Genomic DNA, 96326 nt, shown 5'->3' with positions numbered 1-96326 from the left:
CACCAGGCATTACCATTTCTACGCCTTCAGGTAGTTCGATAGTACCTGTTACGTCAGTTGTACGGAAGTAGAACTGTGGACGGTAACCTTTGAAGAAAGGAGTGTGACGACCGCCTTCATCTTTAGAAAGAACATAGATTTCTGAAGTGAAAGTAGTGTGTGGAGTGATTGAACCTGGCTTAGCAAGAACTTGGCCACGCTCAACTTCGTCACGCTTAGTACCACGTAGAAGAACACCAACGTTCTCACCAGCACGGCCTTCGTCAAGAAGCTTACGGAACATCTCAACACCAGTACAAGTAGTWGTRGTAGTKTCTTTGATACCGATGATTTCTACTTCGTCACCAACGTTGATGATACCTTGCTCAACACGACCAGTTACAACAGTACCACGRCCTTGGATTGAGAATACATCTTCGATTGGAAGRATGAACGGTAGATCGATTGCACGCTCTGGCTCTGGGATGTAGTTATCTAGAGCTTCAGCTAGTTCAACAATCTTGTCTTCCCACTSTTGYTCGCCGTTTAGMGCGCCWAGAGCAGAACCCATGATTACTGGGCAGTCATCACCTGGGAARTCGTACTCAGAAAGAAGTTCACGAACTTCCATCTCTACTAGTTCTAGTAGCTCTTCATCATCAACCATGTCACATTTGTTCATGAATACGATGATGTAAGGGATACCAACCTGACGACCAAGAAGGATGTGCTCACGCGTCTGTGGCATAGGACCATCAGTTGCAGCAACAACTAGGATACCACCATCCATTTGAGCAGCACCAGTGATCATGTTTTTAACATAATCGGCGTGTCCAGGACAGTCAACGTGTGCGTAGTGACGAGATGGAGTATCGTACTCTACGTGAGAAGTAGAGATTGTGATACCACGCTCGCGCTCTTCTGGAGCGTTATCGATAGATGCGAAGTCTTTAGCGTCACCGCCGTATACTTTAGCAAGAGTAGTACAGATAGCTGCAGTTAGAGTTGTTTTACCGTGATCGACGTGGCCGATAGTACCAACGTTAACGTGCGGTTTTACGCGTTCAAATTTTTCTTTAGACACAATCGTGTTCCTTCCTAGTTAAGATACGCCCCCTACTAGGTTAGGGGACGCGTCCGAAGTTGCTATTTTATGCGTCAACCGAAATTGACGCAATATAGATATAAAGATTAACCGCGTTCAGCAATAATCGAATCTGCAATATTCTTTGGGATTTCAGCGTATTCACTGAACTCCATTGAATATGAAGCACGACCTTGAGTTGCTGATCGTAGGTCAGTTGCGTAACCAAACATCACAGATAGTGGTACTTGAGCACGAATGATTTTCAGACCCGCAGGGCCGTCATCCATACCTTCGATCATGCCTCGGCGACGGTTAAGGTCACCAACAACATCACCCATCCAATCTTCTGGAGTCGTTACTTCAACTTTCATCATTGGCTCTAGGATAACAGGGTTAGCATCAAGTGCGCCTTTCCTGAAAGCCATAGAACCGGCAATCTTAAATGCCATTTCGTTGGAGTCAACGTCATGGTACGAACCATCGAACAATGTTGCTTTGACATCCAATACAGGATAGCCAGCAAGCACACCATTGTTCATCTGTTCTTCGATACCTTTAGAAACAGCACTAATGTACTCTTTCGGTACCGAACCACCGACGATTTCATCCACAAACACGAAGCCTTCATTTTGTTCTGAAGGTTCGATTTTCAGCCATACGTGACCATATTGTCCGCGGCCACCAGATTGGCGTATAAATTTACCTTCCACTTCCGTTTTGCCACGGATAGTTTCACGGTAAGCCACCTGAGGTTTACCCACGTTGCATTCCACGCTAAATTCGCGCTTCATACGGTCAACGATGATATCTAGGTGAAGTTCACCCATGCCTGAAATCAGAGTCTGTCCAGATTCCTGGTCGGTTTCGACGCGGAATGATGGATCTTCTGCCGCTAGTTTACCTAGTGCAATACCCATTTTTTCTTGGTCAGCTAGAGAACGAGGCTCAACAGCGATTTGAATTACGGGCTCAGGGAACTCCATACGCTCAAGGATAACGCGGTTATCTTGATCACAAAGAGTATCGCCTGTCGTTACGTGCTTCAAACCGATTGCAGCTGCGATATCACCTGCACGGATTTCTTTAACTTCTTCACGTTTGTTTGAATGCATCTGAACGATACGTCCAAAACGTTCGCGTTTTTCCTTAACAGAGTTGTAAACAGAATCACCTGTATTAACAACCCCAGAATAAACACGCATGAAGGTTAAGCTACCAACGAATGGGTCGGTCGCGATTTTGAACGCTAGCGCTGAGAATGGTTCATCATCGCTTGCATGGCGCTCAACTTCGTTACCGTTTTCGTCTTCACCACGAATCGCTTTCACTTCCGTTGGCGAAGGCAGGAATTCAATGACTGCATCAAGTACAGCTTGAACACCTTTGTTCTTAAATGCTGAACCACAAGTTGCAACAACGATTTCGTTAGCTAGAGTACGCTGACGAAGACCGCTCTTGATCTCTGCTTCGGATAGTTCGCCTTCTTCAAGGTACTTATCCATTAGCTCTTCAGAAGCTTCAGCCGCAGATTCAACCATGTTCTGGCGCCATTCCTCTGCCAAGTCTTGCATATCAGCTGGAATATCTTCATAGGTAAATGACATACCCTGATCACTTTCATTCCAGTTGATTGCCTTCATCTTGATCAGATCGACAACACCATTAAAATCTTCTTCAGCACCAATATTCAATTGAATAGGTACTGGAGTCGCCCCAAGACGGCTTTTGATTTGGTCGACTACGCGTAGGAAGTCGGCACCAGCTCGGTCCATCTTGTTGACGAAAACCATACGTGGAACTTCATATTTATCAGCCTGACGCCATACAGTCTCAGACTGAGGCTCAACGCCTGAAGAACCACAGAACACAACAACGGCACCATCAAGTACACGTAGAGAACGTTCTACTTCGATAGTGAAGTCAACGTGTCCCGGTGTATCAATAATGTTTACGCGGTGCTCTGGAAACTGTGCTTCCATACCACGCCAGAATGTTGTAGTAGCAGCAGATGTGATAGTAATACCACGCTCTTGCTCCTGCTCCATCCAGTCCATGGTCGCTGCGCCGTCGTGAACTTCACCGATCTTGTGAGACAAGCCTGTATAAAACAGGATACGCTCGGAAGTCGTTGTCTTACCGGCGTCAACGTGAGCAACAATACCAATATTTCGGTAGCGCTCGATAGGCGTTTTACGTGCCACAGCGGTATCCTCTTACTAAGGAAATCCTTAGAGTATGGTTTTGGCGCAGCAAGCCAAAAGCTTGCTGCGCCGATTTTTTTATTACCTGGAGGTAAGTGATTACCAGCGGTAATGTGCGAACGCTTTGTTCGCGTCTGCCATACGGTGAACGTCTTCACGTTTCTTAACAGCAGAACCTTTGTTGTCAGCCGCATCAAGCATTTCGCCTGCTAGACGCTGAGCCATAGATTTTTCACCACGCTTACGCGCAGCTTCAACTAACCAACGCATAGCTAGTGCATTACGACGTACTGGACGTACTTCTACAGGCACCTGGTAAGTTGAACCACCCACACGGCGAGATTTAACTTCTACCGCTGGACGTACATTTTCAAGAGCTTTTTCGAATACAGACAAGTGTTCTTCACCAGAACGCTCAGCCATAGTTTCTAGCGCAGAGTAAACAATTTTTTCTGCAGTAGATTTTTTACCGTCAACCATTAGGATGTTGACGAATTTTGCCAGCAGCTCAGATTTGAACTTAGGATCTGGAAGGATCTTACGCTGACCAATTACGCGACGACGTGGCATGGAAATCTCCGTTGTGTCTTCAGGTTATCCAAAACTTTACAGTTTCTTCAAAATTAAATAATTTTAGTGTTTGGCCTTACTTAACGGAATCCATTAAGACTTAGGACGCTTCACACCGTACTTAGAACGACCTTTCTTACGGTCGTTAACGCCAGCACAGTCAAGTGCACCACGAACGGTGTGGTAACGCACACCTGGTAAATCTTTAACACGACCACCACGGATAAGAACAACTGAGTGCTCCTGAAGGTTGTGACCTTCACCGCCGATGTATGATGTTACTTCGAAACCGTTTGTTAGACGAACACGACATACTTTACGTAATGCTGAGTTAGGTTTCTTAGGAGTAGTAGTATATACACGAGTACATACACCACGTTTCTGTGGGCACGCTTCTAGTGCAGGCACGTTGCTTTTTACAACTTGCTTTGCACGTGGCTTACGTACCAACTGGTTAATAGTTGCCATTAAATAGCTCCTGAAATATTACTTTCGTAAAGATGAAAAATCTGCCTCCCAACAACAGGAGGACGCGAAATTTTATGCATCGCACCCAAGGGTGTCAAGATGTAAGCAACGATCAATCAAATGATTATTTCTTAGACACCCTAAATTTAGCTCAATTTCTTAATGTTGAAGTGGGTATTTAGCCCCATTTCATCTGTGTTTCATGCTCAACCGTCAACGATACAAAACCTTTGTAATCAATGAGTTCTACATCTAAGCTTGTTCTTCCACCTAAACCTCTGGCAGATAAATCAGACACTAGTAAATAAATTTTTACGCCTGATTTTTTTATTCCATCCAGACTCGAATTTTCTCCGACTGCAGCGACTACAGCGTCCTGGATCAGTAAAATTGCATCATTTTGAGCAATTAGTGGTAAGCATTGTTGGAAAATTTGGCTTTGAAAAGGAGAGCTGGAAATGATGTGCAACATAATCACCTCAATAAGTCAGAACGCGTTGGCAACCATGAAGGTGCTGTGAAAATGTGTGGGGATCGCAAACCATCACCTCGATCAACAATTCTGACGCTGTTATCCCTCGCTCTTCTAACGATTGCGAACAGACATAGACATTCTCAATATCGTATAGCTCAAACATTTTAAATGTCTGACTATAATCACGGGATAACACCTTGGCTGGCTGTTGTGTTTTTAACAATTGGAAAACGCCATCTCCAATAAAAAACACGTGAATATCTTCACTATAGGCAGAGGTTGCTAATACAGCATCTAATCCTTCACGCCCAGCGGAGGTGCCGTGAGGCATAGAACGAAAAATAAAGCCAAGAGATTTCATAGTACTTGCCCTAAAACTGGATGACACGATCGGCGGTTAACATAGCTTCAGCCAAACCACCGAGTCCTGCTTGCTCAAAACCAGTGGCAAGATTATGGCCTGATAATTGATTTTGTTCTGCTTCTTGCTCACTGACAACACCCCGACGCAATGCTGCCGCAACACACGTTTGTAGTTCAATATCATGTTGCTTGGCTAATGCTTGCCATGCCGCGACCAAATCGAATTCATCCGAGGCTGGAGCGGTCAACGATGAGCCATTGTAAACACCGTCTTGATAAAAGAAGATACGTGACAGGCGATGCCCTTCTTCGAGTAACGCCTCGGCAAATAAATAAGCGGTACGTGCTGATTGATCACCGTATGCCGGCCCTTCAATGACCAGCACGTAGTTTAAGCTCATTTTTCGCCGTCCTCGGTTTTACGCTGGCGAATATAGAGATATACCGTATGTTTTGAGATATTCAGGCGGTCAGCAACACGATTTATCGCATCTTTAATATCAAAAATGCCTTTGTCATATAGCTCCATGACAATCTGACGATTCTTGGCATTATTCGATACGTTTTTATCAGCGTTGATCTCTTCAATTGTTCGTTCGACTGTCTGGTCGACTAGTTCATCAACGTCACTTGCAAAGTTCACGGTTGATGCCGCTTGTTTCGCTTCATCTGTTGGCATGAATGATTGCAGTATTTGTGAGAAAGGCGCATCAAGGTTTACGTTGATACACAACAACCCAATAATGTCATCGTCACCGTTACGAATGGCAATGGTGATCGACTTCATTAAATCGCCACCTTTCGCACGCGTAAAATACGCCCTTGAAAAGTTACGCTCAGACCCTTCAATATCACGTAACATACGCAATGCAAGGTCTGTAATTGGCGACCCAACTTTACGTCCCGTATTTTCCCCATTCGCGATTTTAATCGCAGATGTATTGAGGTCGGCTAAAGAGTGCAACACGATTTCACAAAAAGGGCCAATCAATGCCGCCAGTCCGTCTACGACAGCTTCATAAGAACGTAAGATAATGTAGTCATGCTCACTAAAAGCACGCGGCTCAGTCAGATCGTTCTCTATCATGACGTCAGAGCCAAAGTTTTCTGTAGATACCACTAGTCTTTCTTCCTTGCTCATTCCCATTGTATTTAGCTTCAGCCACCAAGAGGGAATATTGAAAATAAATAGAATGGGCTATCGCTCGTTACTCAGCAGGGCCAATATAAAGCGCGTTATAAAAATTAAAATCTTGATAGCAAGTTTATCAGATTAATGACAACAGCTAGAACATTTCTCGTTGCATATCCAGCGCAAAAAATAAAAAAACCCAGCAAAAGCTGGGTTTTTCATGCGATTGACGAATACTGAACAACTCAATTTTTTTTGAGTTCTACTCGTCAAATTCTAAAAAATACAATTTTTATTGTACTGCAGCGTCTTGCTCTGCTGACTCTTCTGCTTTAACAATTTCTAGTAATTCAACCTCGAAAACCAATGTCGAGTTTGCTGGAATACTTGGGTTCGCTTGTGAGCCATATGCTAGCTCAGGTGGGATAACAAACGTGAATTTCGAACCTACAGGCATTAGCTGTACGCCTTCCGTCCAACCAGGAATTACCTGATTCAATGGGAAAGTTGCTGGCTGATTACGCTTGTAAGAGCTATCAAACTCAGTGCCGTCAGTTAACATACCTTTGTAATGAACTTGCACCGTGTCTGTTGCTGCTGGCTTATCACCTTCACCTTGTGTTTCAACTTGGTACAGTAGGCCTGAGTCAGTTTTAACAACACCTTCTTGTTTTTCAAACTCAGCACGGTAATCATCACCCGCCTTGATGTTTACTTCGGCATCGGCTTGGGCTTTTTGCTGAACAATTTCAGATACACGCGTATCAAGATCTTGTAATGCTTGCTGAGTTTCTTCTGGTGTTAAACGGCTCTTGTCCGCAAATACATCGCTGACACCAGCCAATACTTGTTCACGATTAAGTTCTAAGCCCAGCTCTTTTTGCTGATCAAGGTTTGCAGCTAAGTATTGTGCTAAAGATGCACCAATTGCATACGCTGCTTTATCATCTTCAGAAGCAAATGCCACTGGCGCAGCCTCTGCTGCGACCTGCTCTACTTTTGCAGGTTCTGCTGGCTGTGTTTCTGCCGCTTTTTCATCTTGGCAACCGACAGCAAGCAAGATTGTTGCAGCCAAAACAGACATCTTTAGAACAGGTTTCATGTATTTCTCCATCATATGCTGAGGAATGCCTCATTTTTTATTTGGCTTTCCATCTGTGTTATGAAAAGCGCTTAAATTCAATATACTAATACAGACTTCATTAATTAACGTTAGCAGGCTAATTAATAAAGTCATACCGACAATTTTAGCAAAACCAAGCGGAACTAAAACTTAATGCAAACCAAAAGATACGTACCTTGTTGCATTGTGGCACTTCTCCTTCTTACCGGCTGCTTTTTTTCTGGTTCAGAACAGCAGCGCTGGGTATTAGCCCCTGAGGGGGCAACTAGCCTCAGCTTAAGCCGAGATGGCCGTTTTGCACTCTATCATTCGGCCCTACAAGGTATCGTGCTCTGGGATTTACAGCAAAACAAAAAGTTAGCTGACTTCGGTTCTCAAGATCCACATCACAATACGGTCTTAAATGGCAAGATTTCGGACAATAGTCGCTATGCGATTACGGCTACAGCACAAAATTTTGCCATTTGGGATTTAGCCTGGGGCCAATCCGATGGTTTATGGTCAATCTCTGACGGTATTATCCGGGATGTTGCCTTGGCGAATAATGGTCAACATGTATTACTCGCCCTTTCTAACGGCAAGGCTCTGTACATCGACTTGGGCAGCGGAAGGCGCTTAGAGTTCCTTGCACACCGAGAAAAAGTTAATTCTGTCGCTATTTCACCCAATGGGCGCTATGCCTTATCGGGAGGGAATGATTATTTTGCTTACCTTTGGGATACGCGCAGTGGCCAAATACTCCATGCTTTTGAACGTGAAAGCCGGATCAGTAGAGTCAGCTTACAGCGAGATGGTAAACTTGCCATGATTGCAGATGGTGGCAATGACATTACTATCTGGGATCTAACAACAGGCAAGCAACAATCTTCACTGGCGATTCGGCTACGTCAGCAAAATCTATCCAGCGCTCGATTCTCTGATGATGGTGCACAGCTAGTGACGGGGACTCCCTCAAGGCGCGTCGAGCTATGGGATAGCATGACAGGTGATAACATTGGCCGCTGGGAAGCTGCGTCACAACAAGATACTCGACCACCCGCTGCGGTGGTGTATGATGTGACCATTACACCTGAGGGGCTTGTTACCTCCGGAACTTCAGCTGGTATCGTCCAACAGTGGACAACGGAATAAGACAATGACAGACATCGAACAACTACAGGCCCGTATTGACGAGCTAGAAATGAAGCAAGCATTCCAAGAACAAACGATCGAAGATTTAAACCAAGCGTTAACCAAGCAGCAATTTGTTCTGGATAACGTTCATACTCAAATGAAATTCATGGTTGGAAAAGTAAAAGGCATCGAGCCCTCGAACCTTGCTAGCGAGGCTGACGAAACGCCACCGCCACACTATTAATTATCCACGATGATAAGTAATAGTGATAAACGGAATTTCAGACATAAAAAAACGGGAAGCTTAGCTTCCCGTTTTTTTGACTAATCAATGATTAGTGTGAGCAACCGCAGCCGCCTTCACCACAACCACCTTCTTCTTTATGGTCATGACCGTGCTCGTCGTCACAGCTACCACCGCCACAACAACCACCTTCTTGGTGAATGTGACCATGAGCAACTTCTTCTTCCGTTGCTGCACGCACGGCAACAACTTCAGCGATAAATGTTAGTGTTTGGCCAGCCAGCATGTGGTTGCCATCAACAACAACGTGGTCGCCATCGACTTCTGTTACTTCTACAGGGATTGGACCTTGGTCAGTATCCGCTAGGAAGCGCATGCCAACAGTAATTTCGTCAACACCTTGGAATACGTCTGCAGGAACACGCTGAACCATTACGTCCATGTGCTCGCCGTATGCGTCTTCAGGAGCAACAGTCACTTCAAGTTTTTCGCCAGCTTCACGGCCTTCAAGTGCATTTTCCAGACCTACGATCAAATTGTTGTGACCGTGTAGGTAGTCAAGAGGTGCTTCAATCGTTGATTGGTCAACAACTACGCCATCTTCTGTTTTAACTTGGTAAGCAAGGCTTACTACGATGTCTTTAGCGACTTTCATGTTTGCTCCAATATTGAACTGGGTATCAAAGGATTTCGCCCGCATGATACCGGATAAAGGCACTACGATGCCAATATTCTGTCGCGATCTTATTCGTCAGGCTTGAAGATCCCGATAACCTGTTGTTTCGTTTGTGGCGAAAGTTGCTCTGCCTGCTCAACCGATTGAGGTGCACGTATATCAGTATGATCACATGCTACGCACTCAACACGCTCCACATCATTTTCTTGCCACCAGCGCAATGTGTCCTGTTTTTTACAAGAGGGACAAATTGCACCAGCAATAAACCGTTTCTTCGCCATTTTCGCTCCTTGCCATTTCCTGATATCACACTTATGGCTAATCCCAGCCATTGTGCCGCTCTCTCTCTCCACGCATTTCACGGTCAAAGATATCTTCCAACTCTTTGCGTGCTTCCTTCGCCCGCGAGGCTAAATGTACATCTTCAGAGTGCTGCGGTAATAAATCTCGCAGTGCTGTGGTATCAAGCTTTCGAAAATGCGCTTCAGCCCGTTTAGCCTTGTACGGGTGCATGCCTAGAGATATAAGGGCTTGTCGCCCCAAATCAAGGGCACCTGCAAAAGTTTCACGCGAGAAACTATCAACACCATGACTAAGCAGCTGATGTGCCTCAACGCGGCTTCGGGCACGAGCTAAGACTTTAAGCTTAGGGAAATACTGTTGGCACAGAGCAACGACTTCCATCACTTCATCTGGCTCATCAGTACAAATAATGATTGCTTCTGCTTTATCTGCTCCCGCCGCCCGTAATAGGTCTAACTGCGTGGCATCACCATAATAAACTTTATAGCCGAACTTACGTAAAAACTGAATTTGGCTCGGGTCTCGTTCAAGTATCGTGACGCGGATTTTGTTCGCAAACATCAAGCGCCCCACCACCTGACCAAATCGGCCAAAGCCCGTAATGATCACCCGAGGTTCACGGTTAATCACATCACTTTCCAAAGCGTCTTCGGCTTCTGCTCTGAATGTATGTAAAAACCACTTATCCTGTAACAATAGAATTAGCGGTGTCGTCATCATTGACAAGCTCACTACAACCAACAAGAAAGACGATAACTCTTTACCCAATAGACCCTCGCCTAACGCGGCAGTGAACAAGACAAATGCAAATTCACCACCTTGGCTCAAGATCGCCGCCATCTGACTGCGTGACTTAGCACCAATGCCAAATGCGCGGGCAAGGCCGTACAACAACAGCCCTTTAACCGTAATTAAACCAAGTACTGCGGCTAGGATTTGCAGCGGGTAGGCCAATAACAAACCAAGATTAACCGCCATTCCCACGGAGATAAAAAACAACCCCAGTAGCAAACCTTTAAAAGGTTCAATGGCAATTTCTAATTCATGGCGGTATTCACTTTCGGCCAACAACACCCCAGCTAAAAATGTGCCAAGTGCCATGGATAAACCCAGTGACTGCATGCCTAACGCAATCCCAATCACCAATAATAGTGCGGCAACATTAAACAGCTCTCGGACTTCGCTCAACACCACCCAGCGGAACAGCGGGCGTAATAAGAAGTGTCCGCCAACCAGTAACACAGCAATGCCGCCAATCATCCAAGCAAAATCAAACCAGCTACCGCCCCCCCCCCCCGCCAAGACAGGCAAAATAGCCAACATCGGGATCACGGCAATGTCTTGGAAAAGTAAAACCGCAAACCCCGACTGCCCAGTCTCACTGCCATCAAGGCTCTGCTCTTCAATGACCCGCAATGCTATCGCAGTTGAAGACAAGGCAAGCCCCATTCCAACCACCAGCGCATCGCGCCATGTAATGACAGGGAACCAAGTGCTGAATGCCAACACCACAGCTGAAATCACCAAAGTGGTGATCACAACTTGGCCACCACCTAATCCAAGGATCGGCTTTCGCATTTGCCACAGCTTTTTCGGATTAAGCTCTAAACCTATCAAGAATAAAAGCAGCACCACCCCAAACTCCGAAAAGTGCAGGATGGCGTCCACATCAGAAATTAAACGCAATCCCCATGGGCCTATAGCAATGCCAGCCAACAGGTAACCTAACACCGAGCCAAGCCCTAGCCGCTGAGCAATAGGAACAGCGACAACTGCGGCAGCCAAAAAGACCACGCTCACCGACAACACATCATTCGCCATGAGTCACCTCCTGAGATGGCAACGGCATTTCCAACCACTGCCGGTAATCTTTCGCATGCTGCAGCCGCTCTTGTTTAGGCACCCTACGCGCCCAATGGAGTACCAAAGGCTTCATCCACTCCATACGACACAAGGCTGCCGATAATTCAAAGGGCTTTAAAATTTCATCGATAGAGCAGCGGTTATAACCGTCAGGGGTATAGGCCTCTGCCGCCCCACCAGTGGTGATCACCGAACGCCAGTACTTTCCTTGCGTCTGGCGGCCTTCACCATGGGCAAAACCTTTACTGAGTACCATATCTATCCATTCCTTTAACAAGGAGGGACACGAGTACATATATAGCGGGTGCTGAAACACGATGACATCATGCTGGCTCACCAGCTGGCGCTCTGCGGCAACATCGATAAAAAAGTCGGGGTAGACGGCATAGAGATCATGCACGGTAACATGAGGGAGATCGGCAATTTCCACCAGCATTTCACGATTAGCCACTGATTCAAGGGGATCAGGATGAGCATAAATCACCAAAACACGTGGGCATCCTTTTGTTGTCATAGCATTCCTTTTCAGCCTATAGGTATCGCTAATAGGCTGATATTATTCATCACATTATTACGCTGGTATATGCACATAATACATAACTGGCTGTAAATAGGATCGTTTATTCATCATGAGTTCATTACCAATTAGCGGTATTAGCAGTCAACGTCGCTTTGGGTTAGACTGCCGCACAGTTTCTGGCATTTTGTATTTGCGGAGCGGGGCTTCCCCGACATAGTCGATGATCACGTTTTCTGATATCCAACTTCTTCGAGGCGGTAAAGTCCTACTCGACCAAGCAACAGCAACCATTCATCCCGGTGATAAGGTCGGCCTAGTCGGTAAAAATGGCTGTGGTAAATCGACCTTATTTGCCTTGTTGAAAAACGAGCTCAGTGTCGATGCTGGTAACTGCCAATTCCCCGCAAACTGGGAACTGGCTTGGGTGGCACAGGAAACCCCTGCGCTCGCACGCGCAGCATTAGACTATGTAATTGATGGCGACCGTGAATACCGCCAGTTAGAAGCCGATTTACTCGCCGCAGAGCAAGCTGACAACGGTAATCGCGTTGCTGAACTCCATGGCAAGTTGGAAGCGATTGGCGGTTATAGCATCCAAGCGCGAGCCGCAGAATTATTGGATGGTTTAGGCTTTTCACAAGAGCAAATGCAATGGCACCTCCACCAATTCTCAGGTGGTTGGCGTATGCGCCTCAACTTGGCTCAGGCGCTTCTGTGCCGTTCTGACTTGTTGTTACTCGATGAACCAACTAACCACCTCGATCTTGATGCCGTCATGTGGCTTGAAAAATGGCTGCAAAACTACCCTGGCACATTGGTGTTGATTTCGCATGACCGTGATTTCCTCGATCCGGTGATTAACCGTATTTTGCATATTGAAAACCAAACCATGAATAGCTACACCGGTAACTATTCATCGTTTGAAACTCAACGTGCCGAAAAGTTAGTGCTGCAACAGGCGATGTTCCAAAAGCAACAGAAACAAGTCGCGCACATGCAGTCTTATATTGACCGCTTCCGCTATAAAGCCAGTAAAGCCCGTCAAGCACAAAGCCGGATCAAAGCACTCGAGAAAATGGAAAAGGTACTGCCAGCTCAGTTCGACAACCCATTTACCTTTGAATTTCGAGAACCAAGTGCACTACCGAACCCAATCTTGATGATGGATCAGGTGGCGGCAGGTTATGACGACAATTTGATCCTTGATAAGATTCGCTTAAACCTTGTTCCGGGAAGCCGTATTGGCCTACTGGGGCGAAACGGTGCCGGTAAATCCACACTGATCAAATTGCTTTCGGGAGAGCTTTCCGCGAAGGCGGGAGAATTGGCATACTCTCAAGGCGTTAAGATTGGTTACTTTGCTCAACACCAATTAGAAACCCTATATTTAGATGATACTCCAGTACAACACATGGCGCGCATTGCCCCACAAGCGACAGAGCAGCAGCTACGTGATTACTTAGGCAGCTTCGGTTTCCTTGGTGATAAAGCGCTTGAAAAAGTCGGCCCATTCTCTGGCGGCGAAAAAGCCCGTTTGGTACTGGCTTTGATCGTATGGCAGCGACCTAACCTGTTGCTACTTGATGAACCAACCAACCACCTTGATCTCGATATGCGCCAAGCACTGACATTTGCCCTGCAGTCCTATGAAGGGGCAATGGTTATCGTGAGTCACGACCGTTACTTACTGCGTGCGACCACGGATGACTTGTACCTCGTACATGACCGCCAAGTTGTGCCATTTAACGGTGATCTCAATGACTACCACAAATGGCTAACCGAGCAACAGCGTAACGAGCGCCGTGAGCAGCAAGCTGCAAAGCCTGAAACCAACAAAGAAAACAGCGCAGCATCGCGTAAAGAACAAAAGCGCCTTGAGGCTGAATTCCGAAAAAAAACCGCGCCATTACGCAAGCAAGTCGACAAGCTCGATAAGCAAATGGAAAAGTTAAGCGCCACCCTTACTGATGCAGAATCACAACTTGCCGAAGCCAGCATCTACGAAGCTGACAATAAAAAGCAGCTCAACGAGCAACTGCAACGTCAGGCGAAGGCCAAGTCTGAGTTAGAAGATATCGAGATGGAATGGATGGACTTACAAGAGCAGATTGAGGCTATGGAAGCCGAGCATAATATCTAGTTTCGTCATTTCATCGTATTAAGCACATTGATAGGGACGTCAATTAATGCCACAACACATTGATAGTGAAAGCTTCTGGCAATTTTGTCTGTACCACTATTCACAGGCTGGTGTTCAACCAGCCTGCTTAGCCTTTCAAGATCATTACCAAGGCAATGTTAACCTTGCCCTATTGCTGCATTGGCTTGACCAACATCAGCTAGCCCTCGCTCCCCCCCATGGGTACAAGGCATTACTCGCCGCACTCACTGAAACTGATACGTTACTTACCCCCTACAGAGTGCTACGTAAACAACTCAAACCCAATATCACTCACGAGCAATATCAGCAAATGCTCTCCTTTGAGCTTTTGCTTGAACGAAGGCAGCAACATCATTTATTAACCTGCCTAAACCAATATCCGCTTTCCGCTCATGCATGCCCCAATAACCTCGTTACTTATGGCCGTCACCTTGACGCTCCCCTATCGCTTATTCGCCAATTACAAGCAATCACATAGCCGAATTGACCTCCGACGACGTCGTCACCTTGTCTGTGCTAGGATCTAAACCTCATGACCTTTCGTAACTAGTGGGATAGTCCCTATACGTGCCATGAGGAATTTCGATGACTCCATTTAAGCCTGCAAGCGGTTTAAGCAATGCCCATGTTCAAACCTTATTACCGCGCTTCTTGCGTCGTAAGCCACTATTCACTCCAATAACACAACGCATAGAAACGCCTGACGGCGATTTTTTAGATTTAGCATGGACTGCCGCACCAGAAAATAGTCATAAGAAACAGCCCGTCATGATTCTATTTCACGGTTTAGAAGGCAGCTTTCACAGCCCTTATGCACATGGATTACTTAACGCTGCCCAGCAGCAAGGTTGGCTCGGGGTCATGATGCATTTTCGTGGCTGCAGTGGTGAAATAAATCGTCAGCCTCGGGGTTACCATTCTGGCGAAACCAATGATGCCCATTTTTTTATTCAGTGGCTGAGGCAACAACTGCCCACTCAACCTTTCCTTGCTGTCGGGGTATCGCTTGGGGGCAATATGCTGGTTAATTACCTCGCAGAAAAAGGGCACCAGTCTGAATTGGCTGCGGCACAAGTGATTTCTCCCCCACTAGACTTGGCTGCATGCTCAAGTCGGATCCAGCAAGGGTTCTCAAAGATCTATCAGCGGTACCTATTGGCATCGATGAAGCGTAACCTCGGTAAAAAAATTAGCGCACAGCCTGAAGCAATGCCACTCAAACAAGAACAAGCCGCAAGCATTCGTTCCCTTTGGCAATTTGATGAGGAAGTCACAGCCCCCCTACACGGCTTTGACGATGCTAACGATTATTACCAACGGTGTAGTGGCTTAACCAAATTGGCTACCGTAACCATCCCGCTTCGGGTCATTCACGCCAAAGACGACCCTTTCATGACTGCAGATGTTATTCCTTCCCACCCCTTACCTGCACACATCGAATATGACTTGTGTCACCATGGCGGTCACGTGGGTTTTGTCTCTGGCTCTTGGCATAAGCCTGATTTCTGGCTTGAACACACCGTGCCAGAATGGTTTGGTCAATTCATACCGCTCTACAAATAACAATAATAACAATATAATTGGCTTTTCATCCTTTGAGTAAAGAGCAGCCCATTATGATCATTCCTTGGCGTGATATTGACCCCGACACCCTAGTCAACTTAATCGAACATTTTGTGTTACGAGAGGGAACAGACTACGGTGAACAAGAGCTCAGTATGGAGCAGAAAGTACAGCGGGTCCGCCAGCAACTTGATAAGGGTGAAGCCGTTATCGTCTTTTCTGAGTTGCATGAATCTGTCGATATCAAATTACGCCGCCATATGGGGGAATAAGCCCCCTACTGCGCTAATTTATACAATTTTGGCGACTGCACTCACGTATCATTTTTGGCCTCCCGACTTGACCTTACCTCACTACCCTGTTAATAACTCTTTCCGTTAATGTTAACGACAGGGTTTGTCATGTCTGCAAAACATCCAATAATTGCAGTAACAGGGTCTTCAGGGGCAGGTACATCCACCACCTCAGAAGCATTTCGTAAAATGTTCAATATGATGGGCATTAATGCTGCCTGGCTGGAAGGTGATAGCTTTCACCGTTTTACTCGCCCAGAAATGGATGTCGAAATTCGAAAAGCCAAAGATCAAGGTCGACATATTAGTTACTTCGGCCCTCAGGCTAACGATTTTCCCCAGCTAGAAACCTTTTTTCGCCAATATGGTGATGATGGAAGCGGCCAATTTCGGCGCTACCTGCATACCTTTGATGAAGCCGTACCTTATAACCAAATGCCCGGTTCATTCACACCATGGCAGGAGTTACCAGAAAACACCGACGTATTGTTCTATGAAGGACTTCATGGCGGTGCTGTTGATGGTGAAACCAATGTCGCTCAGCACGTTGATTTATTGATCGGCATGGTACCAATCGTCAACTTAGAGTGGATTCAAAAGATTGTACGGGATACCCGTGATCGCGGTCATTCACGCGAAGCCGTGATGGAATCAATTGTGCGATCGATGGATGACTATCTCAATTATATTACGCCTCAGTTTTCTCGTACCCATATTAACTTTCAGCGCGTACCAACCGTTGATACTTCAAACCCATTCAGCGCCAAAGCCATTCCAAGCCTAGATGAGAGTTTTGTTGTGATCCGTTTTCGTGGGATCAAAAATGTCGACTTCCCTTATTTGTTATCAATGATCCAAGGATCATTCATGTCACGCCACAATACATTGGTGGTTCCGGGTGGCAAAATGAGCTTTGCCATGGAGCTAATCATGCGCCCGTTGATCCAAAAACTGATCGAAACAGGAAAGATTGGTTAAATAATACAATTCAAGCCCCTTTCAGGGGCTTGGGTCTCTCGCGGCCGTGTCGAATTAAGCGCAGTTCACTTCATAAGAGTGCGTCATTTCAACACCTTCACCAAGCATCAAGCACACCGAGCAATACTTCTCTAGCGAATCAGCAACAATTTTCGCCACTAGCGCTTCATCGAGTTCATGACCTGTAACCACGAAATGTAGGTTTGCTGAGGTAAAAATACGGGGGGCTTGCTCACGGCGCTCAGATGAAATTTGCGCTTCACAACCCGTAATCTTCTGCCCTGCTGATTTCAATCCATCAACCACATCAACCGAGCTACATCCCCCAGCCGCCATCAATACCATTTCCATTGGGCTTGGCGCTTTTTCTCCGCCATTGCCATCCATAACCACACTATGGCCAGAATTTGACTGACCTAAGAAGGTCATATTCTCGACCCATTTCACTCGTGATTGCATTTGTTTTTCCTTACTACTTATAGGGTAATTAGTGACAATATAGCAACTGTGTGATCATGTGCACACTTATGACTACTAAATGACCATTCTCGATAGATCAATATCAAGAAATGCATGCTGAAAAAAGATAAACTTTGAACTAATTATTCACGTGAGCTTGCAGCCCAGCTGTTGACTGAATATCCTAAGCGACGAACACCAAGTATAGGCCCAGCCCTTTTTTGATGGACGTCGTTGTTGGGCAACAAACACAGAGGAAGTTAGTAATATGGTTCCAGGTAAACCTCAAACAGATCCAACTCTAGAGTGGTTTCTTTCGCATTGCCACATTCATAAATACCCGTCAAAGAGTACTTTGATTCATGCGGGTGAAAAAGCTGAAACGCTCTACTACATTGTTAAAGGTTCTGTGGCTGTCCTAATCAAGGATGAAGAAGGCAAGGAAATGATCTTGTCTTACCTAAACCAGGGTGACTTCATCGGTGAGTTAGGCTTGTTCGAAGAAGGCCAAGAGCGTACCGCTTGGGTTCGAGCAAAAACCCCTTGTGAAGTAGCAGAGATTTCTTTCAAGAAATTCCGCCAGCTTATTCAAGTTAACCCTGATATTCTGATGCGTCTGTCTGCTCAAATGGCAAACCGTCTTCAGGTTACAAGCCAGAAAGTAGGTGATCTTGCTTTCCTAGATGTGACTGGCCGTATCGCTCAGACACTTCTAAACCTTGCGAAACAGCCAGATGCGATGACGCACCCTGACGGTATGCAAATCAAGATCACTCGCCAAGAAATTGGCCAGATCGTGGGTTGTTCTCGTGAAACTGTTGGTCGTATTTTGAAAATGCTGGAAGAGCAGAACCTAATCTCTGCTCACGGTAAAACTATCGTGGTATACGGTACACGTTAATTTCGCGTGCCATCATTGATAATAAAAAGCCGCCTCAGGCGGCTTTTTTGATCCGGGAATTCATACCAAAATGGTATTTTTGCCGTATTGCTCACTTTTTCTTTCTTGTATCCTCACCATCAAGTGCTACATTGTGCATATCTGGCGTAAGTGATAATACGTCATTCACATGGATAAAATTGATATGGATCTCGAACGTTTTTCAGCAAATGGCTTTCCTGCAAGCAATACGAGCGTTATTGCCCCCCTTCCCCCAACAGTTGAAATGACAGGCTTTAGCGGGCGTCGGCACTATTTTGAACAACAAACGACTTCGCCATACCATAAAGGGCAACTTGCTAAGCATGAATTTGGGATCACACCACTTGATAGCCAGTGCCATTAGTCTACCCCAAACACGTTTGACTCTTATCGCACACGATAAACCCACCGTATTTCATAACAGTGGGCTATGGGGTTAATCTCTTTTCACGCCAGAGAATTTAGCCTTTCTTCGCGTGGGTGCTTTCAAAAATTTTATCCGCTGACGCTTCAACAAAGCCACGATATAACTCACCGTCTGGTGTAGCATAGCGCTTAGCAAATTCGTAAAATCCCCCCGCGATACTAAACACACCATCGGTAAAGCCAACATCAACAGTATCGGCAATCGTCGCTGATTGCTCTAGCATTACCTCTGGGCTACCTTTCACATCGCCCCCAGATTCATTAATCGAAAAGCCGTTATGGCGCAGTAAATGATTAACCTCTTCGACCTCGGTAAATTGCTCGAGCTGATTAATATTGACCGTAAAATGGTTGGCACCAAAACCGTGCGCGGCTAACCACCCTGCGTATTCACTTTCTGCTACCAGCAACTCATAAGTGGCATAGTCGAGGTCCCAACGCCGCCCACCATACAAGAAGGCTGGATCACGCATCGCCGCTTCAGGTACTTGATCGACAAGCTCTCGAACGGTTTGCTGTAGCAACGAGCTAAACTGCCCTACTAGCAATTCACTGATAAAGACTTTCGGTGCATCTGGATTTGGATGTTCAAAGTGCTCAGCATAAAGCTTCTTCGCTTCAAAGTGATACTTACCACAAGGTTTATAACCCAATGCAATAAACGGCGCCGCTAGCCTATCTAGGCCCACTTTAGGTAAATTGAACGTCCGTAACGCAATGTGGTCATTCAGCAACGGCTCATCTTCAGTGAGTAAATCATGCACCTGTGCAGCAGAGGGGCATAAACGCTGAGTATAGTCTTGCCATAAGCCATCAAATAATTGCACAACCCTTTCCATGAATATCACATCCTCTTAGCTGGTCGATAAAACGGAATACCTGAAACATGCTCTACATACGGATCCCTGGTGACAACTGTGCTGGCAATTCAGGTTGATCACCTTCCATTGATGCCATTGGGTACGCACAGTAGTCAGCGGCATAATAAGCACTTGGCCGCAAGTTGCCAGAAGCACCCGGCCCACCAAAAGGGGCATCCCCACTGGCACCCGTCAATTGACGGTTGCGATTCACAATGCCTGCCCGAATATGATCGATAAAATACTGCCATTCATCGTCATCGGTTGAGATCAGCCCTGCAGATAAGCCATAACGGGTATTATTTGCCTTCTCAACGGCTTGTGTTAAACCGTCATAACGCACAACCTGCAACAAGGGGCCAAAATATTCCTCATCCGGTAATTCTGCGATAGTACTCACCTCAATGATCCCAGGAGTAACGATTGCTCCTTGCCCGCGGGTAGCGACCAATAATGCTTCACCGCCAAGACCAATAAGCTGAGACTGGGCTTGGAGAATGTTATCTGCAGCGGCATTAGAGACTTGCGATCCCATAAAAGGGGCTGGCTCATCAAACTGACCACCCACGCGAATAGCCGATGCAAGCTCAACTAAGCGAGTAAGTACACGATCCCCTTTCTCGCCTTTGGGTAAATACAGGCGACGAGCACAAGTACAACGCTGACCCGCGCTAATAAACGCTGACTGAATAATAGTGTAGACAGTGGCATCAAGCTCGCCATAATGCTGAGAAATAACCATCGGATTATTGCCCCCCATTTCAAGTGCGAGCATCTTCTCTGGCTGACCAGCAAACTGGCGGTGCAGGATCTGCCCGGTATTCGCGCTACCCGTAAAGAGTAGGCCATCGATACCGCTGTCACCCGCTAATGCCTCACCCGTTTCACGCGCACCTTGGACCAAATTTATCACCCCATCAGGCAACCCAGCCTGTTGCCAAAGCTTCATGGTTTCTTCTGCAACTTTCGGCGTAAGGTCTGATGGTTTAAACACGATAGTATTACCGGCCAATAACGCAGGCACGATATGCCCATTTGGAAGGTGGCCCGGGAAGTTATACGGCCCAAATACCGCCATGACACCTAAGGGACGGTGACGTAAAATTGCCTGGCTGCCCGCCACGTCTTTTTGTCTTTCGCCAGTACGTTCATGATAAGCCCGCAGTGATATGGCAATTTTTCCCACCATCGCGCCTGCTTCGGTACGCGTTTCCCATAATGGCTTACCGGTTTCTTCGGCAATAACCTTGGCAATCATCTCACTGTTATCTTTTACCAATTCAGCAAAGCGCTCCACAATAGCTTGTCGCTTGGCAAAATCACAATGACGCCATTTTGCCAACGCAGCACGAGCACTACTCACCGCCGACGCGACTTGTCCGCCTGTTGCCGCCTTTCCCTGCCAAATGACCTCTTCGGTAAAAGGATTGAACGATTGCATAACCGCCCCCTCTCCAGCCAGCCATTCACCTGCGATCCATTGAGTCATTGTCGAATTCCTTATTGGGTGATCAGGCGAACTTGATCGCCATGTTGTACTTGAAGGGCTTGTGCCATTTCAGCAGAGATAACGGCGGTGTCGCCCTTAATACCAACTTTACCGGTCACTGCACGAAACTGACTGAAAGATGTATTACTCACAATACAATCCTGACTTTTCGCAGGCAGGCCCACTTCCACGTAACACGATTTTGAATGACGAACCGATTCAATGTTTCTGATGTCACACTCAACTGTCGGTCCCGCATCAAAAATGTCGACATAACCACGACAGGTAAACCCTTCTTTCTCAAGTAAGCGTAACGCCGGACGTGTTTTTTCGTGTACTTCACCGATAACAGCCTGGGCTTCTGGGCTCAGTAAGTTAACGTAGATAGGAAGCTTAGGCATTAAATCCGCAATAAAGCCTTTTTTACCGATACCCGTTAAGTAATCCGCAAGGGTAAAGTCGATAGAAAAGAAGTGTTCTTTTAACCATTCCCAAAACGGTGAGTTGCCATCGTCATCGGAGACGCCACGCATTTCGGCAATCACAGTATTATCAAACCGCTGAGGGTGCTCTGCCATCATCAGGAAACGACATTTAGACAATAGGCGGCCATTGGCTCCCTCTCGCCATTCAGGCCGCAGAAAGAGCGTACAGAGCTCACTCACTCCAGTGTAGTCATTACCAAATGTCAGTACTTTTACCGCATTATGAACGTTCAAACGTCGAGAAGAATGCACCACCGTGCTGAGATGGTAAGTATAGAAAGGGTTATCAAGGCCAATTGCCGCCTCTATCGCCGTCGTCCCTGCAATTTCTCCAGTCTTGGTATCTTCTGCAACCATCAGATACCCCTCAGAGCCAGCTCGGCTCACTGCCTTGGCAAAGCTTTCTTCCGAATGCTTGATCCGATTCGTTAATATCTCTTCATTAACCGGCAAAGAAGTAAAGCCATGCCCGGACTCTTCGGCACACTGCATAAGCGCCGGTAGGTCGGCAGCCTTAATAGGACGTATAACCAGCATCGAATTCCCTCCTGATGCAGGTTGCAGCAAAGCACTGCAACCCTAAATGTCTGATTCTGACCTCGGTCAGAAGCAGCAGTCAGGCTCCTGCCAACTGCTGCATGATTTGAGTGGATACTTAGTGGTAAATTTTGGCAATCGCGCGTTCAAGACGTGCCATACCTTCATCGATATCCGCCTTACTGATCACGAGCGATGGCGTGAAACGAACCACATTGGTACCCGCGACCAACACCATCACCCCTTCTTCACCAGCGGCAACCAGAATGTCACGGGCGCGCCCCTGCCATTCATCATTCAAGGCTGCGCCTAACAGCAGCCCCTTACCACGAACTTCGTCAAAAATAGGGTATTTACTGTTAATGGCGGCTAATGCCTCACGGAACCATTGTTCACGCTGCTTAACACCCGATAAAACCTCAGGTTTAGTCACTTCATTCACAACTGCTTCAGCGACAGCACACGCGAGTGGGTTACCGCCATAGGTCGAGCCATGGGTGCCAACTTTCAAATGCTTTGCCAATTCAGAGGTTGTCAACATGGCAGCAATTGGGAAACCACCCCCTAATGACTTTGCGGTACTCAGAATATCTGGTGTAACACCTAGCCCTTGGTAAGCGTAGAAGTCACCCGTTCGGCCATTGCCCGTTTGTACTTCATCAAAAATCAACAGCGCGTTGTGCTTATCACACAACTCACGGACACCTTGGATAAACTCACTGGTTGGTGAAATGATGCCACCTTCTCCTTGAAGAGGCTCCATCATGACGGCACAAGTACGTTCTGACATGTGCTCGGCCAGGGTCGATAAATCATTGTATTCCAGGTGGGTCACATCACCCGGTTTGGGACCAAAACCATCGGAATATGCGGCTTGTCCACCAACCGTGACGGTAAAGAAAGTCCGGCCGTGGAAGCCTTGTTGAAACGCAATGATCTCTGACTTTTCTGGACCAAATTGGTCAACAGCATAGCGACGAGCCAATTTCAGCGCAGCTTCATTCGCTTCTGCACCAGAGTTAGCAAAGAAAACTTTATCGGCAAAACAATGCTCGGTCAGTAATTTAGCAAGCCGTAATGCAGGTTCATTGGTCAGTACATTACTGACATGCCATAACTTCTCAGCTTGCTCTTTGAGGGCATCAACCATCACAGGATGACAGTGGCCTAAGCAACTCACCGCAATCCCACCGGCAAAGTCGACATACTCTCGCCCTTCTTGGTCCCATACTCGGGCACCATCTCCCTTAACAGGGATAACTTGCATCGGTGAATAACAAGGCACCATGACCTCATCAAAAAGCTGGCGTTCTACGGTGTTTTCCTTTGCCATTGTCGTTTCCTTCTAGGTTTATTGCCTTAAGCATAGTATTTACATTTTATTAACCAATTCCAATAGCATAATATTTTTTATTGCTTATTCGCATTAGGTTAACCATCGGTTTAAAACATATTTATGCGTGTCATTGGCAATTTTATTAACCCCCAAATACAGGAAAGTGTTTTTCCTACTAGGAAATAAAAGCCAGCATGGTAAAAAAGCTGCATAATATTTCCTTAATTGCAAAAACAAGAAAAGATACAAAAATGTTAAAAAAGGTGACTAGGATCGCGGAGGAATATACAGAAAAGGCGGTAAAAAGATCCAGAAGCAGTAAACAGCTAGCGCTATCAGCCAACCAAGATCAGATGATTAAGACAAAAAGCAGCATAAAATGCTGCTAGACAGTTGAACCTATTGGCTACGGCGAAGAAAGTTAGCCAATAGCTGGTGACCTTGCTCAGTCAGAATACTTTCAGGGTGGAATTGTACACCTTCAATCGACAATGTTTTATGGCGAATACCCATAATTTCATCACGCTCACCATCTATTTCCGTCCACGCTGTCACTTCAAAGCATGAAGGCAGGGTCTCGGCCTTAACAACCAAAGAATGGTAACGGGTGACGGTCAATGGGTTATTTAGCCCAGTAAAGACACCGTTATCAGTATGCACGATGGGTGAGGTCTTCCCATGCATGACCTGACGGGCACGTATAACATCCCCACCAAACACCTGAGCAATAGACTGATGCCCGAGGCAAACCCCTAAAATCGGCAATTTACCTGCAAAGTGGCGAATAGCCTCTAGCGAGATCCCCGCTTCATTCGGGGTACATGGACCAGGAGAGATCACGAGGTGAGATGGGGCTAATGCTTCAATGCCAGCGATATCGATTTCATCATTGCGGACGACCTTCACCTCGATACCCAATTCACTAAAGTACTGGTAAAGGTTATAGGTAAACGAGTCGTAATTATCGATCATCAACAGCATGGGTACATCAGCTCCCTGAAAATTCAGCGTCCTATTTTGCTACAGGACGGGAGAAAGGCAAGTTATAGCGAAAAAAAACCGGCTAATAGCCGGCTTCTTTTCGTTACACGACGTGTTGCGCTTATGGGCGAGCTACAAACCCAACCGCTTCAAACGCTTTTTTCAACGTTACTGCAGCACGCTCTGATGCTTTCTCGGCACCGGCTTTCATAACGGCATCCATGTAGGCACGATCTTCACGAATTCGTTTGTACTCTGATTGGATAGGCTCAAGCATCGTAACAATCGACTCACCGACATCTTTCTTGAATGGCCCGTACATTTCAACACCTTGGTATTGCGCTTCAATTTCTTCAAACGTCTTACCTGATGCAGCCGAGTACAAACCCATCAAATTCGAGATACCCGCTTTATTTTCAATATCGTGCACAATGCGTGGTGGTGTCTCGGCATCGGTTTGCGCCTTATTGATCTTCTTAAGGATAGACTTAGGATCTTCCAGCAATGTGATCACATTCTTACGGTTATCATCCGATTTCGACATTTTCTTCGTCGCATCCTGCAAGCTCATAACGCGCGCATTGACGGTCGGGATATAAGGTTCTGGAACCGTGAAGATTGGGCTTTCAGGGCTGTAAATATTATTAAAGCGAGTGGCAATATCACGCGCTAATTCTAAGTGTTGCTTCTGATCGCTACCCACAGGTACTTGATGCGCACCGTACAACAGGATATCGGCAGCCATTAGTACTGGGTAACCAAACAAGCCAACATTCACATCATTTGCATGGCGTTGAGATTTGTCTTTAAACTGGGTCATGCGGCTTAGCTCACCCATCTGGGTGTAGCAATTAAGCAACCAGCCTAGCTGTGCGTGCTCAGGTACATGAGACTGCACAAACAGCGTACTTTTCTTCGGGTCTACGCCCACGGCCAAACAAATCGCCAATGCATCAAGCGTTGCTTCATGCAGGGCTTTGGCATCTTGGCGTACGGTGATCGCGTGAAGGTCGACTACACAGTACTGACAATCATAGTCATCCTGCATCTGTTCCCACTGACGCAGCGCACCCAAATAGTTACCAATACTTAATTCGCCAGAAGGCTGGACGCCGCTCAATACAATGGGTTTAGTCATGATGAGAATTTCCTATGTCACTCAAAGAAACAGCGGCAATTAAGCCGCTGATTGAAATTAAATTGATTGTTAACGCAAAGCTAACCGTACTAGCTTCCTAGTTTAACGGTTTCTGCCAGCAGGCTAAAGTGATCCAACACAATATCGGGTTCACTTGCGCTAATTGGCTGGCCATAGTTGTAACCATACGTTAGTCCAACAACATAACATGTTGCCGCTTTTGCCGCCAAGATATCATTACGCGAGTCACCCACCATCAGCATCTCGCTGGCTGCAAGCTGGTGCTTTTCCATCAGCCAATGCAATGCATAAGGATCAGGTTTTTTTAGTGGAAAAGTATCGCCACCAATAACATCCACAAAGTAGTCTGCGATTTCATGCTGCTCAAGCAAGTGCGGCACAAACTGCGCGGGCTTATTGGTTACAATAGCCATTGGGATCCCAGCTTGATGGAATGCTGCTAATGTCTCTTTTACCCCATCATAAAGGGCACTTTTTTGGTGGCCGCCTTCTTCATAAAAACGATCAAAAAGCTGACGAGCCTGCTGATGGAGTGTTGGGTCAAGCTCTGGGTCAACCTCGATACTCTGGCTAAGGGCACGGCCAATTAGAATATCGGCGCCATTGCCAATCCAGGTCGTTACCTGCTCGACCGTTACGCGAGGACGTCCCAACGCCTGCATTGTTTTGTCTGCTGCTTCCGCCAAATCAGGCACACTGTCGAGCAGCGTGCCATCAAGATCAAAAACAATAAAATTAATGCCTTTGAACGCTTTCATTAACGTTCAACCTTTGCCAGTTCAGCACGCATTTCATCAATGACGGCTTTATAATCTGGTTGGCTGAAAATCGCAGAGCCTGCAACAAACATATCAGCACCCGCTTCGGCAATTTCACGGATATTATCAACTTTAACGCCACCGTCGATTTCCAGACGGATATCGTAACCAGATTCATCAATACGCTTACGCACTTCACGCAGCTTATCCAAGGTGTTCGGAATGAATGACTGACCACCAAAACCTGGGTTCACCGACATCAACAAAATCATGTCGATTTTGTCCATTACGTAGTCTAAGTGGTGCAACGGCGTCGCTGGGTTGAAAACTACCCCCGCCTGACAGCCACACTCCTTAATAAGTTGTAGCGTACGGTCCAAATGTTCTGTCGCTTCAGCATGGAACGTAATCATGGTCGCGCCCGCTTTCGCGAAATCAGGAATAATGCGATCAACTGGCTTAACCATTAAGTGAACATCAATCGGTGCTGTAATACCGTAGTCACGCAATGCCTGACAGATTGGTGCGCCAAAGGTAAGGTTCGGTACGTAGTGATTATCCATCACGTCAAAGTGCACAACATCGGCACCTGCTGCTAATACTTTCTCAACATCCTCGCCAAGACGAGCAAAATCTGCAGATAGGATAGATGGAGCGATCAAAAAGTCCTTCATGTTCAGCCTCTATACGGTACAAAACGGTACAAACGAAAACGTTATCGTAAATCGGCGCAATTCTACCCGATCCAATTCGTGATGTCTTAGCTAAACTAAAAAACGGATGTGACGGCAACAGGGAGAGCTAGATGCAAGATCAAAGTAACGCGACAAAACGTACAGAAAAAACGAAGAAAAGGAATGTATTGCTGAGTGTGGGGGCCGCATTTTTGGGTGTGCAATCGGATCAGAACCGCCATCGAGACTTTAGCCAAGTAACGCCTTGGCCTTATATCATTGGCGGCATTTTATTCATTGTTCTTTTTGTTGTTCTGCTGATTATGATCAGTCAATGGGTGACAAGCTAAATTGTTGATTCGCCGTCAGCCTGAAATAGCGCTAATAGCTCATCGACTTTATTACGTCCGCTGCCATTACGGCTAATCGTACGCTTCACTTTAACAACCGAGAGATCGGCGCCGTGATATAAACGACGGGTCAGCGTGGTGTCATGATTTGAAATCAAAACAGGAATATCGCGTTCACGGGCAGCTTTCTCTGCCATATCTGCCAGTGCTGCTTGATCATCTAAGCTAAAGCCATTACCTGCATATGACGTAAAATTAGCAGTCGTCGATAATGGCGCATAAGGCGGATCACAATAAACGACACAGCCCTTACGAGCACGTGAGAATGTTTGCTGATAGCCTTCGCAAACGAATGTGGCTCGCTTGGCTTTTTCAGAAAAGTAGTTGATTTCGGCTTCAGGAAAATAGGGCTTTTTATAAGAACCAAATGGAACATTGAAGCCACCTTTCTTGTTATAACGACACAGGCCATTAAAGCCATGTCGATTCATGTACAAGAAATACAGCGAACGCAGGTAAGGGTCATTAGTGCGATTAAAGGTCTCGCGGATCTCTAAGTACGCTTCTTTACGATTATACTCTGGCGTGAACAGTGCTTTACTGTCTTTAATATATTGGTCAGGTTGGTTTTTGATAATGTTGTACAAGTTGATCAGATCAGGATTGATATCTGCTAACAAGTACTGTTCAAAATCAGTGTTCAGAAAAACCGAGCCAGCACCAACAAACGGCTCAACCAATTTCCGCGCAGGTGGTAGGCGACGTTCAATTTCCTCAACTAGGGAATATTTACCCCCAGCCCACTTCAGGAATGCACGATGCTTTTTCATTCAGCTGACCACCAATACCGACTTTGTAACGAAAGGTGGCGGATTGTACACCATTTTATACCGCTACTGATACCGTTAACCCGGAAATATCTCTATCAATAGCGTTATTTAACCCGCTCAATTTCAGTGTGGATCTGACGATAAGATTTCACCCACGGTTGAAGCGCTTGTAGCTGCTTAGGCAAACCTGTTTCAGCCTTGCGTGCAGCAACAACATTTGGGTAATCACCCGTAATAATAATAAACCATGGTACACCGTTACGGCGGGTTTCATAAATATTAGAAAGTGAGGCAATATCATGTTCAGCCACAAACTTTTTGGCAGCAGTCAAAGACTTCATCGCAGCTAACTGCAGCGCGTAATGACTTTGATCAACCCGCTTTAGTTCGGTGCCTAATCGATCAGAATCCGATTCAGCATCGGTATTAAGAGGTTGGTCATTCTCAGGTAGTACGGAGGCTGAGTTGACTTGCGCTGATCCATCTTCTTCAGCCACATTCATGCTATTCGTTTGTACTGCTGGCGATTGCGCTTCAACGGCTTGCTCACCCGAGCCACCGATATCTTGGTCTGATATCATGGCATCAACGACTTCTGAAGGTACAACAACGCGTTGAGACGTTTCATTACGCCCAACAGTTAACCCTTCAATTGATACTTCTGGTGGTAGGTTTTTGGAATCATCAAGACTCTCATCAGATTCGTCTAAGACTATCGAGTCAGCACTTTGAGAGCCATCCTCAGTGATAGCCTCAGTCTCTAGCTTGAGCGTTTCTTCCTGCGCGTCAGCCAACGCCCGTTCAAGCTGTGCTTGATCGATTCCGTCAGTGGCTAATAACTCACTTTCAGGTTTAGAAAGAGAGAACCAACCGACAGTCATCGCAATGAGGACTACCGATAATATCGTTAGCACCACCCAAGGGGATGGCTTCTTTGAGGCTTTACTCGACATATCCATATGCTCTACCTGCTCTAATTTCACTAACTCGCCCGGTCGCGGTGCAACCTGAGCCGCTTTTTCTCGAAGTAGCCGACGTCGCTGCGTATCTAATGCCTCATCGGCAAACATCTGCTCAACAAACGTCTGAACTTCTTGCTCCGTGAACGGTGGTATTTCAACTTCTAGCGGTAATTGCCCTTTCCCGTGGGCAACCGATGCGAGGTATTTATCCAACCGGCCAGTATGACTGAACAATAATACATTCACCTGCCAATCAGGAGCGGCCTGAGCATGCTGTATCAACGCCCACAACTCAGCAATAACCACCGAACTAAGTAGATGAGCATCATCAATAACAAGCGAAAGGTTAACAGGGTACTGATTCAAGATCCGTTCGATACTTTGTAGTAAAGGATCATGTTCATTAAACACCGCATTTGGTGCTAACTGCTGGAGAATAATTGCCCGATGCTGTGCATCTGCTTGGCTGGGGTGGCATAACACTAAAACCTGTTGTTCAGCATTCGCCCATGCTTCAAGGTAACGTTGTGCAAGCCAAGTTTTTCCCGCGCCTTCATCACCTGTGACAGGGATAAGGTTGGAGCTAAAGCGGGTAAGAAATTGAATTCTAGAAAGGAGTTGGACTTGAGAATCCAAGTCCAATGACGCTACATGCATGCCACTGCTCATCATGGCCTACATTATTGTTCAGTGATCACTCGTTGCAAGACCGTTTCGGGTACACCTGCAACGACTTCAGCCTGACCGACACCCGTCGGTAATACAAGACGAAGTTGACCTGACAATACCTTTTTATCACGCATCATATGCTTCATGTAGCACTCGAATGTCATTCCTTCGGGGCCTTTTACAGGTAAATTAGCCCGTTTTAATAACTGAGTAATACGTTCAACATCTTGCAGTGACATCAAACCTTGATAGTGAGCGGTCAAGGCCGCCTGTACAGTACCAGCAGCAACGGCTTCACCGTGTAACCAGTTACCATACCCCATCTCAGCTTCAATCGCATGACCAAAGGTATGGCCAAGGTTTAGCAATGCCCTTACTCCCGTCTCTTTTTCGTCGGCAGCAACAACATCTGCTTTGATCTGGCAGCAGCGGGCAATAGCGTAGCTCAGTGCATCATTATCCAATGCTTGTAACTTCTCAAGATTATTTTCAAGCCAACTAAAAAAGTCAGCGTCGGCAATAATCCCGTATTTGATCACTTCCGCCATACCGGCAGCAAACTCACGTTCTGGTAAAGTGTTGAGGCAGTGGTTATCAATGATCACTGCTTTAGGCTGGTAAAAAGCACCAACCATATTTTTCCCCAAGGGGTGGTTCACCGCTGTTTTACCGCCGACAGATGAATCCACCTGAGACAGCAAAGTAGTCGGTACTTGGATAAAATCAACACCTCGCTGATAGCAAGAAGCAGCAAAGCCCACCACGTCACCAATGACACCACCGCCTAAAGCAACAATAACCACATCGCGGCCATAGTTCCCTTCAAGGAGGAAAGTCATAATTTGATTGAACGTATCTAGGGTTTTGTACTGTTCGCCATCTGGCAAAGAAAGGAGTGCGACGTCGCATGGTAATGAACGGATAGTCCCGATAACCTGTTCGGCATAGAGCGGGGCTACCGTTTCATTGCTGACCACAACAACACGTCGATCTGCTGGTATTGCAGAGGAAAATAACGCCGGGTTATTAAATAACTCGGCGCCGATGGATATTGGGTAACTTCTGTCACCGAGATTGACGTTGATCCGTTCCATGGCCAGCTCTCTGTTCTAAATTAACGCTCTTCAAGCATCTTGATGATTTGGTTTGCGACAACTTTCGCACTCTGATCATCAGTACGCACCACGTAATCAGAAACTTCTTCATACAGTGGATTGCGATCATCTGCTAGTGATACCAACACTTCACGTGGGGTATCCGTTTGCAGTAGAGGACGCTTTTTATCGCGCTGTGTACGAGCGAGTTGCTTCTCGATAGTCGTCTCTAGGTATACAACGATACCGCGAGCAGATAGACGGTTGCGGTTATCTTTGCTCTTCACAGAGCCGCCACCCGTCGCCAATACGATACCTTGGTGTTGAGTCAGATCGTCAATTACCTGTTCTTCACGAACACGGAAACCTTCTTCACCTTCAACATCAAATACCCAGCTAATATCTGCACCAGTACGGTCTTCGATTACTGAATCAGAATCAAAGAACTCCATATGCAGTTGCTGTGCAAGGTGTCTACCAATAGTACTTTTGCCGGCACCCATTGGGCCGACCAGGAAAATATTTCGTTTTTCAGCCATTTTTAGCAATTTTACGCGCGGTTAATAAAACGACACCGCCCGCAGGCTTTCATTAGATAAGCCCGAGGCGCCAACTTCCTCACATTTAATTCGTGATAAGACCGAAAATTATCTCAGGTCTTGACGGCCTTTGGCAATAGCTATAACCGTTATTTATTCCATTCATGCTATATTGACGCCAGCCTGAAATGGTACTTATTCACAACTTAGTCGCCATCGTCTGCAAAAAAGCACGATTTACCCTATTGGTGAACAATCTTCGGCGTGACAAAAATCAACAATTCACGCTTAGCTAATTCTTCAAGTTTATGGCTAAAAAGTGTTCCTAAGACCGGTAAATCCCCTAATAAGGGTACTTTACGCACTGAATTATTGATGGTGTGCTGGTAAATTCCCCCTAACACAACCGTTTCACCATTCTCGACCAGTACTTGAGTACCAATCCGCTGAGTATCGATAGCAATAGCTTCACCGGTCCCTGTATTAACCACCGAGCCGGGTTTATCTTGTGTTACGACCAAGTCCAAAACCAATTTACCATCTGGCGTAATTTGTGGCGTTACCATTAAGCTCAACACCGCTTTTTTAAACCCAACAGATACCGCTCCACTCGATGAGGCTTCGAGGTAAGGGATCTCTGTACCCTGTTCAATATAGGCCATCTTTTTGTTTGTTGTGACTAATCTTGGGCTAGAAATAATTTCAGCTTTCTTCTCGGACTGCAGAGCAGACAATTCAAGGTCAAGTAATACATCGCCTATTTTCGCTACCTGGAAGGCAATACTGGATGCTCCACCTTTTGTTGCGGCTAAATTTACATTAAGAAAATCATTAACGGTTGCTTCATCTTCCAACAAACCAACAGAGTTTAGGTTGCTCTCGATTGAGCCGCCAACAGTATTGTTACCATTACTCGATAATATTCCCCAGCGCACCCCCAGCTCGTCAATGTCACCTTCATTAACTGTCACGATCCGGGCTTCGATCTGCACTTGCTTGACCGGCACATCCAATGCCGACACGATGTCGCGAATATTATCCAATGTATCAGGAATGTCATTAATAATTAAAGAGTTGGTTCTTGCATCCACGTGCAACGAGCCACGTGCCGATAGCATACTCACACCATCATCTCTCCCTCGCAGTAACTCACCAAGTTCGGTCGCTTTTGCATAGTTCACCTGAATAATTTCAGAACGCAATGAAGCCAACTCTTCTTCTTGCCGTTTGGCTTCCAAGCGATGCCGCTCACCTTGCGCTAGCTCTTCTTTGGGCGCGATCAAAACCACAGAACCTTGCTCGCGTTTATCGAGCCCTTTTGCTTTCAAAATGATATCGAGCACCTGTTGCCAAGGCACGTCGTCAAGACGTAGCGTTAAATTACCTTGGACAGAATCGGAGACCACTAAGTTAAAGTCATTATATTCCGCGATAAGTTGTAGCACGTTACGTACAGGTACATCTTGAAAGTTAATCGAGATTGGCTTGCCGTCATAAGAGATCTGCGATGGTTCGGTATGCACCTTGGCCGCATTCACTGCCTGAATAACGACTTCAACGGTGTTACCTTCGCTATCATAGTCATAACTAAAGGCACCATTCATTTTTAGCACTAAGCGGACACCTCGCTCAGTTTTGAATATCTCGACGGTGTTTACCCGAGTCGCAAAGTCAGCAACATCTAACACATACACCATGTCATCGCTAATCCCTGTGTCATGAATATCAATATAAAGCTGCTGCCCTGACTGTCGCATATCAACTAGCGAACGGGCTTGTGCCAATTCAATCAATAGCAGACCATGACTCTCTTTGGTGCGTTTAAAATCGATTTGTGTCACTTGATTGTCTGCTGCCTGTACAGACCATGCCATGCATAAGGTCAACAGTCCTAGCCACCTCATCATATTGATAACGGGAACCATAACCGCCTGCCACTTTGTTCGACTCGCTGCAATCCTTGCCATAGTTTTTGTCTCTTCTTATACTGCGGAACCATGCTTAACAAGGGCGAGCGTGGTTACTCTTTTTAACCAGCACCCCTCGCCATCAGGCAAAATTTCTTCAATTTCTACTGTTTTTTGATCAACCATTTTTACTTTTCCATGATTGAGTCCTAAATAGTGCCCCTCCCCAACCTTAACGAGCTTGCCTTCAGGGGTATAAATAAGGGCCCAAAGCTGTTCGTTATCCCCCATCACACCACGCATGCTCAGTTGTGTTAGTGGGTAACGCTCAAGCGGTGATCTTTGCGCTCGTTGCTGTGGCTGCCAGCATGCTTGCTTCACGCCCTCTCTCGCCTCACCAAGTTCAGGGTGAGGCCGCAAAAATGGAGCTCTGGTACTTGTCATCACAAACGATTCAGCAACAAAGACGGGCTGCTCTTCTAATGGTTCTACATTTGCCTTGGCCTGTTGGTGGGTATAGGTAATAAATTGCGCGACAGAATCATCATTTGCCCGACACCCCACCAACCCGAGTAGCCCCAGCACCAACACGCCTAACTGCCAGTTCATGCAGGCCCCTTAACCGAAGCTTTGAATCGGTATGTTGTTGCAGAAACTTTGAGTGACAATAGCGCTTGCTGACCTTTACGATCCGATCTTTCCAAGCCAATGTTTTTTAAGGTAACAATGCGTGAGAGCTTGGCAATGTCTTCGACAAAGAGCCCAATATCTTCATACTTTCCAGTAAGTACGATGCTCATTGGAAACTCATAGTACAACTCATGCTCAATACGAGATGCCCATTCAATACGTTGGAATTCAAGTCCGTTTCGTATGCCGATATCATTCACGTTGGCCAACAAGCTTGCCAGTTCGTCTTCTTCTGGTAATTGTTTGACCACAAACTGATAGCGGCCTTCAAGCACCTCAATTTGCTGCCTTACTTTAGGCAAGGCTGCGACTTGATTAGCTCGACGAACCAGTTGCTGGCGGAGATCGGTTTCAGTCTGCTTTATTTGCAGCAATTCTTCATGCTCGGGGATAATCCAATACCAATATCCAGCTGCCGACAGAGCCACCGCGAGCAATGCCGCGATAACGCATTGGGCTATCAATGGCCACTCCGTAATTTCATCAAGCTCAAGATCACGCCAATCAGTCATTCACTTGCTCTCCTTGATTTTTATTACTCACTACCAGCGCCTCTTGCGGTGTACGCAACACAAAGGAAGCCCTAAACTCTGTCTGTTCTTGGTTTCGACTCTGCTTCTCTTTCATTAATACGATTGAGTGCATGTTCACACTACCGATCCACTCCGACTGCTCAGCATTCGATAATAGTGTGGCTAGCCGACCGTTTGAGTCGCCAACCCCGTTAATTTTTGTATGGCTTCCAGTCATTGCCAGTGTGTTAAGGTAAACACCTTGCGGCACAACGCTCGGCAATAAACTCAGTAATCGAGTTATGTGGTTACGGCCTTTTTGAATGTCAGTAATAACCGCTAAACGCTTATTTAGCGCTTCACGTTGTTGATCCATCTGAGGTAGCAACGATAACTGCTGCTCTAACGCGCTTATTTCTGCCGTTAATTGATTATTCCGCTGCGCTTGAACACTTTGCTGCTGGTTGAGAAAACTCGAAACCAGCCATAACCCGCAAAGGACCACACCAGCGGCCGCCAAAAGTAAGGCATAAAACCGTTGCTTGTGGTGACGCTTTCTTTCTTCTCGCCAAGGCAGTAAATTCAGTTTTGCTATCATGCAGTACTTCCTCGAACTGCCAGCCCTGCTGCTACCGCATATTGACCAAGCCGACCTTGCTCCATGGCGATATCAATTTTTTGATTGCGCTCAAATATCGCCAGTGGGTGCATCCATCGAACCTCCAACCCAAGCATTCGCTGGAGCATCTCTTTCACCACAAGAGATTGGCCACCACCGCTCACCCACAACCCTTGTAAAACAGCACGAGGATGGGTCGAGTTATAAAGCTGAAGCTGACGCTTTAAGTTATCGGCCAACTGCTTGGTAAACAGCTCTTGCGCTTCGGATGATTCAGCAGCAACTTCTGCGCTAATGCCGAGCGGACTAGGTTGATTGCCAGACGCCTCGGTACCAAATGCGAGTTCACGGTGATAAGCAGCGCTGTTTGTCGGGCTGGCGCAAAATGCAGTCCGGCACTTGCCAATATCAATAACGCCCCACTGCCCGCCAGCATCATGCTGCTGTGTGACAAGGGCTTCTAGCCACAACAAAGCATGTGTTTGCAGCTCGATGACAAAGGGCTTTAAACCCGCTTTCCGTAGCACCTTAATACGGCTTTCAACCGTTTCCTTACGTGCGGCAAAAACTTGGTAAGGCAGCGTCAATGCAGGTTCAGAGAATGACTCCGCAGACAAAGGAAAGAAATCCGTTCTTAACTCTTCAACGGGGAAGGGGGATGAAGCACTCAATGCCTGTTCAACGGCAAATACCGCTTCATCTTCATTTAGGTTGGCATCCAGCTGGATAACCTTGCTGATCACCGCGCTATCAGGCAGAGCTAACACCACTTTTCGCGCCCCAAAAGGCAGCGCCTTTTTTAATTTACGTATCGCTGACAACAAGGAAGGGGCATTCACGCTATGCTGCTCATTGATCACAGATGCTGATAATATGACCTCTGCAAATGCGACAAGCTCTAGCTCGGTTTTCTTCTGTCGTAACACCACCGCCTTGACACTGTGGTGGCCAATATCAATCCCAATTGTTAGTGGGTTCCGAAACATACCGTGCTATGCTCCCTTGTAAGCGGAAAAGCAAATGTTTAAAAACAAACACCACGTTATGGCGTTAATTTTAATGAAGTTATCTTTATACTATCGGCAGGTAGATATTGAACGCTCGAATGTTGATGTAACGGGAATTCTCAAGTGAAGTTCATAAAGCGATTACTCATACTTGCAATGATTTGCATAATTCTTGGAGTCAGTACTATTTTTGGCTTTTACTTTTATGTGAAGCCAGAACTGCCAGATGTTGCAACATTGAAAAATGTTGAATTACAAACACCTATGCAGGTTTTTAGTTCTGACGGCAAACTCATTTCCCAGTTTGGCGAAAAACGCAGGATCCCACTCTCTCTTGATGAGATCCCCCCACAAATGATTAATGCGATCATTGCTACCGAAGACAGCCGTTACTATGCCCATCCCGGTATCGACCCGATAGGTATTGCCCGTGCCGCTTTTGTCGTCGCGACGTCTGGTTCCGCCAAGCAAGGGGCGAGTACAATAACCCAGCAGCTAGCACGAAACTTTTTCCTCTCTAACGAGAAGAAGATCATGCGGAAAATCAAAGAGATTTTCATTGCGATACACATAGAGCAGCTGCTCACCAAAGACGAAATCCTTGAGCTATACCTGAATAAGATTTACCTCGGCTACCGTTCATATGGTGTAGGAGCAGCGGCACAAGTCTACTTTGGTAAAGAAGTTGGCCAGCTAACCCTTAGTGAAATCGCGGTTATTATGGGATTACCCAAAGCGCCATCAACCATGAACCCAATTTACTCACTGCGTCGTGCTACGACACGCCGTAATGTGGTACTTGGCCGGATGTTGTCAGAAGGTTACATCACGCAAGCAGAGTTCAACCAAGCTCGCTCTGAAGAGATTGTGGCTCGCTACCATAGCGCCGAAATCGAACTCCGCGCGCCTTATTTTGCTGAGCGTGCCCGCGCTTGGATGGTTGAACGTTACGGTGAAGAGGCTGCCTATACCTCTGGTATGCGCATTTACACCACGGTTGACCCAACGCTGCAACGAGCCGCCCAACAAGCGACCATCGACAACCTACTCGGCTATGACCAACGCCATGGTTTCCGCGGTGCCGTCGCAACCCTTTGGGAAGCAACGCAACCTACTTGGTCGACCGAGCAGATCAACAGTCACCTCAACAACCAACCAACTTATGGCCAGTTATTGCCAGCCATTGTGACCGCAACTGACAGCAAGACTGCATCAGTGGTTATCAAAGGGGGGCAGCAGCAGACCTTAGAATGGGATGGTATGAAATGGGCTCGCCGATTCATTAGTGACAAACGCCAAGGTCCGGCACCCAAAAGCGTATCTGATATTTTTGCTGTTGGACAACAAGTGTGGGTACAGCAAAAAGACGAGCAATGGGTACTCAGCCAAGTGCCCGATGCCAATACCGCTTTTGTCGCGGTATCGCCACAGAACGGCTCAGTGAAAGCCATGGTCGGAGGATTTAATTTCGTCCACAGTAAATTTAACCGCGCCACCCAATCCATCCGTCAGGTCGGTTCGAGCATTAAGCCGTTTATCTACTCTGCGGCGATTGATAATGGACTGACACTTGCGTCACTGGTAAACGATGCCCCGATTAATCGCTGGGATCAGAGCATGGGTACGGCATGGCGACCAAAAAACTCGCCGCCCACCTATAACGGCCCAACACGCCTTCGTATTGGGCTTGCTCAATCGAAAAACGTAATGGCTGTACGTGTTCTACAAAATGTAGGCCTCGATGAAACCATTAACTACCTAACGCGCTTTGGCTTTAAACGCAAAGATTTGCCGCGTGCAGAAGCGATTGCGCTTGGCGCCGGTAGCTTAACACCTCTTGAAATGGCGCAAGGCTTCTCGGTGTTTGCCAACGGTGGGTACTACGTTGAACCTTACTTTATCGAACGCATAGAAGATCCATATGGCGAAGTTGTTTATCAAGCAAAGCCAAATATCGTTTGTAATAGCGAATGCCAAAGAGAGCAGCAACAATCAGGTAATACCGTAGCAGCCAGTACTGCTGTACTCAACGATATCGCCATTAATGAACAAGAGCTGGGTAATACTCAACGTGAAAACGGCCAGCAAAGCGAAAGCTATGCACCACAAGTCATTTCAGAACAAAACGCCTTCTTAGTACGAGAAATGCTTGAAAGTAATATCTGGGGTGGTGGTGATTGGCGTAATGGTACAGGTTGGAATGGTACAGGTTGGCGAGGACAGAGCCTAAAACGTCGTGATATCGGTGGTAAAACGGGTACCACAAACGGCTCTAAAGATGCATGGTATACGGGCTTTGGCCCTGGTATTGTTGCCACGGCTTGGGTCGGTTTTGATGATCACCGCCGCGAGTTAGGCAAAGTTGCATGGAACAATAACCTCGACAAAAACCAAATTTCTGGAGGGGAAGCCGGTGCGAGAACCGCTCAGCCTGCATGGGTTGGCTTTATGGATAAAGCACTGGAAGATGTTCCTGTACAACGCAAACAGCTACCAGATGATATCGTTAGAGTTCGTATCGATCGTGAAAGCGGGAAGCTGAGCAGCCGTAGTGATTTCACGTCAATGTTCGAGTATTTCGAAAAAGGTACCGAGCCAACGGAAACCGTAAGTGAGAGCTCTCAGGAAAGTATTTTCTCAGAAGACAGCTCTGACGAATTATTCTAACAGTACCACGACATTGAAAAGAGCACCGAAAGGTGCTCTTTTTGTATACACACTACAGCGTTTTTTCAGCCGGTAGTATGTTAGCAATATGCTGTTGAATCAGCTCTGATAGTTTCTCATAGCGCGCCTTGAGTGGTGAGCCCGGACGGTAAGCTAAGGTTATCAATCGGGTCGGGACAGGGTTTTCTGCTGTGATGTAACATACCCCGTCGCGCTCGCGCTCTTTGGGTGTTGCCAGTTTAGGTAACAAGGTAATTCCGCTGCCTGCCGCCACCATATTGCGCAGCGTTTCCAAGCTGGTTGCTTTAAAACTGCCATCTTCAGTCGCACCCGCGGCAAAACAAAACCCCATCGCCTGATCACGCAGGCAGTGACCGTCACCAAGCATCAATACCGTTTCCCCACTCAGCTCCAGCATATCGAGGCAATCGAGCGACGACCAAGGGTGATCTTCCGGTACTGCTAGTATCATCGGCTCGTGGTAGAGGGGTAACTCGATGAATGGCTCTGTCTCCTCAACGGCAGCCAAAATGATGCAATCCAGTTTTCCTTCTTCCAACTGCTTAACCAACTGATGGGTTTGCGCCTCGTGTAAGAAAAGCTCAAGTTCAGGGAAACTCGCTTTTATTTGCGGAATTATATGTGGCAACAAATACGGGCCGACAGTCGGAATAAACCCGATATGTAACGGCCCCGACATGCTTTCTCCCTGCTGGCTCGCCAATTCAGTCAGTACCTTCACCTCTAACAGTACTTTCTGCGCTTGAGCGACTAAGCTCAATCCAGCATCAGTAAAGAGAACCTTACGACTGGTACGTTCCAACAAGGCGACACCTAGCTCATCTTCCAGTTTGCGGATCTGCCCACTCAAGGTTGGCTGACTCACAAAGCATGCTTCAGCCGCCTTACGAAAGTGCTTATGCTCAGACAGAGCAACTAGGTATTCAAGATCACGGATATTCATCGCTAACTACTTTGATAGATATAAACTATCAAAACCATAACAGCAAACGATTAGAACTATCAAGCGAGAAATCGCATAATCATCACATCAACAGGGAGCAATAAGTATTATGCTCCGGTTGGGAAAACAACCAATTTAACTTTGAAAAATAAAGGAATAGTTATGTTCGCATCTAAAGAAGGTCAAGCAATCCCTCAAGTCACTTTTCACACTCGCCAAGGTGATCAGTGGGTAGACCTAACAACTAACGAGATTTTTGCTAACAAAACAGTGATTGTTTTCAGCCTACCAGGCGCATTTACACCAACGTGCTCATCAAGCCATCTACCTCGCTATAACGAGCTAGCACCTATCTTCGCTGAACACGGTGTCGATGAAATCCTATGTGTATCTGTCAACGATACCTTCGTTATGAACGCTTGGAAAGCTGACCAAGAAGCAGAAAACATCACATTCATTCCAGATGGTAACGGTGAGTTCTCAAAAGGCATGGACATGTTGGTCGACAAAGAAGATCTAGGCTTTGGTCCGCGTTCATGGCGCTACAGCATGCTGGTGAAAAACGGCGTGGTTGAAAAAATGTTCATCGAAAACGACGAGCCTGGCGACCCGTTCAAAGTATCTGACGCTGACACGATGTTGAAGCACATTGCACCGAGCCACCAGCTACAAGAATCGATTACTGTGTTCTCAAAACCTGGTTGCCCATTCTGTGCCAAAGCAAAACAAAACCTTATCGACAAAGGCCTGCAATACGAAGAAGTCATTCTTGGTAAAGACGCAACCACAGTAAGCCTACGTGCCATTTCTGGCCGTAGTACGGTTCCACAGGTCTTCATCGGTGGTAAGCACATCGGTGGTAGCGAAGAACTAGAAGCTTACCTAGGTTAAGTTCGGTAATAAAAAGAACAAAGGCCCAGTATCACGCTGGGCCAATAGCAAGATTTGCGTGGAGATAACAAATGAAAACTTTGAATGTTGATGTGGCCATCATTGGTGGTGGTACAGCTGGACTTGGTGCTTACCGTGCAGCGAAAGCCTATACCGATAGTGTTGTAATGATTGAAGGTGGTCCATACGGCACGACTTGCGCACGTGTTGGCTGCATGCCATCAAAGTTATTAATTGCCGCCGCAGAAAGCGTCCATCAAATTGAAAAAGCGCCAGCGTTTGGTATTCACCCACAAGGTGAAATTGTGATTAACGGCCATGAAGTCATGGATCGTATCAAACGCGAGCGTGACCGTTTTGTTGGCTTCGTTTTAGAGGGTGTCGACGAGATCCCAGCCGAAGATAAAATTGCCGGCTACGCCAACTTCGTTGATAACAACACCCTACTGATTGATGGCCACACCCAAATTTCTGCTAAGCGCATTGTTATCGCAACAGGTTCGCGCCCAGCTTATCCTGCGGTATGGAATGAATTAGGCGATCGCCTGATCATCAATGATGATGTCTTTGATTGGGACGACCTACCAAATTCTGTTGCCGTATTCGGTCCAGGTGTTATTGGCCTTGAAATTGGACAAGCTCTAAAACGCCTCGATGTCGATGTGGTAATGTTTGGCCTAGGCGGCCAAGTCGGCCCGCTGACCGACCCTTCAGTCATGGCTTATGCCGATAAAGCTTTCAACGAAGAGTTTTACCTTGATGCCGATGTGAATGTCGAAAGCATGAAACGCGATGGCGACAGCGTCAAGATCAAATACCTTGATAAATCAGGCGTGCTGCAAACCATCAATGTTGACTATGTGCTGGCAGCCACTGGCCGCCGTCCAAATGTCGATAAACTAGCAATTGAAAATACTCAGGTTGAACTTGATGATCGCGGCGTACCTGTTGCTGATCACTTCACACTGCAGACATCGGTTGATTCCATCTTTATTGCCGGAGATGCCAGCAACCAACTACCACTGCTACATGAAGCCGCTGACCAAGGCCGCATTGCTGGCGATAACGCAGGTCGCTTCCCCGATATTCGTGCAGGCCTGCGCCGCTCAAAAATATCTGCGGTGTTCTCTGATCCGCAAATCGCAATGGTGGGTGAAACCTACAAGGAAATCACCACTCGCTTAGGTACGTGTGGTTGCTTTGAAACAGGTGCTGTCTCTTTTGAAAACCAAGGCCGTTCGCGCGTCATGCTGCGCAACAAAGGTATTTTGCATGTCTATGGTGAGCATGGTACCGGCCGATTCCTTGGCGCGGAAATGATGGGTCCCAATGCTGAGCACCTTGCGCATCTATTGGCATGGGCACATCAGAACAAAATGACCGTGGCAGAGATGCTTGATATGCCTTTCTACCACCCAGTTATTGAAGAAGGTGTCCGTACAGCATTACGAGATTTGAACGCGAAACTTCACCTTGGCCCTGAAATGGTCAAGCACTGTCTCGATTGCGGCCCAGGCTGTTAACAGTACATCGCCAACTTATTACCCTTGCACTACCGACCAGCCCTCTTTGTGAGGGCTTTTTTATTTGAGGCTATATGGAATAGCCTGCTACCATCGGGGATTCGAACGACAAAGAAAGGCACGACTATGAGTTGCCATACCTGCACCTCTTCACGAATAAAACAAAAGCTTGGTCGCTGCCGACGCTGCGTAATCCAATTGCTACTATTCGTCCCTGCCAGCTGGGGGGCATGGTGGTATTTTTACCGGACAACCCCCACAACAGTAGAGTCACTCACCCTGCTTTGTGCCGCAGGTATCTTTAGCCTATTACTTTGCCTTCATGGCCTTTCCGCACTCAAGATCCACTATTCTCACTCGTCAAAACACAAAAAGCCCGGCAATTAAGTCCGGGCTTTAATGGTTCAATAAACGCTAAGACGCAAAACGCTAAGCAACATTTACCGTAGGGATAACTTGCTCTTGGTCTAGGCGCACTTCCAGTGCCACTTCATCACAAGCATGCTGACGAGGGCAGCGGTCACAGTCTTTCATCACTTTCTCTGGCAACAATGACTTCGAGGTTGGTATGAAGCTTTGTTTCATGAAAAACTCGGGTACACGCGTTAGCACAAAGACTTTTTTAATCGCCATTTGGCTGGCTTTCTCGATTAAGTGATCAATAATCGCTTTACCCTGCCCTTGCTGCTGCCAGCCAGCCTCAACCCCTAAAGAGCGTATTTCGGCCAATCCTGAATCATACACATACAGCGACGCACACCCCGTGACAGTCCCATGATGCTCTGCTACCGCAAACGAGCCAATATCACGCACCAGTTCATTACGCAGCCTTGGTAGGTTTTCACCCAAGCCAGCCCAGTAAGTCACCATGCCCTCAATCGCATCCAGATCAGTGAGTCGCGCACCACGCACCTTCACCCCAGGGGAATAACGCTTCTCTAAACGCTTCTCGGCCTGCCCAATCGCATAGTCCACCTGATTTGGCGCTACGCCACCTAGCGCACAACGTTTATCCAAACAGGATTCTATGGTTAATATTGGGTAGACGTCACTATCGATGACTTCCGAGAAAACTTTCATTTCGTCAAGAGACAGCTCTTCGAGCGCACAGCCTTTTGCGATAGCGGCAACCACTGCAACCCCGACAATATGGTGCGCTTCACGGAATGGAATGCCTTTTGCGACTAAGTAATCAGCAAGCTCTGTGGCATTGGAGTAGCCTTGCATTGCCGCTTCTAAAGTCCGGTCTTTGTTTACTTGAATACCATCGAAGCACAATGCGGCCATTTCCATGCATTCATACCAGCTATCAAGAGCATCGAACAAGCCCTCTTTATCTTCCTGCATGTCTTTGTTGTACGCCAACGGCAGTGCTTTGACTGTCATCATCATGCCTGTCATCGCACCATAAACCCGGCCACACTTACCACGGATCAGCTCAAGCGCATCCGGATTTTTCTTTTGTGGCATCAACGAAGAGCCAGATGTCACGGTATCCGCAAGCTCGATGAAATTTGATTCGCCTGAATTATAAAAAATCAAATCTTCAGCCATTCTCGATAGGTGCAACATTGAAATAGAGGCTGTCGATAACAGCTCCATCACATGGTCACGATCCGACACCGAGTCCAAGCTATTACGCGTCGCGCGTTGGAAGCCAAGACTGTGTGCCAGCATCTCTCTATCGATAGGGTAAGCCGTACCTGCCAACGCACCAGAGCCCAATGGGCAAGTATCAAGTCTGTCCATTGCATCTTGCAGACGCGAGTAGTCACGTTCGAACATTTCAACATAAGCCAAGCACCAATGAGCAAAAGTCACAGGCTGAGCACGCTGTAAATGAGTGTATCCTGGCAGTACCGTACCTTGATGTTCACGAGCAACCGTTACAAGCTGGTTTTGCAGCTGATCTAACATCAACTGAAGTTGCTGCCCTTGCTGGCGGCACCAAAGCTTCAAGTCTGTCGCGACCTGATCGTTACGTGAACGACCGGTATGTAACTTCTTGCCCAAGTCACCCACTTTACTGATCAACTGCTGTTCAACCCAGCTATGGATATCTTCAGCGTCTGAACGCAAGATCTGCTCAGGATCTTCCATCACAGCTAGCTTGAGCTCGTTAAGTGCGAGCTCCAGCCTTTGTTGCTCTTCATCCGTCAGAACATCCACCTGACGTAATGCCTTTGACCAAGCAATCGAGCCTACGATGTCTTGCTCCGCCAAACGGTAATCAAAACGCAATGAATCGTTGAACTGCTTAAACCGTGTGTCAGCTGCCTGACTGAACCGTCCGCCCCAGAGTGCCATGGTACTTCTCCTATGTTTCTACTCGACTTGCTTGATACTTATGATTGCTTCGATTACTTTTTCTGTTCGTTCAGGGCACGAATGCGGCTAGCTAGCGAGTACAGACGAATGAAACCACCAGCATGGCTGTGATCGTACACCTCATCCTCGCCAAACGTCGCAAACTCTTCTGAATACAAGCTGTTAACTGAACGCTTCTGAACAACGGTAGCTTGACCTTTATACAGCTTCACCACAACCTCACCGCTCACATCTTGCGCCAATTCATCGGCAGCTGCGAGTAGCGATTTGCATAACGGCGTAAACCAACGACCATCATAGATAAGGTGTGAGGCTTTAAGGCCAACGCTTTCACGGAACTCATAAGACTCTTTATCAAGTACAAGTTGCTCAACCGCACGCAAGGCTTCATTCATGATGGTGCCCCCCGGGGTTTCGTAACAGCCACGCGACTTCATCCCAACCAAACGGTTCTCGACAATGTCGATACGACCGACACCATGCTCGGCACCTTTTTCATTAAGGTAAGTCAGGGCATTAAACGGTGACATGGCTTCACCATCGACGGCAACAATTTCACCCTTTTCAACCAAGATAGAAACGAGCTCCGATTGCTCAGGTGCTTGCTCTGGATCTTTGGTCCATACCCAGCACAGTTCATTTGACTGATTCCACGTATCTTCCAATACACCGCCTTCGGTTGAAATGTGCCATGCATTCGCATCTCGTGAATAGATTTTTTCCAACGATGCCGTGCATGGAATTTTACGATCAGCAAGGTAATCGAGTAGCGCTTCACGGCTACGTAAATCCCACTCACGCCAAGGGGCAAGCACGGTAAGTTGAGGGGCTAGTGCAGCATAAGCACTTTCAAAACGCACCTGGTCATTACCTTTACCCGTACAGCCATGACACAGTGAATCGGCCCCGACTTCCAGCGCACATTCAACTTGCGCTTTGGCAATAATAGGGCGCGCCATGGATGTACCCAGTAGGTATTTACCTTCGTAAATAGCACCCGTCTTAAGGCTTGGGAATATATAGTCTTGCACCATCTCTTCTTTTAGATCGGCGATATAACAAGATGACGCACCCGACGCAATTGCTTTCTCTTCAATGCCTTCAAGCTCCGCTTCACCCTGACCAACATCAGCAACAAAAGCGACAACTTCACAGTCATAGTTCTCTTTCAGCCATGGAATGATGGCCGATGTGTCCAGACCGCCGGAATAGGCCAATACAACTTTAGATACCTTGCTCATAATACTCTCCTAGTAACCTGCTCGACGGTCATCCCGCTCAGGCGATTAATGTGTCCATATAGAAATAACTTGCTCACTGTCGCATAACGCTTACAGCGAAAATTTAGTACCGATGCTCTGGCCATCAAAGAGTGCAGCCAGTTTGTCGGGATAACGCCACGTTGCCACTTCAATCGGGCGACCCAACGTTTTTGCTGCCTCAAAAGCAGCACGAACTTTAACAATCATGCCGTCAGTGATCACCGCTTGGGTAATCAAGGCTTCCGCCTCAGTCTCGGTCAACTGACTGATCAATTTACCTTTACCATCCAATACACCGCTGACATCAGACAACAACACCAGCTCAGCATCTAATGCCGCCGCTACCGCTACCGCAGCCTGATCAGCATTGACGTTCATCAGAGCGCCATTACTGTCTAGGCCAATAGAGCTCACGATAGGCAAAAAACCAGATGCCATAATTTGGCTAACCAGCTGGCTGTTACCAGGCGCCGCTTTCCCCACGGCACCTAACTCAGGATCAAGTTCAGTGATCTGACAAAGGCCACCATCAGCCAGACTCAAGCCAACTGCGGCAACACCCGCTTTCTGTGCTTGGCCCTGAAGTAGCTTATTGGCCGTCCCCGCCAACGCCCCGGCGATATAGGGGATTTGCTCAGCGGGTGTCACCCTTAAGCCGTCTTTCTTAACCGTTTCAAGCTGAAGTTTCGCCATCAAATCATCAACAAGGTAGCCACCACCATGAACCAGCAAGAGTGGTCTCTGTGCTTGCTGCTGGTATTGATTGATTGCACTAAACAATTTCTCAAGCGTCTCTGTGCACGAAAGAACTGCACCGCCTAACTTAATAACTAAAGGAACCTGACTCATGGCAATACTCCTAAACCAACGCCGTTAACTGCGGGAAACCATTTCGAATATTTATGCACTGCATCGCTTGTGATGATGCACCTTTCAATAAATTGTCAATCGCCGATGTTAAGACGATGTGACCAGCGTGTACCTTCCAACCAATATCGCAAAAGCAGGTATTAACAACCGACTGGAGATTCGCGGCCTGCTCACCGAGCAACCTAACAGCATGCTGTTCACTTTGACTGTCATACGCTGCCGCCATGGCGCTTGCCACTTGCGCAGCATCCACACCGTCAGCTAACTTGGCCGTAATTGTCGCGAGAATGCCACGCTTGAAATTACCCAAATGCGGCGTGAAGATGACCTCTTGACCAAGGTGTGCTGAGATTTCAGGCTGATGGCGATGGTTAAATATGCCATATGCTTGCAAGCTTACTTCACAGAAGCTGTTCGTCATGCTCGCTTTACGCCCAGCGCCTGACACACCACTCACAGCATTAATAACAGGTAACTGGTTCGTCTCGAGCAACCCGGCTTCTAGCAAAGGCTTAAGTGCCAATTGAGAGGCTGTTGGATAACAGCCAGGCACCGCAATCAATTGAGCCTTGGCTATTTCTTCTTTATTCCACTCCGCCAAGCCATACACTGCTTCTTCCAGCCACGCAGCGTGTTGGTGTGCGAAACCATAAAACTGGGTATAAAACTCATCGCCCTTCACCCTGAATGCACCTGACAGATCAAATACCTGGCAGCCTTCTGCAAGAAAAATAGGCGCTAAGTTATGACTAACTTCATGCGCTGTTGCCAATAGAACAACGTCAGCTTGTTTGGCAACATTTTCCGGGTTATTTAAAGGTTGTAACGGTAGATCAATAATGCCTTTTAATTGGCCGTGTAAGTCACTGATCGGCTTATCTGCATCAAGACTATTTGCAGAAACATATAAGCCTTTAAGGTTAAGCTGAGGGTGAGCCTGTACCATTTTTGCCAATTCTGCGCCTGTGTAGCCGCTGGCACCGATAATTAAGGTGTTCAACATAGTAAATCCGTTTTTGTATGTGGGTATCGTAGGTAATCAAATAGCAGTAAAACTGCTGGGGGCGCACGAGTGCACCAAGCGAGTGAGACTTAGCGTCGTCGGAGGGAATTCAGATTTTGAATATTCGCTTGGTTCATGTTAACAGCTTCCTATACAGCTAGAGTCTATCCATTACTCAGAATAAAAAGTGTGGTTTCATTTCACAAAATAGTGATTAGGTTTTTATTCATATCTTTTGAATTAATATGTTTACCGATTAATCTTATGCCTGTCAACTAGAAGTAAGAAAAAAGTGGCAATTAAATGCCTAAGACTAAATAAGTGCATATAAGCCAACCAGCAGTAAAAGATAATCTTTAGCCAAAAGCTCTGTCAATCACACTGTTACCAACCAGTTAAAGAAGATCATATCATTTATAAGTCAGCCTGCAGTTAACTCAAACAATAAGGTGGTAAAACACGCGATTTTTGTGCTTCATATCGCTATTTGATGAAACTTTGTTACAAGTTCAGTTTCATATCATGACAAATATCAATGTAGTGTCGTTTTCTTACCGCGAAATACAATCCATGTTGACCTCAAAGCAGGTTCGCGGATAGATTGTAGCTATACAGCAAAGTATTTGGATGTAACAAACTTACGAGATGGATGCGATATGAACGAAAAGTACAGCGCGCTAAGAAGTAACGTTAGTATGCTTGGCCACCTGCTAGGCAATACCATTAAAGATGCACATGGTGATGATTTTCTAGGAAAAGTAGAGACCATTCGCAAGTTGTCTAAATCTGCCCGCGCAGGAAATCAAGATGATCGCGCCAAGCTGATCAACGAACTGCAAAATTTACCGGATGAACAGCTACTGCCGGTTGCACGTGCCTTTAGTCAATTCTTAAACCTGACCAACATTGCCGAGCAATACCATACTGTTTCACGTCATTGTGAAGAAAATATCTGTAGTCCTGATTCGATTGATGCATTATTTGGTAAGCTCAGCAGCAAAGACGTTAGTCAGTTCGATTCCATTCAAGCCGTTCGCGATCTCAATATTGATTTAGTGCTAACCGCACACCCGACTGAAATCGCTCGTCGAACCATGATCCATAAGCTTGTTCAAATCAACAAATGTCTATCCAATCTAGAGCTTAGCGAGCTTTCAGAAAGTGAGCGTCAGAAAGTCGAACGTCGCCTTGAACAGCTTATTGCTCAAGCATGGCACTCGGATGTGATCCGCAAGCAAAGACCCACCCCGCTTGATGAAGCCAAGTGGGGGTTTGCCGTCGTTGAAAATTCACTATGGCAAGCTGTACCAGAATTCCTCCGCCAATTTGATGAAAAGCTCACCAACCACCTGGGCGAAGGGCTGCCAATTGATGCGGCGCCAGTGAAGTTCTCATCTTGGATGGGCGGTGACCGTGACGGCAACCCGTTTGTCACTTCTAAGGTCACCCGAGAGGTACTCTTACTGTCACGCTGGAAAGCCGCCGATCTTTACCTTGGTGATATTCAAGAGTTGGTCAGCGAACTATCGATGGTAAAATGCAATGACCTCGTGCGTGAACTGGCAGGTGATGAACACGAACCCTACCGTGCGATCTTAAAGGACTTACGCACAAAGCTGACCAATACTCGCGATGTGCTAGATGCCAAAATCAAAGGACTCGATGTCCCTAATTTCGGTATCATTACCGAAATAGAACAGCTTTGGGATCCACTCTATGCCTGTTACCAATCGCTGCACGAATGCGGTATGGGTATCATTGCCGATGGCCACCTGTTGGATGTTCTACGCCGTATCAAGTGTTTCGGGGTTCACCTTGTTCGTCTTGATATCCGCCAAGAAAGCACGCGCCATTCAGATGTGATTTCAGAGCTGACCCGCTACCTTGGGCTTGGTGACTACGACCAATGGAGCGAGCAAGACAAAATCGCTTTCCTTGTGCGTGAGCTTTCCTCTAAGCGTCCATTGCTTCCACGCGACTGGGAGCCATCTGACGACGTACGTGAAGTGATTGAAACCTGCAAGGCAATTGCCGAGCAGCCTCGTGAAGCGCTTGGGGCTTATGTCATTTCAATGGCCCGAACAGCCTCAGATGTACTTGCTGTTCACCTGTTACTGCAGGAAGCAGGCTGTCCGTTCCGCATGGATGTTTGCCCACTGTTTGAAACACTGGAAGATTTAAATAATGCTGAAGATGTTATCAAGCAATTGATGAGCATTGACTGGTACCGCGGCTTTATTCAAAACTACCAGATGGTGATGATTGGTTATTCCGATTCAGCCAAAGATGCCGGTGTAATGGCAGCAGGTTGGGCGCAATACCGCGCCATGGAAGCCTTAGTATCAGTCTGCGAAGAGGCCAATGTTGAATTAACCTTGTTCCACGGCCGTGGTGGTTCAATTGGTCGTGGTGGTGCGCCAGCGCATGCTGCATTGCTTTCACAACCACCACGTAGCCTAAAAGGCGGCATGAGGGTGACTGAGCAAGGCGAGATGATCCGCTTTAAGCTTGGTTTACCTGACGTTGCAGTGAACAGCTTGAGCCTCTATGCGAGTGCAATTCTGGAAGCCAACCTATTGCCACCACCAGCACCGAAACAAAACTGGCGCGAGCTGATGGACGTGCTATCAGAAGTTTCTTGTGAAGCGTACCGTGACGTTGTTCGTGGTAATGAAGAGTTTGTTCCATACTTCCGCGCAGCAACCCCTGAGCTCGAGCTAGGTAAACTGCCACTGGGCTCTCGACCAGCCAAACGTAACCCGAATGGCGGCGTTGAAAGTTTACGCGCGATACCTTGGATTTTCGCATGGAGCCAAAACCGCCTATTACTACCGGCTTGGCTAGGTGCAGGTAAAGCGATCCAGTTCTCTATCGATAAAGGACACGCGCCACAGCTAGAGGAAATGTGTCGTGAATGGCCATTCTTCTCAACTCGCCTTGGCATGCTAGAAATGGTGTTTACCAAAACCAATATCGGTATTGCTGAATACTACGACCAACGCCTGACCGATAAATCACTGTGGCCTCTTGGCCAGCAGCTTCGCGATCAGCTACAGCAGGATATCAATGCTGTACTAACGGTTGAAAATAGTGCGCACCTAATGGAACAAAACCCATGGGGTGCTGAAGCCATTCGCCTACGAAATATCTACGTTGAGCCACTGAACATGCTTCAGGCTGAGTTGCTTTACCGTACCCGCCAACAGCAGGAACCGTCACCAATGATGGAAGAGGCGCTGATGGTAACCATCGCTGGTATTGCAACAGGTATGCGTAACACCGGTTAATCATTAGATTGCCATCGTTAAAAAGACCACATTTTGTGGTCTTTTTTTTGTTAACACATTCACCACAGAAACACCAAAGTGACTCACTAATGATACACCCTGTAACTAGGCGCATAAGCTAATGTAATTATTAACGCTGTGAAAGCAGATGAATCGAAACAGGCTTCACTGCATCAATACACACAAGCGTAAAATATATAGAACAGCATCACAATATGAGCAATTGGTTACACTAGATTTTCGCCTTAGCACTCTCTAGTGTCGATAAATAGCGCGTTGGTGTGTATGCTACGTGATCTCGATCAGGCACTGCAACGAGATGAGTGCAACAAAACGATTATAAAAACGCCAAAGAGCGAAGGGTAACGTTTGTCTGATTGATTTCTTTATTTTTGTAGTATTTTAACGGATAGAAGAGATGTCACTACCACATGTCATTTTAACCGTGCTGAGCACCCGCGACGCAACTGGTTACGATATCACGAAAGAGTTTTCACACAGTATTGGTTATTTTTGGAAAGCGAGCCACCAACAGGTGTATCGTGAATTAAACAAAATGGCCACCAACGATCAGGTAACTTGTCAACTTGAACCACAAGAAGGTAAGCCTGACCGTAAAGTTTATTCAATCACAGATCTAGGTCGTCAGACTTTGTTCGAATGGTTCCAAGAGCCAGCTCGCAACCCAACCATTCGTGATGAGTTCTCTGCAAAGCTGGTTGTTTGCAGTGTTTACAACTCAGAGCCAATGCAGCATCAACTAGAGGCTTTAATTGAAGAGTCTCATACCCTGATCAGTCATTACAGCGAAATGGAAAAAGTACATTTTGCGGACTACCAGAATATGGACCGCCAATCTCGACTAGACCGATTAACACTCCGTCGTGCCGTCCATAACCGTCAGGCTTGGATTGACTGGGCAGAAGAGGTACTTGTCGAACTAAAAGATATCGACGCGCCAAATAGCCCAGTAGCTCTCTAATCTAGTCTCTAGGTTTAGAGATACCAAAAATGAAAAAGCCGCTAGATAGCGGCTTTTCTTTTAGCTTTATCATTGCTTAAAATTAAGCAATGCCTTCTTGGGCTCGCACGCCCAGCGTATGGCATATCGCATACGTCAGCTCAGCACGGTTCAATGTATAGAAGTGGAAGTCTTTAACCCCTTCACGGCTCAATACACGCACCATATCAATCGCATTGCTCGCACCAACCATCTGGCGGCTTAACAAGTCATCATCCAAACCTTGATATTGTTTTTCCATCCAGCTTGGAATTTTCACGTTATTAATGTTTGCAAAGCGCTTCGCTTGGGTCATGTTAGAAACCGGTAAAATGCCAGGAACAATTTCAACATCAATACCCGCCGCCACACAGCGATCACGAAAACGCAGGTAACTTTCGACATCAAAAAAGAACTGGGTTATTGCTCGGCTAGCACCAGCATCAACTTTACGCTTTAAGTTAATGAGGTCAGCTTGAGCACTTTTGGCTTCCGGGTGCACTTCAGGGTAAGCCGCAACTGAAATATCAAAGTCTGCCTCAGCACGTAATAGAGCAACCAAATCGGCAGCATACATATCAGGTTTAACGCCTTGTGCAGGTAGATCACCCCGTAATGCCACAATGTCTCGAATACCGTTATTCCAATAATCACGGGCAATAGTACGTAACTCATCACGGCTTGCATCGATACACGTAAGGTGAGGTGCTGCCACTAAACCCGTTTGCTCTTTAATATCTTTAATGATTGAATGGGTACGATCACGTTCACCAGAGTTGGCACCGTAAGTCACCGAGACGAATTTAGGCTTTAGCGTTTTCAGGCGTTGGATAGAATTCCATAGGGTCTGTTCCATTTTCTCGCTGCTTGGCGGGAAAAACTCAAATGATACGTTGATGTCACCGTTAATATCAGCAATATTCTGATTTAGCGAATCCAAGTGACTTGCGTGTGAATAGCCCATACTGCAATCCTTCCTATGTTGGCCTTGTTGGCCTCTCCCTAAAGCTGACGTCTCAAATAACCGTTTAGACGTCTATATGTCTACAGAATGTCCTGTAACCAATTTAATGTCAACATGATGATCATGAATATTTTTCAACTTCACATTGCAAAAACTTCAACATCAATAGATAGCAAAAAGCCTGCTGGTAGCAGGCTTTTTCAATTATTCGCTCACAGCTAATATCATTCACTACAAAGATAGTAAGAAGTACTAATTATGACTAACAATCCATTTCAACACCGATAATATCGCTACTGAGAAATAACTAGAGCATCGTTGCTAAACGGTTAATATCAGAGAGTAAAGCACCAGCAGTTACATCACGTCCAGCGCCCGGCCCACGGATCACCAATGGGTTATCGCGATACCACCGGCTTTCAATGGCAAAGATATTGTCACATGGCAATAAATTAGCCAAAGCATGCTCTTGTGGCAAAGCTTCTACCCCAACCACAGCATTACCGTGGCGATCAAGACGAGCAACATAACGTAGTACCTTGCCTTCTTTCTGCGCTTTGGTTAATCGTTCATACAACAGCTCATCCAAGACTGAAGCCTGTTCAAAAAAGCCGTCCAACGTTAAACCTGCTAGCTGATCTGGCACCAATGTTTCCACTTTAACCTGCTCTGGCTCAAGTGGTAATCCAGACTCCCTTGCCAAGATCACTAACTTGCGCATCACATCACTGCCATCAAGGTCGTGGCGAGGATCAGGTTCGGTTAACCCTTGTTGCCAAGCTAGTTCAATGAGCTGTGAGAACGGTAGCGAGCCATCGTACTGTTGAAACAGCCACGACAATGTACCGGAGAAGATACCAGACAGCGCAATGATTGAATCACCACTTTCTGATAAATCACGTACTGTATGGTTAATCGGCAAGCCAGCCCCTACCGTCGCGTTATATAGCCAATTACGGCTACTTTTTGCAAATGCATCAATGACACGGTGGTATTGCTCACCCGATGCAGAGCCGGCCACTTTATTTGCGGAAATCAAATGAAGGCCACTTTCTGCGATTTGCGGATAACGTTCCGCCAACACTTGGCTCGCCGTAACATCTAATACAATCACATCATCATAAGAATGAGACGCTAGGGTTGATAGCCACTCATCACCTTGGTACTCAGTGGCTTCATCATCATAAGCTGATAAGGCGTTGGTTGGTTCGATGCCAGAAAAATCAATCCAGCAGCGGCGGCTATCGACCACCCCGACCAGAGTGAAGCTCATACCATGACGTTTTTCAAGCTGTGCCTTTTCTGTATCAAATAACTCAAGCCAGCGGCTACCGATATTCCCCTTACCACACAACACTAAACCAATCCGTTTCTGTGCTTGGAAAAGGCTTTGATGTACCTGCTGGATCACATCGTCGGTATTGGCCAGTCGAAGCACCGCAACAAGGCTCAACCCCGAATCAGATTCAGTGGTGAACTCAACAGGTTGTGCTTTTAATTGCTGGTTGAAGCCATAACAATGCATGGCATTATTCACCACGCCAGCACCGACAGCCGCAACCAATGAAAAGCCATCGCGTAGGCGCAGCTCTGCCGCAATACCGCTGTCTTGCAGTAAAGCCAGCACGCTATTAACAACCTCAGCAGTATAGGCGAGTTGAATCAATCCTTTATCCGGCGCAGTCGACTGCGCAAGTGGCAGTAACTGGGCACGTTGCAGGGTACGTTCAAGTTCAGTCACAATCGGCTCAAAATCATGAAAACGCGCAATATCAAGTTCAATCAAACAGACATCATCAAGCGAGGTAACGATCTTCGCTCCCCGGCCAGAAGCCAGTACCCGCTCAACACGTGTAGAGCCCGATTCAGGCTGATGACTACAACGCAAGGTTAAATCAATCGCACTTTGTGCCACTGGCTGTAATGTTCGGCTATGCAATACTGGCGCCGCTAAACGGGCGAGTTCACTCGCTTCATCTAAACGAAGTAATGGCAGTAAGCAGGCATCAACCACTTTCCGAGGATCTGCACTGTAAACCCCTGCAACATCACTCCAGATAGTCACGCGCGAAACTTCCGCCAAGGCACCAATCACCGTTGCCGAATAGTCAGAACCATTACGGCCGAGCAATACGGTTTCTCCGGCGATGTTTTGAGCCATGAAACCGGTGATAACAATACGGTTCTGGCTATGCTGAACTAGCTGGCTTTTCAGCAAGGGCCATGACAGAGCACGATCAACTTCAGGCTGTGCCGCTCGCTCAGCCCGTAAAAACGTACGTGAGTCGAGTGCCGTCGCAGTCATTTCCTGCTGAGTTAACAATGCTGCCAGCAAGCGTGCTGACCATAGCTCACCATGACCGAGCACATTCGCAACATCCGTCTCTGTCAGTGCCTGCTCACCAAGACGCGCAAGATCCGCAAGCTCAAGGTGTAGCTGGGTCAACAAGTCATCAGCAACACCATCATGTAGCAAGCTTTCAATCAAGTGCTGCTGAAATTGGCGTAATGACTGTAATGTTTCATGGGCTTGGCGGCCATCTTTACCCAATAACTCGACCCATTGGATCAGGTTATTCGTGGTTTTACCTGCCGCTGATACCACCACTAGATCATTCTCACCAGAATACTGATTGAGGATATCAACAACGCGACGATAACATTCAGGATCAGCCAGACTACTACCACCAAATTTATGAAGTTGGCGTACTGCTAGTTGGGTCATTACACTGCCTCCGTCACTTTCTTAAATGCTTGGTCAAGATCCGCAATCAGATCATCAGCATCTTCCAAACCAACGGATAAACGCAGTAAAGAAGGCTTTAAGCCCGCTTCTGCCTGCGCTTCATCCGACATTGCACGGTGAGTCATGCTGGCAGGGTGACAGATCAAGCTTTCAGTACCGCCAAGCGACTCTGCCAGTGAGAAGAACTTCAGTCCGTGAACAAACTCTTCAAGCTGCGAGTAGGTTCCTGCAATCTCAAAGCTCAGCATTGAACCAAAGCCTTTTTGCTGCTTAAGCGCAATGTCATGACCAGGGTGCTCAGGCTGACTTGGATGGTAAATTTGTCCCACAAGCGGCTGTTGCTGTAGATAAGCCAGCACTTTGGCGCTGTTTTCTTCATGCATCCGCATTCTTGGAGCAAGGGTTCGTAAGCCTCTCAGCGTCAAATAAGCATCAAACGGTGCGCCCGTTGCGCCAATACAGTTCGCCCACCAAGCAATCGTCTCGGCCTGCTCCGCTTCTTTAGAGATCAATACGCCACCGACAACATCTGAATGGCCGTTGATGTACTTGGTTGTTGAATGGATCACAAAATCAGCCCCTAGTGCAATGGGCTGCTGAAGGATTGGAGATAAGAAAGTATTATCAACCGCAACCAATGCGCCTTCTTGCTTTGCAGATGTACACAATGCCGCAACATCTACAATTCGCAGTAATGGGTTAGACGGTGTTTCAACCCAAACCAGTTTTGGCTTTAATGCCAATGCTTGAGCCAAGGCCTCAGGGTCGGTTTGATCAACAAAACGGACCTTAAAGTCACCTTTCGTCGCTCGCGTATTAAACAAACGATACGTACCGCCATAACAATCGTGTGGGGCAATAACCAGATCATCTGGGCCAAGCAAGGCCGATGCGAGTAAGTTAATTGCAGCAGTACCACAGCTGGTTACCACACCACCTGCGCCGCCTTCGAGTTCTGCCAAGGCATCGGCGAGCATGTTACGGGTGGGGTTACCAGAGCGAGAATAATCATATTGTGGAAGCTCACCCAACCGAGGAAAGCTGTAGGTTGATGTCAGGTAAATCGGCGGCACAACGGCATTGTGCTGAGAGTCTGACTCAATGCCAGTACGAACGGCTATAGTGGCAAGCTTCTTATCACTCATATTACTTTCCTTGTCGGGGCGAGCCCCTGCTGCGAATAACGTTTATGCAACAACATAACCATATTTACAAAAGACGTCAACACTTCTAGACGTCTACATGTCTTTGCTTATGGCAGTAAATCCGGCTAGAATTCACTCCTATCATATTTATTCAATCAAACATCGCTGAGAAGGTTAACAATGGCAGAGTGGAATGGCGAATACATCAGTCCATACGCGGAACACGGTAAGAAAAACGAACAAGTAAAAAAAATTACTGTTTCGATTCCATTGAAGGTGCTTAAAATTTTAACTGATGAGCGCACTCGCCGTCAGGTGAATAATTTACGCCATGCCACCAACAGCGAGTTGCTATGTGAAGCCTTCTTGCACGCATACACGGGCCAGCCCCTGCCGACCGATGAAGATATCCGTAAAGATTGCCCTGACGACTTGCCAGCCGAAGCAAAAGCGCTAATGGAAGAGATGGGCATTAAGTACGAAGACATTAACGAGTAAACCTCCTTTTCTCGTCAACAAAAATAAAAAAACCAGCCTGGGGCTGGTTTTTTTATTGGTAAGGCAACCTAAAGCAGATTAGCTTTCCATATAACCGACAGGCATCTCGATTCGAGCCACACCCGAATCAACCGCGGCTTGCGCGACTGCCTTCGCAACGCGTGGTAGCAAACGTGGATCCATCGGTTTTGGAATAATATAATCGGTGCCAAACTCTAGCTTATCGACACCAGCCGCTTTAACCACTTCCGCAGGTACTGGCTCTTGGGCTAGTTCACGGATCGCTTTTACCGCAGCCAATTTCATTTCATCATTAATTTCACTCGCACGCACATCCAATGCACCGCGGAAAATGAATGGGAAACAGATAACGTTGTTTACCTGATTCGGGTAGTCAGAACGACCTGTACCCATAATTAAATCATCGCGAACGGCATGAGCCAGCTCTGGTTTAATTTCTGGATCAGGGTTCGAACAAGCAAAAACAATCGGCTGATCCGCCATAAGCTTAAGCAGTTCTGGCGCAAGCAAGTCTGGACCAGATACACCGACAAAGATATCAGCACCTTCGATAACATCTTCTAATGTGCGCTTATCGGTATTATTGGCGAATAATTGCTTATATTCATTGATATCGTCACGACGTGTGTGGATCACACCTTTACGGTCAAGCATGTAGATCTTCTCACGCTGTGCGCCACACTTGATCAATAGCTCCATACAAGCAACCGCAGCCGCACCAGCACCTAGACAAACAATCACAGCTTCGCCAATCTCTTTGCCTTGAAGCTCAAGTGCATTAAGCATGCCCGCAGCCGTTACGATTGCGGTACCGTGTTGATCATCATGGAAAACCGGTACATGGCAGCGTTCGATCAAACGCTTTTCAATCTCAAAACAGTCTGGGGCTTTGATATCTTCAAGATTGATACCACCGAAGGTGTCAGCAATGTTCGCAACGGTATCAACAAACTCATCGATCGTACGGTGTTTAACTTCGATATCAATCGAGTCTAGGCCTGCGAAGCGCTTGAACAATAACGCCTTACCTTCCATGACTGGCTTCGATGCCAATGGGCCTAAATTACCAAGGCCAAGGATCGCAGTACCATTGGTGATAACAGCAACCATGTTGCCCTTACCCGTGTACTTATAAACATTTTCAGCATTCTGTGCGATTTCACGCACTGGCTCAGCCACACCTGGGCTATAAGCAAGAGCAAGATCTTCTACAGTATTGGCTGGCTTAGTGAGTTCAACGGCAATTTTGCCTGGTACTGGGTAAGCATGGTAGTGCAAAGCTTGTTGGCGAAAATCTTCAGACGACATAGTGTTCGAAATCCTGACTGGAAGTGACTTTATTTAATAATTTAGAGGTAGAGCATATTCTATAGCAGCACAAAATCCTAGTATCGAACATCTGGTCATGCCATTAATTCCCGAGCAGAATAGTCAAGTAAAGGCGAAAGTGGTCAATAACTATCAATTTCATCGCTTTCAATCACGGAATATAGTCGCACAGCTAAGCCTGTATAGAGCAATTCGTGCAAACTTTTTGGTTCAGAGCGATATAAATCAATGCACCAGAATACATTTGGTTATTAAAGATACTAGCAGAAAATGAGGCAGGGATTCGTCGAGGGATGTTTAGTCTTATAATAAATAGGCATAAAAAAAGGGACGCCGTAGCATCCCTCTTCTTTCAACATTTTCTGCCAATTACTTGGTAGAAAGAGCACCGAAACGCTTGTTGAATTTGTCGATACGACCACCAGTGCTAACCTGACGCTGCTTACCAGTGTAGAAAGGGTGACACTTATCGCATACATCAAGGTTGATGTCTTTGCTCATAGTAGAGTTAAATACGAAAGTGTTGCCGCAAGAACAACGAGCGTTAACTGCAGTGTACTGTGGGTGGATACCTTGTTTCATGGGATAACCTCAAAAGTAAGGCCGTGTCGCTCTCCCGATCCAAAGCCGGGCACCACACGTCGTTAATAATAATAGTGTAACGGCAGCATAGCCAATACACCGAATTCAGGCGGCGTATAGTAATCAATCATCCTCCCTAGATCAACAGATACGCTCCTTTTTTCACCGCTTTGCTGCTAGCGGCTTGGCAAGGTACACTTCTCTATCTTAGTACATGCGGATTCTGCGGTTAGATATGACGCCCAATATAGCCCGAGTGGCCCTTCCTGTTCCCCTTGATAAACAGTTTGATTATTTAATCAAACCCGAGCAAGCACCCGTCATTGGTGGGCGGGTTAAAGTCCCTTTTGGGCGTCAGCAGTTGGTTGGTATTGTCATCGCAATTACAGATAGCTCTGACTTTCCGCTCGCACAACTCAAACCACTTTATGCCGTATTAGACCACGCTCCGTTGTGGCACCCGCCCCTGTTCAAGCTCTTAAATTGGGCGAGTGGTTATTACCAATTCCCGCTTGGCGATACCTTGGCAAACGCTATGCCTGCGCTGCTCAGAAAAGGGCGTGAAGCGGCACCATCAAGCCTGAAAATGTGGCATTTGACGGCTGCGGGGCAAGAACAGCCGATCACGGCCTTGAAGCGCGCGCCACGCCAAGTACAGGTGCTTAATGCGCTGCGCCAAGGCAAAGCCAGCCATGAAGCCTTGCTAGCTGAAGATATCACCACAGCAACCCTAAAAACCTTGAGTGACAAAGGGTGGATTGAAAGTGTGGAAGAAAAACCGGTTGGTCGCAATTGGCAGAACCAATTTGCCGTCACCGAAGAGAAACCCAAGCTCAATGAAGAGCAAGCATTAGCCATTGCAACCGTGAATGCCAACCCTGAGTTTGGCTGCTATTTATTGGAAGGTGTGACGGGATCCGGTAAAACTGAAGTCTACCTTAACCTGCTAGAGCCCGTGCTGGCTGCCGGTAAACAAGCATTGATTTTAGTACCGGAAATAGGCCTAACACCGCAGACCATCAATCGCTTTCGCCGCCGGTTCAATGTGCCACTTGAAACCATCCACTCAGGGCTCAATGACACCGAAAGGCTATCAGCATGGTTAGGCGGTCGAGATAACCAAGCTGGGATCATTATTGGGACACGTTCGGCACTATTCACCCCCTTTGCAAACCTTGGGATCATCATTGTCGATGAAGAACATGATGCATCTTATAAACAACAAGATAGCCTACGTTATCACGCCAGGGATCTTGCAGTTATGCGTGCAAATCGTGAAAACATTCCGATTGTATTAGGCTCTGCCACCCCAGCGCTTGAAAGCCTGCATAATGCCAAAACCGGCAAATATCACTACCTGACACTCACCCGCCGAGCAGGGCAAGCGCAATCGGCACGCCACGGGGTGCTGGATGTCAAAGGCCTTTACCTCGATGCAGGCCTATCAGCGCCGTTGATCGCCAGAATGCGCAAGCACCTTCAAGCTGGCAACCAGGTCATGTTGTTTCTCAACCGTCGCGGCTTCTCACCAGCGGTTATATGCCACGAATGTGGTTGGTTAGCAGAGTGTAAGCGCTGTGATGCCTATTACACGTTTCATCAGCAAAGTGGCGAACTGCGCTGCCACCATTGTGCAACCCAGCGCCCTATCATGCCCCAATGTGGGCATTGTGGTTCGACTCAATTGAATGCTGTCGGGGTTGGCACCGAGCAACTTGAGCAACAGCTCGCGACACTGTTTCCCGAATTCAAGACGGTGCGTATCGACCGCGATAGCACACGGTTAAAAGGCAGCCTTGAAAACTACCTTGAAGCCATTCGCAAAAATGAATACCAAATTTTGATTGGCACACAAATGCTCGCCAAAGGGCACCATTTCCCCGATGTCACCCTTGTTAGCCTCATTGATGTCGACAGTGCTTTGTTCAGCAATGACTTTCGCGCATCAGAACGACTAGCTCAGCTGTTTATCCAAGTGGCAGGACGGGCGGGTCGCGCCAGTAAGCCGGGGGAAGTTGTGCTTCAAACGCACCACCCCGAGCATGCATTGCTGCAATCGCTATTACACAAAGGGTACGATCATTTCGCGGCTGATGCGCTCAACGAACGAAAACAAGCATGGTTACCCCCGTATACTTACCTGACGTTGATCCGGGCAGAGGCAAACCAGAGTGAGCAAGTTGAGCAGTTTTTACAGCAAATTCGGTCGATATTTGAATCAAGCCCAGTCTTTAATCAAGACACCATGGTGATGGGGCCAAACCCTGCCCCACTCGCCCGCCGAGCTGGCCGTTACCGTTGGCAACTGCTGCTTCAAGCACCTGATCGGAAAACGCTGCAGCAGCTGCTTAGCGTGGCAAAACCTGCGATCCAATTGTTACCTCTTGCAAAGAAAATTCGCTGGTCGATTGATGTCGAACCACAAGATTTAACTTAAAATGAACAATGCGACACACGTCACATATCGGATGTAATTTATGCTGTTTTAAGCATGTTTAATCCTCGGCAGACAGCCTACAATAACAAGCTCGCTGGTACAGGTATCAACCCGTTTTGGCCATGATCCTCCAGCGGCTATAGAGAGAAATATACATTAGAGAGGAACTGTAATTATGGCGACAATGAAGGATGTTGCCCAGCTTGCCGGCGTATCAACAGCCACGGTATCCCGTGCCCTGATGAACCCGGAGAAAGTGTCAGCATCAACACGTAAAAAGGTTGAGCAAGCTGTCATGGATGCTGGCTATTCACCCAATTCACTGGCTAGGAATCTCCGTCGCAACGAATCAAAAACGATTGTCACTATCGTCCCTGATATCTGTGATCCCTATTTCACAGAGATCATTCGAGGCATCGAGGAAGCCGCCATGGAGCATGGCTACCTTGTGTTATTAGGTGATAGCGGTCAGCAGAAAACCCGTGAGAATTCTTTTGTTAATCTGGTCTTTACCAAGCAAGCCGACGGCATGCTATTACTGGGCACCGATTTGCCTTTTGACGTCAGTAAACCAGAGCAAAAAAACTTACCCCCGATGGTAATGGCTTGCGAATTTGCCCCAGAGCTTGAGCTACCAACGGTACATATCGATAACCTGACTGCTGCATTTGAAGCCGTCAATTACCTCACACAAATGGGGCACAAACGCATCGCACAAATTGCAGGCCCAGATACTGCAGCGCTGTGCCAATTCCGTACCCAAGGTTATCAACAAGCACTGCGACGCGCAGGTATCGAAATAAACCCGGCTTACACTGCTAAAGGCGACTTCAGCTTTGCCTCCGGAGCTCGTGCTGTCACTGCATTGCTTGCCTTGCCTGAGCCACCAACCGCATTAATCTGCCACAATGATGTAATGGCAATTGGTGCCATGCAGCAAGCCAAACGCCTTGGCTTTAAAGTACCGCAAGATATTTCAATCGTCGGCTTTGATGATATTCAGTTTGCAGAATATTGCGATCCTCCCCTGACAACCGTTTCACAACCGCGTTATGAAATTGGCCGTCAGTCGATGCTTATGCTGCTAGAAATGCTCAAGGGCAAAGATATCGCATCTGGTTCGCGCTTACTGGATGCCAAACTGGTGATCCGTGAAAGCGCCGCTGCACCACCAGCAAATTAACCGTTAACGACGTTAGTGAGCTTATGTTTTGGGCATAAGCTCACAAAAACTGTGTTATATCTTGTCAGTATTACCTTCAACGGCGTATTAGGCACTAGTCAGTGCCAAGCCAAGTTTGTAACATAGTACTATTGTCCCTCCCAACGACCGATCATCACTGTGGCAACCAAAGATTATGTAAAGCGCAGCCGTACGCAAAAAAATACCACGCGTAACCGCCGTAAAGCACCACCAACCGCTGGCTTCCCATTTAAATGGGCAGTGATTGCCTTATGCTTAGTGGGTGGCCTTGGCTATGGGCTCTACTTTTTATCAACGGCGCCAGTGCCTTCTTCCGAGCCTCAGCAATCAACTGCGCCGAAAAAGCCAATTACCACAACGCCTAAACCTATTGTAAAACCTCAACCTGTGGTTACCCCCAAAGCTGAACCTAAGCCGCTACCGCCAAAACCCGAAGAAAAATGGCGCTATATTGAAGAGCTCGAAAACAAAGAAATTCAGGTCGATGCGAAAAAAGAACAGGCACCTGGCCGACCTTATTTAATGCAATGCGGCGCTTACCGCAGCCAAAACCAAGCTGAAGAACGTAAAGCCATGATCGCCTTCCAAGGCATGACAAGCCAAGTCAAAATTAGCCAAGGTGAAAAAGGTAACTGGTATCGTGTCATTCTCGGCCCATACCCACAAAAACGAAAAGCAGAGAGCGATCGTAACCAACTACGCCGAGCTGGTATTGAACCGTGTGCGATTTGGTTCTGGGAGTAACACTAAGACTTAAAATGCTTTCAAGTAATTCTCCAATACTCGTAAAGGATGCTTCGGCATCCTTTTCTTTTTTCTGCCCTTGAAACTCTTTACTGCGATCCCCAGATATTAGATATACCGGCATGAGCCGGAAAGACACAAAGAGGTAAAACCGTGACAACTATCGTATCTGTTCGTCGTAACGGTAAAGTCGTTATCGCAGGTGATGGCCAAGTATCCCTTGGTAACACCGTCATGAAAGGTAACGCTCGCAAAGTGCGCCGTTTATACAATAACAAAGTTCTAGCTGGCTTTGCTGGCGGCACCGCTGATGCTTTCACCCTATTCGAACGTTTCGAGCGCAAGCTGGAAATGCACCAAGGCCACCTGCTTAAATCGGCAGTGGAGCTGGCCAAAGATTGGCGTACCGACCGCGCATTACGTAAATTAGAAGCCTTATTGGCGGTCGCTGATGAAACAGGCTCATTGATCATCACAGGTAATGGTGATGTGGTTCAGCCAGAAAATGATCTGATTGCAATCGGCTCTGGCGGTAACTTCGCTCAGGCAGCAGCAACAGCCTTGCTGGAAAATACTGACCTAGACGCACGTGAAATTGCCGAGAAGTCGCTGAAAATTGCTGGCGATATCTGTGTATTCACCAACCATCACCACACCATTGAAGAGCTAAACGCTAAATAAGGGATCACCATGTCTGAGATGACTCCTCGCGAAATCGTTCACGAGCTTGACTGCCACATTATCGGTCAAGACAAAGCCAAGCGTGCTGTGGCGATTGCCCTGCGTAACCGCTGGCGCCGCATGCAACTACCAGAAGAGTTGCGTGTTGAAGTTACCCCTAAAAATATTTTGATGATTGGCCCAACAGGTGTTGGTAAAACAGAAATTGCCCGTCGCCTAGCTAAATTAGCGAATGCGCCGTTCATCAAGGTTGAAGCCACCAAATTCACTGAAGTCGGCTATGTAGGTAAAGAAGTTGAGACTATCATCCGTGATCTAACGGATGTTGCAGTTAAGATGACCCACCAACAGGCGACCAAGAAAGTCCAATTCCGCGCTGAAGAGCAAGCGGAAGACCGCATTCTGGATATCTTGCTGCCGCCCGCACGCGATCAGTGGGGTCAGAATGAAGAAAGTGATAATAACTCATCGACTCGCCAATCATTCCGTAAAAAATTACGTGAAGGCAAGCTAGACGATAAAGAAGTTGAAATTGATATTGCTGCACCACAAGCGGGTGTTGAAATCATGGCTCCTCCTGGTATGGAAGACATGACCAACCAACTTCAGGGCATGTTCCAAAACCTTGCTGGTAATACCTCGAAAAAACGCAAGATGAAAATCAAAGATGCGATGAAAGCAGCAACGGAAGAAGAAGCCGCTAAGCTGGTAAACCAAGAAGAGCTAAAAGAACAAGCTATCTTCGCGGTTGAAAACAATGGCATTGTCTTCCTTGATGAAATCGACAAAATCTGTAAGCGTGGAGAATCATCGGGCCCAGACGTTTCGCGTGAAGGTGTTCAGCGTGACTTACTGCCACTCGTTGAAGGTAGTACCGTCTCAACCAAGCATGGCATGGTAAAGACTGATCATATCTTGTTTGTCGCTTCTGGTGCATTCCAAGTAGCAAAACCATCGGATTTGATCCCTGAGCTACAAGGTCGACTGCCTATCCGTGTTGAACTGGAAGCGCTAACCAGTCACGACTTCAAGCGTATCCTAACTGAACCAAATGCATCATTAACCGAGCAGTATAAAGCGCTGATGGCGACTGAAGCGGTTGATATCGAATTTGATGAAAGTGGGATCAACAAGTTAGCTGAAGCGGCATGGCAGGTAAATGAGCGTACCGAGAACATCGGTGCACGTCGCCTACACACAGTGATGGAGCGTCTAATGGAAGAGTTGTCTTTCGACGCAACAGAAAAGTCTGGTGACAAGCTTATAATCGACGAAGCCTACGTTAATGAACGCTTAGGTGAGCTGGTTGAAGATGAAGATCTAAGCCGCTTCATTCTATAAGTTGCAACACTATCTTTCAAAGAATCATAAAACGGTGCCAAATGGCGCCGTTTTTTTGTTCTCAAACAAACATTATGGCGATAAAGTTGCCCATTAATTCAGTTCAGCCATAATACCCCTTAATTGAGTTCACACGCTAAAGACTGACACTATGAAATCATCTTCTCTCGCAATTTGGCTAGATGCTGCACGACCTAAAACCTTGCCGCTAGCCATTGCCTCAATTGTTTGTGGCAGTGCAGTAGCAGGATGGCAAGGAAGTTTCTCTGCATTAATCGCGGGATTAGCACTGCTAACCGCACTTTTACTACAAATTTTATCGAACTTGGCCAATGACTACGGGGATGCAGTCAAAGGCACGGATAATGACCAGCGACTTGGGCCGCAAAGAGCGATCCAATCCGGCTTAGTCACACCTGCGGCAATGCGTAAAGCCATGGTGATCAACATTGCTCTAACCGCGATAAGCGGCTTGAGTTTGATTCTGTTAGCAACCAATAACCTACAAGATATGTTTGGCTTTATTCTACTTGGGTTAATGGCCATTGCTGCATCGATTGCCTATACCGTCGGCAATAAGCCTTACGGCTACCGTGGACTGGGCGACTTATCTGTCTTAACCTTTTTTGGCTGGCTGGGTGTCGCAGGTACGTATTACCTACAAGCAGGACAAATTGATTCCATTATAATGCTGCCAGCAACCGCCTGTGGCCTGCTTGCTGTTGGTGTGCTTAATATCAATAACTTACGTGATATCGATAATGACCGGGCATGCGGCAAGCTAACATTGGCCGTACGCATGGGGCCCGAATGGGGCCGTAAATACCACCTGTTCTTATTGATCGGCAGCGTTGCTTGCTTGGCTTTATTTGCACTGCTTGAGCTACATTCACCCTTTGGTTGGCTCTTTATCCTCAGTGCGCCGCTGCTATTCAAGCATGGTAAACAAGTGATGCAATCGACTGATGGTGCTGCATTACGTCCTATGATGGCTACCATGGTGAAATGTGCTCTGCTGACAAACCTGTTGTTTGCCGCTGGGGTTGTCTTAGCTGCCGTTTAGATATCATGCTGGCGCTTCACTTCATTTTATTGTGTGAAGCGCAGCCAACTGATTATACTTTCAATAAGTTAAGCCTATACCTCATTGCTAACCCTCTTTTCAATTGCCACAAGAAGAAGCGTGCTTATGGAATACAATACGTCCGAACTATGCGATATCTACCTCGATAAGGTCGACGTTGTCGAACCAATGTTCAGTTCTTATGGTGGTCGCAGCTCCTTTGGCGGTCAAATTACCACAGTAAAGTGCTTTGAAGACAGCGGAGTGATCCGCTCGGTGCTTGAAGAAAATGGTGTTGGCCGGGTGTTGCTTATTGATGGTGGAGGCTCACTACGCCGAGCTCTGGTTGATGCCGATTTGGCGCAACTTGCCACTAATAATGAGTGGGAAGGGCTGATCATTTATGGCTGTATCCGCCATGTTGATGATCTCGACGAGCTTGAGATAGGTATTCATGCAATGGCATCAATCCCTGTTGGTGCCGATGAGCAAGGCACCGGAGAAATTGATGTGCCAGTGAACTTTGGGGGGGTTACTTTCCTACCAGAAGATCATATTTATGCCGATAATACTGGCGTGATCCTATCACCAGACCCTCTCGATATTGAATAAATACCGTGGCACTTCGTCGATACATATAAAAACAGAGCCATTTGGCTCTGTTTTTTAATACTGACTTTCAAGTGCAAATGGCTTTCAGCCAAGGTGCCACTTATTCAACGTGATCCATTTTACCTAACAGTGTACGTACACGTTCCTGCCATGCTTCATGATCATTGCGTAGTTTGCCATTATCTTGCTCTAGTGTTTCGCGATTAGAACGCAGCTCCTGAGCTTCATTCGCAAGACTATCATTTTGTTCTTTTAGTTCTTCAATTTCCATTTGTAGTAGGGAAATTGTATCAACAGCTGTCTGTACTTTGGCTTCCAGCTTTTCCAGCATTTCTAATGACATATTATCCACCTGTTTTCAGCCTATCTAATTGCCCTAACCATTAAGGCAATTGTCCACAGGCATGTTTACGATTCTATACTGCCTATTCTAACGAGCCGACCGCCATCTGACATCTACAAAAACCTCGGTTTGTGGCAAATGGGTAAAAATCACTCAATTCTGATGATTTTTTTGCTTTTCATTTTTAAATCGATAACCAGCCGATAAGCGCTACTATCAGTTAGTCGAAAAAAACATCAACTTTCGCCACGGCGAGCAACAATCCTCCAAGGGCGTTCAAAAGCTTACTTCGCTTTATAGTAAATGCGTAAAATTGCGATCAAACTCTATTTTAATGCAGCGGTGGCGTGCTAATTTTTATTTTGATCGTATCTCTCTTGGATGTATCCAAGAACTTGCCTATCTGGCACATCCGACCTTTTAAGGTCGGATTTTTTATTTATATCCAGTAACTTACAAAGCAAAGCCTTTAAATCATCCCTACCAATCAAAAATCATTCCTTTATCAACATTTATGTCGCACACAACGGCAAACGTTTGCGTAAACGCTCAAATTTGATTTATTTTATGCTCGAACGCACATTTTTTAATCCACTTTATTTCAATAATAAAAAGTTAGAGTAAATTATCTACCCATAAAAAATAGAAAAGTAATACCCCTACGACATTAGACAAAAGGACGAAATAATGAATAAGCAAAAACAACATACTTTGATAGGTGAATGCCTCGCAGAGTTTATTGGGACAGGGCTGCTGATCTTTTTTGGTGTGGGTTGCGTTGCTGCATTAGTACTGACTGGCGCCGAATTTGGCCAGTGGGAAATCAGTATAATGTGGGGTCTTGGTGTTGCCATTGCAATTTACTGTACTGCTGGTGTTTCTGGTGCCCATATAAACCCTGCTGTTACCATAGCCCTTGCACTATTCCATGGCTTTGATAAACGTAAAGTACTGCCATATATCGCTGCGCAAATGCTTGGTGCTTTTTGTACCGCGGCACTCATCTATGGTTTATACAGCAACCTCTTCGCCGACTATGAAACAACCAACGGCATTATTCGCGGTAGCGAAGCAAGCCTCGCCACTGCTGGAATTTTCTCAACCTACCCCCATGCAGCGTTATCATTTGCTGGCGCTTTCGCCGTTGAGTTTGTGATCACAGCAGTGTTGATGTTCGCCATCTTAGCGATTGGCGATGAAAAGAACGGTGCACCTCGTGGTGCAATGGGCCCACTACTCATCGGTATCTTGATTGCGGTAATTGGTGGGTCTTTAGGACCACTAACAGGTTTTGCCATGAACCCTGCCCGTGATTTTGGTCCGAAATTCTTTGCATTCCTGGCTGGCTGGGGCGACATGGCGTTGACTGGCGGTAAAGATATCCCTTATATGATTGTTCCGATTTTAGCCCCAATCGCTGGCGCGGCATTTGGTGGTTGGCTATACCCTAAAGCGATCGGCACCTATTTACCTGGTAACAAGTGCACATTACCAAACCAGTGCGAAGACGCTGATGATAGTGCACCGGCCCAAGCTTAAGACTAAAGAAAAAGAATACCTCTCTACTACCCTTATATAATGACAATTAGAGGAAACCGTCATGACTACAGAGCAAAAATACATTGTTGCACTTGATCAGGGTACAACGAGTTCACGTGCCGTTGTGCTAGATCACAACGCGAACATTGTGTGCTCGTCACAACGCGAATTTACCCAAATTTATCCAAAAGCCGGATGGGTTGAGCACGATCCTCTCGAGATTTATGCGACACAAAGCTCGACCCTAGTCGAAGCCTTGGCAAAAGCAGAGATCAGCTCTGATCAAGTTGCCGCTATCGGTATTACCAACCAACGAGAAACCACCATAGTGTGGAATAAAAATACTGGTAAGCCGGTTTACAATGCCATTGTATGGCAATGTCGCCGTACCGCTGATATCTGTGAAGTACTGAAAGAGCAAGGGTTAGAAGACTACATCCGTGAAAATACCGGACTTGTGGTTGACCCATATTTCTCGGCAACCAAAATCAAATGGATCCTTGATAACGTTGAAGGCGCCCGTGAAGAAGCTGAGGCTGGCAACTTACTATTTGGTACTGTTGATACATGGATGATCTGGAAGATGACCCAAGGTCGTGTCCATGTTACCGATTACACTAACGCATCACGCACCATGGTATTCAATATCAATAGCTTACAGTGGGATGAAAAACTGCTGAAAGCACTAGATATTCCGCTATCTATGATGCCAGAAGTGAAATCTTCATCTGAGGTGTATGGCCAAACCAATATCGGTGGTAAAGGTGGTACTCGTATTCCAATTGCAGGTATCGCGGGTGACCAACAAGCTGCACTCTTTGGTCAAATGTGTGTAGGAGCCGGCCAAGCGAAAAACACTTACGGCACAGGTTGCTTCTTGCTGATGAACACCGGAAAAGAGAAAGTAACCTCTCATAATGGCTTACTGACAACCTTAGCATGTGGCCCGAAAGGTGAAGTGGCTTATGCCCTTGAAGGTGCTGTATTCATGGGTGGCGCCTCTATTCAATGGCTGCGCGATGAAGTGAAATTGCTCGATGATGCAAGAGACTCCGAGTATTTCGCCGACAAAGTCGGTAGTGCGAACGGTGTGTATGTTGTACCAGCCTTTACCGGCCTTGGTGCACCATATTGGGACCCGTATGCGCGTGGCGCAATTGTCGGCTTAACCCGCGGCGTTAACTCGAACCATATTATTCGTGCAACCCTAGAAAGTGTTGCTTATCAAACCCGTGATGTTCTTGATGCCATGCAGGCTGATTCAGGTATCAAGCTCGCATCACTACGTGTTGATGGCGGCGCGGTCGCGAACAACTTCCTGATGCAGTTCCAATCAGACATTCTTGATACCGAAGTTCACCGTCCTGTTGTAACTGAAGTAACGGCATTGGGCTCTGGTTACCTCGCAGGTTTGGCTGTTGGTTTCTGGGGCAGCATTGATGAACTGCAAGGCAAAGCAGAAATCAATCGCAAGTTCATCCCATGTGCTGATGATGGCAAGCGTAATCGTCGCTACCGAGGCTGGAAACGCGCGGTAGAGTGCGCCAAAGGTTGGGCAGTAGAAGAAGAAGACGATATTTAATCGTTATTCAACCATAGTCCTCTATTAAGGCCTGCATTTGCAGGCCTTTTTATTCAAGATACAATCAATGCCAGCACGAATTTTTCCCTTTGGCATACATTTTTGTCTTAACGCAAACGTTTCACTGGAAGCTGTGGTAAAATCCTCGCCAGTTTTTTAGCTCACTAATTTCTATTTCTGGAGTAACCATGAAGCGCGATTTGGCAATGGCATTTTCCCGTGTCACTGAAGGTGCAGCACTAGCAGGCTACAAATGGCTTGGCCGTGGCGATAAAATTGCGGCAGACGGCGCAGCCGTTGAAGTTATGCGTACCCTGCTTAACCAAACCGAAATTGAAGGTGAGATTGTTATTGGTGAGGGTGAAATCGATGACGCTCCAATGCTGTACATCGGTGAACTTGTAGGAACCGGTGGCGATGCTGTTGATATTGCCGTTGACCCGATTGAAGGCACCCGCATGACAGCGATGGGCCAGAACAATGCATTAGCCGTACTGGCTGCAGGTGAAAAAGGGTCATTCCTAAAGGCACCTGATATGTATATGGAAAAGCTGGTTGTTGGTCCTGCTGCTAAAGGCGCGATTGACCTTGCTAAACCGTTGACTGAAAACCTAGAAAATATTGCAACAGCGCTGGGTAAAACACTTGATACTCTTGTGGTAACAACGCTGGCTAAGCCTCGCCATGACGCGATTATTGCTGAAATGCAAGCCATGGGTGTACGCGTGTTTGCATTCCCTGATGGTGATGTTGCCGCTTCAATCCTAACGTGTATGCCTGATAGCGAAGTGGATGTGATGTACTGCATCGGTGGCGCCCCTGAAGGTGTCGTTTCTGCTGCCGCCATCCGCGCGCTAGGCGGTGATATGCACGGTCGACTTATTCCTCGTCACGAAGTGAAGGGTGATACAGCCGAGAACCGTGAGCACGGCGAAATCGAAATTGCTCGCTGTAAAGAAATGGGCATCGAGACGAATATCGTCCTTCGCATGGAAGATATGGCCAAGAGTGATAACGTGATTTTTGCCGGTACTGGTATCACGAAAGGTGATTTGCTTGAAGGCATCAGCCGTCAAGGGAATATCGCCACAACGGAAACACTGCTGATCCGCGGTAAGTGCCGTACCATCCGTCGTATTAAATCAACGCATTACCTTGACCGTAAAGATGATGCAATCAAAGGCCACATTTTATAACGTAACCCTCCTTACGTTACTGGCTTCTAGGCGCACAATACGTGCGCCTTTTGTTTTTTTGGTACTTTCCACTATTGCCCACCTCAGCACCTAAACCACTCTGCCCCTCACTTTGTAAAGTTGTTGCTTTATTTACCAAGCTGGCTACATAATTAATGAACAAAGTAGGTAGCCGCTGTTATGAAAACAATCGACAAAATACTGTATCGAATGAAGCGGGAAGGCTCAGTCACCGCAAAAAAACTCGCAGAAGAGTTTAACCTCACTACGATGGGTGTTCGCCAGCACCTCCAAGGACTTGAAGAGGACGGCTTAGTCGACTTCAAAGATGTCAAAGTCAAAGTGGGTCGACCCACTCGTCATTGGCACCTGACCCAAAAAGGGCACGGCGGCTTCACCGACCGTCATGGCGATCTTATTATTCAAATGCTTGATTCTGTCGAAGCGTTATTTGGTCAAGATGGCCTGCATCAAGTCGTCGAACGCCGTGAGAATCAAACCTTTGAACAATACCGTTCTCATTTGGCAACAACGTCAAATTTAAAAGAAAAATTACAAATACTGGCTACACTGAGGGAGCAGGAAGGCTACATGGCAGAGCTTCATCAAGACGGTGATACGTTCGTGTTGATCGAAAACCACTGCCCAATTTGCCATGCTGCAAAACGTTGCCCTTCACTTTGCCAATCTGAATTATCTGTTTTCCAGCGCTTGCTGGGTGACAACTATCAGGTCAATAGGAATGAACACATTATCGCCGGAGAGAGGCGTTGCGCTTATCGAATAATAAAATCATAACGAGGAGATGATTATGGCTGACTGGATCCCTGCAGAGGTGATTACCAACCGTCATTGGAACAATGATTTATTTAGCCTGGTGCTAAAAGCCAATATCGAACCATTCAAAGCAGGTCAATTTACCAAGCTAGGACTGGAAATAGACGGTAAAATGATACAACGCGCCTACTCCTTTGTTAATCCACCCAGCAATGACAATATCGAAGTATATGCCACCCGAGTAGCTGATGGCCTCTTGTCTCCTCGCCTCCATGCCTTAAATAACGGTGATACGGTTTTTGTGTCGGCACGGGCCAATGGCTTTTTCACCCTAGATGAAGTACCTGACGGTGAGCATCTGTGGCTCTTGTCGACTGGCACCGCCATTGGTCCCTATCTCTCTTTATTGAGAGAAAAAACCGTTTGGCAACGTTTTCGTAAAATCATACTGGTCCATGCCGTGCGCTTTTCTGCCGATTTGAGTTACCAGGCTGAAATCAATAGCCTTAAAGAAGCCCACCCAGAGCAGTTAATTGTCCAACCCTTTGTCAGCCGTGAACCTGCAATGTTGTCACTGCCTGGCCGTGTCCCGCAAGCCATTGCTGATGGCATGTTAGAACGCCATGTCGGCTTGCCATTATCGCCAGAAAAAAGTCAAATTATGATTTGTGGCAATCCAGAGATGGTCAGAGAAACCAAGGCGATACTGGAAACTATGGGGTTCATTAAAAATTTGCGCCGTAAGCCCGGACAAATTACCGTCGAGCATTATTGGTAAGTCCCTCTCCCTTTTACCAATAAAAAAATAACCGCATTGCGGTTATTTTTTATTGTCTATCGCCTTGTCTCAGCCCTGAGCCACTTTGATTTTCCATGACTAACTAAATTTAGTGCATCACGATGACAATCTGGATCACTAAGATGCAAACATTACCCTCTTTTGATGAACTAAAAGCCATGGCAGAAAACGTCCCAGAAGAGCTTGAGGCGTTGCGCATATCAATGAGTGAAGAAGTCATCACGAATGCCAGTGAATCAATGCAACCACGCCTACGGGCGCAAATGAGCCACATTAATCAGGTGATAGCCAAGGGGAAAAACCCTAACCACACCAACATCCTGCTGATGGCAGAGTTACAGCAGCAACTTAAACGCTTCGCACAAGCGCTGAATGCCCCCGAGAGCCTTACCGAGCACTGTGCCGAGATAAAACCGTTTGTTCAACCTATCTCATCGAAGCCTATGCCATCGAGCAACACGGATACCACTAACAGCTAACCTTCAAGAAGCTTTCACGATCCATATCGCGCATGTCAATCGTCAAGCTATTAATGGCTGAGGCATGCTGCTCAAGTACAGCCATTAACTCTCGAGCTAGCTCGCGTTTTAGCTCTGGGTTTCGGCCTGACAACATCGACAGTTCAATATGGATAAAGCTATGGAGATCCCCTTCTTCACCCACTAACCAGTTGTGGCAGGGATAGCTGCGAGATTTCACTGAGTCGGGCTCAAACAGTTCACAAGCCAGTAATATGTGATGAAGGTCCTCTAATAACCCAGTAATATTGACACGCTCGGCCACTGGATCGGCATATTCCATAACGAGATTTGGCACAACATCCTCCATGAATTGGCTTTCGTCGCCATCAACAACCCGCCTATCGGCTGAATTGATTTAAAATGGTCGGAAACAAAAAAGACAGAATTTTATCTGTCATTCGGCCTCACAGTAACGGATTTAACGCTAACAATCCAAGCAATCAGGCTAGATTTCAGCCATTGATCACTCTCTTTATTCGCGGCTTCGATGCTGACAAATCCACCAGCCTGAAAAATATTTCCTCACAACGGTTCACTTTTTGCGATGAAAAGGGTACAACCGAGCACAGAAATGATTTCGAACAGTAAATTAAGTACGCAAGCTGTTATATATTTACAGCCATACTCAATAGCCTAGTCATTTAAGTTAGATCATTAGACTATTAAGTATTACCTTTTTACATCAAATTGATTTGGAGAAAAGCTATGCGCCATCCTGTAGTTATGGGTAACTGGAAGCTAAACGGTAGCAAGGAAATGGTATCTAACCTACTTAAAGGCCTTAATGCTGAACTTGAAGGTGTTACTGGTGTTGACGTAGCCGTGGCTCCACCAGCACTTTACATCGACCTTGCTGAGCACACGCTAACTGAAGCTGGCAGCGCAATCATTCTAGGTGCTCAAAACTCTGATCTAAACAACAGCGGCGCATTCACTGGCGACATGTCTCCAGCTATGCTTAAAGAATTCGGCGCAACTCACATCATCATTGGTCACTCTGAGCGTCGTGAATACCACAATGAATCTGATGAGTTTGTTGCTAAGAAATTTGCATTCCTAAAAGAAAACGGTCTAACGCCAGTTCTTTGTATTGGTGAATCTGAAGCACAAAACGAAGCAGGCGAAACTGTTGCAGTTTGTGCTCGTCAACTTGACGCAGTTATCAATACTCAAGGTGTTGAAGCTCTAGAAGGCGCTATCATCGCTTACGAACCAATCTGGGCTATCGGTACTGGTAAAGCAGCGACAGCTGAAGATGCACAGCGTATCCACGCACAAATCCGTGCTCATATTGCAGAGAAATCTGAAGAAGTTGCTAAGAACGTTGTTATCCAATACGGCGGTTCTGTTAAGCCAGATAACGCTGCAGCATACTTCGCACAACCAGACATCGACGGTGCACTAGTTGGCGGCGCAGCGCTTGACGCAGCTAGCTTCGCAGCTATCGCAAAAGCAGCAGCTGAAGCGAAAAAGTAAGCATCATTTGATTGATTAGAAAGAGCTACCTTCGGGTAGCTTTTTTTATGGCTGCAATAAATGTTAATCGCATAAAAAAACCGGCTAAAAGCCGGCTTTTATTCAGAACAATACGGTTTAGAACAGTTTGTCTGCTAGGGCATACAGGTCTTTGCGAACTGGACGCTTCATGTTTTCAATCGCATCGATGATATCGTGGTGTACCATTTTTTCATTTTGGATACCCACACAACGACCACCTTCACCTTCCATTAGAAGCTCAACCGCGTATGCGCCCATGCGAGATGCAAGGATACGGTCAAATGCCGTAGGCTGGCCGCCACGTTGGATATGGCCTAATACTGTTGCACGCGTTTCACGGCCAGTTTCATCTTCGATGTACTTCGCCAGCTCATTCGCATCAGTCATTAGCTCGGTAAGTGCAATGATTGCATGCTTCTTACCTTTGTAGATCCCTTCTTTGATCTTCGCTAACAACTCTTCTCTGTTCAGTCCAGTTTCTGGGGTGATGATATACTCACAGCCACCAGCAATTGCAGACATCAGTGTTAAGTCACCACAGTGGCGGCCCATCACTTCAACGATAGAAATACGTTGGTGAGATGATGATGTATCGCGTAAACGGTCAATCGCATCAATAACTGTGTTCAATGCCGTTAGGTAACCAATAGTGTAATCAGTACCCGCAACATCATTATCGATAGTGCCTGGTAGACCAATACATGGGTAGCCCATTTCAGTAAGCTTCTTCGCACCCATGTACGAACCGTCACCACCGATAACAACTAACGCATCAATACCGTGTAGTTTCAGGTTTTCAATCGCCTGTGCACGTACTTTCTCATCTTTAAATTCAGGAAAGCGTGCTGAACCCAAGAACGTACCGCCCTTGTTGATCACATCTGATACGCTTGAGCGCGTCAGTTTTTCAATGCGGTTCTGGTGTAGGCCCTGATAGCCATCATAAACACCGTATACTTCTATGCCTTCAGACAATGCTGCACGTACAACACCGCGAACTGCCGCGTTCATACCAGGTGCGTCACCACCACTGGTCAATACACCAATCTTCTTAATCATGGTTACCCTCTGACGTTGGGAAATGAAAATTCAAATCCGGCACGAGTTGCCAAGGTTCCCCCTCTTGGCACCATAAGCCACTAGTGTCTTATGCTCGCATAAACTGTAACGTTCTTACTAATACGGAAATATTACAATTTTGATAAAAAAATTTGTTGATTCACATCACGATAGATACCGACTTATCACTAGCATTGTAATGATATCTTTCAGGAAGCTGTCATGATATTACAAAACAATAAACGCCCTGATTCACGGATAACTTGAATGAGATGCAGATAAAAATATCCCCATCAACCTAATACAAGTATACAACCTGCTCTCAGAGCGGCCAGTTATGCGACGGAGGGTGATAACCGCTGGTGATTGTGAATTCATCCATGATAACCACACCTGATAAAGCTGCACTAACTGAGCAATACCCCGCAGTATAGCTTTTTTATGATGAAAATTAATAACAAAAAAAAAGCAATATGATGAATTTTGATCACCCAGTGTTACTAATACACATAGAAAAACCGCCACTGATGTGGCGGTTTTCGGCAAATTGACACGTTTTCTGTTATAGCCTCAGCTTATTTGCTGCGCTTTTCATCCATGCGAGCCTGGCACTTTTCAGTTCGCTCTGCTTGTAGTTCTTGATACTTTACTTTCTGTTCCGGTGTCAGAATATTCATCATTTCATGACGCTTCTCTAGCATAACTACACGACGTTCAACCTGCTGCTCAGTCATTTTTTCTGCAAGAGCACGTACTGCCGCTTCATCAAAGGTATCTGCTAATACCAAAGCCTGCATTTCTTGATGTTGCGCTTGCATAGCCGCTCGTTTGCCGCTCTTATCGTCACGCATTTCATCACGGTTAGCAGTGCGCAGCTCTTTCATTTGTTCTTTTTGCGTATCGGTTAGATCAAGTTGGCGGAAAACCTTATGCCCATTTTGCATCCCGCAAGCACCTTTTCCACCCTTACCTTCATGGTGCTTACCACCACCGTAAGCCAGCGCTGAAGCCGAACCAAGGGCGAGAGGAAGTGCGATAACTAATGCTAGGGTCTTCTTGAATGATTTCATAATGTTCGTCTCCAGTATTACTGAGTACAACGCTGTTGTGCTAACTTTGCACTGCGTTATGAGGTATGGATATAGAATACACACTGCAAGGTAAAGCGCTGTCTGGAAAACGTAAAATTGCGTAAAGCAAGCTGGCTTTCGCTTGGTTCTTTCTCTGACTTTAGGGATACTTGAATCACCCGCTTTATGAATAAGGTAAATACCATGGCGAAGATCTTACTAGTTGATGATGATACCGAACTGACCTCACTACTGACTGACATCCTTGAGATGGAAGGCTTCGACGTTGTTGAAGCCAACAATGGTGAACAAGGGCTGAAGGAAGTTAATGACAGCATTGACTTGATCTTACTCGACGTGATGATGCCAGTCATGAACGGGACAGAGATGCTACGCAAGTTACGGGAGAACCACGCGACTCCGGTGCTAATGCTAACCGCTAAAGGGGAAGAGATTGATCGCGTACTCGGCCTCGAGCTTGGTGCAGATGATTACTTATCTAAACCATTCAGCGACCGGGAGCTGCTGGCCCGGATGCGGGCAATCTTAAGGCGTACCCAAACAGCAGGGACAACGTCAAAGTCAAACCAAGATGCGCTAAGTTATCAAGGGATCACTATTTATCCTGGCCGACAAGAAGTGGAATGCAAAGGCGAACCTATCGACATGACAGGTACCGAATTGGCACTGCTTAGCTACTTTATTCAACACCCAGGCAAGATCATTGCAAAAGATGAACTCAGCTTAGAGGTCCTGGGAAAACGACTTGCCCCGTTTGATCGGGCGATAGACATGCATGTTTCTAACTTGAGGAAAAAATTGCCCACCAGAGATGACGGTAAAACCTGGATCAAAACCTTACGCGGCAAAGGTTACCTACTGGTTGAGGATGCCTAATGCGACTTCCTCGCTTCTCAAGCCTCTATGGCCGCATTTTTGCCATCTTTTGGCTGACATTATTAATTGTCGTCCTAACGTTACTATGGCTACCGAACTTAGATCCAAGGGCGCAGCACACAATCCCAGCGCCACAGCTCAAACGCTTTGCCGATTCTGCACAAAGTATCTCCGAGCAGATCAGCCAAGACCACGGTTCTTTAATATACAAGCTACAACGTTTTACTGATCATAAACGTCATAAGGGCTTCCAACTCTATTTCACGACCGCCGAGGGGGAAATAATCAGCCCCAAGGGACGTAACAAGGCATTGCGTAACTTCATTACGATGGCTGATAGCCCAACGTCACCCAAACAAAAGCTTTATGGCCGCTGGATGATGGCAGGTCCCTTCGAGGTAAGTTATCAAGACACCAGTATCTTGATGTACATTGGCCGCATTTGGCGTGAACCTCCGCCCTTTTTTATCCAAATATTAGATAAACCTTTTCAGCTCCTGCTAGTCACCATGCTCGTCAGCACCCCGCTGTTACTTTGGCTTGCCTGGGCGGTCAGTATTCCAGCGCGTCGTTTACAGCATGCTGCAGAACGGGTCGCCAAAGGTCAATTTGCGGTCGACCCGAAACTAGAGTCAGGCCCTAAGGAGTTCAAGCAAGCAGGCGCCAGCTTTAATCAAATGGTAGAAGCAATCAATCAAATGATTGGCGGGCAACAACGGCTGCTGTCAGACATTTCTCACGAGCTTCGCTCTCCCTTAACGCGTCTACGAATGGCGACGGCTTTAGCACAGCGCAAGCAAGGGGAAAGTAAAGAGCTCGACCGAATTGACACCGAAGCGGAGCGGCTGGAGAAGATGATAAGCGAACTACTCGAGCTGTCACGTATGCAAGTTAACAGCCATGAACACCGTGAACTCTCTGATGCCAACACCTTATGGTACGACATGTTGGAAGATGCACGCTTTGAAGCAGAGCACCGGAACAAGCGCCTCAGTTATACACCACTGCAAGCTTGGCCTATTCGCGGTAATCCAAATCTGTTGATCAGTGCATTAGAAAACGTCGTTCGCAACGCCATAAAATATGGTAATGACACCATTACTGTTAGCTTTCACCAACACGACGAATGGATAGACATTGTGGTGGAAGACAATGGTGAAGGAGTACCGGATGCGGAGTTAGAAGACATATTCCGTCCATTCTATCGCGTTTCAACCGCACGAGATCGCAGCAGCGGCGGCACAGGGCTTGGGCTTGCAATCACCGAAAGTGCGATTCGCCAGCACAGTGGCACCATTGAGGCTAACCGCAGTCAATTGGGTGGGTTAAAGGTCACGATCAAGCTGCCTCTGGCACGTTAATATCGGCCCCACTTTATCCTCATGACAATAAAAAACGGTGGGCCTCTCGGTTCACCGTTTTTTCATCACGAATTTTGGTTACAATAACGACAACTTAACCACGATAAAAACTGACTATGTTTGATATTGCTTTGTACGAACCGGAGATTGCCCCCAACACGGGTAACATCATCCGCCTATGCGCTAACTGCGGTGCCAATCTACACCTAATTGAACCACTCGGTTTTGATCTTGAAGAAAAAAAACTGCGCCGAGCGGGTCTTGACTACCATGACTTAGCCCACGTTCACCGCCACAAAGATTTAGCGGCTTTTATGGCATACATTGGTGAACGACGCATTTTTGCCTGTACCACTAAAACCACCAACTTTCATACCAACGCCCAATTTCAAGAAGGTGACGTGCTGTTATTTGGTCCAGAAACCCGCGGCTTACCGGCAGAGCTCATCGAAAGCTTACCTTTAGAGCAACGCCTTCGGATCCCAATGCACCCAGATAGCCGCAGCCTTAACCTGTCGAATGCTGCAGCAATTATTGGTTATGAAGCGTGGCGACAATTTGGATTTAAAGGGGCGCTTTAAATGCCATCGCCTGCGATAAAGGTCTGCCCAGTACCGTTAAAGCACTGATCCATATCCATAGCGGGCTTTTCAGTGCTTGGTCGGCCAACCACTTTCGCAGGTACACCTGCCACCGTCGTATGCGGAGGGACAGCATTGAGTACCACTGAGCACGAACCAATCTTCGCCCCTTCGCCAACTTCAATGTTACCCAAGACTTTCGCGCCAGCGCCGATCATTACCCCTTCTCGGATCTTAGGGTGACGATCGCCGCCTGCTTTACCCGTACCGCCCAACGTCACGTCTTGCAAAATCGACACATCATTCTCGATAACGGCGGTTTCACCAATCACGATTCCGGTTGCATGGTCAAACATGATCCCCTGACCAATTTTTGCTGCTGGGTGAACATCAACCTGACAAGCCACCGAGATTTGATTTTGTAAATACACCGCTAAGGCAACACGGTTTTGCTTCCACAACCAGTTGGCAACACGATATCCCTGTAACGCATGAAAGCCTTTGAGGTAAAGTAACGGTATCGAGAACATCTCGACGGCAGGGTCACGCTCGACAACTGCGCGAATATCACATGCCGCTGATTCGGTAATACAACAATCTGCGGCAAAAGCTTCTTCAACCACTTCCCTTACCGCCATGGCAGGCATGGATGGTGTGGCTAGCTTATTCGCCAAAATATAGCTCAATGCCGCGGCTAAATTATCATGCTTTATAATGGTTGCATGATAAAAGCTAGCCAGCATAGGCTCTTGCTCTGATTGCTGTCGTGCTTCCTGCTTGATCGACTGCCAAACAGCCTCTTGTTGACATTCCCTCACATCACCCTCGATCTTCTTGTGTATTTATTTTAACTGTAACCTGCTCTGAAAAAAAAACAACGCAGGCGTTTAGGCCTGCGTTGTCGATAGAAACACTTCAGATATCACCTCTAGGCGCTCTGTTGCATTATTCGTCTTTTTTCTCGCGAGCCAACAAATCTTTCGCCGCTTCACTGGCTTCTTTGCCTTGATAAAGCACTTGGAAAATTTGTTCGGTAATTGGCATTTCAACGCCGATACGCTGTGATAGAACCCAAACCTCTTTGGTATTACGGTAGCCTTCAACCACCTGACCAATTTCAACCTGTGCGGTATCAACGTCTTTACCCTGACCGAGGGCCAGACCAAAACGACGATTACGCGACTGGTTATCAGTACAAGTCAGCACTAAGTCACCAAGACCTGCCATCCCCATAAAGGTTTCTGGTTGTGCCCCGAGTGCAGCACCCAGACGGCACATTTCAGCCAATCCTCGTGTAATGAGTGCTGTACGCGCATTGGCGCCAAAGCCCATACCGTCAGAGATCCCTGCACCAATGGCGATGACATTTTTCACCGCACCACCAAGTTGCATCCCAATAAAATCATTGTTGCTGTAAACACGAAATGTCTTACTGCAGTGGATTTTATCTTGCAGATCACGCACAAAACCATCATCAGGCGAGGACACTGCGATAGCTGTCGGCATACCTGCCGCCAGTTCTTTCGCAAATGTCGGGCCAGAAAGTACCGCCAGAGGTGTGTCTTCCCCTAGCGCTTCCACAGCCACATCCTTAAGCATGCGACCGGTTTCAGGCTCTAACCCTTTGGTTGCCCAGCACACACGAGAATCCGTTCGTAAGAAGGGCTTCACATTGCTAAGTACTTCGCCAAAGACATGGCTTGGCACGACAACCAACAGATCTCGACTGGCTTCGACAGCAGCCTGTAGATCGGCAGAAACAATCAACGAGTCAGGAAACGGCACACCGGGCAAGAACGCCTCATTAGCACGATCCATCTCAAGTTGAGCCATGTGCTTAGGATCGTGACCCCACAAAATCACATTGGCACCATTACGTGCGAGTGATATCGCCAGTGAAGTACCGTACGAGCCGGCCCCCAACACTGTCATGCTAATGGCAGATTCATTGCCTGGATTCATATCGTTCACCAAGAAAATTACGCTTCAGTGTTTTCAGTATTCGCTTGAGCTTGTTGGTTTTGTAGGTAGTTCATAAACAATGCGTCAAAGTTAACAGGCGCAAGGTTCAGTTGAGGGAACGTACCTTTAACCACTAGGCTAGAAATAGTTTCACGTGCATATGGGAACAAGATGTTCGGGCAGAATGCACCTAGGCAATGTGCCAGCTGAGGCGCTTCCATACCAGCAACAGAGAAGATACCGCCTTGCTGAACTTCACATAGGAAAGCCGTTTCTTCTGCATTCTTAACCGTTACAGTCAGGCGTAGAATAACTTCGAATACACCTTCACCCAGCTCACGGCTTTGAGTATCAAGATCCAGCTTCACATCTGGGTTCCATTCTTTTTGGAACATGTCTGGTGAGCTTGGGGCTTCAAAAGAAACGTCTTTTAGAAAAACACGCTGGATTTGGAAGTTTTGTTGTGCGTCGTTGTTTACTGCTGCTTCAGCCATTTTAGAGTCCTTTTTCTTTCATCTCACTCGCGTGAGCTTAATCAATATCGCAACCATGATAACTATCACACGCTGCACAAATTTATTTACGCGATATCAGCATTGTTAATCCCTAAAGGATCACTTCTTGCCTTTTGACGACTTGCTGCGGATCAATGGCAAGTTCGCTTCGTTCCAAGAAATCAAACCATCTTTTAGTAGGTTTACATTTTCAAAGCCCGCGCTGTGTAACAGGTTTGCACTCTCTTGTGCCGTTTGACCTGTCTTGCATACAACGATGATTGGGGCGCTTTTATGATTTTCAAGCTCACCAAAGTTTTGTTCTTTAATTTGACTTGGCAAAATGTGAAGTGCACCCGCAATATGGCCTTTGCGGTACTCATCACGGCTTCGGATATCAACAAAAATACCGTCTTCACGGTTTATCATCCCTGTCGCTTCATTCGCAGTGACAATCTTATAGCCTGCAGTTTTTTGTTTAATGAACGACGTAATAATCGCCACGATTAAGCCGACCCATACAAGGGACATAATTGCGTTACTTGTTACAAAATCGATGTATTGTTGCATGATTTTCGCTCTACTTTCCTAATATCAGCCTGCGGTAACCTAGGCCAAACTCCACAAAAATAAGGATCACGAGTATACCCACGCCAGCTAGCTTGTACAGCAAAGGACGGTAATTACGCGTTACTGCTCACTCGATATAAACGCTAATAGTATAAGCCTTGAGCAATACATCTAACGGCTGCCAAATATAGAAAAATGAAAAAAACTGTGATTTAGGTCTTACACTCAGCGGCAGAAATGCATATATTCCTGTAGGAAGATAACAATCTATTTACAGCATAGTTTGATCTTGCCCTACAGTTTGTGACTAAAACTGTAGTAAAATTACGGTTAGTAGGTTCAATTACCTTAAATATTTCAAGTTGCACCCAAATATTTAAGGTAATTGATCTAAATTAAACTCAGATTTCTAACTTTACGAGGGACAGTATATGTCTGCTAAGAAGCCACTGGCTTTGGTTATCCTAGATGGTTGGGGTTACCGCGAAGACAACGCCAACAATGCAATTGCCAATGCCAATACGCCAGTAATGGATGGTTTGATGGCAAATGAAGCCAATACTCTGATCTCTGCATCAGGTATGGACGTTGGTCTACCTGACGGCCAAATGGGTAACTCTGAAGTCGGTCACACCAACATTGGTGCTGGTCGTGTGGTTTATCAAGATCTGACTCGTATCACAAAATCTATCGCCGATGGTGACTTCTTTGAAAATGAAGCACTTATCGCTGCAATTGATAAAGCCGTGAGCGCAGGTAAAGCCGTTCACCTAATGGGCCTTATGTCACCGGGTGGCGTTCACAGCCATGAAGATCACATTGCGGCAGCTGTTGAAATGGCCGCTAACCGTGGCGCAGAAAAGATTTACCTACACTGCTTCCTCGATGGCCGTGATACACCGCCTCGTAGTGCTAAGGCGTCACTTGAGCGTTTCCAAGCATTGTTCGCTAAGCTAGGCAAAGGTCGTGTTGCTTCTCTAGTAGGCCGTTACTACGCAATGGATCGTGATAACAACTGGGATCGCGTTGAAGTTGCTTACAACCTACTAACAGCAGCGACTGCTGAGTTTAATGCAGCTTCTGCCGTTGAAGGCCTAGAAGCCGCTTACGCCCGTGACGAAAACGATGAGTTTGTGAAAGCAACAGAACTTCGCGCAGAAGGTCAAGAATCAGCAGCAATGGAAGATGGCGATGCCGTCATTTTCATGAACTACCGTGCTGACCGTGCTCGTCAAATCACTCGCGCCTTCGAAACTGATTTCGCTGGTTTTGAGCGTGCTCAATTCCCAGCTCTGACTGACGTTGTGATGCTAACTCAATACGCTGCTGATATTAATTTCCCAGTTGCCTTTGCACCAGCAAGCCTTGAAAACACCTTGGGTGAGTGGCTATCTAAGAAAGGTAAGAAACAGCTACGTATTTCTGAGACTGAAAAATACGCACACGTTACTTTCTTCTTCAACGGTGGTATTGAAAGCGAGTTCGATGGCGAATCACGCCAGCTAGTCGCTTCTCCGAAAGTAGCCACTTACGATCTTCAACCTGAAATGAGCGCACCAGAGCTAACTGAAAAGCTAGTTGCGGCAATTAAAGGTGGCGAGTTCGATACGATTATCTGTAACTACCCGAATGGCGACATGGTTGGCCACACTGGCGTTTATGACGCTGCGGTTCAAGCTTGTGAAGCGCTAGACAGCTGCATTGGCCAAGTTGTTGCAGCCATCAAAGAAGTGGGCGGCGAAATGCTGATCACTGCTGACCACGGTAATGCTGAAATGATGATCAACCCTGAAACGGGTGGCATTCATACTGCACACACAAATCTACCAGTTCCACTGGTATACGTGGGTGAGAAATCACTGACATTAAAAGAAGGCGGTAAGCTATCTGATCTGGCTCCAACTATGCTGGCGCTATCAGATATGGAAATCCCTTCAGAGATGACTGGTCAGGTGCTATTTGATCTGAAATAATCAATCCCATGCGGGATATGATCAGATACCTTAACCTTTCTCTCCGCGCCAGTGCATTATGCACTGGCGCTTTGTTATGCCTGTCCGTTATCGCAACACCACAAGCACACGCCAACCAAGGTCAGCTTGACGGGGTAAAACAAGAAATTTCACGCCAGCAAAGCCAAGTCAGCGCCAATAAAAAGAAAATTGACGCTCTGCAAAAGTCATTGCGCCAGCAAGAAGTCGGGATCGCCGAAACCGCCAACGCGATTCATCAAGCACAGACCAAACAAGCAAACTTGTCGTCATCAATTGACAAGCTTGAACAGCAACAACGCCAACTTCAACAGCAACAACTCGGCCAGCAAGAGCTACTCAAAGAGCTGCTAAATGCCCAGTACCGTCAAGGTAAAAACAGCCAAGTTGCTTTGCTGCTAAGTGACAACAACCATCATGATCTTGACCGCTATACGGTTTATGCCGAGTATTTAAGCCATGCTAGAGTGAATGCATTGGATGAACTCGCCGCGACAACCACCGAGATCCAGATCAAGCAACACCAGCTCAGCACACAACGTGAGCAGCAGCAAACCCTGCTCGCTCAACTGAAAAAAGAAAAGAAAAAATTAGAAACCGAACAAAGCCAGCGCCAGAAAACAGTACGCACGCTTACCAGCCAAGCACGCACCGACAACCAGTACCTTGCTGAACTTAAAGACAATGAAAGGCGGCTGGTGACTGAGATAGCCAAGGCGGCTTTAAGAGCGAAACAAAAGGCTGCAGCAGAAGCTGCTCGCCGAGCACCAATGGATGGCCTCGCCAAACAGAAAGGCAAGCTCACTTGGCCAATTAAAGGCCCCGTGATCCACCCGTATAATTCACAGCAACAAGGTGAACTACGCTGGAAGGGCATGGTAATCGGTCAATCTGCGGGTAACCCCGTAAAAGCTATTTACCCCGGTAAAGTCGTGTTTGCCGATTGGTTGCGAGGGTATGGGCTCATGCTAGTGATCGATCACGGTAAGGGTGATATGAGTTTCTACGGCTATAATCAAACCTTACTCAAAAAAGTAGGTGATACCGTTCAGGCAAGTGAATCTATCGCTCTTGTGGGTGACAGTGGCGGACAAGACCGCGCTGCGCTTTACTTCGAAATCAGGCGTAGAGGCACCCCAACCAATCCGCAAAGCTGGCTGAAACGTTAATGTGCCAACTGTGGTAATTCATCAATAAAAGAATCGATAATGGACACCCGACATGCGATGGATTGCACGCTGGTTTACCCTACTCTTTTTAAGCTCGTCAATTAGCTATGCCTCAGAAGCAAAGCTAGCGATTGTGATTGATGATCTCGGTTATCAGGCGATGCCATCGGCACTGTCAGCGTTGCCCCCTCAAGTAAGTATCTCCATTTTACCGGATACACCATTCGATTTAGCCATCAGCCAACAAAGCAAACAGCAACAACGGGATGTATTACTCCACATGCCGATGGAGCCAAGTCGTCAGGCACCGCTTGAACTCTCGACACTCACCCAAGACATGGATAAAACAACGCTGCAGCAAACCCTGCAACATGCGCTGAACCGCGTACCGGCCGCTATCGCAGTTAATAACCACATGGGCAGCGCATTAACACAAAATGCGCAAGCAATGGGCTGGGTGATGGAGGTACTCGCCAATGAAGGGTTGTATTTCCTAGATAGCCGTACCACCGCCAACTCTGTTGCGATGGAGCAAGCCAAGCAACAGCAGATCCCCGTGTTACGAAGGCATATCTTTCTCGACCATTATCGTACTGAAGCTTTTGTTAGCCAGCAGCTTCGCTTAGCAGTACAGCAAGCAAAGCGTAACGGTCACGCCGTTGCGATTGGCCACCCTTACCCAGTGACGCTTCACACACTGCAGCAGCAGCTTCCTTTATTAAACGAACAAGGCATTACCCTTGTTCGCTTATCTGAGCTATACCATGATTTATGAGCTATCGGTTAGGTATCAAGCTCAACCTGTTCACAGTAGTGGGCTTCTAGCTGGATCACTTCCGCTTTACCTTTGGCTGTCGTCAGCGGTCTAACAATACTCAACATCTGCAATACACCCTGGTAAATCACGGCTTTGGTAATTTTAGCCCCCGGTGCTTGTGTCGTTTGGTAACAAATCCAGCTTGAGGCAACCAGCTTTAATGTATTAGCCAAGCTGAGTAGCTCACTATCGTCAAGTTCGAGTAAGCCACTACTGCGGAAGCTGTTCATCATCGCCATAATATTTTGATGCAAGCCTTCTTGTGCTTGTAAGTATTTATCTTGTAGTTCAGGGTCACGGCGAAGAATGTCTGGCAAATTTGCATAGAAGAAGCGATACCGCCACATCAGCATGAACACAGCATCAAGGTAAACCAATAAGTTATCTGCCGTGATTTGTGTTTCATCTAGTGGTTGAAAACGAATGCTGAGATCATTGGCGTATTGATCGAAAATACTGTGTATAATCTCTTCTTTATTACGAAAATGATAATACAGATTGCCGGGACTTATTCCCAGATGGGCAGCTATATGGTTTGTGGTAATGTTTGGCTCACCGCTTTCGTTGAAAAGCTCCAGTGCAGCCAGAATAATTCTATCGCGGGTCTTCATTTGCTTCTCACTTCTCTGCCCATACTCTTATGTAGCAATCGATTAATACTATCATAAAGATACTTCATAACGGCGGCAGTTATGCAGTCGTTTTTCTAAATAGAAGAATGGAATAGCCATGATTATTGTAACTGGTGGCGCCGGCATGATCGGCAGCAACATCGTAAAAGCATTGAATGAGCAAGGCCGTAATGACATTCTAGTCGTTGATAACCTCAAAGACGGCACCAAATTTGCCAATTTGGTTGATCTAGATATTGCTGACTACATGGACAAAGAAGACTTTATCACCCAAATCATGGCGGGTGATGAATTTGGCCCTATCGATGCTGTTTTCCACGAAGGCGCATGCTCTTCCACTACTGAGTGGGACGGTAAATATATGATGCTAAACAACTACGAGTACTCTAAAGAGCTACTGCACTACTGTTTAGAGCGTCAAATCCCGTTCCTATATGCTTCTTCTGCCGCCACATACGGCGGCCGCGACCACGACTTCATTGAGGAAAAACCTTATGAAGGCGCTTTGAATGTATATGGTTACTCCAAGCAGCAATTTGACAACTATGTACGCCGCATTTGGCAAGATGCCCAAGAGCACGATGAAACCTTGTCGCAAATCACCGGTTTCCGCTACTTCAACGTTTACGGCCCACGCGAACAGCATAAAGGCAGCATGGCATCCGTTGCCTTCCACTTAAACACCCAAATCAATAACGGTGATAATCCTAAGCTATTCGAAGGCTCTGACGAGCTAAAGCGTGACTTCGTTTATGTCGCTGATGTATGCAAAATGAACCTGTGGTTCTGGCAAAATAGCGTTTCAGGTATTTTCAACTGTGGTACTGGTAACGCTGAACCATTCAGCGAAGTGGCTAAAGCCGTTATCAAGCACCACGGCAAAGGCGCGGTTGAGGAAATTCCGTTTCCAGATCACCTAAAAGGCCGCTATCAGAAGTTTACCCAAGCCGACCTCACCAAGGTACGCGCAGCAGGCTACACCGAAACATTCAAATCAGTCGCCGACGGCGTGGCTGAGTACATGGCATTAATTAACAAGCAGTAACCAATGATAAATCATTACGATAAACAGGCTTATAATCCTGAATTTAAATGGTCTTTCCTACACCCAAAGTATTGGGGGACTTGGCTTGCCGTTTGTTTTGCCAGCCTATTGTGCTTGCTGCCGCCCAAAGCTCGCCATTCAATCGCAACACTCTTTGCGAAGAAGGCCCTGAAGCTAAAAAACAAAGCCAACCAACGTGCTCGCGTTAACCTTGCGATGTGTTTCCCAGACAAAACCGAGCAAGAGCGCGAAGCCATGCTGCTAGATAGCTATGTGACTGCCGGTAGCTTCTTGATGGGGTTTGCCTCTTTAAGCGTCCGTAATAAAACTTGGCTGGAAAACAATACCATCATCCGAGGAGAGGAGCACTTAACCGCCCTGAAAGAACGCGGCGAAAATGCGATTTTATTGGTGCCACATACTTGGGCAATAGATATCCCTGCAGTTCTATTGGCTTCTCAAGGCTTACCCGTATCAGCGATGGCCAAAAAGCAAAAAAATGAAGTGTCCGACTGGTTAATGCACAAACAACGGGTACAATACGGTGGCCGAGTTTATGAGCGAAGTGGCGGCATAAAGCCTTTTATCAAGTCAGTACGTGAAGGCTATCTAGGTTATTACTTACCAGATGAAGACTTGGGGCCAGAGCACAGTGTATTTGTTGATTTTTTTGCTACCACTAAAGCAACAATTTCAGGCCTCGGTCGCTTGGCAAAACTGAGCCGCGCCAAAATCGTTCCACTTTATGCCATTTATAACAGTGAAACAGGCAACTACGAGATAGATATCTATCCGCCACTCTCTCCGTTTCCGATGGAAACCGAAGAGCAAGACGCCCGTATGATGAACCAGTGTATCGAGCAGTATGTGACTGAACGTCCCGAGCAGTACATGTGGATTTTACGTTTACTAAAAACCCGACCGCAAGGCGGGGAAAACCCTTATTCAAAAAAGCAGTAATATGAATAAAAGCACCATCACTAACAGCTTGATTTTATTACCTCTCTACTGGTTATTTAGCGGCATGCTAATTATGGGGGGAGGCGATAAGCCTATGGTCGCAATGGTGATCATATCGATCGTAGCAACAGTTTTGACTTATGGTTCTAAAACGTTAAAAGAAAACCTCAGAAGCGATAAGGTTTTATGGGTACTATTAGCTATCACCCTATATGCTATTTTTAGCTACCTTTATCATGGACTTAGTTCTAGAGAAATAAGAGGGGTTTTAACGGCCACACTACTATTAACTGTCTTACCACGCCATTTGATTACGAGTAAGATACTTTTAATCCTCATACTGCTAGGGTCAATTAGCTCTTTAGGGACTGCTTACTATAATGGGATTTACTTAGACTTACCCCGTGGTGCTTGGCCTATCAATGCCATTCCCCAAGCAACACTCAGTGCAATCATTGCTCTTCTCGCCTTTTGTCTCAGCCAGAAATTTACGGGAAAAATGAGAGGAGTCGCTCTGCTATCCTTCATGCTAGGAACTATTGCAGTCGTTCTCAGCCAAACAAGAGGCATTTGGTTAGCTTATAGCTGTACGCTCCTTATCTTGATTTTTCTACATGCAAGGCATTTAGTCTTAAATAAGAAAGTTATCCTTATTTCTATTGCTGCTATCTTTTCTACCGGTTTTTTATTTAAGCCTATTATTGAGCATCGCGTAAAACAAACACAATATGAACTTAATAAAATCACGTCAGGCAACCTAAATACATCGATCGGATTGAGGCTCCAAATGTGGAAAATCAGCTCTAAAATTGTCGCCGACAATTGGGTTCTAGGTACTGGGGATGAGCACAAAGCAAGGTTTGATCTTCTCGCGGAGCAGGGAGAAGTATCTGCTTACTTCGTTAAACATAGGCCACCCCATTACCACAATCAATACATTGATAGGTATATTAAAAATGGTGTTGTCGGGTTAGCATTATTGCTTGCGTTACTAATTACACCTATAGTAATAACCAAGGGAAGATCAAGCTCAGTCAATAGCCTGTGCTTAGTAATTACTATTGCATCACTTACAGATACACCTCTCAATCATGCACAAACCATTCTCATGTTTACGGTGCTGATAACACTACTAACATCAATAACAATTAGCACAAAAAACTATGATTGATACCTATGTTATTAATTTATCCTCTTCATCCTCAAGAAGAGAAAATATCGCTAAACAGTTAGGAGATATAAAAGCTAATTATACCTTCTTTGATGCAGTCAACGGCCATATAAGTAATCATCCACTTTTTTCAAAGTATGATGACGACCTGAGTCATCAATACAGGGGAAAATCTCTGTCTAAAGGGCAACTAGGCTGCTATGCAAGTCACTACCTACTCTGGGAAAAGTGTATTGAACTAAACAAACCTATTGTTATCATTGAGGATGATTGTTTACTCGATAAAATACAATTCAGCACCTTTATCAGTAATGCTGGCAGCCTAGGTGATCAATTTGAATGCATCAGATTATTTGATAATAAAAGAAAAAATTATTGCTCTCAAAAAATCATGTCATTGAATAATATTGATATCCATAAGTTCAATAAAGGACATATGAGTGCAACTGGGTACTACTTAACACCTAAAGGTGCTCAGAAATTGGTAAATCATTCTCAACGCTGGTATATGGCGGTTGATATCTATATGGACCGATTTTGGATCAATGAAGTTGAATGTTTTGGAACCGTTCCAGCTTGCCTGACAAATGACCCGAAATTTGACTCTGATATTGGCTATGAAAAACAGAGATCAACTCGAAAAATGCAAACTCGGCTTAAGCGAGAATGGTTTAACTTCACAGAATTAGTAAGAAGAGAAATTCATAATTTCACTTTTTCTATAAAAAGTAAAAAATAATGAAAGTACTGATCGTTAGTTCATACCATCACGCTTGGAACAGCGTACGCCCTGAGGCAGAAATGTTCATCGAAATGGTTCGTCAGGGCCATCACGTTACTGTGGCGACTCAAGGTGATGCAGAATATGTCGCCCGCTTTAAAGAGCACGGCGTTAAGGTTATCGATTGCTACCCAAAAAAGAAAATTTGCCCTGCCACAATAAAAACACTGCATAAAGAGCTGAAAGAAGGCGATTACGATATTTGTTATGGCTTTAACTCTAAGACGATCCCCAATGCCGCTTTTGCCTGTATCGGTACTCGCGCCAAAATGGTCACTTATCGTGGTACCACTGGCGGCCTTTACCGCCATGACCCAAGTGCTTATTTAACTCATCTTCACCCTAGAGTTAACGGTATTGTCTGTGTATCAGATGCGGTACGTAAAGATGTCAGCCAGCGAGTATGGAATAATAAAGAGAATATTGTCACTATCTATAAAGGGCATCAACTCGATTGGTATAGCGTTGAGCCAACAAAGCGCTCTGAGTTTAACCTTACCGACAACGATGTGATTGCCGTCTGTGCTGCCCATGTTCGACCTAGCAAGGGGATATCAGTACTCGTTGAAGCAACACACCATATTGAGAATCCAAACTTCCATTTACTATTGATAGGCAGTGGATTTGAGCCTCATTTTGACGAAATTAAAAATAGCCCGATGGCAGATCGTATCCACTTTGTAGGCCATCGTAAAGATGTCCCATCAATCATGGCAATGGCAGATTTTCAGGTACAGCCATCTGTTAGTGGTGAAGGTTTACCGCGCACCATTATTGAAGCTATGGCCAACGGTACAACATCTGTGGTTACTACCACTGGCGGCTCACCAGAGCTTGTCGATGACGGAAAAACAGGCTTTATTGTACCAACCCGAAATGCTCAAGCATTGGCAGATGCGATGAAAAAGCTTATTGGTAATAAAGCACTCATCGCTGAATTTAGCCAGGCAGCACAACAAAAACTAGTTAACGAGTTCAATGCGGCTCAAACAGTCAGAAAGCATATTCAGTTTTTTAATTCGTTGTTAAATCGCTAGTTGTTAGAGGGTAATCACATGAAAGCGTTTGTTATTAGTCTAGCAACAAGCACGGATAGAAGAACACATGTTAAAGAACATATGGGTATGTATGATATAGATTTTGAATTCATTAATGCTGTTAACGGCCAAAATGATGAGCATCCTTTTTTACAAAGATACCAACCTCAGTCGTTTATCTATAATTACGGTCGAAAAGCTGTTCCAGGTGAGATTGGTTGCTATGCTAGTCATATGCTCGCATGGGAAAAGTGTGTTCAGTTAGATGAACCTATTTTAGTTTTCGAAGATGATTTCCAAATCGTATCTGACGAAATAAAAAACTCCATTCAGGCTTGTGAGAAAAAAATTGAAAAACTTGGTTTTATTCGTATAGAAACAACAAGAAATAAACCAAAGTATAAAGTATCAAGCATCGATAATTATACTTTTTATAATTATTTAAAAGTACCTCAATGTGCTACTGGCTATATTATATCGCCAGAAGTTGCCAGACAGTTCTTAGACAACAGCCAAACAATCTCTTTGCCTGTTGATGTTTTCATTCGTAATGTTTGGATACACAAGCAACCAATTTACGGTGTTGAACCATACTCAGTATCACCAAGAAAAATAGATTCTATAATTGGTTCAAGAAAAGTAAAAGATAAAAAAACAATAAAAGAAAAAGCTATTCGTATAGGTTATAAAATTAGAAATATTTTATTCAACACCTGCTATCAAATAAAGTTCTACTTTCATAACTAATGAAGGGCGTAAAACAAAACTTGCGATCTAACGATCGCAAGGCTTCCGTGTGACTTTTGATTTATTGCCAATGACATCATGATTTTCTGAATTCACCAATCGTGAACTCATGAATAACATACAGAATATTGGTGTTATTTTTATTTTTTTATCAATACATTATTCATTAAAAACTGAACTCTATTTTTATACTGTTCAGTGACAACATACTTATCTCGGTAAGTTTGTTTCGCCACATATGAATGACTAAAGATAGAGAAATCATCGTCGAGCTCGGCATAGTTATTCGTCAATGTTTGAACGTAACCCCAGCCTTCGATTAAACTGTTATTTTTTACTGTTTCATTAAACAAGTAAAACATCCAAAAATAGGGCGTTGTATATTGACACTCTAAATGATTTAATAGTGGATATCCACTGCCATTTTGACTTATAAAGCCTGTTTTATTAGCAAGCCTTCTAGTCGCTTTCAATCCTCTAATTTCGAGGTTTATTTTTCTTTCTGGCTTATATAAGTAGTCAATTGATTTTTTAAGCAAATCACTTAATACTCGGCTTCCTTGGTATGATGCGAGAAACCAAGAAACTAGCTGCCGATCATCTGAATATTTTTCTCTAAATGAAAAAAACTCTGTTTCAGACATATTTAACCATGTATCTAATGGCTTCATACAAAATGTTGTTGCATCAGCCCAAACACCACCATATCGATATAATAAGTAGGCCCTTAAAAAATCACTTTTACCAGCAGCTTTTAAGTCTACGGTAAAACAATTATAAACATCATTAAACTCAAAGCCTAAATGCTGTTTAATATTTGTCTTATCGAGGAAAATCACTTCGTAATCAGGGTTCAACTGCACCCAGCTCTTATAAGATAGTTTCACCACTTCCGGAGCACTATCTAATCCGGAATCCCAATACATCCATATTTTTTTGGTAAATGAACCTAGTGGTAGATCAAGCTTAATGCAACCTAATGCATCTAGCCCTCTCTGATAATCTTGTTGTGAGACTGTCGTTTTTTTCTTAAACCGCTTTTTTACACTTCTCAGCCATTCTTTCATCATGATTTATCTCGTTCCAGCAACCACAAGCCGACATATTTGTTGAAGTTCACCTGAGCGTAGGTCATGGCCATAATAAACCCGACACTGCCATCTAAAAAGCCTCGACGAAGAATATATATATGAAAGAATGTCCATATTGCCCTTACTAACGCCAAAGCTAAACCGTGAGATTTTTTGCCTTTGCGGTGGTACTTCTGGGCGCCTAACCAAGCATACTGTGCCGCTTTATCGAGCCCGTGCCCATAGTCACGGTGAGTATAATGAAGCAAGTAACCCTTTAACGTGCCTGTACTACCCTTAGTTGGAATCACGGTTTCATGCACCTCGTCCAACGTGTAGCGTGCACCTTCTCGTTTGAATAAACGTAACACCGATCTTGCACTTCGCCCATATCGTAATGTTTTGCCATAAAGGGTCACCCCCCAAGGTAAACGATATGCCGAGTGCTCAATTGACTCTTGAATTAGCAACTCAGAAATAGCACTTTGCATCGTATCGTCTAAAGCTTCGTCGGCATCGATAGACAACACCCAATCACCCGTAGCTTTATCCAAGGCTCTTTGCTTCTGTTTGCCAAAACCAGGCCAATCGGTAATAGTGATATTGTCAGTAAAGCGTTGGCAGATCTCAACAGTCTCATCAGTCGAGCCACTATCAAGCACAATAATTTCATCCGCAACACTCTTCACCGATTGTAAACAGCGCTCAACACGGTCAGCTTCATTCTTTGTAATTAGAATGACAGATAATGTTCTTTTACTCATTCGATTACCATTTCCAATAGCCTAACGACTTTCTAATTTTAATATTTCGCCATATATTATTGGGCTTACGATCCCGCCAACCAGACTCTAACATCTCTGACACCGCCTTAAAAACCCTTGGTGCCGACTGGCCATCAAGATAGGGTGTAATCGATGGGCCATATGACGCAATTTGCTCTAACAGTTCAGAGGATGGACTTAGTGCTTGGTATATAGCACCTTCAAGCCCTTCCGCTTCTGTTATATTAATAAAGCTTGGCTGGACATCGCGGTTATTTACTGTGACTACCGGTTTCTGAAGTAGTAAAAACTCCTGAAAGATTGAAGAATTATCGCACACCATTACATCTGCACG

General features: G+C 46.2%; 96 protein-coding genes (1 of these 96 running past the window's edge). 43 read left to right on the top strand and 53 right to left on the bottom strand.

The window, feature by feature from the left end:
• From tuf to fkpA, 9 genes are all read right to left on the bottom strand, one after another.
• The coding region (tuf, locus tag L4D78_RS07130; protein WP_428466262.1) for an elongation factor Tu at positions 1-1063 on the bottom strand (1063 nt) is incomplete at its 3' end.
• A 107-nt stretch (positions 1064-1170) separates the two neighbouring features.
• Positions 1171-3267: an elongation factor G gene (fusA, locus tag L4D78_RS07125; RefSeq protein WP_428466261.1), complete on the bottom strand. Its 2097-nt coding sequence runs from the start codon at positions 3265-3267 to the stop codon at positions 1171-1173.
• 99 nt (positions 3268-3366) lie between these two features.
• Positions 3367-3837 (bottom strand): 30S ribosomal protein S7, encoded by a 471-nt coding sequence (gene rpsG / locus L4D78_RS07120; RefSeq protein ID WP_080158724.1) that lies wholly within the window; start codon positions 3835-3837, stop codon positions 3367-3369.
• Positions 3838-3930: 93 nt separating this feature from the next.
• Positions 3931-4305 carry a 30S ribosomal protein S12 gene (rpsL, locus tag L4D78_RS07115; protein WP_005417208.1) on the bottom strand — a complete coding sequence of 125 codons (375 nt, stop codon included), beginning with the start codon at positions 4303-4305 and terminating at the stop codon, positions 3931-3933.
• A gap of 178 nt (positions 4306-4483) precedes the next feature.
• Positions 4484-4777, bottom strand: coding sequence for a sulfurtransferase complex subunit TusB (gene tusB / locus L4D78_RS07110; protein ID WP_428466260.1), 294 nt, complete (start codon positions 4775-4777; stop codon positions 4484-4486).
• Between the two features lie 7 nt (positions 4778-4784).
• A complete protein-coding gene (gene tusC / locus L4D78_RS07105; RefSeq protein ID WP_428466259.1) occupies positions 4785-5141 on the bottom strand; it encodes a sulfurtransferase complex subunit TusC in 357 nt (118 codons plus the stop codon).
• 10 nt (positions 5142-5151) lie between these two features.
• Positions 5152-5544 (bottom strand): sulfurtransferase complex subunit TusD, encoded by a 393-nt coding sequence (gene tusD, locus L4D78_RS07100; RefSeq protein WP_428466258.1) that lies wholly within the window; start codon positions 5542-5544, stop codon positions 5152-5154.
• Positions 5541-6230 carry a helix-turn-helix transcriptional regulator gene (locus L4D78_RS07095; RefSeq protein WP_428466270.1) on the bottom strand — a complete coding sequence of 230 codons (690 nt, stop codon included), beginning with the start codon at positions 6228-6230 and terminating at the stop codon, positions 5541-5543. The genes tusD and L4D78_RS07095 overlap by 4 nt, the downstream gene beginning before the upstream one ends.
• Before the next feature lie 337 nt (positions 6231-6567).
• Positions 6568-7377: an FKBP-type peptidyl-prolyl cis-trans isomerase gene (fkpA, locus tag L4D78_RS07090; protein WP_428466257.1), complete on the bottom strand. Its 810-nt coding sequence runs from the start codon at positions 7375-7377 to the stop codon at positions 6568-6570.
• Positions 7378-7551: 174 nt separating this feature from the next.
• Between fkpA and L4D78_RS07085 the strand changes: the two genes are divergently transcribed.
• Together L4D78_RS07085 and L4D78_RS07080 are read left to right on the top strand one after the other, a co-directional pair.
• Positions 7552-8529 (top strand): WD40 repeat domain-containing protein, encoded by a 978-nt coding sequence (locus L4D78_RS07085; RefSeq protein ID WP_428466256.1) that lies wholly within the window; start codon positions 7552-7554, stop codon positions 8527-8529.
• A gap of 4 nt (positions 8530-8533) precedes the next feature.
• On the top strand, positions 8534-8755 hold the full coding sequence (locus tag L4D78_RS07080; RefSeq protein ID WP_428466255.1) for a SlyX family protein: 222 nt from the start codon (positions 8534-8536) through the stop codon (positions 8753-8755).
• Positions 8756-8846: 91 nt separating this feature from the next.
• On the opposite strand, the gene slyD is transcribed toward L4D78_RS07080, so the two are convergent.
• The 4 genes from slyD to kefG all read right to left on the bottom strand — a co-directional run bounded on the left by slyD (position 8847) and on the right by kefG (position 12111).
• Positions 8847-9410 (bottom strand): peptidylprolyl isomerase, encoded by a 564-nt coding sequence (gene slyD / locus L4D78_RS07075; protein ID WP_428466254.1) that lies wholly within the window; start codon positions 9408-9410, stop codon positions 8847-8849.
• A gap of 89 nt (positions 9411-9499) precedes the next feature.
• Positions 9500-9712 (bottom strand): YheV family putative zinc ribbon protein, encoded by a 213-nt coding sequence (locus L4D78_RS07070; protein ID WP_428466253.1) that lies wholly within the window; start codon positions 9710-9712, stop codon positions 9500-9502.
• A 37-nt stretch (positions 9713-9749) separates the two neighbouring features.
• Positions 9750-11555 (bottom strand): glutathione-regulated potassium-efflux system protein KefB, encoded by a 1806-nt coding sequence (gene kefB, locus L4D78_RS07065; protein ID WP_428466252.1) that lies wholly within the window; start codon positions 11553-11555, stop codon positions 9750-9752.
• Positions 11545-12111: a glutathione-regulated potassium-efflux system ancillary protein KefG gene (gene kefG / locus L4D78_RS07060; RefSeq protein ID WP_428466251.1), complete on the bottom strand. Its 567-nt coding sequence runs from the start codon at positions 12109-12111 to the stop codon at positions 11545-11547. The genes kefB and kefG overlap by 11 nt, the downstream gene beginning before the upstream one ends.
• 226 nt (positions 12112-12337) lie before the next feature.
• Between kefG and L4D78_RS07055 the strand changes: the two genes are divergently transcribed.
• The 5 genes from L4D78_RS07055 (at position 12338) to L4D78_RS07035 (ending at position 17112) form a co-directional block, all read left to right on the top strand.
• Entirely contained in the window at positions 12338-14257 is a 1920-nt protein-coding gene (locus L4D78_RS07055; protein WP_428466250.1) for an ABC transporter ATP-binding protein, read from the top strand.
• Between the two features lie 46 nt (positions 14258-14303).
• Positions 14304-14756 carry a TIGR02444 family protein gene (locus tag L4D78_RS07050; RefSeq protein ID WP_428466249.1) on the top strand — a complete coding sequence of 151 codons (453 nt, stop codon included), beginning with the start codon at positions 14304-14306 and terminating at the stop codon, positions 14754-14756.
• 107 nt (positions 14757-14863) lie between these two features.
• Positions 14864-15841, top strand: coding sequence for a hydrolase (locus L4D78_RS07045; protein ID WP_428466248.1), 978 nt, complete (start codon positions 14864-14866; stop codon positions 15839-15841).
• 53 nt (positions 15842-15894) lie between these two features.
• Positions 15895-16113: a YheU family protein gene (locus L4D78_RS07040; protein WP_428466247.1), complete on the top strand. Its 219-nt coding sequence runs from the start codon at positions 15895-15897 to the stop codon at positions 16111-16113.
• A gap of 129 nt (positions 16114-16242) precedes the next feature.
• Positions 16243-17112: a phosphoribulokinase gene (locus L4D78_RS07035; protein ID WP_428456668.1), complete on the top strand. Its 870-nt coding sequence runs from the start codon at positions 16243-16245 to the stop codon at positions 17110-17112.
• A 54-nt stretch (positions 17113-17166) separates the two neighbouring features.
• Here L4D78_RS07035 and L4D78_RS07030 read toward each other — a convergent pair whose 3' ends face one another.
• Positions 17167-17571 carry an OsmC family protein gene (locus L4D78_RS07030; RefSeq protein ID WP_428466246.1) on the bottom strand — a complete coding sequence of 135 codons (405 nt, stop codon included), beginning with the start codon at positions 17569-17571 and terminating at the stop codon, positions 17167-17169.
• A 268-nt stretch (positions 17572-17839) separates the two neighbouring features.
• On the opposite strand from L4D78_RS07030, the gene crp reads away from it, so the two are divergent.
• Positions 17840-18472, top strand: a complete 633-nt coding sequence (crp, locus tag L4D78_RS07025; protein ID WP_068330579.1) for a cAMP-activated global transcriptional regulator CRP — start codon at positions 17840-17842, stop codon at positions 18470-18472.
• A gap of 169 nt (positions 18473-18641) precedes the next feature.
• Positions 18642-18857: a hypothetical protein gene (locus L4D78_RS07020; RefSeq protein ID WP_428466245.1), complete on the top strand. Its 216-nt coding sequence runs from the start codon at positions 18642-18644 to the stop codon at positions 18855-18857.
• Positions 18858-18954: 97 nt separating this feature from the next.
• Here L4D78_RS07020 and L4D78_RS07015 read toward each other — a convergent pair whose 3' ends face one another.
• From L4D78_RS07015 to rpe, 8 genes are all read right to left on the bottom strand, one after another.
• Positions 18955-19758 (bottom strand): DUF1338 domain-containing protein, encoded by an 804-nt coding sequence (locus tag L4D78_RS07015; RefSeq protein WP_428466244.1) that lies wholly within the window; start codon positions 19756-19758, stop codon positions 18955-18957.
• A gap of 52 nt (positions 19759-19810) precedes the next feature.
• Entirely contained in the window at positions 19811-21268 is a 1458-nt protein-coding gene (gene astD, locus L4D78_RS07010) for a succinylglutamate-semialdehyde dehydrogenase (protein WP_428466243.1), read from the bottom strand.
• A gap of 11 nt (positions 21269-21279) precedes the next feature.
• Positions 21280-22290 carry an arginine N-succinyltransferase gene (gene astA, locus L4D78_RS07005; RefSeq protein WP_428466242.1) on the bottom strand — a complete coding sequence of 337 codons (1011 nt, stop codon included), beginning with the start codon at positions 22288-22290 and terminating at the stop codon, positions 21280-21282.
• Positions 22291-22408: 118 nt separating this feature from the next.
• The gene (locus L4D78_RS07000; RefSeq protein WP_428466241.1) at positions 22409-23623 is read right to left on the bottom strand and encodes an aspartate aminotransferase family protein; all 1215 of its coding nucleotides are present in this window, start codon (positions 23621-23623) and stop codon (positions 22409-22411) included.
• Positions 23624-24025: 402 nt separating this feature from the next.
• Entirely contained in the window at positions 24026-24607 is a 582-nt protein-coding gene (locus L4D78_RS06995) for an aminodeoxychorismate/anthranilate synthase component II (RefSeq protein WP_428466240.1), read from the bottom strand.
• 121 nt (positions 24608-24728) lie between these two features.
• The gene (gene trpS, locus L4D78_RS06990) at positions 24729-25745 is read right to left on the bottom strand and encodes a tryptophan--tRNA ligase (RefSeq protein ID WP_428466239.1); all 1017 of its coding nucleotides are present in this window, start codon (positions 25743-25745) and stop codon (positions 24729-24731) included.
• An 89-nt stretch (positions 25746-25834) separates the two neighbouring features.
• The gene (locus tag L4D78_RS06985; protein ID WP_428466238.1) at positions 25835-26524 is read right to left on the bottom strand and encodes a phosphoglycolate phosphatase; all 690 of its coding nucleotides are present in this window, start codon (positions 26522-26524) and stop codon (positions 25835-25837) included.
• Positions 26524-27198, bottom strand: coding sequence for a ribulose-phosphate 3-epimerase (gene rpe / locus L4D78_RS06980; RefSeq protein ID WP_428466237.1), 675 nt, complete (start codon positions 27196-27198; stop codon positions 26524-26526). The genes L4D78_RS06985 and rpe overlap by 1 nt, the downstream gene beginning before the upstream one ends.
• Positions 27199-27329: 131 nt before the next feature.
• On the opposite strand from rpe, the gene L4D78_RS06975 reads away from it, so the two are divergent.
• The gene (locus L4D78_RS06975; protein ID WP_428466236.1) at positions 27330-27548 is read left to right on the top strand and encodes a DUF2970 domain-containing protein; all 219 of its coding nucleotides are present in this window, start codon (positions 27330-27332) and stop codon (positions 27546-27548) included.
• Here the strand turns inward: L4D78_RS06975 and L4D78_RS06970 are convergent.
• The 9 genes from L4D78_RS06970 to pilM form a co-directional block, all read right to left on the bottom strand.
• Positions 27545-28378 carry a Dam family site-specific DNA-(adenine-N6)-methyltransferase gene (locus tag L4D78_RS06970; protein ID WP_428466235.1) on the bottom strand — a complete coding sequence of 278 codons (834 nt, stop codon included), beginning with the start codon at positions 28376-28378 and terminating at the stop codon, positions 27545-27547. The genes L4D78_RS06975 and L4D78_RS06970 overlap by 4 nt on opposite strands.
• Before the next feature lie 104 nt (positions 28379-28482).
• The gene (locus L4D78_RS06965; protein ID WP_428466234.1) at positions 28483-29997 is read right to left on the bottom strand and encodes an SPOR domain-containing protein; all 1515 of its coding nucleotides are present in this window, start codon (positions 29995-29997) and stop codon (positions 28483-28485) included.
• Positions 29998-30020: 23 nt separating this feature from the next.
• Complete coding sequence (gene aroB, locus L4D78_RS06960; RefSeq protein WP_428466233.1) at positions 30021-31103, bottom strand: 3-dehydroquinate synthase; 1083 nt, start codon at positions 31101-31103, stop codon at positions 30021-30023.
• A gap of 20 nt (positions 31104-31123) precedes the next feature.
• Positions 31124-31642 (bottom strand): shikimate kinase AroK, encoded by a 519-nt coding sequence (aroK, locus tag L4D78_RS06955; protein ID WP_428466232.1) that lies wholly within the window; start codon positions 31640-31642, stop codon positions 31124-31126.
• 242 nt (positions 31643-31884) lie between these two features.
• Positions 31885-33549, bottom strand: coding sequence for a type IV pilus secretin PilQ (locus L4D78_RS06950; RefSeq protein ID WP_428466269.1), 1665 nt, complete (start codon positions 33547-33549; stop codon positions 31885-31887).
• A gap of 75 nt (positions 33550-33624) precedes the next feature.
• Positions 33625-34158 (bottom strand): pilus assembly protein PilP, encoded by a 534-nt coding sequence (locus L4D78_RS06945; RefSeq protein ID WP_428466231.1) that lies wholly within the window; start codon positions 34156-34158, stop codon positions 33625-33627.
• On the bottom strand, positions 34155-34751 hold the full coding sequence (locus L4D78_RS06940; protein ID WP_428466230.1) for a type IV pilus inner membrane component PilO: 597 nt from the start codon (positions 34749-34751) through the stop codon (positions 34155-34157). The genes L4D78_RS06945 and L4D78_RS06940 overlap by 4 nt, the downstream gene beginning before the upstream one ends.
• Positions 34744-35349 (bottom strand): PilN domain-containing protein, encoded by a 606-nt coding sequence (locus tag L4D78_RS06935; protein WP_428466229.1) that lies wholly within the window; start codon positions 35347-35349, stop codon positions 34744-34746. The genes L4D78_RS06940 and L4D78_RS06935 overlap by 8 nt, the downstream gene beginning before the upstream one ends.
• On the bottom strand, positions 35346-36356 hold the full coding sequence (pilM, locus tag L4D78_RS06930; protein ID WP_428466228.1) for a type IV pilus biogenesis protein PilM: 1011 nt from the start codon (positions 36354-36356) through the stop codon (positions 35346-35348). Before pilM ends, L4D78_RS06935 begins: the two co-directional genes overlap by 4 nt.
• 144 nt (positions 36357-36500) lie before the next feature.
• On the opposite strand from pilM, the gene L4D78_RS06925 reads away from it, so the two are divergent.
• Positions 36501-39044: a penicillin-binding protein 1A gene (locus L4D78_RS06925; protein ID WP_428466227.1), complete on the top strand. Its 2544-nt coding sequence runs from the start codon at positions 36501-36503 to the stop codon at positions 39042-39044.
• Positions 39045-39096: 52 nt separating this feature from the next.
• On the opposite strand, the gene oxyR is transcribed toward L4D78_RS06925, so the two are convergent.
• Positions 39097-40008: a DNA-binding transcriptional regulator OxyR gene (gene oxyR, locus L4D78_RS06920; RefSeq protein WP_428466226.1), complete on the bottom strand. Its 912-nt coding sequence runs from the start codon at positions 40006-40008 to the stop codon at positions 39097-39099.
• A gap of 162 nt (positions 40009-40170) precedes the next feature.
• Between oxyR and L4D78_RS06915 the strand changes: the two genes are divergently transcribed.
• From L4D78_RS06915 to L4D78_RS06905, 3 genes are all read left to right on the top strand, one after another.
• Positions 40171-40899 (top strand): glutathione peroxidase, encoded by a 729-nt coding sequence (locus L4D78_RS06915; protein ID WP_428466225.1) that lies wholly within the window; start codon positions 40171-40173, stop codon positions 40897-40899.
• A gap of 71 nt (positions 40900-40970) precedes the next feature.
• Positions 40971-42422 (top strand): dihydrolipoyl dehydrogenase, encoded by a 1452-nt coding sequence (locus L4D78_RS06910; RefSeq protein WP_428466224.1) that lies wholly within the window; start codon positions 40971-40973, stop codon positions 42420-42422.
• A gap of 126 nt (positions 42423-42548) precedes the next feature.
• A complete protein-coding gene (locus tag L4D78_RS06905) occupies positions 42549-42809 on the top strand; it encodes a DUF3624 domain-containing protein (RefSeq protein ID WP_428466223.1) in 261 nt (86 codons plus the stop codon).
• A 42-nt stretch (positions 42810-42851) separates the two neighbouring features.
• Here L4D78_RS06905 and argH read toward each other — a convergent pair whose 3' ends face one another.
• The 4 genes from argH to argC form a co-directional block, all read right to left on the bottom strand.
• Positions 42852-44729 (bottom strand): argininosuccinate lyase, encoded by a 1878-nt coding sequence (gene argH / locus L4D78_RS06900; protein ID WP_428466222.1) that lies wholly within the window; start codon positions 44727-44729, stop codon positions 42852-42854.
• 53 nt (positions 44730-44782) lie between these two features.
• A complete protein-coding gene (locus L4D78_RS06895; RefSeq protein ID WP_428466221.1) occupies positions 44783-45991 on the bottom strand; it encodes an argininosuccinate synthase in 1209 nt (402 codons plus the stop codon).
• A gap of 90 nt (positions 45992-46081) precedes the next feature.
• A complete protein-coding gene (argB, locus tag L4D78_RS06890; RefSeq protein WP_428466220.1) occupies positions 46082-46861 on the bottom strand; it encodes an acetylglutamate kinase in 780 nt (259 codons plus the stop codon).
• Positions 46862-46871: 10 nt separating this feature from the next.
• On the bottom strand, positions 46872-47885 hold the full coding sequence (gene argC, locus L4D78_RS06885) for an N-acetyl-gamma-glutamyl-phosphate reductase (RefSeq protein WP_428466219.1): 1014 nt from the start codon (positions 47883-47885) through the stop codon (positions 46872-46874).
• 656 nt (positions 47886-48541) lie between these two features.
• On the opposite strand from argC, the gene ppc reads away from it, so the two are divergent.
• Positions 48542-51172 carry a phosphoenolpyruvate carboxylase gene (gene ppc / locus L4D78_RS06880; protein ID WP_428466218.1) on the top strand — a complete coding sequence of 877 codons (2631 nt, stop codon included), beginning with the start codon at positions 48542-48544 and terminating at the stop codon, positions 51170-51172.
• Between the two features lie 418 nt (positions 51173-51590).
• Entirely contained in the window at positions 51591-52154 is a 564-nt protein-coding gene (locus tag L4D78_RS06875) for a PadR family transcriptional regulator (protein ID WP_428456638.1), read from the top strand.
• Positions 52155-52236: 82 nt separating this feature from the next.
• Here L4D78_RS06875 and metF read toward each other — a convergent pair whose 3' ends face one another.
• From metF to L4D78_RS06860, 3 genes are all read right to left on the bottom strand, one after another.
• On the bottom strand, positions 52237-53136 hold the full coding sequence (gene metF / locus L4D78_RS06870; protein ID WP_428466217.1) for a methylenetetrahydrofolate reductase: 900 nt from the start codon (positions 53134-53136) through the stop codon (positions 52237-52239).
• 307 nt (positions 53137-53443) lie between these two features.
• Positions 53444-55861 carry a bifunctional aspartate kinase/homoserine dehydrogenase II gene (locus L4D78_RS06865; RefSeq protein WP_428466216.1) on the bottom strand — a complete coding sequence of 806 codons (2418 nt, stop codon included), beginning with the start codon at positions 55859-55861 and terminating at the stop codon, positions 53444-53446.
• The gene (locus L4D78_RS06860) at positions 55861-57027 is read right to left on the bottom strand and encodes an O-succinylhomoserine (thiol)-lyase (protein ID WP_428466215.1); all 1167 of its coding nucleotides are present in this window, start codon (positions 57025-57027) and stop codon (positions 55861-55863) included. Before L4D78_RS06860 ends, L4D78_RS06865 begins: the two co-directional genes overlap by 1 nt.
• 180 nt (positions 57028-57207) lie before the next feature.
• On the opposite strand from L4D78_RS06860, the gene metJ reads away from it, so the two are divergent.
• A complete protein-coding gene (metJ, locus tag L4D78_RS06855) occupies positions 57208-57525 on the top strand; it encodes a met regulon transcriptional regulator MetJ (RefSeq protein WP_428456634.1) in 318 nt (105 codons plus the stop codon).
• A gap of 78 nt (positions 57526-57603) precedes the next feature.
• Here the strand turns inward: metJ and L4D78_RS06850 are convergent, their stop codons facing one another.
• Together L4D78_RS06850 and rpmE are read right to left on the bottom strand one after the other, a co-directional pair.
• The gene (locus L4D78_RS06850; protein WP_428466214.1) at positions 57604-58854 is read right to left on the bottom strand and encodes a malic enzyme-like NAD(P)-binding protein; all 1251 of its coding nucleotides are present in this window, start codon (positions 58852-58854) and stop codon (positions 57604-57606) included.
• 390 nt (positions 58855-59244) lie between these two features.
• The gene (gene rpmE / locus L4D78_RS06845; RefSeq protein WP_428456632.1) at positions 59245-59457 is read right to left on the bottom strand and encodes a 50S ribosomal protein L31; all 213 of its coding nucleotides are present in this window, start codon (positions 59455-59457) and stop codon (positions 59245-59247) included.
• 235 nt (positions 59458-59692) lie between these two features.
• Here rpmE and priA point away from each other — a divergent pair, with 235 nt between their 5' ends.
• From priA to rraA, 7 genes are all read left to right on the top strand, one after another.
• On the top strand, positions 59693-61894 hold the full coding sequence (priA, locus tag L4D78_RS06840; RefSeq protein ID WP_428466213.1) for a primosomal protein N': 2202 nt from the start codon (positions 59693-59695) through the stop codon (positions 61892-61894).
• Positions 61895-62069: 175 nt separating this feature from the next.
• Positions 62070-63077, top strand: coding sequence for a DNA-binding transcriptional regulator CytR (gene cytR, locus L4D78_RS06835; protein WP_428466212.1), 1008 nt, complete (start codon positions 62070-62072; stop codon positions 63075-63077).
• 159 nt (positions 63078-63236) lie between these two features.
• Positions 63237-63842 carry an SPOR domain-containing protein gene (locus tag L4D78_RS06830; RefSeq protein WP_428466211.1) on the top strand — a complete coding sequence of 202 codons (606 nt, stop codon included), beginning with the start codon at positions 63237-63239 and terminating at the stop codon, positions 63840-63842.
• Positions 63843-63995: 153 nt separating this feature from the next.
• On the top strand, positions 63996-64523 hold the full coding sequence (hslV, locus tag L4D78_RS06825; protein ID WP_428466210.1) for an ATP-dependent protease subunit HslV: 528 nt from the start codon (positions 63996-63998) through the stop codon (positions 64521-64523).
• Positions 64524-64532: 9 nt separating this feature from the next.
• Positions 64533-65864: an ATP-dependent protease ATPase subunit HslU gene (hslU, locus tag L4D78_RS06820; RefSeq protein WP_428466209.1), complete on the top strand. Its 1332-nt coding sequence runs from the start codon at positions 64533-64535 to the stop codon at positions 65862-65864.
• A 151-nt stretch (positions 65865-66015) separates the two neighbouring features.
• Positions 66016-66927 (top strand): 1,4-dihydroxy-2-naphthoate polyprenyltransferase, encoded by a 912-nt coding sequence (locus L4D78_RS06815; RefSeq protein WP_428456626.1) that lies wholly within the window; start codon positions 66016-66018, stop codon positions 66925-66927.
• 126 nt (positions 66928-67053) lie between these two features.
• On the top strand, positions 67054-67539 hold the full coding sequence (gene rraA, locus L4D78_RS06810; protein WP_428466208.1) for a ribonuclease E activity regulator RraA: 486 nt from the start codon (positions 67054-67056) through the stop codon (positions 67537-67539).
• Between the two features lie 100 nt (positions 67540-67639).
• On the opposite strand, the gene zapB is transcribed toward rraA, so the two are convergent.
• Complete coding sequence (zapB, locus tag L4D78_RS06805; protein ID WP_428466207.1) at positions 67640-67882, bottom strand: cell division protein ZapB; 243 nt, start codon at positions 67880-67882, stop codon at positions 67640-67642.
• A 687-nt stretch (positions 67883-68569) separates the two neighbouring features.
• On the opposite strand from zapB, the gene L4D78_RS06800 reads away from it, so the two are divergent.
• The 6 genes from L4D78_RS06800 to L4D78_RS06775 all read left to right on the top strand — a co-directional run bounded on the left by L4D78_RS06800 (position 68570) and on the right by L4D78_RS06775 (position 74254).
• Complete coding sequence (locus L4D78_RS06800) at positions 68570-69421, top strand: MIP/aquaporin family protein (RefSeq protein WP_428466206.1); 852 nt, start codon at positions 68570-68572, stop codon at positions 69419-69421.
• Between the two features lie 61 nt (positions 69422-69482).
• A complete protein-coding gene (glpK, locus tag L4D78_RS06795; protein ID WP_428466205.1) occupies positions 69483-71003 on the top strand; it encodes a glycerol kinase GlpK in 1521 nt (506 codons plus the stop codon).
• Between the two features lie 188 nt (positions 71004-71191).
• The gene (gene glpX, locus L4D78_RS06790; RefSeq protein WP_428466204.1) at positions 71192-72199 is read left to right on the top strand and encodes a class II fructose-bisphosphatase; all 1008 of its coding nucleotides are present in this window, start codon (positions 71192-71194) and stop codon (positions 72197-72199) included.
• Between the two features lie 180 nt (positions 72200-72379).
• Positions 72380-72997 (top strand): helix-turn-helix transcriptional regulator, encoded by a 618-nt coding sequence (locus L4D78_RS06785; RefSeq protein ID WP_428466203.1) that lies wholly within the window; start codon positions 72380-72382, stop codon positions 72995-72997.
• Between the two features lie 13 nt (positions 72998-73010).
• Positions 73011-73754, top strand: coding sequence for a ferredoxin--NADP reductase (locus tag L4D78_RS06780; RefSeq protein ID WP_428466202.1), 744 nt, complete (start codon positions 73011-73013; stop codon positions 73752-73754).
• A gap of 143 nt (positions 73755-73897) precedes the next feature.
• On the top strand, positions 73898-74254 hold the full coding sequence (locus L4D78_RS06775; protein ID WP_428466201.1) for a DUF3135 domain-containing protein: 357 nt from the start codon (positions 73898-73900) through the stop codon (positions 74252-74254).
• Here the strand turns inward: L4D78_RS06775 and L4D78_RS06770 are convergent.
• On the bottom strand, positions 74244-74591 hold the full coding sequence (locus tag L4D78_RS06770; RefSeq protein ID WP_428456617.1) for a 5-carboxymethyl-2-hydroxymuconate Delta-isomerase: 348 nt from the start codon (positions 74589-74591) through the stop codon (positions 74244-74246). The genes L4D78_RS06775 and L4D78_RS06770 overlap by 11 nt on opposite strands.
• Positions 74592-75001: 410 nt before the next feature.
• Between L4D78_RS06770 and tpiA the strand changes: the two genes are divergently transcribed.
• Entirely contained in the window at positions 75002-75772 is a 771-nt protein-coding gene (tpiA, locus tag L4D78_RS06765) for a triose-phosphate isomerase (protein ID WP_428456616.1), read from the top strand.
• 117 nt (positions 75773-75889) lie between these two features.
• Here the strand turns inward: tpiA and pfkA are convergent, their stop codons facing one another.
• On the bottom strand, positions 75890-76852 hold the full coding sequence (pfkA, locus tag L4D78_RS06760; protein ID WP_428456615.1) for a 6-phosphofructokinase: 963 nt from the start codon (positions 76850-76852) through the stop codon (positions 75890-75892).
• Between the two features lie 575 nt (positions 76853-77427).
• The gene (locus tag L4D78_RS06755) at positions 77428-77922 is read right to left on the bottom strand and encodes a CpxP family protein (protein ID WP_428466200.1); all 495 of its coding nucleotides are present in this window, start codon (positions 77920-77922) and stop codon (positions 77428-77430) included.
• A 204-nt stretch (positions 77923-78126) separates the two neighbouring features.
• On the opposite strand from L4D78_RS06755, the gene L4D78_RS06750 reads away from it, so the two are divergent.
• From L4D78_RS06750 to trmL, 3 genes are all read left to right on the top strand, one after another.
• The gene (locus L4D78_RS06750) at positions 78127-78819 is read left to right on the top strand and encodes a response regulator (protein WP_428466199.1); all 693 of its coding nucleotides are present in this window, start codon (positions 78127-78129) and stop codon (positions 78817-78819) included.
• Entirely contained in the window at positions 78819-80180 is a 1362-nt protein-coding gene (cpxA, locus tag L4D78_RS06745) for an envelope stress sensor histidine kinase CpxA (protein WP_428466198.1), read from the top strand. The genes L4D78_RS06750 and cpxA overlap by 1 nt, the downstream gene beginning before the upstream one ends.
• A gap of 116 nt (positions 80181-80296) precedes the next feature.
• Positions 80297-80761, top strand: coding sequence for a tRNA (uridine(34)/cytosine(34)/5-carboxymethylaminomethyluridine(34)-2'-O)-methyltransferase TrmL (gene trmL / locus L4D78_RS06740; protein WP_428466197.1), 465 nt, complete (start codon positions 80297-80299; stop codon positions 80759-80761).
• Here the strand turns inward: trmL and cysE are convergent.
• From cysE to L4D78_RS06720, 4 genes are all read right to left on the bottom strand, one after another.
• Entirely contained in the window at positions 80758-81579 is an 822-nt protein-coding gene (cysE, locus tag L4D78_RS06735; protein WP_428466196.1) for a serine O-acetyltransferase, read from the bottom strand. The genes trmL and cysE overlap by 4 nt on opposite strands.
• 127 nt (positions 81580-81706) lie before the next feature.
• Positions 81707-82723, bottom strand: a complete 1017-nt coding sequence (gene gpsA / locus L4D78_RS06730; RefSeq protein ID WP_428466195.1) for an NAD(P)H-dependent glycerol-3-phosphate dehydrogenase — start codon at positions 82721-82723, stop codon at positions 81707-81709.
• 17 nt (positions 82724-82740) lie between these two features.
• Positions 82741-83217, bottom strand: a complete 477-nt coding sequence (gene secB, locus L4D78_RS06725; protein WP_428456608.1) for a protein-export chaperone SecB — start codon at positions 83215-83217, stop codon at positions 82741-82743.
• A gap of 120 nt (positions 83218-83337) precedes the next feature.
• On the bottom strand, positions 83338-83787 hold the full coding sequence (locus L4D78_RS06720) for a rhodanese-like domain-containing protein (RefSeq protein WP_428466194.1): 450 nt from the start codon (positions 83785-83787) through the stop codon (positions 83338-83340).
• 431 nt (positions 83788-84218) lie between these two features.
• Between L4D78_RS06720 and gpmM the strand changes: the two genes are divergently transcribed.
• Genes gpmM through L4D78_RS06705 form a run of 3 tightly spaced genes read left to right on the top strand, consistent with a single transcriptional unit; the run spans position 84219 to position 87722 of the window.
• On the top strand, positions 84219-85760 hold the full coding sequence (gene gpmM, locus L4D78_RS06715; protein WP_428466193.1) for a 2,3-bisphosphoglycerate-independent phosphoglycerate mutase: 1542 nt from the start codon (positions 84219-84221) through the stop codon (positions 85758-85760).
• Positions 85761-85777: 17 nt separating this feature from the next.
• A complete protein-coding gene (locus L4D78_RS06710; protein WP_428466192.1) occupies positions 85778-86947 on the top strand; it encodes a peptidoglycan DD-metalloendopeptidase family protein in 1170 nt (389 codons plus the stop codon).
• A gap of 52 nt (positions 86948-86999) precedes the next feature.
• A complete protein-coding gene (locus L4D78_RS06705) occupies positions 87000-87722 on the top strand; it encodes a divergent polysaccharide deacetylase family protein (protein ID WP_428466191.1) in 723 nt (240 codons plus the stop codon).
• A gap of 8 nt (positions 87723-87730) precedes the next feature.
• Here the strand turns inward: L4D78_RS06705 and L4D78_RS06700 are convergent, their stop codons facing one another.
• Complete coding sequence (locus L4D78_RS06700) at positions 87731-88375, bottom strand: TetR/AcrR family transcriptional regulator (RefSeq protein WP_428466190.1); 645 nt, start codon at positions 88373-88375, stop codon at positions 87731-87733.
• Between the two features lie 118 nt (positions 88376-88493).
• Here L4D78_RS06700 and rfaD point away from each other — a divergent pair, with 118 nt between their 5' ends.
• From rfaD to L4D78_RS06670, 6 genes are read left to right on the top strand one after another with little or no spacing between them, the layout of a single operon-like run.
• Positions 88494-89441 carry an ADP-glyceromanno-heptose 6-epimerase gene (gene rfaD, locus L4D78_RS06695; protein ID WP_428466189.1) on the top strand — a complete coding sequence of 316 codons (948 nt, stop codon included), beginning with the start codon at positions 88494-88496 and terminating at the stop codon, positions 89439-89441.
• A gap of 3 nt (positions 89442-89444) precedes the next feature.
• Positions 89445-90401 carry a lauroyl-Kdo(2)-lipid IV(A) myristoyltransferase gene (lpxM, locus tag L4D78_RS06690; RefSeq protein ID WP_428466188.1) on the top strand — a complete coding sequence of 319 codons (957 nt, stop codon included), beginning with the start codon at positions 89445-89447 and terminating at the stop codon, positions 90399-90401.
• 1 nt (position 90402) lies between these two features.
• The gene (locus L4D78_RS06685) at positions 90403-91572 is read left to right on the top strand and encodes an O-antigen ligase family protein (protein ID WP_428466187.1); all 1170 of its coding nucleotides are present in this window, start codon (positions 90403-90405) and stop codon (positions 91570-91572) included.
• Positions 91565-92311 carry a glycosyltransferase family 25 protein gene (locus L4D78_RS06680; RefSeq protein WP_428466186.1) on the top strand — a complete coding sequence of 249 codons (747 nt, stop codon included), beginning with the start codon at positions 91565-91567 and terminating at the stop codon, positions 92309-92311. The genes L4D78_RS06685 and L4D78_RS06680 overlap by 8 nt, the downstream gene beginning before the upstream one ends.
• Positions 92311-93390, top strand: a complete 1080-nt coding sequence (locus tag L4D78_RS06675; protein WP_428466185.1) for a glycosyltransferase family 4 protein — start codon at positions 92311-92313, stop codon at positions 93388-93390. The genes L4D78_RS06680 and L4D78_RS06675 overlap by 1 nt, the downstream gene beginning before the upstream one ends.
• An 18-nt stretch (positions 93391-93408) precedes the next feature.
• Entirely contained in the window at positions 93409-94137 is a 729-nt protein-coding gene (locus tag L4D78_RS06670) for a glycosyltransferase family 25 protein (RefSeq protein ID WP_428466184.1), read from the top strand.
• Between the two features lie 140 nt (positions 94138-94277).
• Here the strand turns inward: L4D78_RS06670 and L4D78_RS06665 are convergent, their stop codons facing one another.
• The 3 genes in view from L4D78_RS06665 to L4D78_RS06655 are tightly spaced (at most 4 nt apart) and all read right to left on the bottom strand, a layout consistent with a single transcriptional unit that may run on beyond the window.
• Complete coding sequence (locus L4D78_RS06665; protein ID WP_428466183.1) at positions 94278-95207, bottom strand: capsular polysaccharide synthesis protein; 930 nt, start codon at positions 95205-95207, stop codon at positions 94278-94280.
• Positions 95204-95971 (bottom strand): glycosyltransferase family 2 protein, encoded by a 768-nt coding sequence (locus tag L4D78_RS06660; RefSeq protein WP_428466182.1) that lies wholly within the window; start codon positions 95969-95971, stop codon positions 95204-95206. The genes L4D78_RS06665 and L4D78_RS06660 overlap by 4 nt, the downstream gene beginning before the upstream one ends.
• Before the next feature lie 4 nt (positions 95972-95975).
• Positions 95976-96326: the end of a CDP-glycerol glycerophosphotransferase family protein gene (locus tag L4D78_RS06655; RefSeq protein ID WP_428466181.1), read on the bottom strand. It continues 687 nt past the right edge of the window; the window shows 351 of its 1038 coding nt (coding positions 688-1038); its start codon lies beyond the right edge, outside the window; its stop codon occupies positions 95976-95978.

The organism is Photobacterium minamisatsumaniensis (genome assembly GCF_050336695.1).
GTDB lineage: Bacteria > Pseudomonadota > Gammaproteobacteria > Enterobacterales > Vibrionaceae > Photobacterium > Photobacterium minamisatsumaniensis.
Note: the sequence above shows the minus strand (reverse complement) of the source record. Positions and strands in the feature narration are given on the sequence as shown.

Bases quoted from the DNA above. Each gene is read 5' to 3' on its own strand.
- rpsG (WP_080158724.1), bottom strand. From the start codon at position 3,837: ATGCCACGTCGTCGCGTAATTGGTCAGCGTAAGATCCTTCCAGATCCT.
- rpsL (WP_005417208.1), bottom strand. From the start codon at position 4,305: ATGGCAACTATTAACCAGTTGGTACGTAAGCCACGTGCAAAGCAAGTT.
- tusB (WP_428466260.1), bottom strand. From the start codon at position 4,777: ATGTTGCACATCATTTCCAGCTCTCCTTTTCAAAGCCAAATTTTCCAA.
- tusC (WP_428466259.1), bottom strand. From the start codon at position 5,141: ATGAAATCTCTTGGCTTTATTTTTCGTTCTATGCCTCACGGCACCTCC.
- tusD (WP_428466258.1), bottom strand. From the start codon at position 5,544: ATGAGCTTAAACTACGTGCTGGTCATTGAAGGGCCGGCATACGGTGAT.
- L4D78_RS07095 (WP_428466270.1), bottom strand. From the start codon at position 6,230: ATGATAGAGAACGATCTGACTGAGCCGCGTGCTTTTAGTGAGCATGAC.
- fkpA (WP_428466257.1), bottom strand. From the start codon at position 7,377: ATGAAACCTGTTCTAAAGATGTCTGTTTTGGCTGCAACAATCTTGCTT.
- L4D78_RS07085 (WP_428466256.1), top strand. From the start codon at position 7,552: ATGCAAACCAAAAGATACGTACCTTGTTGCATTGTGGCACTTCTCCTT.
- L4D78_RS07080 (WP_428466255.1), top strand. From the start codon at position 8,534: ATGACAGACATCGAACAACTACAGGCCCGTATTGACGAGCTAGAAATG.
- slyD (WP_428466254.1), bottom strand. From the start codon at position 9,410: ATGAAAGTCGCTAAAGACATCGTAGTAAGCCTTGCTTACCAAGTTAAA.
- L4D78_RS07070 (WP_428466253.1), bottom strand. From the start codon at position 9,712: ATGGCGAAGAAACGGTTTATTGCTGGTGCAATTTGTCCCTCTTGTAAA.
- kefB (WP_428466252.1), bottom strand. From the start codon at position 11,555: ATGGCGAATGATGTGTTGTCGGTGAGCGTGGTCTTTTTGGCTGCCGCA.
- kefG (WP_428466251.1), bottom strand. From the start codon at position 12,111: ATGACAACAAAAGGATGCCCACGTGTTTTGGTGATTTATGCTCATCCT.
- L4D78_RS07055 (WP_428466250.1), top strand. From the start codon at position 12,338: ATGATCACGTTTTCTGATATCCAACTTCTTCGAGGCGGTAAAGTCCTA.
- L4D78_RS07050 (WP_428466249.1), top strand. From the start codon at position 14,304: ATGCCACAACACATTGATAGTGAAAGCTTCTGGCAATTTTGTCTGTAC.
- L4D78_RS07045 (WP_428466248.1), top strand. From the start codon at position 14,864: ATGACTCCATTTAAGCCTGCAAGCGGTTTAAGCAATGCCCATGTTCAA.
- L4D78_RS07040 (WP_428466247.1), top strand. From the start codon at position 15,895: ATGATCATTCCTTGGCGTGATATTGACCCCGACACCCTAGTCAACTTA.
- L4D78_RS07035 (WP_428456668.1), top strand. From the start codon at position 16,243: ATGTCTGCAAAACATCCAATAATTGCAGTAACAGGGTCTTCAGGGGCA.
- L4D78_RS07030 (WP_428466246.1), bottom strand. From the start codon at position 17,571: ATGCAATCACGAGTGAAATGGGTCGAGAATATGACCTTCTTAGGTCAG.
- crp (WP_068330579.1), top strand. From the start codon at position 17,840: ATGGTTCCAGGTAAACCTCAAACAGATCCAACTCTAGAGTGGTTTCTT.
- L4D78_RS07020 (WP_428466245.1), top strand. From the start codon at position 18,642: ATGGATAAAATTGATATGGATCTCGAACGTTTTTCAGCAAATGGCTTT.
- L4D78_RS07015 (WP_428466244.1), bottom strand. From the start codon at position 19,758: ATGGAAAGGGTTGTGCAATTATTTGATGGCTTATGGCAAGACTATACT.
- astD (WP_428466243.1), bottom strand. From the start codon at position 21,268: ATGACTCAATGGATCGCAGGTGAATGGCTGGCTGGAGAGGGGGCGGTT.
- astA (WP_428466242.1), bottom strand. From the start codon at position 22,290: ATGCTGGTTATACGTCCTATTAAGGCTGCCGACCTACCGGCGCTTATG.
- L4D78_RS07000 (WP_428466241.1), bottom strand. From the start codon at position 23,623: ATGGCAAAGGAAAACACCGTAGAACGCCAGCTTTTTGATGAGGTCATG.
- L4D78_RS06995 (WP_428466240.1), bottom strand. From the start codon at position 24,607: ATGCTGTTGATGATCGATAATTACGACTCGTTTACCTATAACCTTTAC.
- trpS (WP_428466239.1), bottom strand. From the start codon at position 25,745: ATGACTAAACCCATTGTATTGAGCGGCGTCCAGCCTTCTGGCGAATTA.
- L4D78_RS06985 (WP_428466238.1), bottom strand. From the start codon at position 26,524: ATGAAAGCGTTCAAAGGCATTAATTTTATTGTTTTTGATCTTGATGGC.
- rpe (WP_428466237.1), bottom strand. From the start codon at position 27,198: ATGAAGGACTTTTTGATCGCTCCATCTATCCTATCTGCAGATTTTGCT.
- L4D78_RS06975 (WP_428466236.1), top strand. From the start codon at position 27,330: ATGCAAGATCAAAGTAACGCGACAAAACGTACAGAAAAAACGAAGAAA.
- L4D78_RS06970 (WP_428466235.1), bottom strand. From the start codon at position 28,378: ATGAAAAAGCATCGTGCATTCCTGAAGTGGGCTGGGGGTAAATATTCC.
- L4D78_RS06965 (WP_428466234.1), bottom strand. From the start codon at position 29,997: ATGCATGTAGCGTCATTGGACTTGGATTCTCAAGTCCAACTCCTTTCT.
- aroB (WP_428466233.1), bottom strand. From the start codon at position 31,103: ATGGAACGGATCAACGTCAATCTCGGTGACAGAAGTTACCCAATATCC.
- aroK (WP_428466232.1), bottom strand. From the start codon at position 31,642: ATGGCTGAAAAACGAAATATTTTCCTGGTCGGCCCAATGGGTGCCGGC.
- L4D78_RS06950 (WP_428466269.1), bottom strand. From the start codon at position 33,549: ATGATGAGGTGGCTAGGACTGTTGACCTTATGCATGGCATGGTCTGTA.
- L4D78_RS06945 (WP_428466231.1), bottom strand. From the start codon at position 34,158: ATGAACTGGCAGTTAGGCGTGTTGGTGCTGGGGCTACTCGGGTTGGTG.
- L4D78_RS06940 (WP_428466230.1), bottom strand. From the start codon at position 34,751: ATGACTGATTGGCGTGATCTTGAGCTTGATGAAATTACGGAGTGGCCA.
- L4D78_RS06935 (WP_428466229.1), bottom strand. From the start codon at position 35,349: ATGATAGCAAAACTGAATTTACTGCCTTGGCGAGAAGAAAGAAAGCGT.
- pilM (WP_428466228.1), bottom strand. From the start codon at position 36,356: ATGTTTCGGAACCCACTAACAATTGGGATTGATATTGGCCACCACAGT.
- oxyR (WP_428466226.1), bottom strand. From the start codon at position 40,008: ATGAATATCCGTGATCTTGAATACCTAGTTGCTCTGTCTGAGCATAAG.
- L4D78_RS06915 (WP_428466225.1), top strand. From the start codon at position 40,171: ATGTTCGCATCTAAAGAAGGTCAAGCAATCCCTCAAGTCACTTTTCAC.
- L4D78_RS06910 (WP_428466224.1), top strand. From the start codon at position 40,971: ATGAAAACTTTGAATGTTGATGTGGCCATCATTGGTGGTGGTACAGCT.
- L4D78_RS06905 (WP_428466223.1), top strand. From the start codon at position 42,549: ATGAGTTGCCATACCTGCACCTCTTCACGAATAAAACAAAAGCTTGGT.
- argH (WP_428466222.1), bottom strand. From the start codon at position 44,729: ATGGCACTCTGGGGCGGACGGTTCAGTCAGGCAGCTGACACACGGTTT.
- L4D78_RS06895 (WP_428466221.1), bottom strand. From the start codon at position 45,991: ATGAGCAAGGTATCTAAAGTTGTATTGGCCTATTCCGGCGGTCTGGAC.
- argB (WP_428466220.1), bottom strand. From the start codon at position 46,861: ATGAGTCAGGTTCCTTTAGTTATTAAGTTAGGCGGTGCAGTTCTTTCG.
- argC (WP_428466219.1), bottom strand. From the start codon at position 47,885: ATGTTGAACACCTTAATTATCGGTGCCAGCGGCTACACAGGCGCAGAA.
- ppc (WP_428466218.1), top strand. From the start codon at position 48,542: ATGAACGAAAAGTACAGCGCGCTAAGAAGTAACGTTAGTATGCTTGGC.
- L4D78_RS06875 (WP_428456638.1), top strand. From the start codon at position 51,591: ATGTCACTACCACATGTCATTTTAACCGTGCTGAGCACCCGCGACGCA.
- metF (WP_428466217.1), bottom strand. From the start codon at position 53,136: ATGGGCTATTCACACGCAAGTCACTTGGATTCGCTAAATCAGAATATT.
- L4D78_RS06865 (WP_428466216.1), bottom strand. From the start codon at position 55,861: ATGACCCAACTAGCAGTACGCCAACTTCATAAATTTGGTGGTAGTAGT.
- L4D78_RS06860 (WP_428466215.1), bottom strand. From the start codon at position 57,027: ATGAGTGATAAGAAGCTTGCCACTATAGCCGTTCGTACTGGCATTGAG.
- metJ (WP_428456634.1), top strand. From the start codon at position 57,208: ATGGCAGAGTGGAATGGCGAATACATCAGTCCATACGCGGAACACGGT.
- L4D78_RS06850 (WP_428466214.1), bottom strand. From the start codon at position 58,854: ATGTCGTCTGAAGATTTTCGCCAACAAGCTTTGCACTACCATGCTTAC.
- rpmE (WP_428456632.1), bottom strand. From the start codon at position 59,457: ATGAAACAAGGTATCCACCCACAGTACACTGCAGTTAACGCTCGTTGT.
- priA (WP_428466213.1), top strand. From the start codon at position 59,693: ATGACGCCCAATATAGCCCGAGTGGCCCTTCCTGTTCCCCTTGATAAA.
- cytR (WP_428466212.1), top strand. From the start codon at position 62,070: ATGGCGACAATGAAGGATGTTGCCCAGCTTGCCGGCGTATCAACAGCC.
- hslU (WP_428466209.1), top strand. From the start codon at position 64,533: ATGTCTGAGATGACTCCTCGCGAAATCGTTCACGAGCTTGACTGCCAC.
- L4D78_RS06815 (WP_428456626.1), top strand. From the start codon at position 66,016: ATGAAATCATCTTCTCTCGCAATTTGGCTAGATGCTGCACGACCTAAA.
- rraA (WP_428466208.1), top strand. From the start codon at position 67,054: ATGGAATACAATACGTCCGAACTATGCGATATCTACCTCGATAAGGTC.
- zapB (WP_428466207.1), bottom strand. From the start codon at position 67,882: ATGTCATTAGAAATGCTGGAAAAGCTGGAAGCCAAAGTACAGACAGCT.
- L4D78_RS06800 (WP_428466206.1), top strand. From the start codon at position 68,570: ATGAATAAGCAAAAACAACATACTTTGATAGGTGAATGCCTCGCAGAG.
- glpK (WP_428466205.1), top strand. From the start codon at position 69,483: ATGACTACAGAGCAAAAATACATTGTTGCACTTGATCAGGGTACAACG.
- glpX (WP_428466204.1), top strand. From the start codon at position 71,192: ATGAAGCGCGATTTGGCAATGGCATTTTCCCGTGTCACTGAAGGTGCA.
- L4D78_RS06785 (WP_428466203.1), top strand. From the start codon at position 72,380: ATGAAAACAATCGACAAAATACTGTATCGAATGAAGCGGGAAGGCTCA.
- L4D78_RS06780 (WP_428466202.1), top strand. From the start codon at position 73,011: ATGGCTGACTGGATCCCTGCAGAGGTGATTACCAACCGTCATTGGAAC.
- L4D78_RS06775 (WP_428466201.1), top strand. From the start codon at position 73,898: ATGCAAACATTACCCTCTTTTGATGAACTAAAAGCCATGGCAGAAAAC.
- tpiA (WP_428456616.1), top strand. From the start codon at position 75,002: ATGCGCCATCCTGTAGTTATGGGTAACTGGAAGCTAAACGGTAGCAAG.
- pfkA (WP_428456615.1), bottom strand. From the start codon at position 76,852: ATGATTAAGAAGATTGGTGTATTGACCAGTGGTGGTGACGCACCTGGT.
- L4D78_RS06755 (WP_428466200.1), bottom strand. From the start codon at position 77,922: ATGAAATCATTCAAGAAGACCCTAGCATTAGTTATCGCACTTCCTCTC.
- L4D78_RS06750 (WP_428466199.1), top strand. From the start codon at position 78,127: ATGGCGAAGATCTTACTAGTTGATGATGATACCGAACTGACCTCACTA.
- cpxA (WP_428466198.1), top strand. From the start codon at position 78,819: ATGCGACTTCCTCGCTTCTCAAGCCTCTATGGCCGCATTTTTGCCATC.
- trmL (WP_428466197.1), top strand. From the start codon at position 80,297: ATGTTTGATATTGCTTTGTACGAACCGGAGATTGCCCCCAACACGGGT.
- gpsA (WP_428466195.1), bottom strand. From the start codon at position 82,723: ATGAATCCAGGCAATGAATCTGCCATTAGCATGACAGTGTTGGGGGCC.
- secB (WP_428456608.1), bottom strand. From the start codon at position 83,217: ATGGCTGAAGCAGCAGTAAACAACGACGCACAACAAAACTTCCAAATC.
- L4D78_RS06720 (WP_428466194.1), bottom strand. From the start codon at position 83,787: ATGCAACAATACATCGATTTTGTAACAAGTAACGCAATTATGTCCCTT.
- gpmM (WP_428466193.1), top strand. From the start codon at position 84,219: ATGTCTGCTAAGAAGCCACTGGCTTTGGTTATCCTAGATGGTTGGGGT.
- L4D78_RS06710 (WP_428466192.1), top strand. From the start codon at position 85,778: ATGATCAGATACCTTAACCTTTCTCTCCGCGCCAGTGCATTATGCACT.
- L4D78_RS06705 (WP_428466191.1), top strand. From the start codon at position 87,000: ATGCGATGGATTGCACGCTGGTTTACCCTACTCTTTTTAAGCTCGTCA.
- L4D78_RS06700 (WP_428466190.1), bottom strand. From the start codon at position 88,375: ATGAAGACCCGCGATAGAATTATTCTGGCTGCACTGGAGCTTTTCAAC.
- rfaD (WP_428466189.1), top strand. From the start codon at position 88,494: ATGATTATTGTAACTGGTGGCGCCGGCATGATCGGCAGCAACATCGTA.
- lpxM (WP_428466188.1), top strand. From the start codon at position 89,445: ATGATAAATCATTACGATAAACAGGCTTATAATCCTGAATTTAAATGG.
- L4D78_RS06685 (WP_428466187.1), top strand. From the start codon at position 90,403: ATGAATAAAAGCACCATCACTAACAGCTTGATTTTATTACCTCTCTAC.
- L4D78_RS06680 (WP_428466186.1), top strand. From the start codon at position 91,565: ATGATTGATACCTATGTTATTAATTTATCCTCTTCATCCTCAAGAAGA.
- L4D78_RS06675 (WP_428466185.1), top strand. From the start codon at position 92,311: ATGAAAGTACTGATCGTTAGTTCATACCATCACGCTTGGAACAGCGTA.
- L4D78_RS06670 (WP_428466184.1), top strand. From the start codon at position 93,409: ATGAAAGCGTTTGTTATTAGTCTAGCAACAAGCACGGATAGAAGAACA.
- L4D78_RS06665 (WP_428466183.1), bottom strand. From the start codon at position 95,207: ATGATGAAAGAATGGCTGAGAAGTGTAAAAAAGCGGTTTAAGAAAAAA.
- L4D78_RS06660 (WP_428466182.1), bottom strand. From the start codon at position 95,971: ATGAGTAAAAGAACATTATCTGTCATTCTAATTACAAAGAATGAAGCT.